The sequence below is a fragment of the Leucobacter sp. VD1 genome, assembly GCF_037150695.1.
Lineage (GTDB): Bacteria > Actinomycetota > Actinomycetes > Actinomycetales > Microbacteriaceae > Leucobacter.
In genome coordinates this window covers 515,231-629,061 of the sequence record NZ_JBBCPO010000003.1, presented here as the reverse complement: position 1 = coordinate 629,061, position 113,831 = coordinate 515,231, and the positions used below count along the sequence as shown (strand labels likewise).

General features: G+C 68.0%; 95 protein-coding genes, 1 tRNA gene and 1 pseudogene (2 of these 97 running past the window's edge). 43 read left to right on the top strand and 54 right to left on the bottom strand.

Going from position 1 to position 113,831, the window contains the following annotated elements; genetic code table 11:
- The 3 genes in view from WFL22_RS11810 to WFL22_RS11800 are tightly spaced (at most 35 nt apart) and all read right to left on the bottom strand, a layout consistent with a single transcriptional unit that may run on beyond the window.
- Positions 1 to 395, bottom strand: the 5' portion of a protein-coding gene (locus WFL22_RS11810) for a hypothetical protein (RefSeq protein ID WP_336992954.1). The gene continues 202 nt to the left of window position 1, outside the view; 395 of the gene's 597 nt are visible here — the first part of the coding sequence; its start codon is at positions 393 to 395; the stop codon falls past the left edge of the window.
- Positions 392 to 772 carry a cation transporter gene (locus WFL22_RS11805; RefSeq protein ID WP_336992953.1) on the bottom strand — a complete coding sequence of 127 codons (381 nt, stop codon included), beginning with the start codon at positions 770 to 772 and terminating at the stop codon, positions 392 to 394. Before WFL22_RS11805 ends, WFL22_RS11810 begins: the two co-directional genes overlap by 4 nt.
- Before the next feature lie 35 nt (positions 773 to 807).
- A complete protein-coding gene (locus WFL22_RS11800; protein ID WP_336992951.1) occupies positions 808 to 984 on the bottom strand; it encodes a hypothetical protein in 177 nt (58 codons plus the stop codon).
- A 257-nt stretch (positions 985 to 1,241) separates the two neighbouring features.
- Between WFL22_RS11800 and WFL22_RS11795 the strand changes: the two genes are divergently transcribed.
- Positions 1,242 to 1,454, top strand: coding sequence for a hypothetical protein (locus WFL22_RS11795; RefSeq protein ID WP_336651698.1), 213 nt, complete (start codon positions 1,242 to 1,244; stop codon positions 1,452 to 1,454).
- A gap of 35 nt (positions 1,455 to 1,489) precedes the next feature.
- Here WFL22_RS11795 and WFL22_RS11790 read toward each other — a convergent pair whose 3' ends face one another.
- Together WFL22_RS11790 and WFL22_RS11785 are read right to left on the bottom strand one after the other, a co-directional pair.
- Positions 1,490 to 2,512 carry a DNA topoisomerase IB gene (locus tag WFL22_RS11790; protein WP_336992950.1) on the bottom strand — a complete coding sequence of 341 codons (1,023 nt, stop codon included), beginning with the start codon at positions 2,510 to 2,512 and terminating at the stop codon, positions 1,490 to 1,492.
- An 83-nt stretch (positions 2,513 to 2,595) separates the two neighbouring features.
- Positions 2,596 to 3,075: a YciE/YciF ferroxidase family protein gene (locus WFL22_RS11785; RefSeq protein WP_336992949.1), complete on the bottom strand. Its 480-nt coding sequence runs from the start codon at positions 3,073 to 3,075 to the stop codon at positions 2,596 to 2,598.
- A gap of 273 nt (positions 3,076 to 3,348) precedes the next feature.
- On the opposite strand from WFL22_RS11785, the gene WFL22_RS11780 reads away from it, so the two are divergent.
- From WFL22_RS11780 to WFL22_RS11765, 4 genes are all read left to right on the top strand, one after another.
- Positions 3,349 to 4,554: a type III polyketide synthase gene (locus WFL22_RS11780; protein ID WP_336992948.1), complete on the top strand. Its 1,206-nt coding sequence runs from the start codon at positions 3,349 to 3,351 to the stop codon at positions 4,552 to 4,554.
- A complete protein-coding gene (locus WFL22_RS11775) occupies positions 4,551 to 5,255 on the top strand; it encodes a methyltransferase domain-containing protein (RefSeq protein ID WP_336992946.1) in 705 nt (234 codons plus the stop codon). Before WFL22_RS11780 ends, WFL22_RS11775 begins: the two co-directional genes overlap by 4 nt.
- Entirely contained in the window at positions 5,252 to 6,484 is a 1,233-nt protein-coding gene (locus WFL22_RS11770) for an FAD-dependent oxidoreductase (protein WP_336992945.1), read from the top strand. Before WFL22_RS11775 ends, WFL22_RS11770 begins: the two co-directional genes overlap by 4 nt.
- 144 nt (positions 6,485 to 6,628) lie before the next feature.
- On the top strand, positions 6,629 to 7,033 hold the full coding sequence (locus WFL22_RS11765; RefSeq protein WP_336992944.1) for an arsenate reductase ArsC: 405 nt from the start codon (positions 6,629 to 6,631) through the stop codon (positions 7,031 to 7,033).
- Positions 7,034 to 7,089: 56 nt separating this feature from the next.
- Here WFL22_RS11765 and WFL22_RS11760 read toward each other — a convergent pair whose 3' ends face one another.
- Positions 7,090 to 8,415 (bottom strand): NAD(P)-binding domain-containing protein, encoded by a 1,326-nt coding sequence (locus WFL22_RS11760; RefSeq protein ID WP_336992943.1) that lies wholly within the window; start codon positions 8,413 to 8,415, stop codon positions 7,090 to 7,092.
- A gap of 87 nt (positions 8,416 to 8,502) precedes the next feature.
- On the opposite strand from WFL22_RS11760, the gene WFL22_RS11755 reads away from it, so the two are divergent.
- Positions 8,503 to 8,847 carry an ArsR/SmtB family transcription factor gene (locus tag WFL22_RS11755; protein ID WP_336992941.1) on the top strand — a complete coding sequence of 115 codons (345 nt, stop codon included), beginning with the start codon at positions 8,503 to 8,505 and terminating at the stop codon, positions 8,845 to 8,847.
- 327 nt (positions 8,848 to 9,174) lie between these two features.
- Here WFL22_RS11755 and WFL22_RS11745 read toward each other — a convergent pair whose 3' ends face one another.
- Positions 9,175 to 9,504 (bottom strand): DUF7882 family protein, encoded by a 330-nt coding sequence (locus WFL22_RS11745; RefSeq protein ID WP_336992940.1) that lies wholly within the window; start codon positions 9,502 to 9,504, stop codon positions 9,175 to 9,177.
- Positions 9,505 to 9,705: 201 nt separating this feature from the next.
- Here WFL22_RS11745 and WFL22_RS11740 point away from each other — a divergent pair, with 201 nt between their 5' ends.
- The 5 genes and pseudogenes from WFL22_RS11740 (at position 9,706) to WFL22_RS11720 (ending at position 13,948) form a co-directional block, all read left to right on the top strand.
- Positions 9,706 to 9,996, top strand: coding sequence for a hypothetical protein (locus tag WFL22_RS11740; RefSeq protein WP_336992938.1), 291 nt, complete (start codon positions 9,706 to 9,708; stop codon positions 9,994 to 9,996).
- A 48-nt stretch (positions 9,997 to 10,044) separates the two neighbouring features.
- A complete protein-coding gene (locus WFL22_RS11735; RefSeq protein ID WP_336992936.1) occupies positions 10,045 to 10,674 on the top strand; it encodes a helix-turn-helix domain-containing protein in 630 nt (209 codons plus the stop codon).
- Between the two features lie 146 nt (positions 10,675 to 10,820).
- A pseudogene (locus tag WFL22_RS11730) lies at positions 10,821 to 10,943 on the top strand (glutathione-dependent formaldehyde dehydrogenase); the annotation flags it as partial.
- Between the two features lie 173 nt (positions 10,944 to 11,116).
- Positions 11,117 to 12,013: an SDR family oxidoreductase gene (locus WFL22_RS11725; protein WP_336993005.1), complete on the top strand. Its 897-nt coding sequence runs from the start codon at positions 11,117 to 11,119 to the stop codon at positions 12,011 to 12,013.
- 54 nt (positions 12,014 to 12,067) lie between these two features.
- Positions 12,068 to 13,948: an NAD-dependent epimerase/dehydratase family protein gene (locus WFL22_RS11720; RefSeq protein WP_336992934.1), complete on the top strand. Its 1,881-nt coding sequence runs from the start codon at positions 12,068 to 12,070 to the stop codon at positions 13,946 to 13,948.
- Between the two features lie 15 nt (positions 13,949 to 13,963).
- Here WFL22_RS11720 and WFL22_RS11715 read toward each other — a convergent pair whose 3' ends face one another.
- The 3 genes from WFL22_RS11715 to WFL22_RS11705 form a co-directional block, all read right to left on the bottom strand.
- Positions 13,964 to 14,578 (bottom strand): HEAT repeat domain-containing protein, encoded by a 615-nt coding sequence (locus tag WFL22_RS11715; protein WP_336992932.1) that lies wholly within the window; start codon positions 14,576 to 14,578, stop codon positions 13,964 to 13,966.
- A gap of 62 nt (positions 14,579 to 14,640) precedes the next feature.
- Positions 14,641 to 14,970: a DUF7882 family protein gene (locus tag WFL22_RS11710; RefSeq protein WP_336651711.1), complete on the bottom strand. Its 330-nt coding sequence runs from the start codon at positions 14,968 to 14,970 to the stop codon at positions 14,641 to 14,643.
- Positions 14,971 to 15,091: 121 nt separating this feature from the next.
- Positions 15,092 to 15,931 carry an SDR family oxidoreductase gene (locus tag WFL22_RS11705; protein WP_336992930.1) on the bottom strand — a complete coding sequence of 280 codons (840 nt, stop codon included), beginning with the start codon at positions 15,929 to 15,931 and terminating at the stop codon, positions 15,092 to 15,094.
- A 69-nt stretch (positions 15,932 to 16,000) separates the two neighbouring features.
- Between WFL22_RS11705 and WFL22_RS11700 the strand changes: the two genes are divergently transcribed.
- Complete coding sequence (locus WFL22_RS11700) at positions 16,001 to 16,951, top strand: DUF4031 domain-containing protein (RefSeq protein ID WP_336992928.1); 951 nt, start codon at positions 16,001 to 16,003, stop codon at positions 16,949 to 16,951.
- A 102-nt stretch (positions 16,952 to 17,053) separates the two neighbouring features.
- Complete coding sequence (locus tag WFL22_RS11695; RefSeq protein ID WP_336992926.1) at positions 17,054 to 17,833, top strand: esterase/lipase family protein; 780 nt, start codon at positions 17,054 to 17,056, stop codon at positions 17,831 to 17,833.
- 49 nt (positions 17,834 to 17,882) lie between these two features.
- Here WFL22_RS11695 and WFL22_RS11690 read toward each other — a convergent pair whose 3' ends face one another.
- On the bottom strand, positions 17,883 to 18,764 hold the full coding sequence (locus tag WFL22_RS11690; RefSeq protein WP_336992924.1) for a class II glutamine amidotransferase: 882 nt from the start codon (positions 18,762 to 18,764) through the stop codon (positions 17,883 to 17,885).
- 324 nt (positions 18,765 to 19,088) lie between these two features.
- On the opposite strand from WFL22_RS11690, the gene WFL22_RS11685 reads away from it, so the two are divergent.
- Positions 19,089 to 19,580, top strand: coding sequence for a Dps family protein (locus WFL22_RS11685; RefSeq protein ID WP_336651716.1), 492 nt, complete (start codon positions 19,089 to 19,091; stop codon positions 19,578 to 19,580).
- 67 nt (positions 19,581 to 19,647) lie between these two features.
- Here the strand turns inward: WFL22_RS11685 and WFL22_RS11680 are convergent, their stop codons facing one another.
- From WFL22_RS11680 to WFL22_RS11670, 3 genes are all read right to left on the bottom strand, one after another.
- Entirely contained in the window at positions 19,648 to 20,100 is a 453-nt protein-coding gene (locus WFL22_RS11680) for an SIP domain-containing protein (RefSeq protein WP_336651717.1), read from the bottom strand.
- Positions 20,101 to 20,165: 65 nt separating this feature from the next.
- Positions 20,166 to 21,755: a glycine-rich protein gene (locus WFL22_RS11675; protein ID WP_336992922.1), complete on the bottom strand. Its 1,590-nt coding sequence runs from the start codon at positions 21,753 to 21,755 to the stop codon at positions 20,166 to 20,168.
- Positions 21,756 to 22,013: 258 nt separating this feature from the next.
- Positions 22,014 to 23,744 carry an ABC-F family ATP-binding cassette domain-containing protein gene (locus tag WFL22_RS11670; protein ID WP_336992920.1) on the bottom strand — a complete coding sequence of 577 codons (1,731 nt, stop codon included), beginning with the start codon at positions 23,742 to 23,744 and terminating at the stop codon, positions 22,014 to 22,016.
- 64 nt (positions 23,745 to 23,808) lie between these two features.
- Between WFL22_RS11670 and WFL22_RS11665 the strand changes: the two genes are divergently transcribed.
- On the top strand, positions 23,809 to 25,032 hold the full coding sequence (locus tag WFL22_RS11665; RefSeq protein ID WP_336992918.1) for an AI-2E family transporter: 1,224 nt from the start codon (positions 23,809 to 23,811) through the stop codon (positions 25,030 to 25,032).
- Between the two features lie 211 nt (positions 25,033 to 25,243).
- Here the strand turns inward: WFL22_RS11665 and WFL22_RS11660 are convergent.
- The 5 genes from WFL22_RS11660 to WFL22_RS11640 all read right to left on the bottom strand — a co-directional run bounded on the left by WFL22_RS11660 (position 25,244) and on the right by WFL22_RS11640 (position 30,253).
- A tRNA-Gln gene (locus tag WFL22_RS11660) sits at positions 25,244 to 25,318 on the bottom strand.
- Positions 25,319 to 25,461: 143 nt separating this feature from the next.
- Entirely contained in the window at positions 25,462 to 25,923 is a 462-nt protein-coding gene (locus WFL22_RS11655; RefSeq protein ID WP_336992916.1) for a hypothetical protein, read from the bottom strand.
- Positions 25,924 to 26,058: 135 nt separating this feature from the next.
- Complete coding sequence (locus WFL22_RS11650; protein ID WP_336992914.1) at positions 26,059 to 26,994, bottom strand: universal stress protein; 936 nt, start codon at positions 26,992 to 26,994, stop codon at positions 26,059 to 26,061.
- Positions 26,991 to 28,586, bottom strand: a complete 1,596-nt coding sequence (locus tag WFL22_RS11645) for an amino acid permease (protein WP_336651723.1) — start codon at positions 28,584 to 28,586, stop codon at positions 26,991 to 26,993. The genes WFL22_RS11650 and WFL22_RS11645 overlap by 4 nt, the downstream gene beginning before the upstream one ends.
- 68 nt (positions 28,587 to 28,654) lie before the next feature.
- Entirely contained in the window at positions 28,655 to 30,253 is a 1,599-nt protein-coding gene (locus WFL22_RS11640; RefSeq protein ID WP_336992911.1) for an aminotransferase class I/II-fold pyridoxal phosphate-dependent enzyme, read from the bottom strand.
- 123 nt (positions 30,254 to 30,376) lie between these two features.
- Here WFL22_RS11640 and WFL22_RS11635 point away from each other — a divergent pair, with 123 nt between their 5' ends.
- A complete protein-coding gene (locus WFL22_RS11635) occupies positions 30,377 to 31,297 on the top strand; it encodes a LysR family transcriptional regulator (RefSeq protein ID WP_336992909.1) in 921 nt (306 codons plus the stop codon).
- A 10-nt stretch (positions 31,298 to 31,307) separates the two neighbouring features.
- Here WFL22_RS11635 and WFL22_RS11630 read toward each other — a convergent pair whose 3' ends face one another.
- Together WFL22_RS11630 and WFL22_RS11625 are read right to left on the bottom strand one after the other, a co-directional pair.
- Positions 31,308 to 31,739, bottom strand: coding sequence for a cytidine deaminase (locus WFL22_RS11630; protein ID WP_336992908.1), 432 nt, complete (start codon positions 31,737 to 31,739; stop codon positions 31,308 to 31,310).
- The gene (locus WFL22_RS11625) at positions 31,736 to 32,707 is read right to left on the bottom strand and encodes a Ppx/GppA phosphatase family protein (RefSeq protein WP_336992906.1); all 972 of its coding nucleotides are present in this window, start codon (positions 32,705 to 32,707) and stop codon (positions 31,736 to 31,738) included. Before WFL22_RS11625 ends, WFL22_RS11630 begins: the two co-directional genes overlap by 4 nt.
- A gap of 288 nt (positions 32,708 to 32,995) precedes the next feature.
- Here WFL22_RS11625 and WFL22_RS11620 point away from each other — a divergent pair, with 288 nt between their 5' ends.
- From WFL22_RS11620 to WFL22_RS11610, 3 genes are read left to right on the top strand one after another with little or no spacing between them, the layout of a single operon-like run.
- Positions 32,996 to 35,200: a cellulose biosynthesis cyclic di-GMP-binding regulatory protein BcsB gene (locus WFL22_RS11620; protein ID WP_336992904.1), complete on the top strand. Its 2,205-nt coding sequence runs from the start codon at positions 32,996 to 32,998 to the stop codon at positions 35,198 to 35,200.
- Entirely contained in the window at positions 35,197 to 36,864 is a 1,668-nt protein-coding gene (locus WFL22_RS11615) for a hypothetical protein (protein ID WP_336992902.1), read from the top strand. The genes WFL22_RS11620 and WFL22_RS11615 overlap by 4 nt, the downstream gene beginning before the upstream one ends.
- On the top strand, positions 36,861 to 38,819 hold the full coding sequence (locus WFL22_RS11610; protein ID WP_336992901.1) for a glycosyltransferase: 1,959 nt from the start codon (positions 36,861 to 36,863) through the stop codon (positions 38,817 to 38,819). Before WFL22_RS11615 ends, WFL22_RS11610 begins: the two co-directional genes overlap by 4 nt.
- Positions 38,820 to 38,994: 175 nt before the next feature.
- On the opposite strand, the gene WFL22_RS11605 is transcribed toward WFL22_RS11610, so the two are convergent.
- Genes WFL22_RS11605 through WFL22_RS11595 form a run of 3 tightly spaced genes read right to left on the bottom strand, consistent with a single transcriptional unit; the run spans position 38,995 to position 41,526 of the window.
- Positions 38,995 to 39,744: an SDR family NAD(P)-dependent oxidoreductase gene (locus tag WFL22_RS11605; protein WP_336992899.1), complete on the bottom strand. Its 750-nt coding sequence runs from the start codon at positions 39,742 to 39,744 to the stop codon at positions 38,995 to 38,997.
- Positions 39,741 to 41,039: an FAD-binding oxidoreductase gene (locus WFL22_RS11600; RefSeq protein WP_336992897.1), complete on the bottom strand. Its 1,299-nt coding sequence runs from the start codon at positions 41,037 to 41,039 to the stop codon at positions 39,741 to 39,743. The genes WFL22_RS11605 and WFL22_RS11600 overlap by 4 nt, the downstream gene beginning before the upstream one ends.
- A 4-nt stretch (positions 41,040 to 41,043) precedes the next feature.
- A complete protein-coding gene (locus WFL22_RS11595) occupies positions 41,044 to 41,526 on the bottom strand; it encodes a GtrA family protein (protein WP_336992895.1) in 483 nt (160 codons plus the stop codon).
- Here WFL22_RS11595 and WFL22_RS11590 point away from each other — a divergent pair.
- On the top strand, positions 41,517 to 42,407 hold the full coding sequence (locus WFL22_RS11590; RefSeq protein ID WP_336992893.1) for a decaprenyl-phosphate phosphoribosyltransferase: 891 nt from the start codon (positions 41,517 to 41,519) through the stop codon (positions 42,405 to 42,407). The genes WFL22_RS11595 and WFL22_RS11590 overlap by 10 nt on opposite strands.
- A 4-nt stretch (positions 42,408 to 42,411) precedes the next feature.
- Here the strand turns inward: WFL22_RS11590 and WFL22_RS11585 are convergent, their stop codons facing one another.
- From WFL22_RS11585 to WFL22_RS11570, 4 genes are all read right to left on the bottom strand, one after another.
- Entirely contained in the window at positions 42,412 to 42,618 is a 207-nt protein-coding gene (locus tag WFL22_RS11585) for a hypothetical protein (protein ID WP_336651735.1), read from the bottom strand.
- A gap of 5 nt (positions 42,619 to 42,623) precedes the next feature.
- Positions 42,624 to 44,117, bottom strand: a complete 1,494-nt coding sequence (locus tag WFL22_RS11580) for a glycosyltransferase family 2 protein (RefSeq protein ID WP_336992891.1) — start codon at positions 44,115 to 44,117, stop codon at positions 42,624 to 42,626.
- A gap of 130 nt (positions 44,118 to 44,247) precedes the next feature.
- Entirely contained in the window at positions 44,248 to 46,851 is a 2,604-nt protein-coding gene (locus WFL22_RS11575) for a DEAD/DEAH box helicase (protein ID WP_336992889.1), read from the bottom strand.
- A 20-nt stretch (positions 46,852 to 46,871) separates the two neighbouring features.
- Positions 46,872 to 48,284, bottom strand: coding sequence for a DUF2130 domain-containing protein (locus WFL22_RS11570; RefSeq protein ID WP_336992888.1), 1,413 nt, complete (start codon positions 48,282 to 48,284; stop codon positions 46,872 to 46,874).
- Between the two features lie 181 nt (positions 48,285 to 48,465).
- Between WFL22_RS11570 and WFL22_RS11565 the strand changes: the two genes are divergently transcribed.
- From WFL22_RS11565 to WFL22_RS11555, 3 genes are all read left to right on the top strand, one after another.
- Positions 48,466 to 49,560, top strand: a complete 1,095-nt coding sequence (locus tag WFL22_RS11565) for an NADH:flavin oxidoreductase/NADH oxidase (RefSeq protein WP_336992886.1) — start codon at positions 48,466 to 48,468, stop codon at positions 49,558 to 49,560.
- Positions 49,561 to 49,627: 67 nt separating this feature from the next.
- The gene (locus WFL22_RS11560; protein ID WP_336992884.1) at positions 49,628 to 50,821 is read left to right on the top strand and encodes a winged helix DNA-binding domain-containing protein; all 1,194 of its coding nucleotides are present in this window, start codon (positions 49,628 to 49,630) and stop codon (positions 50,819 to 50,821) included.
- An 83-nt stretch (positions 50,822 to 50,904) separates the two neighbouring features.
- Positions 50,905 to 52,704 carry a cation:proton antiporter gene (locus tag WFL22_RS11555; protein WP_336992882.1) on the top strand — a complete coding sequence of 600 codons (1,800 nt, stop codon included), beginning with the start codon at positions 50,905 to 50,907 and terminating at the stop codon, positions 52,702 to 52,704.
- A 33-nt stretch (positions 52,705 to 52,737) separates the two neighbouring features.
- On the opposite strand, the gene WFL22_RS11550 is transcribed toward WFL22_RS11555, so the two are convergent.
- A complete protein-coding gene (locus WFL22_RS11550) occupies positions 52,738 to 53,223 on the bottom strand; it encodes an Lrp/AsnC family transcriptional regulator (RefSeq protein WP_336651742.1) in 486 nt (161 codons plus the stop codon).
- Positions 53,224 to 53,404: 181 nt separating this feature from the next.
- On the opposite strand from WFL22_RS11550, the gene ald reads away from it, so the two are divergent.
- Positions 53,405 to 54,532 carry an alanine dehydrogenase gene (gene ald, locus WFL22_RS11545; RefSeq protein ID WP_336651743.1) on the top strand — a complete coding sequence of 376 codons (1,128 nt, stop codon included), beginning with the start codon at positions 53,405 to 53,407 and terminating at the stop codon, positions 54,530 to 54,532.
- A gap of 229 nt (positions 54,533 to 54,761) precedes the next feature.
- Here the strand turns inward: ald and WFL22_RS11540 are convergent, their stop codons facing one another.
- The 5 genes from WFL22_RS11540 to WFL22_RS11520 form a co-directional block, all read right to left on the bottom strand.
- A complete protein-coding gene (locus WFL22_RS11540; RefSeq protein WP_336651744.1) occupies positions 54,762 to 56,087 on the bottom strand; it encodes an alkylhydroperoxidase domain protein in 1,326 nt (441 codons plus the stop codon).
- Between the two features lie 74 nt (positions 56,088 to 56,161).
- Complete coding sequence (locus WFL22_RS11535; protein WP_336992880.1) at positions 56,162 to 58,111, bottom strand: ABC transporter ATP-binding protein; 1,950 nt, start codon at positions 58,109 to 58,111, stop codon at positions 56,162 to 56,164.
- Positions 58,108 to 58,983, bottom strand: a complete 876-nt coding sequence (locus WFL22_RS11530; protein WP_336992879.1) for an ABC transporter permease — start codon at positions 58,981 to 58,983, stop codon at positions 58,108 to 58,110. Before WFL22_RS11530 ends, WFL22_RS11535 begins: the two co-directional genes overlap by 4 nt.
- Positions 58,980 to 59,987, bottom strand: coding sequence for an ABC transporter permease (locus tag WFL22_RS11525; RefSeq protein ID WP_336992878.1), 1,008 nt, complete (start codon positions 59,985 to 59,987; stop codon positions 58,980 to 58,982). Before WFL22_RS11525 ends, WFL22_RS11530 begins: the two co-directional genes overlap by 4 nt.
- Complete coding sequence (locus WFL22_RS11520) at positions 59,984 to 61,618, bottom strand: TIGR04028 family ABC transporter substrate-binding protein (RefSeq protein WP_336992876.1); 1,635 nt, start codon at positions 61,616 to 61,618, stop codon at positions 59,984 to 59,986. Before WFL22_RS11520 ends, WFL22_RS11525 begins: the two co-directional genes overlap by 4 nt.
- Positions 61,619 to 61,833: 215 nt before the next feature.
- Here WFL22_RS11520 and WFL22_RS11515 point away from each other — a divergent pair, with 215 nt between their 5' ends.
- The 3 genes from WFL22_RS11515 to WFL22_RS11505 all read left to right on the top strand — a co-directional run bounded on the left by WFL22_RS11515 (position 61,834) and on the right by WFL22_RS11505 (position 65,409).
- Positions 61,834 to 63,930 (top strand): FAD/NAD(P)-binding protein, encoded by a 2,097-nt coding sequence (locus WFL22_RS11515; RefSeq protein ID WP_336992875.1) that lies wholly within the window; start codon positions 61,834 to 61,836, stop codon positions 63,928 to 63,930.
- Positions 63,923 to 64,618 (top strand): SDR family oxidoreductase, encoded by a 696-nt coding sequence (locus WFL22_RS11510; RefSeq protein WP_336992873.1) that lies wholly within the window; start codon positions 63,923 to 63,925, stop codon positions 64,616 to 64,618. The genes WFL22_RS11515 and WFL22_RS11510 overlap by 8 nt, the downstream gene beginning before the upstream one ends.
- Positions 64,619 to 64,938: 320 nt before the next feature.
- On the top strand, positions 64,939 to 65,409 hold the full coding sequence (locus WFL22_RS11505) for a hypothetical protein (RefSeq protein WP_336651751.1): 471 nt from the start codon (positions 64,939 to 64,941) through the stop codon (positions 65,407 to 65,409).
- Between the two features lie 140 nt (positions 65,410 to 65,549).
- On the opposite strand, the gene WFL22_RS11500 is transcribed toward WFL22_RS11505, so the two are convergent.
- From WFL22_RS11500 to WFL22_RS11490, 3 genes are all read right to left on the bottom strand, one after another.
- Positions 65,550 to 66,665, bottom strand: a complete 1,116-nt coding sequence (locus WFL22_RS11500; protein ID WP_442918651.1) for a pyridoxal phosphate-dependent aminotransferase — start codon at positions 66,663 to 66,665, stop codon at positions 65,550 to 65,552.
- Between the two features lie 158 nt (positions 66,666 to 66,823).
- Positions 66,824 to 70,648: a TM0106 family RecB-like putative nuclease gene (locus WFL22_RS11495; RefSeq protein WP_336651753.1), complete on the bottom strand. Its 3,825-nt coding sequence runs from the start codon at positions 70,646 to 70,648 to the stop codon at positions 66,824 to 66,826.
- A 219-nt stretch (positions 70,649 to 70,867) separates the two neighbouring features.
- Complete coding sequence (locus WFL22_RS11490; protein ID WP_336992870.1) at positions 70,868 to 72,157, bottom strand: ATP-binding protein; 1,290 nt, start codon at positions 72,155 to 72,157, stop codon at positions 70,868 to 70,870.
- A gap of 371 nt (positions 72,158 to 72,528) precedes the next feature.
- On the opposite strand from WFL22_RS11490, the gene WFL22_RS11485 reads away from it, so the two are divergent.
- The 3 genes from WFL22_RS11485 (at position 72,529) to WFL22_RS11475 (ending at position 76,904) form a co-directional block, all read left to right on the top strand.
- Entirely contained in the window at positions 72,529 to 74,133 is a 1,605-nt protein-coding gene (locus WFL22_RS11485; protein ID WP_336992869.1) for a DEAD/DEAH box helicase, read from the top strand.
- Positions 74,134 to 74,380: 247 nt separating this feature from the next.
- On the top strand, positions 74,381 to 75,610 hold the full coding sequence (locus WFL22_RS11480; protein ID WP_336992867.1) for an MFS transporter: 1,230 nt from the start codon (positions 74,381 to 74,383) through the stop codon (positions 75,608 to 75,610).
- A gap of 223 nt (positions 75,611 to 75,833) precedes the next feature.
- The gene (locus WFL22_RS11475; protein WP_336992866.1) at positions 75,834 to 76,904 is read left to right on the top strand and encodes a DUF4349 domain-containing protein; all 1,071 of its coding nucleotides are present in this window, start codon (positions 75,834 to 75,836) and stop codon (positions 76,902 to 76,904) included.
- On the opposite strand, the gene WFL22_RS11470 is transcribed toward WFL22_RS11475, so the two are convergent.
- From WFL22_RS11470 to WFL22_RS11460, 3 genes are all read right to left on the bottom strand, one after another.
- Complete coding sequence (locus WFL22_RS11470) at positions 76,889 to 78,250, bottom strand: flavin monoamine oxidase family protein (RefSeq protein WP_336992865.1); 1,362 nt, start codon at positions 78,248 to 78,250, stop codon at positions 76,889 to 76,891. The two genes, WFL22_RS11475 and WFL22_RS11470, sit on opposite strands and share 16 nt — an antisense overlap.
- Before the next feature lie 87 nt (positions 78,251 to 78,337).
- Entirely contained in the window at positions 78,338 to 79,009 is a 672-nt protein-coding gene (locus tag WFL22_RS11465; protein ID WP_336992864.1) for an antibiotic biosynthesis monooxygenase, read from the bottom strand.
- Between the two features lie 219 nt (positions 79,010 to 79,228).
- A complete protein-coding gene (locus WFL22_RS11460) occupies positions 79,229 to 80,749 on the bottom strand; it encodes an APC family permease (protein WP_336992863.1) in 1,521 nt (506 codons plus the stop codon).
- A 246-nt stretch (positions 80,750 to 80,995) separates the two neighbouring features.
- Here WFL22_RS11460 and WFL22_RS11455 point away from each other — a divergent pair, with 246 nt between their 5' ends.
- Positions 80,996 to 82,351: an NAD-dependent succinate-semialdehyde dehydrogenase gene (locus WFL22_RS11455; protein WP_336992862.1), complete on the top strand. Its 1,356-nt coding sequence runs from the start codon at positions 80,996 to 80,998 to the stop codon at positions 82,349 to 82,351.
- Between the two features lie 98 nt (positions 82,352 to 82,449).
- Here the strand turns inward: WFL22_RS11455 and WFL22_RS11450 are convergent, their stop codons facing one another.
- Together WFL22_RS11450 and WFL22_RS11445 are read right to left on the bottom strand one after the other, a co-directional pair.
- Complete coding sequence (locus WFL22_RS11450; RefSeq protein WP_336992860.1) at positions 82,450 to 83,583, bottom strand: FAD-dependent oxidoreductase; 1,134 nt, start codon at positions 83,581 to 83,583, stop codon at positions 82,450 to 82,452.
- Positions 83,584 to 83,632: 49 nt separating this feature from the next.
- Entirely contained in the window at positions 83,633 to 85,537 is a 1,905-nt protein-coding gene (locus WFL22_RS11445; protein WP_336651762.1) for an FAD-dependent monooxygenase, read from the bottom strand.
- A 141-nt stretch (positions 85,538 to 85,678) separates the two neighbouring features.
- Between WFL22_RS11445 and WFL22_RS11440 the strand changes: the two genes are divergently transcribed.
- Together WFL22_RS11440 and WFL22_RS11435 are read left to right on the top strand one after the other, a co-directional pair.
- Positions 85,679 to 86,395 carry an IclR family transcriptional regulator gene (locus WFL22_RS11440; protein WP_336651763.1) on the top strand — a complete coding sequence of 239 codons (717 nt, stop codon included), beginning with the start codon at positions 85,679 to 85,681 and terminating at the stop codon, positions 86,393 to 86,395.
- A 164-nt stretch (positions 86,396 to 86,559) separates the two neighbouring features.
- Positions 86,560 to 88,374 carry a thiamine pyrophosphate-binding protein gene (locus WFL22_RS11435; RefSeq protein WP_336651764.1) on the top strand — a complete coding sequence of 605 codons (1,815 nt, stop codon included), beginning with the start codon at positions 86,560 to 86,562 and terminating at the stop codon, positions 88,372 to 88,374.
- Positions 88,375 to 88,527: 153 nt separating this feature from the next.
- Here WFL22_RS11435 and WFL22_RS11430 read toward each other — a convergent pair whose 3' ends face one another.
- From WFL22_RS11430 to WFL22_RS11395, 8 genes are all read right to left on the bottom strand, one after another.
- On the bottom strand, positions 88,528 to 89,088 hold the full coding sequence (locus tag WFL22_RS11430) for a DUF3237 domain-containing protein (RefSeq protein WP_336992859.1): 561 nt from the start codon (positions 89,086 to 89,088) through the stop codon (positions 88,528 to 88,530).
- Positions 89,085 to 90,386 (bottom strand): flavin-dependent oxidoreductase, encoded by a 1,302-nt coding sequence (locus tag WFL22_RS11425; RefSeq protein ID WP_336651766.1) that lies wholly within the window; start codon positions 90,384 to 90,386, stop codon positions 89,085 to 89,087. Before WFL22_RS11425 ends, WFL22_RS11430 begins: the two co-directional genes overlap by 4 nt.
- A 65-nt stretch (positions 90,387 to 90,451) precedes the next feature.
- Positions 90,452 to 92,089, bottom strand: coding sequence for an amidohydrolase (locus WFL22_RS11420; RefSeq protein WP_336651767.1), 1,638 nt, complete (start codon positions 92,087 to 92,089; stop codon positions 90,452 to 90,454).
- 57 nt (positions 92,090 to 92,146) lie between these two features.
- Entirely contained in the window at positions 92,147 to 92,635 is a 489-nt protein-coding gene (locus WFL22_RS11415) for a DUF3237 domain-containing protein (protein ID WP_336651768.1), read from the bottom strand.
- Positions 92,632 to 94,476 (bottom strand): ABC transporter ATP-binding protein, encoded by a 1,845-nt coding sequence (locus WFL22_RS11410; protein WP_336992858.1) that lies wholly within the window; start codon positions 94,474 to 94,476, stop codon positions 92,632 to 92,634. The genes WFL22_RS11415 and WFL22_RS11410 overlap by 4 nt, the downstream gene beginning before the upstream one ends.
- On the bottom strand, positions 94,473 to 95,336 hold the full coding sequence (locus WFL22_RS11405; protein WP_336651770.1) for an ABC transporter permease: 864 nt from the start codon (positions 95,334 to 95,336) through the stop codon (positions 94,473 to 94,475). The genes WFL22_RS11410 and WFL22_RS11405 overlap by 4 nt, the downstream gene beginning before the upstream one ends.
- Entirely contained in the window at positions 95,333 to 96,292 is a 960-nt protein-coding gene (locus WFL22_RS11400) for an ABC transporter permease (protein ID WP_336651771.1), read from the bottom strand. Before WFL22_RS11400 ends, WFL22_RS11405 begins: the two co-directional genes overlap by 4 nt.
- A 97-nt stretch (positions 96,293 to 96,389) precedes the next feature.
- Positions 96,390 to 98,033 carry an ABC transporter substrate-binding protein gene (locus tag WFL22_RS11395; protein WP_336651772.1) on the bottom strand — a complete coding sequence of 548 codons (1,644 nt, stop codon included), beginning with the start codon at positions 98,031 to 98,033 and terminating at the stop codon, positions 96,390 to 96,392.
- Positions 98,034 to 98,156: 123 nt separating this feature from the next.
- Here WFL22_RS11395 and WFL22_RS11390 point away from each other — a divergent pair, with 123 nt between their 5' ends.
- Positions 98,157 to 98,732, top strand: a complete 576-nt coding sequence (locus WFL22_RS11390; protein WP_336651773.1) for a TetR/AcrR family transcriptional regulator — start codon at positions 98,157 to 98,159, stop codon at positions 98,730 to 98,732.
- 62 nt (positions 98,733 to 98,794) lie between these two features.
- Here the strand turns inward: WFL22_RS11390 and WFL22_RS11385 are convergent, their stop codons facing one another.
- Both WFL22_RS11385 and WFL22_RS11380 read right to left on the bottom strand, forming a co-directional pair.
- Positions 98,795 to 99,295, bottom strand: a complete 501-nt coding sequence (locus tag WFL22_RS11385; protein WP_336651774.1) for a DUF3237 domain-containing protein — start codon at positions 99,293 to 99,295, stop codon at positions 98,795 to 98,797.
- Positions 99,292 to 101,073 (bottom strand): CocE/NonD family hydrolase, encoded by a 1,782-nt coding sequence (locus WFL22_RS11380; RefSeq protein WP_336651775.1) that lies wholly within the window; start codon positions 101,071 to 101,073, stop codon positions 99,292 to 99,294. The genes WFL22_RS11385 and WFL22_RS11380 overlap by 4 nt, the downstream gene beginning before the upstream one ends.
- Before the next feature lie 276 nt (positions 101,074 to 101,349).
- On the opposite strand from WFL22_RS11380, the gene WFL22_RS11375 reads away from it, so the two are divergent.
- Positions 101,350 to 101,919 (top strand): TetR/AcrR family transcriptional regulator, encoded by a 570-nt coding sequence (locus WFL22_RS11375; RefSeq protein WP_336651776.1) that lies wholly within the window; start codon positions 101,350 to 101,352, stop codon positions 101,917 to 101,919.
- 400 nt (positions 101,920 to 102,319) lie between these two features.
- On the opposite strand, the gene WFL22_RS11370 is transcribed toward WFL22_RS11375, so the two are convergent.
- Positions 102,320 to 102,928, bottom strand: coding sequence for a TetR/AcrR family transcriptional regulator (locus WFL22_RS11370; protein ID WP_336992856.1), 609 nt, complete (start codon positions 102,926 to 102,928; stop codon positions 102,320 to 102,322).
- A gap of 111 nt (positions 102,929 to 103,039) precedes the next feature.
- Here WFL22_RS11370 and WFL22_RS11365 point away from each other — a divergent pair, with 111 nt between their 5' ends.
- From WFL22_RS11365 to WFL22_RS11330, 8 genes are all read left to right on the top strand, one after another.
- Positions 103,040 to 104,041, top strand: a complete 1,002-nt coding sequence (locus WFL22_RS11365) for a phosphotransferase enzyme family protein (protein ID WP_336651778.1) — start codon at positions 103,040 to 103,042, stop codon at positions 104,039 to 104,041.
- A 67-nt stretch (positions 104,042 to 104,108) separates the two neighbouring features.
- A complete protein-coding gene (locus WFL22_RS11360; RefSeq protein ID WP_336651779.1) occupies positions 104,109 to 105,377 on the top strand; it encodes an aspartate aminotransferase family protein in 1,269 nt (422 codons plus the stop codon).
- Positions 105,378 to 105,438: 61 nt separating this feature from the next.
- The gene (locus WFL22_RS11355; protein WP_336651780.1) at positions 105,439 to 106,401 is read left to right on the top strand and encodes a helix-turn-helix domain-containing protein; all 963 of its coding nucleotides are present in this window, start codon (positions 105,439 to 105,441) and stop codon (positions 106,399 to 106,401) included.
- A gap of 395 nt (positions 106,402 to 106,796) precedes the next feature.
- Positions 106,797 to 107,615, top strand: a complete 819-nt coding sequence (locus WFL22_RS11350) for a MoaF C-terminal domain-containing protein (RefSeq protein ID WP_336651781.1) — start codon at positions 106,797 to 106,799, stop codon at positions 107,613 to 107,615.
- Positions 107,616 to 107,661: 46 nt separating this feature from the next.
- Positions 107,662 to 108,843: an ABC transporter substrate-binding protein gene (locus WFL22_RS11345; protein WP_336651782.1), complete on the top strand. Its 1,182-nt coding sequence runs from the start codon at positions 107,662 to 107,664 to the stop codon at positions 108,841 to 108,843.
- A 124-nt stretch (positions 108,844 to 108,967) separates the two neighbouring features.
- Entirely contained in the window at positions 108,968 to 109,843 is an 876-nt protein-coding gene (locus WFL22_RS11340; protein WP_336651783.1) for a branched-chain amino acid ABC transporter permease, read from the top strand.
- Positions 109,830 to 111,593: a branched-chain amino acid ABC transporter ATP-binding protein/permease gene (locus WFL22_RS11335; protein ID WP_336992855.1), complete on the top strand. Its 1,764-nt coding sequence runs from the start codon at positions 109,830 to 109,832 to the stop codon at positions 111,591 to 111,593. The genes WFL22_RS11340 and WFL22_RS11335 overlap by 14 nt, the downstream gene beginning before the upstream one ends.
- A complete protein-coding gene (locus WFL22_RS11330) occupies positions 111,590 to 112,285 on the top strand; it encodes an ABC transporter ATP-binding protein (protein ID WP_336992853.1) in 696 nt (231 codons plus the stop codon). Before WFL22_RS11335 ends, WFL22_RS11330 begins: the two co-directional genes overlap by 4 nt.
- Before the next feature lie 708 nt (positions 112,286 to 112,993).
- Here WFL22_RS11330 and WFL22_RS11325 read toward each other — a convergent pair.
- On the bottom strand, positions 112,994 to 113,831 hold the 3' portion of the coding sequence (locus WFL22_RS11325) for a chitinase (protein WP_336651786.1). Its footprint extends 722 nt past the window's final position; only the last 838 of its 1,560 coding nucleotides appear in the window; its start codon lies beyond the right edge, outside the window — the gene reads right to left on this strand; its stop codon occupies positions 112,994 to 112,996.

Below are 113,831 nucleotides of genomic sequence, written 5' to 3'. Positions count from 1 at the left end.
ATTCCAGATTCGGCAACCCAATGCTGCCGCCGCAGATAGGCGAGGATCATGTCGCCGAATGGGTGCGGACGACTGCCATCGTAGCTGCGGGCACGCCGATCCATCAGATCCTGCACCGCAGCCGAGCAGTTGCTCACGCCGTCGCGTACGATACCGACCGCGATAAAGATTGCCGCCGCACCGTCGAGCCACCAGATCCCCGCCCCGATACCGAGCACACCCACGATGGAGGCCACCGTGGTCTGCCAATCCGCCTTCGCCATATCAGCGTCAGCGAACAGAAGCTTGCTGTGGAGCACCGGGGCGATCCGCGCCTTCGCCGGCCCATACAACCAGATCGGGCCGATCACGATCACCGCCATGACGCCGACCATGATCCACCCCTGCCAGATCATGTGACCGAACACTTCGACATCACCGATCTCGACACGGTCCCCGTCACTACCCCCGCAATGAGGTCGCCCGCCGCGTCGAGTGCGAGATTCAGGCCGACACCCAGCAACGCCGCGCCCGCGAGCAAATGGCCGACCCCCATCGCACGGTGCCAGCCATAGGGGTGTTCGCGGCTGGGACACCGACGCACGAACGGCAGCGCGGCCAGGAACGAGAGTTGCGGCAGCAGTGACAGCATGTCCTCGAACCATGCCGTCTGAATGGCCCGCGAATCACCCATCACGAACGCAATGATGGTAATCGTGCACGCGGTATACACAATCGTGAAGATCTGCCAGCGAACCGCACTCCGCAGCGCCGTGCGCTGCTCCTCGGGCAACTACTCGTGACTGCCCTGCCAGTAGCCGGCAGCCGTCACCCAGCGCGCCCGAGCGCGGCCGGGTCATCATCGGCGGGGTCCGACATCACCGGCAGGCGAAGGGACATTTCGGCACCGGTCGCGTCCTCCCTCGCCAGCACGGGATCGCCGGCCAGCTCCACGAGTTCCGCAAGCGGCAGCACGGAAAGCAATCGCAGGGTCTCAGTTTGCACGGTCCAACCTCCTCAGGCAGGTACAGGGTCTGATGCGCCGCCTGCGCAGCGCTCAGCACTCCCAGTCATATGGTGGCCGCCGGAAGCGAACTCACACAGGCCTTGACAGGGCAAACAGCAATGGGTATACGCGCGCTAGCCGATCCGCAGTGGGATCGCAAGCCCTCGAAGGTCTCACCGCATCACGGCTACGGTCGATGCATGACCGCGACCGTGTCTACCCGAGGCCCGGGCCCAGCGGCCGAGAGGAGCCGAGCATGACCATCAACGCATCCGAGCCGTCGAAGGAACTCACGGGCCCAGTGCCCACCGTGCCCGCAGCCGTCGAGCCCGATGTCGACGCCGATGTGCTGAGCGACCCAGCGCTCGATGATCAGGTCGGATCCGATTGGGCCGACGAGGGCGGTGCTGTGCCCGCGGGCCCGGCCACGGCAGCGCCGGCACCTGAACACGGCCGCGCCAGCAGCTGAAACTGTTACCTCGGATGTGCCAGTAGAGCAGTCGATCAGCGCTGTGACCCCTGGCGCGTCGAAGATGCGGCGAGCAGCGCCAGCGCGCCCTGCTCGTCGTCGTCGAGAAAGGGGCGCGGCCGCATCCGCGCGCGCGAGCGACGCGCCCGCGCGATCGTCTCCGGGCGCTCGGCGGCGTCCATCACCCGTGGATCGACGTAAGAGGATCGAGTGACGGCGGGAGTGTTGCCGAGCCGTGCGGCGGCCTCCCGCACTCCTGCCCGCAGAGCAGCGGTGCGGGCCTTCTCCGAGGCGAGCTGCTCGTCTGTGAGGGCCAGCAGCGCAGCAGCGACGACCACCGTGCCACCCCAGGTGCGGAAGTCTTTGGCCGTGAACTCCTCCCCCATGTGGCGCTTCACATAGGCGTTGACGTGGCGGCTGCGCAGCCGCCGCACCACCCCATCCTCATCGAAGAAGCGAAACACCTCCGGCCCAGGCAATTCTTCGAGCCGGGCGACGAGCCGCGCCACGCGCGCGTCTCGCACCCGCCCGCGCTGCCGCTGCCCGCTCTTGCCGACGAAGTCATACTCGACCGCGGTCGCAGACGCGCGCAGGTGCCTCGCGCGCAGCGTGGTGACGCCGTAGCTGCGGTGCTGCGCGGCGTAACGGGGGCTTCCCACCCTGAACAGCTGCTGATCGATGAGTCGCACCGCGCAGGCGGTCACCCGGTCACGGCTGAGGCGGCGACGGCGGAGATCGCGGTCGACGGCAGCGCGCAAGCCGGGCAGCGCTCGCCCGAAGCGTTCGAGCCGCGCGAATTTGCGCCGATCCTGCCGCCGTCTGAAGGCCGGGTGGTAGATGGTTTGCGTGCGCCCTGCAGCGTCGAGGCCCCGCGCCTGCACCTTTGCACGCGGAGAACGGGCGATCTCCACCTGCGTCCACGCCGGGGGTATGGCGAGCGCGTCGAGGCGTTCCACCTCGACGCGCCTCGTGATCCGGCGCCCGTTCACACGGTAGACGAACCCGCCCTCGACGACCTCGCGCGTGATCGCCAGACGGCGCGATCCACCACCCGCCATGTCCTCCCCCTTTCCTCACCCCACCGCCCGCGGCACCCTGATGTGCGCGGGCGGTGACACCGCACGCGCACATCAGGGCCGGATCAGGCGAGTTCGCGCAGCCTGGTCAGCAGTTCCTCGCTGGTGTGCGTTTCCTGGTCGAGGTTCTCGGCAAGCAACTTCGCCGCGTCGGCTGCACCCTCGGCCTGCGTCGCCGTGATGAGCGACTGGTACACCGAGATCTCGTAGTGCTCGTTGCCGAGCGCGCAGGACAGGGTCACCCTGTCGAGGAGTGCGCTATCGGATCGGGCGATCAGGCTCTCCGCCTGGTTCGAGATGCCCTTCGTCGCGGGCGAACCCGCCGTCGACTCAGGAAACTCGAGCAGACCGAACACCTTTCGCAAGTTCTCAATCTGCTCCCGCGTCTCGTCGGAGTGGTGGCGGAAGAGCTTCTTGATGTCCTTCGACTGGGCCGCCTCAGCCAACTCCCCCAGCGCCGCCAACGAGTCCTCCTCCATCGTCAGTGCAGTGCGCAGCTGGAAGCGCAGCAGATCGGTCGGGGTTTCGAGGCTTCGCTGAGACATCGATTTCTCCTTCGCTAGTGGCTGCCGCCCCATCACGTCGCAGAGCGGCTTCCCGCCGATTGTAAAAACGCCCGTGCGCTCCACCACAGGGGCTTGCGCCGACGCAAGCGCCGCGCTATCGCGCCCCCGATTAGAGAGCTGTATGCGGGTGCGGATCCGCCCCTGCTTCCGATCCCAGCCCCGATCCGCCAGGCACGACCGCGTTCCGCAGCGCGCACCGACCGTCCCTGTCAACCCCTCCCGCACAGCGCACGCATGGGCTTGCATGGGGTTATGTCCACCAAGATCCTCTCCATCGGCACCGCCGTCCCCACGGCCAGGCTCGACCAGTGGCGGGCGCGCGACTTCTTCGCGGCGCAGCCTGGCGTTGACCGCCTCACCGCCCGCCTCATCGGCGCAGCCTTCGACCAGTCGGCCATCGAGCATCGCTACTCGGTGATCGGTCAGATCGGCTCGGGCGGCACGCTCTTCTCCGCCGACGGCGAACTGCTGAGCGTGCCCAGCACGGGCGAGCGCAACGCCGTTTACCGCAGGGAAGCGCCGCCGCTGTCAGCCGCGGCCGCCCGCGAGGCGCTCGACAGGGCGGGGGTCGACGCCGCCGAGATCACCCACGTGGTCACCGCCTCGTGCACCGGCTTCTTCGCGCCCGGCCCCGACTACCTGCTCGTAAAGCATCTCGGCGTCCCCGTGACCGCCCAACGCACCCACATCGGCTTCATGGGCTGCGCCGCAGCGTTCCCAGCCCTGCGCACCGCGCAGGCCATCGCAGAGGCGAGCCCCGGTGCGATGGTGCTCGTGGTGTGCACGGAGCTCTGCTCGCTGCACATTCGCTCTTCGCGCGACCCGGAGCAGATCGTCGCCTCGGCCGTGTTCGGTGACGGTGCCGGTGCCGCTGTGGTGACGGCGGCGGATCCGCGGCCGGGCCGACCCTGGCTCGACGCTGGCGCGTTCTCGACGGCGATCACCGCCGAGGGCGAGCAGGACATGGACTGGACGATCGGCGACACCGGCTTCGAGATGCGGCTCACCTCGGAGGTGCCGCGCATCATCGGCCGCGAGATCGCCGGAGTGGTCGAGGCGATGCTCGGAGGCGGCGACCCGCTGCGCGAAGTGGATGTCTGGGCCGTGCACCCCGGCGGGCGCAGCGTGCTCGACCGCGTGCAGAGCGGCGTGGGGCTCCCCGAGGAGTCGCTGGCGCACTCCCGCGCGGTGCTGCGCGACTTCGGCAACATGTCGAGCGCCACGATCCTGTTCATTCTGCAGCGCATGCTCGCCGACGACTCCATTCCCGACGGAGCGCGCATCGCGGGCCTTTGCTTCGGGCCCGGTTTGACAGTGGAGACCGCGAAGCTGACGCTGCATACGGGCACGGCAGGAACCGCCTCTAGATCGGGGCCTGCTGAGCAGGGTAAGCAGGCTGTGCGCTCTGAGCAGGTGCCCCCAGCAGCGATATCCGAAGCGCAGCGGGAGCTTGTATGACCCTGCAGCATCGTGAGGAGCAGCTTGCCGAGCTGATGGACGACCCGGCTTGCGATCCCGCGACGCTGCGGCGCACACTCCGGCGGTTCTGGATCGTCAACCGCGCTGTCTCCCGCTGGGGCCTGGTCTACCGCACTCATCTGCGCCCCGCGCTCGCCGCGGCCCCGGGCCCCGCGCGCATACTCGACATCGGCTGCGGCGGCGGCGACGTGCTACGGCGTCTGCTGCGGCTCGCGCGACGCGACGGCTTCACCGTGGAGGGGGTCGGCATCGATCCTGATCCGCGCGCGATCGACGTGGCGCAGGCCCGAGGCGCAGACAGCGAGGGCGTGCGCTTCCGCCAGAGCGACAGCCGCGCGCTCGCCGCAGCGGACGAACGCTTCGAGCTAGTCATATCGAACCACCTGCTGCATCACCTCGACAGCGCACAGCTCACCGGCGTACTCGCCGACTCGGAATCACTCGCAACGCGGCTGTGCGTGCACTCCGACATCGCCCGAGACCCGCGCGCCTACGCAGCATTTTCAGTGGCTTCGGCGGCGGTGGCTCCCGGCACCTTCCTGCGCGTCGACGGGCTGCGCAGCATCAGGCGCAGCTACACCCGCGACGAGCTTGCGGCGCGTCTGCCCGACGGCTGGCGCGCCGAGCAGCCCGCCGCGTTTCGCGTGCTCGCCACGCATCGGGCTAGGAGCCGAAGGTGAGCGCGCAGCAGCACGAGGTGGCGGTTGTCGGAGCCGGCCCCGCCGGGCTATGCGTCGCAGCCGAGCTGCGACGACTCGGCGTCGATGTGGCCGTGTACGAGCGGCGTCAGGGGGCAGCACCCGGTAGCCGCGCCATCGGCGTGCACCCGCCCACGCTTGCGGCGCTCGAAGCCTCGGGTGCCACCGAGCGCATGCTCACAGAGGCGGCACGCATTCCACGCGGCCTCGCCCGCACCCGCGAGGGCCGCGTGCTCGGGGAGGTGCGCTTCGACTCGAAACGGCGACGCTTTCCGTTCGTGGCCGCCGTGCCGCAGGCGGTGACGGAAGCTGCGCTCGCCTTCGGAGCGCCGGCACCGATTCGGGATGCCGAGGTGCAGCAGCTCGCGCCCGACGGACCGGGCGCGATCCTCCTGGTGCGCGTCGGCGGTGCCGAGGTGGAGGTGCGCGCCCGGGCGGTGGTGCTGGCCGCGGGGGCCGGATCGCGCAGCCGGCTCCTCCCCGCAGCGCGGCCGCGCGGCCGTGCCTACAGCGACAGCTACCTCATGACCGATCTGCGCCATGCGCCGGGGCAGCCCGGGGACCTCGCGATCATCACCCTCGACGGGGCAGGTGTGGTCGAGTCCTTCCCCCTCTCCAACGGGGGCAGGCGCCTCGTCGCCTGGGATGGGCCGCTCAGCAGCCCGGGTTCAGGGTCGGGCTGGCAGAGCGGTTCCGGATCGCGCGACGCGACAGATCCCGAACGTGACGCCGCCGCCCGAGCCGAGCGGCTGCGCCTCGCAGTCGCCGAGCGCAGCGGCGAGCAGGACCTCGCCGCAAACATCGAGACCGCAACGGGCTTCGCGATCCGCTGCGTCTTGCTGCCCCGGATGCGCAGCGGCGCGCTCTTCGTGATCGGTGACGCCGCCCACGAAGTGAGCCCGATCGGTGGACAGGGCATGAACCTCGGCCTACTCGACGCGGTGACGCTCGCCCCGGCGCTCGCCTCGTGGCTGCGGCGCGGTGCAGGCGAGAGTCAGAGCGAAGGCACGCTCGACCACTGGGAGCGGCGGCGACTCGCCTCTGCGCGCACAGCTGCACGGCTCGCGGGGCTCAACACCAGCATCGGGCGCGCACGGCACCCGCGCGGGCACCGAGCGCTCACAGCGACTATCGGCGCGACCGCCCGCGGTCCCATCGCACAGCTCGCGGCCCACGCCTACACGATGGGCTTCGACCGCGACGCCGCGTAGCTGCCGACCCGGCTCTACGGTGAACACTCGGTGAAGTTTCATGAATCCACTTGCCCATTCATATCGACGAACATCAATATAGAGATGTGGCAATAGACCAGCCGCGAGGCGAAGCCTGCACCAGACGCGAGAACGGAACGAAGCATGACCGAGCAGAAACCGTCAGTGCTGTTCGTCTGCGTGCACAACGCCGGCCGTTCTCAGATGGCCGCGGGCTGGCTCCGCCACCTCGCCGGCGACAGAGTCGAGGTGCGGTCGGCCGGATCAATGCCGGCCGAGCACATCAACCCCATCGCCAAAAAGGCCATGCGCGAAGTCGGTATCGACATCGCAGGCGAACAGCCGAAGGTACTCACCTCTGAAGCGGTGGAGGCGTCAGATGTGGTGATCACCATGGGTTGCGGGGATGCCTGTCCGTTCTTCCCGGGCAGGCGCTACGAGGACTGGAAGCTCGATGACCCCGCCGGGCAGGGCATCGCAGCGGTGCGCCTGATCCGCGACAGCATCAAGGCTCGGATCGAGGCGCTACTCGCCGATCTCATCGATTGATGCGAAGCCTCCGGGCGAGGCGACCGAAACCGGCCCCCACGCCCTGCCGTACCAACTCAGTTGCAACGGTCAGGAACGGCCCCGAGCGTGAGCGGCTGCGGTGACGGTTCGCAGCATCCGCCGGTCGCAGCGTCAGCGCTATCGAACAACCCGGAACCCCCGCACACACCAGTTTCGGGCAGCACAAGCTCGATGCGGGCCGCGGCCTCGTGGTCGCCCGCGAGCGACGCGACGATCGAACGCAACTGCTCATAGCCGGTCATCGCGAGGAATGTCGGGGCTCGCCCATAGGATTTCGCTCCCACGATGAAGAAGCCCGGCTCAGGATGCGCCAGCTCCGCAGCACCCGTCGCCCGGACACTGCCGCAGGAATGAGCATTGGGATCCACCTCAGCGGCGAGCTTCGCGGGAGCCTGCAATCGCACATCCAGATCGAGGCGGATCTCAGACAGGAACGACAAGTCGGGCCGGAACCCGGTGAGCCCAAACAGCCGGTCAGCCGGCTCGAGCACCCGCCCATCCTCAGCTCGGACAACCGCGCGTCGATCGCTGGTGAGGGCGATGGCTTCGGTGCGGAATCCGGTAAGGAGGGCAACCAGACCCTGTTCGACAGCCTCCTTCGCTCGAGAGCCGAGCGCTCCACGCTCAGCAAGCTCATCAGCCTCACCGCCACCGAAGGTATTCCCCACCGCACCTCGACGCAACAACCAGGAAATGCGAGTGCCGGGGTACTCGCGTGCAACGCTGGCGAGCTGCACGATCGCAGTCGCCGCCGAGTGACCGTTGCCGATCACCACCACATGCTGCCCCGCGAGCTCACGGGCTTCCCTCGCGTCAGGAATGCGGTGAGCAAGCACCCCGGCGTCGCTCGCCTCCTTCTCACCAATCGCAGGCAACCCGCTCGCTCCCACTGGCGACGACGTTGTCCAGGTACCCGAGGCATCGATCACCGCCTGCGCTTCGATTCGCATCTCCACACCCGACGAATCTCGGGTGAGTACAACGAAGGGCTGCTCCGCACGGCCTGAATCGACCGTGAGATCTCGCCCCTTCCGCGCAACACCGACGACGCGAGTATTCAAGCGCACCCGGCCCCCCAGAGCCGCCGCGAGCGGTGCGAGGTACGCGCTGATCCACTCTGCTCCAGTCGGGTAGCCCGACGCTGGGGCCGTCCACGCTGACGAAGCGAGCAGCCGAGCAGCGGCCGGGTCGATGAGCTCTGACCAGGGCGAGAACAGGCGCACGTGCCCCCACTCGGCGACCGCCGCCGCCGGGATGGCACCAGCCTCGAGCACCACGGGTTCAATGTCTCGTTCCAACAAATGCGCGGCGGCCGCAAGCCCCTGCGGCCCGGCCCCGATCACCACGACGGGCAGCTCCATCCCAACCTCCACATATCGATAAATATCTATGCATTCCACGATTCAGCATGCATCGACAAATGTCAATATGTGCGGCAGAATGGAATCATGGCCCAGCCTTCTCCCACAGAAACCTCCAGCGCTGATTGCTGCGCTCCCAGCGAGACACCACTCGACGATGACCAGGCAGCAGTTCTCGCACGAGTATTCAAAGCGCTGGGAGACCCCACCAGGGTCAAGCTGTTCTCTCTCATCGCCGACTCCCCATCCGGGGAGATGTGCGTGTGCGACCTCACGGCTCCCGTCAAGCTCTCCCAGCCGACGGTCTCGCACCATATGAAAATTCTCGTCGACGCAGGCCTCGTTACCCGCGAACAGCGCGGTCGATGGGCCTATTACGCAGCCACCCCGGGAGCATTGCTCACAGCAGTCGGGCACCTCGCGATCCCATGACAGACGTCACCATCCGAACCATGCGCAGAGGCGACTGGCCAGAGGTCAAGTCGATCTACGTAGACGGCATCCAGACCGGACACGCCACCAGTATCCGACTGCACGAAAGACACGGGTTCAGGGTGGTCGGAACCCGTGAACGCATCGCGCTCATGACTTACGGCCCGAAAGCCGGTCGATGGCGGGATACGGTCTTCTTGGAACGGCGCTCAGCTGAACATTGAGCTTCAACCAGATTCCTGAGGGGATGCCTGCCCACGCAGGGCAAACACCCCCTCGCCGCCCAGATGCTGCGGGTCTCGTCCCCCGAGATCCGCTCCCCCCAGGTCAGATCTTCACAAGCTGACGACGCGCGTAGCTTTCAGCTTCATCCTCCGACATAACGACCAGTCCCCGCGGCGTATGCGCCAGTGCTGTGAGGGCCTTCAGCCAGTCAGGGTTGAGCTGCGGCGGGCGGCTCCCCGAGAACCTGAACGCGATCGCGATCTGTGGCGACAACCACACCGACACCCGGCCACTGCCGGTCTCAGGTGACTTCGTCCAGCTCAGGAAAAAGCACTCCTGCTTGCGCAGCTTCTGCCCGATTACCGTTTTCAGGTGCGCCAGCACCCGATCCTCGAACTCATACGTGTTCCCCCCGTGAATCAAATACCCCATAGGCGTATTGTTCCAGCAGCAATCAAACAGCACCCCACCACCCCGCCGACACAGCCCAACGGCTGACACGCCGCGCAGCAATTGTTCGCATCCTGCAACCGCACTACCGGAGCGTTGCTGTACATGGCACACTCTTCCGGGCTAGGCTTCAGTGACGCGCGCATCGGTGCGCCGAAGCGTGAAAGGTCAACCCGATCCTCAGTGCGTGATAGCCCACAGATTCTCAAATTCAGGTCGACCGATGCCGCAGAGGTCGTCGAAACATGGAACACCTTTGCACCCTCCTCCGAACTCAAACAGGTTGACGAGACCCGCTGCGAATTCGACTGGGTTTCGGTGTCAACGCCCGCGCTCTCCGTCATCCGTTACGAACTTGCGGCCGGCGTACGCTCCTCGATCGAACCCGAAGACCAACTCTTCAGCTGCCGCGTCACCACCGGCGACGGCGGCTGCGAAAGCGACAGACGCGAACTGCGCCCAGACGAACCCTAGGCTTCCGCCGGGCAGCCAATCAGGGCACGCTGGGAAGACCGGGCAACCGTGCGCGCGCTCGCCTTTGAACGCACGCACGCGGAACAGCTCGCGCGCCAGATCTCAGGCGACGACACCCTCCGACTCGAAGTGAAAGATCCTGAAACCATCAGCACCGAAGCCGGGCAGCAGTGGGATCTCGCGTTCCGCTACCTCGCCTCCGGCCTCATGGCGCTCGGCAGCGCAGGCCCCGGATCAGGAGCCGAACTCGCCACTGCAGGACTCGAACGGCACGCACTCTGGACCGTGCTCACCACCTTCCCCAGCACCCTCTCGGACGCAATGCAGCGCACCGCCCAGACCGGCTCCGCACCGAAAACTGTGCGACTAGCGCTCTCCTACATCGACGCGCACGCCCACCTGCCGATCACCGTTGACGACGTCGCCATCGCTGCACGCATCTCCACGCGAGGCCTGCAATACGCATTCAAGCGCGCGCTCGGCTTCTCACCGCGCGACTACCTGCGGCGAGCGCGCCTCGCCGGAGCCCGCGGCGAGCTGCTGCGCGCCGTGCCGGGCGACACGCTCGCAGGGATCGCGCAGCGCTGGGGGTTCACGAACGTGTCGCGCTTCACCGTGGCCTACCGCACCGAATTCGACGAACACCCCGCCGAGATGCTGCTGCAGCGCACGCGCTGAGTGCGGGCGGGGCCGCCCCGTGCGCGAAAGCCCCGCGCCCGGACGATACGGCAAGCGGCCTGTGATTACCAGGCCCTTGTTGCACGCACCCGCGGCGGGAAGCATGGAAGGTGAGTCAGCGCCCACCAGCGACGGAAGGAGCGATCGTGCGAGCCCTCACCTGGCAAGGCACGCGAAACGTCACCGTAGAGACAGTGCCTGATCCATCACTGCAGTATCCCGATGACGCCGTCATCGAGGTCACCTCCACTGCGATCCGCGGCTCCGACGACCTCGTCACGCATCGAGTGCCGCTCGCCGCCGCCCCCGAGGCCTATGCGATGCTCCAGCAGAAGACCGAGCGCTGCATCAAGGTGGTGCTCGATCCGCTGATCTGAGTGCACCTGCCCCCATCCACCCCGACCATCTGCATCGACCGAAGGAGGCACCCGTGTCCAATGACATGCACACCGACCAGCTCACGTTTCAGAACCCCGTCACCCGTTTCCCCCGGATCTCACCGCCCGAGCAGGATCAGCCAGAACCCGGGCTCGACCAGGAGCTCGTGCCTCAGACCGATCGCGGCCAGCACAGTTACCGCGGCACCGGCCGCCTGCAGGGGCGCCGGGCCCTCATCACCGGCGCGGACTCCGGGATCGGCGCCGCGGTCGCCATCGCTTTCGCCCGCGAGGGCGCCGACGTCGTACTCTCCTATCTGCCCGCCGAAGAGCCCGACGCGCAAGAGATCAAGGCGGTCATCGAAGAAGCCGGGCAACGCGCGATCCTGATTCCTGGCGATATCTCGGATCGCGACTTCTGTGAGCAGCTCGTTGCCGAGGCCGTATCACAGCTCGGCGGCCTCGACGCGCTCGTTAACAATGCCGGACGACAGATCGCGATCGAGGACTTCGCCGAGCTCAGCGACGAACAGTGGAGCAGCACCTACGAGACCAATATCCACGCGATGTATCGCATCAGCCGCGCCGCGGTGCCGCATATGCCGCCCGGCTCGACCATCGTCAACACCACATCGATTCAGGCCTACAAGCCCTCTACCCACCTGCTCGACTACGCCTCGACGAAGGCGGCCATCAACAACTTCTCGAAAGGCCTGGGGCAGGCACTCGCGCCCAAGGGCATTCGAGTCAACGCCGTCGCCCCCGGGCCGATCTGGACGCCGCTACAGGTCTCCGACGGCCAGCCGAAGGAGGCCTTGCCCGAGTTCGGCAAAGACACTCCGCTCGGCCGCGCCGGTCAGCCGACCGAGCTCGCGCCGGCCTACGTGTTCCTCACCTCGCCCGAGTCGAGCTATGTGATCGGCGAGACACTCAATGTCAACGGGGGCACCCCGTCTCCTTGAGCGGCGCCGTCGCCCCTTCCGTTCATCCCACTCCCAACCCGCCAGGAGGCCCTCATGCGAGTAGCAGTCGTTGGTGCGACCGGCAACACCGGAACCGCCGTACTCAAGGCCCTCGCGGACGCTCCCGAAGTGAGTTCCGTGATCGGCATCGCCCGCCGTATGCCCGACGCCGAAGCCGAACCCTATGCGGGCTGCGAGTGGGCCACAATCGACATCGCTGCCGGCAGCTCAGCCGGCGAAGCCTCCCGCGCACTCGAAGCAGCCTTCGCGGGCGCCGACGCGGTGATCCACCTGGCCTGGCTGATCCAGCCGAACTCCGAGCGCAATCTGCTGCGCCGCGTCAACGTCGACGGCACAGAGCGCGTGGCCCGCGCCGCAGCCGCGGCCGGGGTGCGGCAACTGGTCGTCGCATCCTCAGTGGGCGCATACGCCCCGGACCCAGACCGGAATCTCACCCTCGAAAGGCGCGACGAGAGCTGGCCCGTCGCGGGCGTGCGCACCTCCCACTACAGCGTGGACAAGGCGGCGCAGGAACGCGTGCTCGATGACTTCGCCGCAGCGCACCCCGAGGTAACCGTTGCGCGGCTGCGCCCAGCGCTCGTGTTCCAAGAAGATGCTGCCTCAGCGATCCAGCGCTCGTTCCTGGGTGCTTGGATGCCTGTGCAACTGCTCGACAGTGCAAAACCGCCGGCCCTGCCCCTCCCACGCGGCCTGCACGGGGTGCAAGCGGTACACGCCGACGATCTGGCTCGCGCCTATGTCGCGGCAGTCGTGCAGGGCGCCAGCGGCGCGTTCAACATCTGCGCCGATGACGTGCTCAGCCCCCAAGATCTCGCCGACATCATCGACCACGGCCGCTACGTCGAGCTGCCGCCACGGCTCGTCCGGGCTTTGCTCTTCGGCGGTCACAAAACCGGCCTCATTGCCGCCGACCCGGGGTGGATCGACATGGCGATGGCCGTGCCCATCATGGACAACACCCGCGCCAAAGCACAGCTCGACTGGCAGCCCCACTACAGCGCAGCGGACGCGCTGCGCAGCCTACTGCGAGGCATCATCGAGGGGCAGGGAGGCGAATCCATCCCCCTGCGACCACTCAGCCCCAAGCACACCGATCTCGGCAACAGTGCCAAGACCGGGCCGCAAGATCGGCCGGCCGACGCCGACCAGCCCAGCGCACAGATCTCCGACCGCATCTCGGAACAACTCCTCGGGCTCTACCTGTCAGACCACCTGAGTGGCGCCACCGCAGGCGCCGACCGCGCCGAGCGCCTGGCAGCCTCTGCGATCGACACCCCGGTCTACGCTCGACTCTCAGAGACGGCCGAGGAGATCCGCTTGGAGCGCGCCTTCCTGCAGCAGATCATCGACGACCTCGGTCTGCCCAGACGCGGCTACCGCCAAGCCGTTGCCTGGGCCGGCGAACACCTGGGCCGCCTCAAGGGCAACGGGCGGGTGCTCGCCCGCTCGCCGCTCACCCTCTTGCTCGAAGCCGAGCTGATGCGCAGCGCTGTGATCGGCAAACTCGGCGTCTGGCAAACCCTCGGCGAGCTCGCCGAGGAACTGGGACTCGACCCAGAAATCTTCGCCGAGCTCGGGGCGCGCGCGCAGCAGCAGGCTGCCGTGTTCGGGGAGGTGCACGAGTACGCGCGTGAACGGGCATTCCGTGAGGACCGCCGCACCTTCGGACCGGAGCACGGGGCGGATGGAGCCGCACATTCGGCGGCAGCCGCCCGTGACACGGACCCCGATCTCAACCCCGCGGCAACAGTTCCCACAACACAGCGATCAGACACGCAGCAACCACACACAACGCCAGACGACATTGCAGAACGGCCCGGCACCTCGCAAGCCACGCACCAAAGCCAGGAAGACCTCGTAGACGAGTGGGGCGAAGAATCGTTCCCCGCCAGTGATCCGCCAGCCCACTACTGACCGCGGATCCGCCCCTCACACACCATCGAGCGTGAACGTCGCCTCAGGATCCTCGATCAAACGCAGCGTGGCTCGCGCGTGGCGCGCCCGCTGCAACGCAGAACCATCATCAGCGCCTCGCACGGGCGCAATCGCCGCCTCGCCAAGCTCTACGAGCGCGCGGCTGAGACTACGCATGACCTCGATATCGCCCCGCCCAAGCTCAAGTACCAGCTCCCCCGCGAGGGCCGAGTGCGCCTCGTCAGGGGCGAGACCCGCAGCAGTGCGCCAAGCCGCCCTAGCCACCTCCGGGTCGGAATCATGCAGATGCTCGGCGGTGATCGCAGGCCAAGCCCGGGGATCGCCAAGCTTTGACAGCGTGTGCAGCGCCTGGCTGCGCGCTTGCGGCACCTCGGCCGACAGCTCTGCAAGGAGGCGATCGAACACCGCGTCGCGGGGCAAGCGAGTCAACGCCCAGGTCAACATGTCGCGTACATAAAAGTCAGGTTCGACAGCGCAGCGCGCAACAAGCGGCTCAAGATAGCTCGCATCAGGGTGAGTGCCCGCGGTCAGCGCCGCCTGCAAACGATCAGAGGCTTCTTCGGCACGCAGTGCCTGGCTCAGGGCCGCAGCTCTCTCGGGTACAGGCACTGCGGGGGCTCCCTTCCATCGGTGGGGCGAGTGCCCCACCGATCAGCGTAACGCGATCCGCGTCAGAACGGAGCTGGGTGCTTGGCCGCGTAACTCTCGGCTTCTTGTTCGCCCATGATGATCATGCCGCGGCCGCCGTGAGAGGTGCCGGACAGCACCGACAGCCAGGTCTTGTTGATCAGCGGGGCACGGCTGCCAGAAAAGCGGAACGTGAGTGGGCAGGCAGGGGACAGCCAGATCGAATTGCGCCCCGACCCCTCCTCGGGAGAGCAGCTCCAGCTCAGAAAGAAGCTCTCCTGTTTGCGCAGCCTCGACCCGACCGCGAATTTCACATGAGCAAGCAGGCGATCCTCGAAGGTGTACTTGGTCCCGTCGTAAATGAGTTGACCCATAACCTCAGGTTCGCACCGATCCGGTCAGAAAGACAGGGCAAAGACTCCCCCGTACCCAGGTCGCATTCAGCTGCGCGGGCGGCCCCTCCCGCTCTGAGCTGATTGCTGTGGCGGCGGGCAGTCAGCCCCGACCGGTGAAGCGATCCATCGACGAATAGACGTGGAACACCCGATCCGCGATCGCATCCCACACGCGCGTCGGCAGCACCCCACGCAGTGCCATGGCCAGCTTCACCGTCCACGGTTTCGACACGATCGGGCGGCCCGCCAGCATCCCCTCCCACGCAGCCCGCGCAGCCCGCGCCGGGGTCATGATCGGGGTGAGCAGCGGCCCGCGAGCCCCCGCAAACATGCCCGTCGAAATGTAGCTCGGGCAGAACGTGGTGACGGCGACGTGGTCATGGCCGTCACGCGCTAACTCCAACCGCAGCGACTCGCTCCAGCCGATCATCGCCCACTTCGATGCCGCGTAGACGCTCATACGCGGGTTCGCAAGCGTGCCCGCCGCAGAAGCGACATTGAGGATGCGCTTCGGGCGAGAAGTGTCGGCGAGCATCGCGGGCAGCAGCTCACGGGTGAGCCACATCGGAGCCAAGGAGTTCACGCGCATCGTGAGTTCGATGTCACGCTCCGGATCATGCTCCCAAAACAGCGCGCCGCGCACGATACCGGCATTGTTGATCACCACATCAGGCGCCCCCAACTCATCAGCCGTGCGCTGTGCAGCCTCGCGAATCGCTTCCCTGTCCGATACATCCACCACATAGGCGCGCACGCGGCAGCGCGGGCCGTCGAGTTCTGCGGCAAGCTCCTCCGCGCGATCCCGATCCACATCCCACAGCGCAAGTGCCGCAGCACCCTCCTTCACGGCGCGGCGCGCGTAGAGCTCGCCCATGCCGCGGGCAGCACCCGTGATGAGCACCGTTGATCCAGTAACGAGAGTCTTCGACGTCGATGTCATGCGATCACCCTACCTGGCGGGGCTCAGCCCGCTCCCGCCACCGCCTCACCGCGGCGGTACCCTGAGGGAATGGCGATCCTCATCGACCCGCCCGCATGGCCAGCGCACGGCACGCTCTGGAGCCACCTGGTCTCCGACTCCGGCTACGACGAGCTGCACGCCTTCGCGCGCAAGCTGGGCGTGCCCAGGCGCGGCTTCGACCTCGACCACTACGACGTGCCCGCCTCCCTGTATGAGCGGGCGGTAGCGCTCGGCGCGAGGCCCGTCGCCGCGAGAGACGTCGTGCACGCCCTGCGTGGTGCGGGGCTGAGAGTGCGGCAGGCTGATCGGCAGGCTGTGACGCCTGTGCGCCGCCGGCAGTTTCTTGTTTCGGAGTGGACGAGCCTTGGGGAGCGTGTCGGTGCGGGTGCCGCACGGGGTGCGCAGGACAGCTGGTGGCACCTCGGTGACACCCTCATTGCCCGCTGGAACGAGGCGCACCGCAGCTATCACGATGAGCGGCACCTTGAAGATGTTCTGCTCGCGCTCGATCACCTCGCGACGCGCGGCGAGCGGGTGGCGGCGGAGACGCTGCTGGCGGCCTGGTTTCACGATGCGGTGTACACGGGCACCGGCGACGACGAGCTCGCATCTGCCCAGCTCGCCACGAGCACGCTCGCACAGTTCTCCCTTGATGCCGCGCTGGTTGCGCGGGTGGGTGCGCACATTGTCGCAACCACCCCTGCTCGCGAGGTTCTGGATCCGGCTACCCCGCTCGCCCATCTACTCGACGCGGACCTCTCGATCTTCGCCGCCGCGCCCCACCGCTACCAGCAGTACGTACAAGCCGTGCGACTTGAATACGCGCACGTCTCCGAGCCCGACTTTGCATCGGGCCGATCCCGCATCCTGAGCAACTACCTGCAGCAGCCCACGATCTACCGCACCGGCACCGCGCAGCAGCTCTGGGAGCAGCGCGCCCGCCGCAATGTGCTTTCCGAGATCGAGCAGCTGCGGGGCGCGCCGCAGCCTCACGAGTAGCGCGCCGATCCGGCGGCGTCTCATCTCATCCCCACCTACCGCAGGCCTCGTGTTGCTGTCAAAGGGCTGCGGGTGGCGTGACCCGCTGACCATCATGGAGGCATGGCCCGCAAGCAACAGAGCCCCCGGGTGGGAGGGAAGCGCACGCCGCTCATCAACCAGGCCGCCTGGTGGCTCGCCGACTACCTCTACGCTGGCTGGCGGCAACTGGCCGCGATCTGCTCTCGGGCGGATCCGCGCGCCTGCAACACGGGCAGCGGCACGCCGGTTCTGGTGATCCCGGGCGTCTACGAGCCGTGGCGTTTCATGCTCCCGCTGATCCGCGATTTGCATCTTCGAGGCCACCCGGTGCATGTGGTGACTCCGCTGCGAGGCAACCGAGTGCCCGTCACCGAAGGAGCGCGGCTCGTCGACGAGTACCTCGCGGAGCGCGATCTGCGCGGCGTGGTGATCGTCGCACACAGCAAAGGCGGCCTGATCGGCAAGCACCTGATGTCGTTCGGGGCGTCGGCCCCGCGAGTGAACGCCTTGGTCGCAATTGCGACACCCTTCGGCGGATCCCGCTACGCGCGCTTCCTGCTCGGTTCGACACTGCGCGCGTTCTCGCCGCGCGATGCTACGCTGTCGCGGCTTGCCAGCACCCTAGGCGTGAACTCGCGCATCGTGTCAGTGTTTCCAAGCTTCGATCCGCATATCCCCGAGGGCAGCGAACTCCCGGGCGCCCGCAATGTGCGCGTCGAGACCGGCGGGCACTTCCGTATCCTCGCCCACCCGCGCACGATCGCCGAGGTGCGGCGGGTGGCTGCGCGCTCACCATTCGCGGCGGATCCGGTGCGCGAGCCCGGCCACAACTGTGGGCCAGACCTGCAGCCGGGCCCCTGAAGCTTCCGGCTGCCCCAAGGTCTCCCGCAGAGGCAGAGCCGAGGGCCGCTCAGACCGCCAGCTCGATCGAGGTGAACACCGGCGCCTCGCCGGGCCGAAACACCCCGATGGTGCCCGTTGCGACCTCCTGCCAGGTGTGGGCGCTCCAGTGCAGTTCGAGGGGTTCCGAAACGATCAGCTGGGCGTCCGGCGGCAGTCGCTCCTCTCCCCCGTCGATGGTGCGCAGCGCCGTGGCTCCCGCCGAGTGGAATAGCGTTGGCGCCTGTGCCCCCGCCACATCGGGGCTCACCCAGCGCAGCACCACGAGTTGCGCACCGTCAGAGGCGCACATCGTGGCGCGGAAGGGCGCTGTGACCCCGCGATCCCGCCTCGCTTGCTCCACCCGCGCCACCATGCGGGTGAGCGCCCCTACAGGGTCTTCGGCGAGCCCGAAGCTAAGTGCGAGATAGAAGCAGGCTTCGGAGTCGGAGTTGCCGAGGATCGACGGGTAGAGCCCCGGGTCGACGTCGAGGGTCAATTCGCGTTTCAGGGCACTGAATCCGTTGATCTCGCCGTTGTGTTGAAACATCCACCCGCCGTGCACGAAGGGGTGGCAGTTCTGCTCGGCGATCGTGCCGCCGGGGGCCGCGCGCACATGCGCCAGGAAGCAGCCCGACTCGATCTGCGCGGCGAGGTGCCGCAGGTTCTGACTATCCCAGGCCGGCTCGATCTGACGGTATTGGCCGATAGTGCCGCCGCGGCCCCGCCAGGCCACACCGAAACCGTCGCCGTTCGTGGGGAATGCGCTGCGGCGGAACTGCGCGGCGCGCGGGTCGTGCGGCAGATACAGGTTCCGCGCCAGCAGGCTCTGGTCGATGAGCGAGTGGTTGGGACGCACGAGCACGTCTTCGAGCGGGATCGGCGATCCGAGATAGGCAAGCCAACGGCACATGGTCCACTCCTTCGGGGTGCGCGGGTTGGCTCCGAGGCTAGCGAGGCTTGCCGCACCCGCTCTCAGGATTGCGGATCCCGCGGCTTCGCCCCCTTCGGCCTTCCACCCCCGCCCACCCTCACCAAAGGCGGATTTCGCAGGAAGCACCACGATCCGCCATGTGATTTTCGCCTTTCGGCGGGGTGTGGCACGGAGGCACACACGGCGGGCGCACGACGGGTGAGGCTTGCCTCTCCTTGCTTGCAGATTGCCCCGAATAGGTTCACAGTAGACAGCACCGGGTCGAACCGGCCCGAGCATCAGAGTGAAGGGGCGAACATCATCATGGTCCAAGCCAAGAGCAAGTCGGTCGTCATCTCGAAAGAAGACCTCGACAGGTCAGTCGGTGTGGAGCACTACCTCGCGCCCGTTGTGCGCGATCTGGTCGCGCTCGCGGTCAACGGCAAGCAGGCCCACTGGCATGTGCGCGGCGCGAACTTCATCGGCGTGCACGAGTTTCTCGATGAGGTCGTCGCGCACGCTCAGGACGGCGCTGATGAGGTCGCGGAGCGGATCGTTGCTCTGGGCCTCCCCGTCGACGCCCGCATCGGTACCGTCGCGAAGAAGGCGACGCTGCCCGAGCCGAGCGAGGGGTTTCAGCAGTCCGACGCCACGATCCGCGAGGTCGTAGCCGAACTCGATGCGGTGCTCGCCACTGTGTATGCGGCCGTCTCGGGGCTCGAGGAGATCGACCCGACCAGCCAGGACATCGTGATCGCGCTCGCACAGCAGCTCGACAAGGATCGCTGGTTCTTGGCATCGCACGTCATGGTGTGAGGTACCCCGGGTGCGCGTCGTTAAGGCGACTGCCCCAGAAACTCAGAAGGCATAGCCCCCGGGCGCGCTAGGCGTGCTGCTCGCGGTATTCCGCTGCTGCGGCCCAGATCTCGGCGAGCTCAGCACGGATGCGATCCCACTGCTCGGTCACCTCGTGGCTGTCGCGCGCACCGGCCCAGAGGTGCACGTAGCGCCCGCTGAGCGGATCGGCGCGCACCCACTCATCGAGCCAGGCGTTGGCGGCGCTCATCAGTAGTTCCCCGCTGAGCGCATCGTGCGAACGCTGCACGAGCCAGGTGATGCCCACACCCGGCGGGGCCTCGATCGGCTGGATCTGGTCCGGGGAGCTGACCTCGACGAACACCCGACCGTAGCTCTTCTTCGGCAGCGCCGCGCACCACTCGCGCAGCGCATCGAGATCACCCGCATCCCCCGCCGCGAGCACGCACTCGAGATAGCTCGGGCAGATGAAGATGAAGTCCGAGGAGTGGCTCTCGTCGGGTTGGTCAGTGACGCTCACACGTCAATTGTACGCTCTTCCACGCTTCATCCGATGATCCCTGAGGATTCTGTCAGCGAGGCCGATCAGGCACTCCTTCTGGCCCGGCGGATCAGCAGCGCCGCTCCGCCAACGAGCAGTGCGAGCGCTCCCCCGAGCAGTGCCGGCGTCGCCGCTTCGACCCCGGTCTTCGCCAGCACGCCCTGCTGCCCAGCCGGGCCGGCCTTCGGGTCGCTCGGGGTGGGTTCGGGCTTCGGCGCGGGCTTCGGCGCCGGCGCGACGGTGAAGGACGCGGCCACAGGGGTCGCCGCGAGGTAGGTCCCGTTCCCGGCTTGCGTGGCCTCGACCTCGCAGGTGCCGCCTGCGCTCGCGGTGAGCACGCCCCCGGAGACGGTGCAGGAACCGGAGCGCACCGCATAGCTCAGGCCAAGCCCGCTCGTCGCCGATCCGTTCAGGGCGTATGGGGTGCCTGCAGTGAAGGATCCACCGCTGAAGGCGATGGTCTGCGCGACCTTGCTCGCTGTGAAGGTGCTCGTCGCGGAGCGGCTGCCCGTTCCGAAGGTGATGCTCACGGGGAAGGAGCCGGCCAGCGCGGCGGTGCATGCGTTGCCAGTGCAGCTGAGACCGGCGCCGGTCACGGACATGAGGCTGGTCAGGTCGATCGTTTCGCTGCTCGGACCGGTCGTCGATGCGCTGAACGCGGCCTGGGTGAGCGCGGTCGTCGCAACCGAGGTCACGGTGATGGTCCCAATGTCGATCAGATAGCTCACGGTTGCGCTCGGCGCGGCGCGGCCGCTGGGCGCAACGCTTCCGCCCGCCGGCACGAGGGAGGAGCCGCCGGCTCCGGAGCCGTTGAAGCTCTGGCCGTTGATCGCACCGACGCCGCCACCGCCGCCGTAGTAGCCACCACCGCCACCGCCACCGCCGAGATAGTTCCCAGCACCTTGGCGGTCACCACCGTTACCCCCGACGCCGAGCGTACCGGCCGTTCCCGGCGTTGCCGATCCACACGTGCCACCGGAGCCACCGACCGCGCTCGTTCCCGGCTGAGCGGCATCGCACCCGGCCTGGGGAACGCTGCCAGCCTCACCCGCGTCCCCGCCTGATGCGATGACCCTGGCGGAGGCGTCCGTCATCACACCGCCGCCGCCGCCGCCGGCGACCGCAACACGTGCCAGGAGATTGTTTCCATACTGGCGCACGTCGGTGGCCCCGCCACCGCCGGCGACCCACCAGAGTCCGGTGCCGTTCCCACCACCGTTGTAGCCGCTGTTCTCGGTCTGACTGCTATGCGTTTTCACTCGGCCGTTTCCACCGACAACGACGGTCAGGGTCTCGCCCGCGACCAGCCCGGGGAGCGTCCCCGTGACCCGGGCTCCGCTGCCGATGAGCGTGGGGTCGGTGTTCGCCCACTGCCCACCGCCGTTCCCGCCGACGAGTTCGAGGTCCACCGAGGTGACATTGGCGGGCACCGTGAAGGTCTGCGGCGCACCGGTGAAGACGTAACTCACCGAACACCGCAGCTGCTCACCGTTCGGCTCGGGCACGCACACGGGGGCAGGTTCGGGTGGCGTCGCTGACGCTGGGCTCACCGCGAGCGTCGCGCTTCCGAGCCCGAACACGGCGATCGCACTGACCGCCACCATCGCGAAGATGCTCTTCTTCGACACACCCATGCTGTGCTCCTTCAGATTCCGTGCGCGCGAGTGCGGCACCCGCGCTGGGCCACCCCAAACAACCAACACTAGAAGACTCCGCACGCGTCGCACATCACCCCGGCTGCGGGCCTTGCTGCCGCCGGATCCGCGACAGCGCGCGCGAGTCAGGCGAGCACGCCTCGCGATCCACGCTCACGGCGCTGCGCAAGCTGCAAGGTTTCTGCGCGAAGTGGCGCTGCGCGGTCGCCGGCGCGGATCTGCCGTGCCGCAGAGCCACTACGTCTCGGTCAGGCGGCCCGCTTCGATGCGCCAGTGCCTGTCGAGGCGCACGTTCTCCAGCATGCGCCGATCGTGGGTGACGAGCAACAGCGCGCCCTCATAGCTGTCGAGCGCCTGTTCGAGCTGCTCGATAGCCGCCAAATCGAGGTGGTTCGTGGGCTCGTCGAGCACGAGCACGTTCACTCCTCGCGCCTGCAGCAGCGCCATGCCCGCGCGGGTGCGCTCCCCCGGTGAGAGCTCAGCACCGGGTCGCAACACGTGGTCGGCTTTCAGCCCGAACTTCGCGAGCAGCGTACGCACCTCGGCGCTCGCCATGTCCGGGTGCTGCCGCTCGAAGGCTTCTGCCAGCGGCAGCTCATCCACGAAGAGCGAGCGCGCCTGATCGATTTCGCCGATCGCGACCGAGGCGCCGAGAGCGGCCGAGCCCGAATCCGGTGCTCGCTTCCCCAGCAGCGTGCGCAACAGCGTCGACTTGCCGGCACCGTTGGGGCCGGTGATGCCCACGCGATCCGCCGCATTCAACTGCACCGAGACGGGCCCGAGCACGAAGTCGCCCTGCGTCACCACGGCCTCGTTGAGCGTCGCCACCACCGCGCTCGAGCGCGGTGCCGAGCCGATTGTGAACTCGAGCTGCCACTCCTTGCGCGGCTCCTCGACCTCTTCGAGCCGGCGAATGCGGCTCTCCATCTGGCGCACCTTCTGCGCCTGCTTCTCACTCGACTCCGCGGCGGCTTTGCGCTTGATCTTGTCATTATCGGGAGCTTTGCGAATTGCGTTGCGGGTGCCCTGACTCGACCACTCGCGCTGCGTGCGAGCCCGAGCCACCAGATCGGCCTTCTTCTTCGCGAACTCGTCGTAGTCGTCGCGCCGATGCTGCCGCGCGATGGCACGCTCCTCAAGGTACGACTCGTAGCCGCCGCCGAACACACGATTGCTGCGCTGCGCGAGATCGAGTTCAAGCACTTGCGTAACGCAGCGGGCCAGAAACTCGCGGTCGTGACTCACCAGCACCACGCCGCCGCGCAGTCCACTCACAAAACGTTCAAGGCGTTCGAGCCCGTCGAGATCGAGGTCATTCGTCGGTTCATCGAGCAGCACGATATCAAAGCGCGAGAGCAGCAGCGCGGCGAGACCCACGCGGGCTGCCTGCCCGCCGGAGAGCGAGGTCATGAGCGTGTATCCCGAGACGGCGGCCGCGGCACGGGTGCTTGGGGCTGTCGCGGCGTCTCCTCGGGTGTCGGGTGCCGTGCCGGTCGCGCTCGCGGTGTTGAGCCCGAGCTCGGCGAGCACCGCGGGCAGTCGCTCTTCGAGGTCTGCGGCACCGCTCGCAAGCCAACGATCGAGCGCGGCTGCGTACACCTCATTCGGGTCGGGGCTGCCCGACGGCGGGTTCGGCACGGCGAGGGCGAGGGCCGCGGCATCCATGTCGGCGGTCGCACGGGCGCAACCGGTGCGACGCGCGACGTATTCGGCGACGGTCTCGCCCGCAATGCGCTCGTGCTCCTGCGGCAGCCAGCCGACGAAGGCGTCGCCGGGAGCCAGGTGGATCTCGCCGGTCTGCGGCTGCAATTCTCCGGCGAGGATGCGCAGCAGGGTGGACTTGCCGGCCCCGTTCACGCCCACAACGCCCACCACGTCGCCCGGCGCGACAGTGAGGTCGAGCCCGTCGAAGAGGGTGCGATGGGCGTGGCCGCCCGCGATACCGTGCGCCACGAGCGTTGCAGTCATCCCCTCAGACTATGGGGCCGCGGCCTGGGGCGCACAGCTGGCCTCAGCGAAATATGCTGTCACCATGACTGACCAGAGCAGCCCGCAGGCCCCCAGCGCCGGGGCAGCCCCGCGCACCGACGTTTCTCCCCCTCAAAACGCGGCGAACGAGCTGCCGCTCGGCATCCGCGTGGCAGCAGCCTGGAGTTGGCGGTTGGTGGTGATCGCCCTGGCTATTGCGGTGGTCGTCTGGCTGATCATGGTGTTGCACACGGTGGTGATTCCGCTCGTCATCGCGATCCTGCTCACGGCGCTGCTCTACCCGATTGTGGCGTTCTTCGAACGGCGGGGGCTGCCGAAGGGGTTCGGAGTCGCTACGGCGCTGCTCACGCTTATTACGGCGATCAGCCTCCTCGTCAATCTCATCGTGACCCAGCTGCGCAACGGCCTGGGTGACGTGGCCGCGCGGTCGCAGACCGCTTGGCAGCAGTTCTTGCACGGGATCGAGCAGCCCCCGTTCAGCCTGAACAGCGATCAAATCGATCACTTCATGCAGCAGATCGTTGCCACTATCACCTCCCACCAAAACGAAATCCTGACGGGTGCTCTGCAGTTCACCAGCACGGCCGGTCACCTGCTAACGGGCACCCTGCTGGTGATCTTCTCGCTGATCTTCCTCCTGCTCGACGGCCAGCGAGTCTGGTACTGGGTGTTGGGCTTCCTGCCGAAGCGCGCGCACGCCGCGGTCGACGCCGCAGGGCGGGCCGGCTGGGTGTCGGTCGGCCAGTTCGTGCGGGTGCAGATCTTCTTCGTCGCGATTATCAACGCGGTCGGTATCGGGCTGGGTGCGGTGCTGCTCGGGGTGCCGCTCCCATTCGCCATTGCCGTGCTCGTGTTCTTCGGCTCGTTTCTGCCGTTCATCGGCGCAATCGCCACGGGTGCGGTGGCGGTGTTCATCTCGCTCATTTACAACGGCCCCGTGAACGCGGTCATCATGCTGATCATTGTGATTCTCGTGCACCAGATCGAGAGCCACGTATTGCAGCCGCTGATCATCGGGCACGCGGTGAGCGTGCACCCGCTCGCCGTTGTGCTCGCCGTCGCCACGGGTTTGATGGTCGGGGGCATCGCGGGGGCGCTGTTCGCGGTGCCGATCGCGGCTGCCCTCAGCTCAATGGTGAATACGATCACGGAACGCAATTGGGATGCGGATCAGGATCCTGTCGCCGATTACCTGAAACGGCGGAAAACCCATCGGATTGCCAAGCAGCGTGCACGCCGAGTGTCTCGCGTGAACCGCAGCTCGTAGCACCCTTCACGCGGTCCCCGAGGCGCGGCCACAACCGCGCCTCGCCTCCGTGATTCATGACGCGCGCCACACAGGTGACCTCGAAGCCATCGGGGGCGGATCGTGGGTGGGTGGACTCGCGGCGGCGAGTGGGCCAGGCCGCACCGGGGATGGGCGAGCGAACCTCTCACACAGAAACAGCCCCGGTCTTCGCAGAAGACCGGGGCTGTAGTGGCTGGGATACCAGGACTCGAACCTAGAATGACGGTACCAGAAACCGTAGTGTTGCCAATTACACCATATCCCAAGGCGGAAATCTGAACTCCGGGGAGATCAGCACCGAGAGATAACTTTACCCGATCGGCGACCACAACTCCAAATCAGGACGCCAAGCGCGGAACGCCGGGCGTGCTGCCGGGGTGCGCGGATCGAGCTGCCAGCACACCGCCGCTACGCGTAGTCGTCTGGTGTCAGCTGCCGCACGCCCTCGTCGCAGAGCACAAACTGCGTGCGCAGCCGGATGCCCTGCTGCGCGGCCTCGTGCGCGAGCGCCCTGGCCCACACCAGATCTTGCGCGTCGAAGCGCTCGCTGCCGCGGCGCTCCCACACCAGAACTACCGCAGCTGCATCGAGCACATCGCAGATCTTCGCGGCGCGATCGGCAAGCACCCGCGAAACCGACACGAGCCCCAGGTCTTCGGTGTCGACGAGTTCGTCTGGGCTGTCGGGGAGGTCGTCGATCGGCATCAGCGGCCCGGTCTGCCGATGCCCTGCGTCAAAGGCGAACAACCACAGCTGGCGACAGCTGGCGCGGGCCAGCAGCAACTCGATCAGCTCGTGCAGATCGGCGTCGCTCGCGAACACGCGGTGACGGTTGAGGCGGGGATCATCGGGTCGCATGGAATGAGTCATGGCTCCAGAATGCGGGCCCGCAAGCGGCTCCGGGCTCCCATCCCCGCATCTGTGGACAAGTCGCGGGAATCACGCTCCCCGACCGGGCTGTGAGCGGAGTTGGGAGGCTGCGCCCCGCTCCGCCCACTGCCCGCATCAGGCTGCGGCTGTTGAACGCCCCCTGGCGACGTAGTCGTCGGTGGCGCGACGCGGCACCACCACTACGGGCACGGGCGAGTGGCGCACGATTTTGACGGCGTGCGAGCCGAGCGAGATCTTTGCGATCGCCCCCAGGCTGCTCGATCCGACCACCAGCACCTCGGTATCGAGCCACGGGATTGAGCGCAGCGCGGCACTCCAGCTGTCGCCGGCGCCGACGGCCACCTCGACCGAGGCGGGCTGCCGCTCGAACTGCTCGATCGTGCTGAGGATCGCCTCGGCGTGTTCGCGGATCTGCGCCTCCCAGTCTTCGATGATCTCGTTCTCGACATCGCGCCCCACCCTGGCGGTGAGGAAGGCGCGCGGGCGGGTGTGGAACGACGCGATGCGGATGCCCTCCCCCGCCTGGGCCGCAATCGCTGCGGCGCCGAGCACGAGTTCGGCAGAGGTCTCCGATCCGCTGTAGGCGGCGGTGACACGCTGCAGCCGGGCTCCTGGCGCGGCCTCGAAACCGTGCGGTGCGACGGCAACCGGAAGGTGCGCGCTCTGCAGCAGGCCTGTGACGACGGAGCCGAGCACCACCTCGCCGTCTGGGCCGGTCTCTTTCGCACCCACGACGAGCCGCTGCGCGCCCAGCTTCTCGCAGGCTTCGAGCAGGCCGCGCCGCGCACTAGGCCCGTCGTGCACGATGTAGCTCGCGTCGATGTCGTCGGGCACGAGCGCCCGGGCCTCGTCGAGGGCGGCTTCGGCCTGTTCGCGTACGAAGCGCTGGTATTCACCGTCGACCCCGCTGAGCGGGCGCTGCGGCGGCCAGCCCGCGGCGTCGACGGCCACGACCACGAGCGGCAGGTCAGATGAGCGGGCGAGCAGCACGGCGAGACTTACCGCGGCGTGCGAGCAGTGCCCCGGCGCGACGCCGACGACGACACTCATCGTTCGTCTCCGCGGCCCTGGGGCGACGACCCGCCCGAGTGCTGTGCCGCATCATCACCCGCAGCAGAATCGCCCGGGGCGAGGTCGGGGATGTTGAGTGTGCCGGTCTCGAGGTGGGCGGCGGCGCGCTCGGCGTCGCCGTCGCGGTACCGGCCGGGGCCGACGAGGCGGATCAGGCCGGTCTTGAGCTGTTCACCGAGCACCGAGTTCTTGCGGCCAGTGAACCACCACCATACGAGCACGACGAGGGTCCATCCGAGGAAGACGAAGATGGTGATGGGGCGCAGATCTTTGATGATCCAGAGGCAGCCGATGATCGAGAGGATCGGGATCACCGGGTAGAGCGGCACGCGGAACTTGCGCTCCAGATCGGGTTCGCGCTTGCGCAGCACCATCACGGCGATCGACACGACGGTGAAGGCGGCGAGGGTGCCGATCGAGGTCATCTCGGCGAGGAAGTTGATGGGCAGCACGCCCGCGAGAATCGCGACGATCACCGACACGATGATGGTGTTGGCGACCGGGGTCATGGTGCGCGGGTTGACCTTCTGGAAGATCTTGGGCGCCATACCGTCGCGAGACATCGCGAACAGGATGCGGGTCTGGCCGTACAGCACCACGAGCGTGACGCTGAAGATCGAGATGACGGCACCCGCCGCGACGAGCGTGCCCGGCCAGGTGGCCCCGATGATGTTCTCCAGGATTTGCGAGAGACCGGCCGACTGCCCTTCGAACTCGGAAGTGGGCTGCGCGCCCAGCGCTGCGACAGCGACGAGCACGTACATCGTGGTCACCACGACGAGCGCGGCGACCAGCGCGATCGGCAGGTTGCGGCGGGGGTTCTTCGCCTCGTCGCCTGCGGTGGCGACGGCGTCGAGGCCGACGAATGAGAAGAAGATGAGGCCGGCACCGGTCATCACACCGCTGAACCCGAAGGGCGCGAAGTCGGCGAAGTTGTTGGCGTTCCAGCCGGTGATGCCCACCGCGACGAAGAACAGCAGCACGGCGATCTTGATGAGCACCATGATGGTGTTCGCAACGACCGAGTGCGAGGTGCCACGCACCAGCAGGAAGGCACACATCGCGATCAGGATCACGGCCGGCAGGTTAATGATGCCGCCCTCTTCGGGGGCCGCCGACAGCGCGGCGGGCAGCTGGAAGCCGAAGAGGTTGCCCATGAGCTGATTGACATACTGCGACCAGCCCACGGCGACGGCCGCTGTCGATACGCCGTATTCAAGCAGCAGACACGCTGCCACGCCCATCGCGGGCAGCTCGCCGAGGGTGCTGTAGGCGTAGGAGTAGGAGGAGCCCGAGACCGGCACGCTGCTCGCGAGTTCTGCGTAGCACAGCGCCGACAGGCCGGCCACGGTGGCCGCGATGATGAACGACCAGATCACCGCGGGCCCGGCGATCGGCACCGCTTCGGAGAGGATGAAGAAGATACCGGTGCCGATGGTGCCGCCGACGCCGATCAGGGTGAGCTGGAAGAGCCCGATGCTGCGCTTCAGGGTGCTGCCGCTCTCACCGCCATCGCGCGGAACGGGCTTCACGCGGAAGAGCTGCTGGCGCAGCGTCTGCGATGTGGACATGGGTTCTCCAGACGTCGTCGTCGATTGTGTTCGGTGTGGGCCGTTGCGGCCGGTTGATGGGATTGAGTCTAAGCGCTGCGGGTGACACGGAAGGAGGCCACCGCTGGGTCGACGGCGCCGCGCACGTAGCCCGTCGGCGACGCTGCGACCGCCTGTAGGAAGGCGACCGTCTCGGCAGTGATTTCTTCGCCGGGAATGAGGTTGGGAATGCCTGGCGGGTAGGCCGCGAGCGTGTCTGCGGAGACCCGCCCCACGGCGTCTGCGGCCGAGACGAGTTCGGTCTGCGAGAAGAAGCCATCGCGGGGCGTCATGCGCAGCGCACCGGGCGCGGGCAGCGCGGGGAAGGACCCCGCTGCGGCGTGCGCCTCACGCTCGACGCCGGCTGCTTCGGAGTCCACCGCCGCGATGAGGGCGCGGTGCACGAGCTCACAGTCAGGGGTCTTGCCCGCGCCGATGACGGCGACGAGCGAAGTGGCTGTGGCCATTTCGAAGTGGATGCCGTCGACGTCGATGAGTCGCTGCCGCAGCCAGTGGCCGCTGACACCAGTCGCAGAGATATCGATGGGCACGCGCAGCAGGTCGGTGTCTACGATGTCTTCGAAGCTGTCGAATCCGTCGCTGACGACACCGAAGCGGGGGTCGTCGCGCAGCATCTGACGGAAACGGCGGGCACCGGTGATGGAGCGCCCGATCTCGGCTTCGCCGGTCATGAGCGAGTGACGGGCGATGTCGAGGGAGGCTCGCAGGATCGCGCTGGTCGAGGTTGAGGCCGTCATGGTGAAGGCACGTTCGATGAGCGGTTCGAGGCGGTCGGCGAAGGGGCCGTGGCCGAGGTGCAGCATGGCCGACTGGGTGAGGGAGCCGGCGAGCTTGTGGGTGCTCGATACGACAAGGTCGGCCCCGAGGCGCGCGGGCGACTCCGGCAGCTCGGGGTGGAAACCGAAGTGCGGCCCCCAGGCACCGTCGACGATGAGCGGGGCACCGTGAGCGTGGGCGACCTCACTGAGGCCGCGCACGTCGGCGACGGATCCGAAGTAGCTCGGCGAGATGATGTAGACGGCGGAAGCCGGCCGCCCCTCCCGCTCAGCTGCCGTGAGGGCCGCGTCGAGCGCCGCTGGGGAGACGCCGTGCGACATGCCATGAACGTTATCGACCGTGGGAAAGACGAAACTGGGGATCAGTCCCGCTGCGAGCACGCCGTCACTGAAGCTCGAATGCGCGCTGCGCTGCGAGACAATGTGCTCGCCGAGACCGCGGGCAGCGAGTGCCGCGGTGCGGTTGGCCTGCGAGGCGCCGTTGGTGAGAAACCAGGTGCGGCGCGCACCCCAAGCCTCGGCGGCGAGCGCGAGCGCCTGGTCGAGGGGAGAGTCGGCTCCGAGGTCGACGTCATCGATGAGCATGGGGATGTCGAGTTGCAGGGTGCGCTCGCCGAGGAAATCGGCGAGGCGGGAGGCGAGCCCGTGATCGTTGCCGCCGTGCCCGGGCACCATGAGCTGCATGGGGCCGCGCGCGACGTAGCGATCGAGTGCGTCTGCGTAGGGGGTTACCGCGTGCCGGCGCAGCACCGCTTGCCGCTCGGCCGCGCGCGAGCTGTCCGCAGTGAGGTCTGCAACATTCGTGTCGGTGTCGAGCGCGGTGAGGGGGCTGGGGTCGGCGGTGTGGAGCATCCCTCCATGGTGGGGGTGCGGATCGCGATCGTGAATCCCCGTATCGTCTCGGAAGCCACATATCCTGTATGTGACAAATGTACCGCAGGTGCCCCTGCGTCAGATATGGGATAGTGGGATGCCATGATCGATCTGCGTCAGCTCCAAGCTCTGCGAGCCGTGCACGCCGAGGGATCCGTTACCGGGGCCGCTCGTCGCCTCGGCTGGAGCCAACCGACCGTCGACTACCACCTCAAGAACCTTGACGGTCTAGTCGGTGCCGCAGTGATCAACCGCTCCTCGCGCGGCAGCTCACTCACCCCCGTCGGCGTGCTGCTGCTCGATCGCGGCGAGGAGATCCTCTCCCTCACCGATCTCGCTCTGCGCGACGCACGCGACCTCACCCAGATGGGGCGCGTGCGACTGCGCTTCGGCACGTTCCCGACCGCTGCCGCGAAACTGCTGCCGTCGATCGTCGCGCAGGTGACCGAGCTCGGAATCGAACTCGACGCCGTGCTCGAGGAGGTGCCGCAGCTCGTCGAGCACGTCAACCGGAGGCAGCTCGACGCCGCCATCGTGTACTCGGTGCCCGGCCACGAACTGTCGTTCCGCTCCGATATCGTCACCACCGAGGTGCTGCGCGATCCGCTTATGCTCGCACTGCCGGAAGGGCACCCGCTCGCGACGCACACCACCATCGACCGCGCGGCACTGCTCACACTGAGCCGTGAGCGCTGGCTCTTCGCCGCTGCCTGGGACGACCCCATGGACGCCATCGTGATCGACGCCTTCGCACAGGCCGGGCACACTCTCGATGTGGCGATCCGCACCGATGATTTCCAAGTCATGCTCGGCATGGTGGCCGCTCGCATGGCCGTCAGCTTCCTCCCCCGCCTCGCGAGCACCCGAGAGCATCCGGGCGTCTTGCTGCGCCCCATCGACGATCCGTCGTTCGTGCGTTCCCTGCTCATCGCGGCTCCGGCCGACGGCGCCGGCAAGCAGCCCTCCGCGGCGGTGCGCCAGCTGGCCGAGGCGATTCGCGACGCTATCGCCGCTCTCGATTGATTCGAGGCCGTCAGGCCCCGAGATCACGCGGCCCGAAGGCCAGCGGCAGCACCTCGTCGATGGTGCGCACACCAGCGACCGTCTCAATCAGCAGGCCGGGGGCGGCGTGCTCGGCTAGCAGCTGTCGGCAGCGACCGCACGGCATGATCGTCGCCCCGTCGCCGTCAACGCACACGAACGCTACCAGGTGCCCGCCCCCGCTCATGTGCAGCGCCGACACGAGCGAGCACTCCGCGCACAGCGTCAGCCCGTACGAGGCGTTCTCCACATTGCAGCCGGCGACAATGCGGCCGTCGTCGACGAGCGCCGCAGCACCCACCCGATAGCGAGAATAGGGAGCGTAGGCGGCGTCCTTGGCCGCGTTCGCCGCGGCGTGCAGGGCCGTCCAGTCGACTCCTCCGTCAAGCTCCCTGGTCGCGGGCCCCTGCGGCACGACACTCACCCCAGCTCCGGGGCCGGTTCTGACACGGGATCCGCGCCCCTTCCGTCGAGCGCGTCGATGTAACGCAGCACGATGCCCTCACGCAGCGCCCACGGCGAGATGGTGAGGGTGTCGACCTCGAACACCTTCATCGCGGTGCGCAGCACCACCGCGCCCGCCATGATCTGGTAGCCACGCTCGGGGGTCACACCCGGCAGATACTCGCGCACCGACCCCGGCATATCGCGCAGCGTCGGCTCCCACTCGCGCAGGCCGACGTAGTGTAACTGTGCGAGATCGCCGGTGATGGGATCGGCGGGGCCGCCCACGAGTCGCGCGAGTGAGCGGATCGTCTTCGAGGTGCCCACCACCCGCTTGGGCCTGGGGCGGTCTGCGAAGATCTGCTCGCGCACCCGCGTGAACTCGGCGCGGGCGTGCGCCCGCAGCAGCGAAACGGCCTCGCGCGATGGCGGATCCTCAGGCAGGAAGTTGATCGTGGATCGGCCCGCGCCGAGCGGCAACGACACCTGCACATCGGGATACTCGTCAGCGCCCTGCGCGATCTCGAACGAGCCACCACCGATGTCGAAGAGCAGAATCTCGCCCGCCGACCAGCCGAGCCAGCGCCGCACCGCGAGCATCGTGATCCGCGCTTCGTCCTCACCCGAAAGCACCCGCAGCACCACCCCGGTCTCCCTGGTGATGCGCGCGAGCACTTCCTCACCGTTGGCGGCCTCGCGGATCGCACTCGTGGCGGTGGCGATCATGTCGTCGACACCGATCTCGCGCACGGTGTCTGCGGCCTCGCGGATCGCATCGACGATGCGCCGCACCCCCTCCTCCACGATCGCGCCATCTGCGTCGAGGTAGCGCATCAGCCGCAGCACCGATCGCTGCGAGTGGTAAGGGGCAGGGCTCGCACCCGGGTGAGCATCGACCACCAGTAAGTGGACGGTGTTGGATCCGACGTCGATCACTCCGAGGCGCATGGGGAAATTCTAGTGGGCACGCTGGGGCACGCTGCAGCGGGCGATGCCGCGTGCGAATCCGCGCCCAGTGGGTGAAACCTCCTACTGCGCAGGCCGGAGTACCCCGCGAGCACCCCTTCGGCCTGATCTCACAAGCCGACACCCGTAGGATTGCGGTGAGTTGCGTTTCTTCAGGGGGAAGGCTGTCCAACGATGAGCACATGTGCGCCGGGTTTCGGTTCAACCACTCGCACCGCGGGCCACAGGCGATTGCGGCGCGCACCCGCTGCCATCCTCTCGGGAGTCCTCGTGCTCGCGAGCGTCGGCGCCGGCGCCGCACCGGCCTTCGCCACTGCGGGCCCGAGCGTGAAAACGCAGATCTCTCCGGATCAGCCGAGCAACCCCGCCGACACCACAGCTCCGGCGCAGGCTGAAGATCCCGCCGAGCGCAAGAGCGCCGCAGAGTCGCCCGATGCGGCAGCAGCTCCCGAGGTTGCGCGGTCACGATCTGAGCGCGCCGAGCTCGCGAGCGGCGGCACGATCTGGCTTCCCTTCGCCGTGCCCGACGGCACCACACCGCAGGAGTTCACCGCCCGGCTGTCACTGCTCGCCGGCGACGACTCCGCCCAGGTGCAGGTGAGCAGCGAGCGTCGATCCCTCGGCACCGTCACCCCGGCCGACGGAGAAATCACCCTCGCGCTCAGCGATGAAGACGTCGTCGACGGTCGCGTCAACATTTCTTTCTCGCTGCCCTGGAACACGGGCCTCGTGTGCTGGGTGGCAAGCGAAACCCAACAGCGCGAGCAGGGCACCCGCCTTGCCATCACCGACGCGGCAATCAACACCGCCGGCGAGGCAACCCCGCCCGAGACCGTAGCCACCTTCCTCTCCCCCTGGGTTGAGCAGGTCGAGGTGGTCACCGGCGGCGATCCGCAGCTGCTCGAAGCGGGCTTGAGCGCGGTGGCCGCAGCAACGCACCGCCTCGGCAGCGCCTCCTCGGTGTCGCTCGACGCTCCGGCGTCTGACACGGTTGACCCCGTAACCCAGCGCGTCATCGCCTTCGAGGCTGGCAGCGGCGCCGCGGTCACCGGCATCGACACCGACGAGCGGGGCGTCCCCCGCCTCGTCGTATCGGGCGCCCCCGAAACACTCACCGCCGCCGCGGCAGCGCTCGGCTCAGCAGGGCTCCCCCTCGCCTCCGCCGCAGACACCGAAGGCCTCGCTGCTGCCCCGGCCACCGAGCCAGACACCGCTCTCTCCCTCAGTCTCGAAGATCTCGGCACCGCCAGCGTCTCACTGCGCGGCTACGGCGTCACCGACGGCTTCATCAGTGTGCCGCAGGACGCCTTCGGCGGACCTGTCGACGGCTACACCCTGCACCTCACCGGCGCTGTCAGCACCGTCGACGCCGTCACCATCGCCTCCGCAGAGGTGCTCTGGAACGATGTGCTCGTCGACACGCTGCCTATTTCCGCAGACGATCCGCGCATCGACCGCACCATCACCATCCCGTCGTCGAGCGTGCGCGCCTCGAACGGCCTCGTCGTGCGACTGACCGCGGTTGCCGCAGGCGGCGCCTGCATCGACGAATCACTGCTGCCGCAAGTGCGCCTCGACCTCGACGCCCGCGCCAGCACGGTGACCGCCCATCGCGGTCAGGCCGTATCGCCCGGCTTCGAACGCTTCCCACAGGCTCTCGGCGGCACCCTCGCAGTCGCAACAGGCTCGGACACCCCGAGCGTCGCAGAACTGCAGGCCGCCGGATCGGTCATCGCCGCGCTGCAGCGGGTGTCGAGCCGCCAGCTCGACATCACCGTCGAATCCGCGCAGCAACTGATCGACTCAACAAAGCCCGGTCTGCTCGTAGGAGCTACACCAGACCAGGCCAACGCGCTGCGCACCCCGCTGCGCCTCGACCGCTTCCGCACCCTCGCCCCCTCGGGCAGCACCGAGCTGACCGTGGCCGTCGATCGGCCTTACGCCGCCCTCATGTCGTTCGAATCCGGCAACCGCGATCTGCTGGTCGTCGGCGGGTGGGCTCCCAACGGCGAAACCCCCGAGACGCTGCTCGTAAGCGTCGCAGACGACCTCGCCGGCACCGACTGGTACACCCTCTCCGGAGTGCTGCGTTTCCAGTCCGACAGCGACGCTGCACCCCAACTGCTCGACATCAACGCCGTGGTTCCGCAGCAGGCCTACCGCGAGGATTACACCTGGATCGCGTGGGTCGCAATCGGCGGCCTCGCACTGCTGCTCGCGATCATGGGAATCGCCACCGCCGCACGACGCCGCCGCGCAGTGGCGACGCGCCAGGTCGAAGCTGAGGCCGAGGCTGCTGACGAGGCCGCCGCGGCGGGCGAGACCGAACCGGTCGCCGGCGCAGATCCGCTGCCCGCCGATGCGACCCCTGCGGCTGCAGCTTCGAGCGCAGCTCCGGCCACCGAGGCGGCTCCGGCTCACGACGCTGCGGCCGAGCCCGGAACGGACGCCGGGCGCCGCAGCGACGGCTCGTGATCCAGGCCGAGGCCGCGCCGGGCCGCTTTCGGGCGGCCTGGGCGGCGCTCGACGCGCCCGCAACCGGGCGCCGCGTGCCGGGCACCCTCATCGTCGCGGCCATCGCGCTGATCGCGGGCACCATTGCCGCGTTCTGGAGCATCGGCACCGACATGCAATTCGCCTACGCCGATGCGCAGAGCCACCTCACCATCGCACGCCGCATCTTCGACAGCAAGGCGCCAGGCTTCACGCAGCTCGGCACTGTGTGGCTACCACTGCCGAATCTGCTGCTGATGCCGTTTGTCGCTATCGACTGGTTGTGGGCCACAGGCTGGGCTGCGGCGCTGCTGGGCATCGTCTGCCTCGTCGCAACAGCTTCGGCGAGCTACCGGATCGCGGCGCGCATCGGCCTGGGCCGCACCGCCCGCCTGGTGCTCGTCGGGCTCATCGTCACCAACCCGAGCATGCTCTACGTGCACACGACAGCGCTTACCGAGCCCGTGCTCATCGCGTTCCTCACCGCCTCGGTTGCGGGGCTCGCCTCATGGGCGCTTTCGCCCCGCGAGCTGAGCGCCGGCGAGATGATGGTGTTCAGCGGCGCGCCCGCCGCCGGTGCCGTGCTCTCCCGCTACGAGGGTTGGGCGCTGGTGGCGAGCGGCACACTGTTCGTGATCATCGTCGCCTGGCGGCGCAAGCGCTCGCTGAAGCACGTAGTGAAGCTCGCCTCGGCCTTTGCGCTGTGGCCCGCGCTCGGCGTGCTGTGGTGGGTCTCCTACAACTTCGCGGTGTACCAGAACCCGCTGGAGTTCTTGAACGGCCCCTACTCGGCGGCGGCACTGCAGGCTCCTGTCTCAGAGTCGGGCTTTCTGGCGTACAAGGGCTCCGTGGGCCTCACGCTGTGGGCCTACCACTGGGCCATTATCGGCACCGTCGGCGCGGTCACCCTCGCGGTCGCGGCGCTCGGGCTCATCGCGCTGTGCGCGCGGTTCCGGCTTGAGACCCGCGCGCTCATCGTCTGGCTGCTGGCTACTGGCTGGGCATTCTCGCTGCTCAGCCTCTACCTCGGCCAGACGCACCTGAACAATATGCACACGATGCCGACGAACTGGTGGAACAACCGCTACGCCCTGGTCTCACTGACCTGGTTGGCGATGCTCTGCGCGGTGTGGATCGACTCCTGCCTGCGATCTCGGCGGGCTCGCAGGCTCGGGATCGCAGCCGCGGTCGCGACGATCGTCGCGTTCGCCGGCCAGCTGGCCTGGTCGCTGACCGACCTCCCGGGCCGCAGCGCCGTGCTCGCCGAGGGTGCTGGCTACCTTGAGATCAAACATGGCAACGGCACCGATGCCGGAGCGCGCTACCTGGGTGATCACTACGACGGTGGCGGGATTCTGATGGACGAATCCGCGGCCGGCAATGCGGTGCTGCCGCAGATCGGCGTGCCGCTGCACGAGTACTTCAACCGGTCCACGGGCCCCCTGTTCGACGAGGCGCTGCGCGATCCCGCCGGTCACGCGCGCTGGATCTTTTACACGGTGGCCGACGCGCCGTCACTGTCGAGCGCCGCGGTCGCCGATCAGGTGTACGCGACGCTTCTCGAAAACCCTGCCGTGCTCGCGCAGTACGAGGTCGTGTTCTCCGAGGGTGACATTCGCATCCTCCGACGATTGGACGGCTCATGATCGGTATGCCCGGCCGTGACCGGCGCCGCATCGGCGAAATCCTTCTCGACCGCGGGCTCATCACCCAGACGCAACTCGAGGAGGCGCTCGCCGCGCAGCGGGAGGGCGGTGGACAGCTGGGGCGCCACCTCATTCTGAGCGGCGCTGTGCAGCGTATGGAGATGTATCGTGCACTTGCCGAGCAGTGGCGCGCCCCCTTCGTCGACCTCGTGCAGCTCGACGAACGGGGCGAGGTCGACGCCGAGCTGATCCTCACCGAGACCGCAGAGACCTGGATCGAGCGGGGCTGGCTGCCAATTGCCGTTGAACGCCCCGCGCACGGACCATCCTGGGTGACCGTGGCCACGACGATCCCGCTTGAGAGGGCCGCGGCTGCGAAGATCGTTGAGGGCTTCGGTGTCGATCAGGTACGGCTCGTCACCACCACCGACTGGGATCTGGTGCGTGTGGTGCAGTCGATCTGCCGTGCCGCGCTCGTCTTCGGTGCCGCGGAGGCGCTGGCGAGCAGCGACAACTCGGCCTCAGCGAAAGACGGCCTCAATTTGTGGCAGCGCGCGCTGCCGGTGATCGCCGTTGCGGTGATCGTCGTCGGCGCGGTGTTCGATCCGCTCGTCACCGCGATCACGGTGCTCGCAATCGCGAACGCGATGTTCCTCGTCAACGTCGGCTTCAAAGTGCTCGCCGGGGTGCGCGGCAGCTTCCGCCGCGTGTGGCGGCGCAGCCTCGCCGCAGAGGTGCACCGTCAGCGTGAGGTGAGAGGCTTGCCCGAGCCCGTCTCCTCGATCCCGGATGATGATCTGCCGATCTACACGATCCTCGTGCCCGCCTACCGGGAGGCCAACATCATCACGAAGCTGGTCACCAATCTGGGCGCGCTCGACTACCCGAAGACGAAGCTCGATGTGCTGCTTCTGCTCGAAGAAGACGATGACGAGACGATCGCCGCAGTGAAGGCGATGCGCCCGCCAGAGTATGTGCGCATGCTGATCGTGCCGCCCGGCGGCCCCCAGACGAAGCCCCGCGCCTGCAACTACGGTCTGGCGTTCGCGCGGGGCGAGTTCGTGGTGATCTACGATGCCGAGGATCGGCCACAGCCGCAGCAACTGCGGCAAGTTGTGGAGCGTTTCCGCTCGGAACAGCGCCTCGAGAACAACGAGCAGCGCCCACTGATCTGCGTGCAGGCTGCACTCAACTACTTCAACGCCGACTACAACGTGCTGACCCGCCTCTTCGCGGTTGAGTATGCGCACTGGTTCGACTCGATGCTGCCCGGCATGGACGACTGGCATGTGCCGATCCCCCTGGGCGGCACCTCGAATCACTTCGTCACCGATCAACTGCGCAACCTCGGCGCCTGGGATCCCTACAACGTCACCGAAGACGCCGACCTCGGCATGCGCATCGCCGTGCAAGGCGGGCGGGTCGGCGTGGTGGATTCTGTCACCTGGGAGGAAGCGTGCGCCGAGGTGCCCGCCTGGGTGAAGCAGCGCACCCGCTGGATCAAGGGCTACATGATGACGGGCGCTGTCAACGCGAGACACCCTGTCGCGTGGTTGAAGCAGAACGGGCTGCCGGGTTTCATCACGCTCACCGCGTTGATCATCGGCACGCCGCTCGCGTTCCTCGCCTACCCGCTCGTGCTCGGCTTCACGATCATCACCTATGTGGGCGTGCACGTCATCGGCCTCAATCTGCCCGACTGGCTCGTGATCGGCGGCACGATCAACATGTTGGCATCGAACGCGCTGATGATCATGTTCGCTGGGGCTGCGGCCTGGCGTCGCTACAACTGGCGCATCGCCGTCTTTGCGCTGCTCAACCCGCTCTACTGGATTCTGCACTCGGTTGCGGCGTGGCGGGCGGCCTGGCAGATGTACTTTAGCCCGCACCGTTGGGAGAAGACCCCGCACGGGCTCACCGAGGAGTATGAGGACTCCTCGGTGGTCGCGGTGTAGTCGGGGGCGGATCCCGGTTCGCATCCGGCTGCGGGTGCTGATGTTGCTGAGGGTGCTGATGATGCTGCGGGTGCTTTTGGATGCGGATCGGGGCGCGTTTGAGGCGCGCCACTGAGGCCCCGCCCCACCACGAGGTGCGCTTCGCAACGAGACCCGCTGCGAAGCGAGGCGCGCGCTACAGCGAGGTGCGCTCGAACAGCGCCCGTGGTGCGAGCCGCACGGCGAGCATGATCCACCGCCACAGGCCAGGCGCGTAGACGACCGGCCTGCCTGCCGCGATAGCGCGCACCACAATCCCCGCGACCGCATCGGTGCTTGCCAGGCGGGCTCCCGACTCCTGCAGCGGGGCCGTCATCGGCGTCGCAGTGGGACCCGGCTTCACCAGGCTGACGCGGCGGCCGGTGCCGTGCAGCCGGTGCTGCTCGCCCTGGGCGGCCCGCTCGACCATGCCCTTCGCCGAACCGTACAAGAAGTTGCTCGCGCGACCGCGATCCCCTGCAACCGAGCCGATCACCGCGATCCGTGTCGCCCGGGTCAGGCCCACGGCCGCATCGAGCCACAGCGTCGGAGACACCCCCGTCGCTTCAAGCTGGTCTTTTGCGAGGACGAGATCCTGCTGCATGCGCTGCTGATCGTACATGGCACCGTGCGCGATGAGCACGGTGTCGGGGTCTGCCTGCTCGGCCGCCTCGGTGACCGCCCTGGCGATCGCCTCGGGGTCGAGCATGTCGAGGGCGACAATCGACACTTCAGGCGAACGGCCGCGCACCCGCAGGTCGGCGGCGACGCGCTCAAGCCGTTCCGCGTGGCGCCCCACAAGCACAAATCGACCGGCACCGGCGTCGGCCCAGCGTCGCATGATGTGCTGCGCGATCACCGAGGTCGCACCTACGACGAGCGCAGAACTGGTGGTGTGCTTGGTCATGAGATAAGCCTCCTCGCGAGGTCTGATTCGATACCCGGATCCCTGAACGGCAGAAACTCGGGCAGTCTCGGATAGCCGGCTTCGAAGAGTTCGCGCGGCATGCGTGCGTCTTTCGCCGGATAGAGACGACCGCCGACCTCGGACACGATGCGATCGAGCTCGGCGAAGAGCCGCAGCGTGCGCTCGCCCAGGTCTGGGAAATCGAGGGCGAAGCAGACGCCTGGCGCCGGGAAGCTCAGCATGCCGGGCGAGGGGGTGTCACCGAAAGTCTTCAGCACCCCCAGGAACGAGCCCTGCCCTGAGCGGGCGATGCGGTGCAGCATCTCGGAAGTCGCCTCCTGAGCACCCTCCCACGGGATGGTGCTCTGGTACTGGTAGAACCCGCGCGGCCCGTACATGCGGTTCCATCCGCGGATCGCGTCGAGCTGATAGTCGTAGTCGCGGTAGTGTTCGATCCGCGTGCCGACCCCTGAGCGCTGCCACCAGTAGTAGGCCTTGTTGAGCGCCGGCAGCGTTGCCCGGCCCACGAGCGAGAACGGCGGTGTCACGGGCACGGTGAGGCTGCGCTCCGGCTGAGCGGCGGGCAGCGCGGCCGTCTGCTCGGCCGAGCAGGGCCGAGCAGTGGTGAAAATGCCGCGGCGACCGCCATCGGTGACCACATCGATCCACCCCACTGAGAACGGCTCCGTGTTCTCCCTCACCAGAGAGAAGTACTCGGAGAGCGAGCCGAACGCCACACGGCGGGTCTCCAGCCACGGCCCCGCCACCCGTTCCAAGCGAATCGTCGCCTCCACGATCACCCCTGTCAGCCCGAGACCACCCACGGTTGCGGCGAAGAAGTCGGCGCGTTCGTCAGGGCCGCACACGATGCGCTCACCATCGGTGCGCAGCAGCACAATGCGTTCGACGTGGCCGCCGAAGGTGCCGGCGACGGCGTGGTTCTTGCCGTGTACATCGTTCGCGATCGCACCGCCCACGGTTACGTTCTGGGTGCCGGGTGTCACCGCGAGCATCCATCCGCGCCGAGAAAACACCCGCTGGATCTCGCCCAGCGTGACACCAGCCTCGCAGCGCAGCAGGCCCTTCTCCTCATCGAACTCGATAAAGGCGTCGAGCGCGGTCAGATCCCACGCCGTGCCACCGGAATTGAGCGCCGCATCACCGTAGCTGCGTTCAAGGCCGACCGCCAGACCAGGATGACCGCTCGTGATCGCCCTGGCAACGCTGCCGGGATCCGCCGGCCGCAGCACCCGATGCGGATGCCGGCCGCGACGCCCCCAGGAGACCAGATCCATGGGCCTACCCCTCCCTCTCGACGAAAGTGTAGCGGCGGTCCAGCTGGTACTTCGCCGCGTATCCGATCCCGAGCCCGATCACTGCACCCGTGTACCGCGCCGCCTCAGTGCCGAAGATCCAATCGAACCCGAACTCGAACCCCCAGAAGATCACCGTCGTCACCACACTGAACAGCGTGTACATGACAACCGTGCGCATATTATTGGACAGGCTCCGGGAGCGGAATCGGAAGATGTACCGCCGATCCAGCACATACTTCACTGCGAGCCCCGCCAAGGTGCCGACGAGCACGCCCGCCGCAACCGCCCAGGTGCCGTCAAGCATGCGCACCACTGCGGCCTGAGCGAGCAGGTTCGTTGCCGTGGCGATTGCCGCGAAGAGCAGATACAGCAGCGCGATGCGCACATCGACTCCATTCTGGGACTCGGGGCAGGCATGGCCCCGATTCAGCCGCACGACCCCCGAGAATAGAGTGTATGCGCTCACTCTTCCCAGCACTGCGTCCCAAGCAGTGGGTCAAGAATCTGCTCGTGTTCGCGGTGCCCCTCGCGGCGGGCCGCCTCTTCGAACCGCAAGTGCTGTTGCAGTCCCTCCTGGGATTCGTGGTGTTCTGCGCCGCTTCATCCACGGTCTACCTCGTGAACGACCTCATGGACCGCGAGTCAGACCGCATTCACCCCTCGAAGCGCTACCGCCCCATCGCGAGCGGCCGGGTCTCCCCCCGCACGGCCACGAGCACCGCCGTTGTGCTCGGCCTTGGGGCCGTCGTCACGCCGTTCCTCACGGGTGCCGCGGGACTCGGGGCCGTCGTCATCACCTACCTCGCACTGCAAGCGCTCTACGTCACCTGGGCGAAGCATCGCAAAGTTGTCGACATGCTCTCCGTGGCGACTGGCTTCTGTCTCCGCGGCATTGCCGGTGCTGCCGCCACCGGAATCCCGGTGAGCGCCTGGTTCATGCTCGTGATCATGGCAGGTTCGCTCTTCATGGTCGCCGGGAAGCGGTACTCCGAGCTGCTGGCAGCTCAGCATGCCCCCACGGCCTACACCCGCTCGACACTCGCCCAGTATTCGGTGACGTTCCTGCAGTTCGTCTGGGCGATGTCGGGCACGATGCTCGTGCTCGGCTATTCGCTCTGGGCCTTCCAAATCGCGGGCTTCAACCAGGTCTTCACCGTCTCTTCGGTGGTGCCGTTCCTCGCGATCGTGCTCTACTACGCATCCGACATCGACAAGGGCCGCGCCGAAGGCCCGGAAATGGTGCTCTTCCGCAACCGCAGCGTGCAAATCGCTGCCGTGGTGTGGTTCGGGCTCTTTGCTGCAGCGGTGCTCGTGCCCGCCGAGGGCATGACCCTCTTCGGGGCGTAGCCGCTCAGATCTCGGCGTCGGGGTAGATGCTCCGCGTCTCGCCACGGCGGTTGCGGCCACCGCGACGCCAGCTGAAGTGGATCACCGGAAAGAGCTTCGACACCCCCAGCACCACGTAGATCAGCGTGTTGATCGCAACGAAGGTTGCGAAGACCCCGAACCAGTCGCTCTGGAGGATGCTTTCGGGGAACAGGATTCCGGTGTGCAGCATTGTCGTTATCCTTCCGAAGCGGAACGTTCAGAGACGGCGGCTTCATGCCTCGGTTCGCGCGCCTGGAGAGTGCCGCTGCTCGCCTCCGGGCGGGCGTGCTCGACATGCTTCCAGGTCGCATTCTGGCCGGACGAGATCTCAAAGACGCCCTTCAGGAAGGCAAGGTTGAGGAAGCAGTCGTAGACCAGTTCAGGAAAAACGAGCATGGCGAGCAGGCGGGCGCGCCAGCCACCCCGCCACACCGTCACGGTGCGCTCCACCATGAACACGAGACCGATGCCAAGCCAGAACGGGAACCACACCCAGGTGTCCATCGCGGTGAGCATGATGAACATCAACCCGAAGTAGGCGAAGAGCGCGAACACGCCGTAGCCGATCGCCACCTGCTGGCTCCAATAGCGGAACGTCTGCGGGGTAACACCGTAGGTTCCCAGGTTCTCGAGGGCGCCACGCTGCCACCGCAACCGCTGCGCCCAGAGCATCCGCCAATTCGGCATGAGTTCGGTGGTGACCATGCACTCTCGAGGTGAGGTCATCAAGCCACCGAGCGATTTGATCGCGATCGTGAGCTCGTTGTCCTCGGTCAGCGCAAAGGTATCGTAGACCTCGCCGTTCACCCCCGGGATGGAACGGCCGCGAGCCTCGGCGACCGCGCGCAGCGCGATGGCACGGAATACCGTTCCGGTGCCGGTGAGTACGAACACCCGACCGTCCCGTCGCGAGATCTCCCGCTGGTAGCGGAAGTACTCGTTGCGCTGAAACTGGCCCAGCATGCCGTGACCCTCTTCGCCGCTGAAGAGGCCGCCGACAGCCATCAACGCCCGGTCGTTGCGGAACCGCGCCACTGCTGTTTCGAGGAAGCGCTCGCTGAGCTGGGTATCGGCGTCCATCACGAGCACTGAATCGTTGTCGCCCATTCCGGGTAGCAATTCGGCGAGGGCCTGGTTGAGCGCACCGCCCTTCTTATGGGTGTTTTCCACGGTTTCGAAGACCTCGGCTCCGAGCTGCCGCGCGACGGCAACAGTGCCATCTGTGCAGTTGTCGGCGACCACGATCACTCGGTCTGCCCGCAGCGTCTGGTCTTTGAGCGAGGTGAGTGTAGCGGGCAGCGACGCCTCTTCGTTATGCGCAGGAATGAGCACCGTCACCGTCACCTCCCCGGCGAACACCCCGCGAGAGCGGTCCATGATCTGCTTCGGAGCGAGCGATCGTTCGATCACACCGAGCGGGGTGCGCCGGTACCGCCGTGCAACGATGCGCTCGGTGGCGACCACGATCGCGACAAGGGCCAGGGCGACCGCGAGAGCAACGCCCCAGATGCCGGCGCGAGGCACCTCGGAGTTGTAGAGCACCGTCCAGGCTCCCGCGAGGGTGAGCCGCACCGGGTTCCAGACAGTCTCGGCGTCTGTCGCAGTGACCCCCCAGATCAGTAGGGCGACTGCGCAGAGCACGATGACGATAATGATCACGCCCACCAAGCGCTGAAAGACAGAATGCATCGAACTCCCCTTCCCGCGATGCCAGCCCGAAACAACGAGCGTGGGTGCAGTCTATGCCTTTCCTTCCTATGAAAACAGCATCAACTGAAGCAGTATGAGCCTGTTCGGAGCTGCGTTCACGCAGGCTCACTCAGCCGAGCGGGCCCACCCGTTGCACTCGCACCGCAGGCTCTCCTTCGACTTCTGAAGCGGCGAGATCCACGAAGCCTTCGATCCCCCAGTCGCGATCGCCTGCCGGATCGAGCAGCACCTGCCTGAAGCGCCAGACCCCCTCGGCCACTGCTTCTGCGCCGTTGTCGATCTCGAGGAGCCCCGCGGCGCGAGCATCGGCATCGATGCGGATCTCGTCATACTCGGTGAAGTAACCCGCCAAGGCATCGCGCCAACGCTGCTCACCGAAGTTGCCCGCAGCTGAGCCGTCGAGCTCGCCGAGCAGTTCGTAGCGTTCGTGGGCAGCGGCCTGCACCCGCAGGAAGAGCGCGTTGCGCAGCATCACGGTGAAAGCGCGCTCGTTGCGCAGCACGGAGCGGGTGGGCGGCACGACCGTCTCGCCTGTAGCTTCCGCCTGCGCGAGCGCAGCGGCGTGAGCCGCAGCGGCTTCCGGGTTCGAGAGCTCTTCCCACTCGTCGACGAGGCTTGAATCGACCTGCCGCACCAGCTCTCCCAACCAGTCGATGAGGTCGTCGAGTTCGGGGGTCTTGGACTGCTCGGGAATGGTGCGTTCGAGCGCACGGTAGGCATCACTGAGGTAGCGCAGCACTCCGCCCTCGGCGCGACCGAGCTGGTAGAAGGAGACCAGATCGCGGAAGCCGAAAGCGCGCTCGACCATGTCGCGCACCACAGATTTGGGCCGCAGCTCATAGTCTCGCGCCCACGGCACCTCCTGGGCGTAGGCGTTGAAGGCCTCTTCGAGCAGCTCTTTGAGCGGCTGCGGATGCGTCACCTCTTCGAGCAGTTCCATGCGCTCGTCATACTCGATGCCCTCGGCCTTCATCGCGGCAACGGCCTCGCCGCGGGCTTTGTGCTCCTGAGCGCGCACAATGGCGCGAGGATCTTCGAGGGTGGCCTCGATGATGGAGATCACATCGAGGGCGTAGCCATCGGACTCAGGGTCGAGCAGTTCGATCGCGGCGAGCGCGAACGGAGAAAGCGGCTGGTTGAGTGCGAAGTTGGCCTGCAGATCAACGGTGAGGCGCAGCAAGCGTTCGCCGCGCTCGTTCTCGTGCACCTCGACGATGCCGCCGTTGCGCAGCGTGCGGAAGATGCCGATAGCGGTGCGGGCATGCTCGTACTGGCGGGCCTTCGGCTCATGGCTGTCGAAGATGAGCATCTGCATCGTGTTCAGAGCCTCGCCCTCCCACTCCTCGCCGCGGCCGATCACGCCGAGCACCATGGAGTGGCTCACGCGCATGCGGCTCACCAGGGGTTCCGGCTGCGAGCCGACGAGCTTCTCAAGCGTCTGCTCGCTCCAGCCCACGAAGCCCTGGGGCGGTGCCTTCTTCTTCGGCCCTTTGCCCACTTTCTTGCCTGAGGCCGCCTTCGCCTGCGCTTTCGCGCTCTGCTTGGCGTTCTCGACCTCGTGTTCGGGTGCGAGAGCGATCACATCGCCCTCGGTGTCGAAGCCTGCCCGACCGGCGCGCCCCGCGATCTGGTGGAACTCGCGAGCGCTCAAGCGGCGCATCTTTTCACCGTCGAACTTGGTGAGCGCGGTGATGACGACGGTGCGGATGGGCACGTTGATGCCCACGCCGAGCGTGTCGGTGCCGCAGATCACGCGCAGCAGACCGCGCTGAGCGAGCTGCTCGACCAGTCGCCGGTATCGGGGAAGCATTCCCGCGTGGTGCACGCCGATACCCGCGCGCACCAACCGGGAAAGCGTGGTGCCGAAACCTGTCGAAAAACGGAAGTCGCCGATCGCAGCGGCGATCTCGTCGCGACCGGCACGGTCGACGATGCGGATGCTGGCGAGGGCCTGAGCCTGTTCGACGGCGTGCGACTGGTTGAAATGCACGAGATAGGCGGGGGTCTGGCGCTGCTCGATGAGTTGTTCGACCACCTCGTGGGCGGGTGCCACCGCATAGCTGAAGCTGAGCGGCACGGGCCGTTCCACGCCTGTGACGAGGGCGGTATCGCGGCCCGTGGCATCGCTGAGGTCGGCGGCGAGTTCGGTGACATCGCCGAGTGTCGCCGACATCAGGAGGAACTGCGCGTCGTGCATGAGCAGCAGCGGCACCTGCCACGCCCAGCCCCGTTCGGAGTCGGCGTAGTAGTGGAACTCGTCCATGATGACCTGGGTGATGCCGCCCGCCTCGGGATTGTCGACGTCTTTGTCGCGGATCGCGAGATTTGCCAGGATTTCTGCGGTGCAGCAGAGGATCGGCGCATCCGGGTTGATCGAGGTGTCACCGGTGACCATGCCCACCCGGTCGGCCCCGAACACCGCGACGAGATCGAAGAACTTCTCACTCACCAGGGCTTTAATGGGGGCGGTATAGACGGTGCGGCGCTGCTCTGCGAGCGCGATGAAGTGAGCGCCGAGCGCCACAAGTGATTTGCCGGTGCCCGTGGGTGTGGCGAGGATCACATTGCTGCCAAGAGCAATGCCGAGCACCGCTTCTTCCTGGGCCGGGTACAGGCGCAAACCGCGCTCTTCCCACGCCCACTCCTCGAACGCCGCGAAGGCTTCGTCGGCCTCGGCGAAGGAGGAGGTTTCGAGCATCGATCCCAGGTTCATGCGTGTGCTTTCTCGCTTCTTCACTCGGCCGCGGATGCGTCGATGCCGCTCTCGAGCTCGGCGAACTTGGCCGCCATTGTCGGGTTCTTGCGGGTGAGCTTCTTGATGGTAACGCCCTGCGCCTTGTCGTTGGCGAGGCGCAGATTGCGTTCGGACCCCAGCAGCTCTTCTTTCACCTTCTGCAGTCTCGCAATCGCCTTGTCGATCTCCTCGATCGCCGTGTGGAACTTGCGCGTTGCAAGCTCGTAGTTGCGACCGAACGCACCCTTGAAGGCGTCGAGCTCCGACTCGAAGTTGGTGATGTCGATGTTCTGGGCCTTCACCTGCTCCAGCTCGGCCTTGTATTTCAGGGCGTTCAGCGAACCGTTGCGCAGCAGCGTAATCAGCGGCAGGAAGAACTGCGGCCGCACCACATACATCTTGGGGTAGCGATGCGAGACGTCGACGATGCCGTCGTTGTAATACTCGTTCTCCGGCTCGAGCGAGGACACGAGCACCGCGTATTCGCAGCCCTTTTCAGTGCGGTCTTTGTCGAGCTCTTTGAAGAAGTCTTCATTCTTCTTCTTTGTGGCCGTCGTATCAGCCTCGTTCTTCATCTCGAACATGATCGAGACGATTTCGATGCCGGCGGGATCGAGGTCGCGAAAAATGTAGTCGCCCTTGCTGCCCGAGCTCGCATCGTTGTCTTTCTCGAAGTAGGCATTCGGGAAGGCCATGGCGCGGTAGCGGTTGAAGGTGTTCTCGCAGTGCAGTTCAAGCGTCTCGCCGAGCATCTTCGTCGACAGGCGGGCCTTCATATCGCGCAAGCGCTCGATCTCGGCCTCGCGGTCTCGCAGCTGCGTCTCGTAGCGCTCCTTCAACGATTGCTCTGCGAGCTGTTTCTCTATCTCGGCACGGGCGAGACCGCTCTGCAGTTCATCACGCTCTCGTTCAACGCTGCCGACGGCCTCGGCGAGCGCGAGCTTCTGGGCGAGTTCGACGGTCTCGATCTGTGATCGCAGTTCCTGGATCTGAGCATCCTTCGCCGCGGCAGCACGCTGCAGCTCGGTCGTGAGCTTCGCCTCGGCCAGATCCACCGCCGCTTGCTTCTCCTGCCGCGCCTGCTCAAGCTCACTCGCGAGCGCGTCGCGCTCCTTCTCGACCGCGCCGAGGGCCTCGGCAACCGCGAGCCGCCTGGCGGTCTCGGCTGCATCGATCGTTGCCCGCAGCTCCTGGATCTCCGAGTCCTTTGCAGCGGCGGCGCGCTGCAGATCGGCCGCCGACTGCGCAGCCGCAAGCTCAAGCGCCCTCGCTTTGTCTTGCTCGGCCAGTTCGAGCCGCTCGTGCAGCTGCTGCTCGAACTCGTGGTCGCGCACCTGTTTCAGGATGTCGGCGTACCCGGCCTCATCGACGGTGAACGCCCTGCCGCAGTGCGGGCACTTGATCTCATGCATCCGGAGCCTCCTTCGACCTGTCTCGGAACCCTACTAACCCTCCCACAGACCACTGACATTCCTGTTCGATCGCGCTGCGCACACGCCCCCGAAGCGCCGCACAGACTCCCCGCAACCCTCCGCACGCCCGTCCACGAGATCTGCCGCAGAACGGTCAGGGGCAGTCGATACACTTCGGGACATGGCAGATCCGCTCCTTTTCCAAGCAATCCGGCTGCGCAATATCGAGGTGCGCAACAGGCTCTGGGTTTCCCCGATGTGCCAGTACTCGGTCACTCAGCAGGACGGCGTGCCGCGCGACTGGCACCTGCAGCACATCGGTGCGCTCGCGCGCGGCGGCGCCGGTCTCGTGACTGTTGAGGCAACGGCGGTGGCACCAGAGGGCCGCATCTCACCGCGCGATCTGGGGCTTTGGAACGACGATCAGACGGCGGCCTTCGCGGAACTCGCGACCGCCGCGCACGCCCACGGCGCACGCATCGCGGTGCAGCTCGCGCACGCCGGCCGCAAAGCCTCCACCCATCCGTGGCTCCCGGGCGCACCCGAAGGCTCGATCCCCGTGGGTGAAGGCGGCTGGCAGACTGTGGCCCCCTCAGAGGTGCCGTTCGGCGAGTTCGCTACGCCGCGAGCACTCGGCATCGATGAGATTGCGGGCGTTGTCGCAGCATTCGCGGCGGCAGCGGATCGCGCGGTCGCCGCCGGCTTCGACGCCGTCGAAGTGCACGCAGCCCACGGCTACTTGCTGCACGAGTTCCTCTCCCCGCTCTCAAACCTTCGCGGCGACGGCTACGGCGGTGATCTCGAACGCCGCGCACGGCTGCTGCGCGAAGTCGTGCGCGCGATCCGCATCCGCCATCCCGAACTGCCGATTCTCGTGCGCATCTCGGCGACCGAGTGGACTGCGGGCGGCTTCGACATTGACGAAGCGAAACTGGTCTCGGCGTGGCTTGTCGAAGAGGGTGCCGATCTCATCGACGTGTCTTCTGGCGGCAACACCCCGGCAGCGCGCATCCCTGTCGGCCCCGCCTACCAGACCTCGCTTGCCGCGCAGCTGCGCCGTGAGCTTCCAACCGGCGCCATTGCGATCGGAGCCGTCGGTCTCATCACCGAGGCCGCGCAGGCAGAGACCATCCTCGTCACGGGGCAGGCCGACGTGATCTTCGTGGGGCGGCCTCTGCTCGCAAACCCGCACCTGCCGCTGAGCTGGGCGCACGAGTTGCGCGCTCCATCGGCCGAGAGCCTCACGCCCGGCCCTTACCACCGGGCCCGGTTCTAAGGGAGCCGGCGGCACTGTTGGTGCCGCCGGCCCCGTCAATGTCGGTGGCCCGGTTTACACTGACCGCATGACCGACACGATCACCGCATCAGAGCTGCTGCGCCTGCGCATGCGTGCGCTGGGCCTCACCGCTGCGGCTGTAGAAACCGCCGATGCGTCTGAGTCAGACGGTCCACAGCGGATCGCGGAGGCCGCGCGACGCATGCTCGCGACGCAGGGGCAAGATTGGCGCTCCTCGCGCTGGGCACTGGGCGTGCGAACGCCTGGCACTAGCGTCGCCGATGTGCACGCCGCGTTCAACGCAGGCCTCGTCGTGCGCTCCTGGCCCATGCGCGGCACCATTCATGTCGTCGCTGCCGAAGACATCGGCTGGATGCAACAGGCCACCTCGCACCGGGTGCTCGTCGGTGCGCCGAAGCGGCGCGAGTTTCTCGGCATCAGCGATGCGGTGCTCGACACCCTCGTCGAGGTGTCGCTCGACGCACTGAGCGGGCTCGCAGCGGGGGGCCGCGGGCTCGACCGCGACGCACTCGCCGCGGCCTGGACCGACGCGGGCATCGAGTGGAGCAGCAACTGGCGCTACCACCTCATCTGGTGGCTGTGCCAGAATGGCCTGGCGGTCTTCGGCCCCGTTCACGGCACCGAACCGCTGCTGGTACGCGCCGACGAGTGGATTCGCGATGCCCGCAAGCTCGATGGCGACGACGCCCTCGCAGAACTCGCGGCCCGATACGCCGCAGCCCGCGGCCCCGTGCGCGAGCGCGACTTCGCCTGGTGGACCGGCCTCACCGTGCGCGAGGCCCGCCGCGCGATTGCGCTCGCTAGCGAAAGCGGCCGCCTAGTGCCGCTCCGCCTCGATGCTGTCGAGGGTGCCGCAGGCGCACTCTGGGCCGATCCCGAACTGCTCGGCGATCCGCTCTCCCGCGTTGCGTCAGGCGACGCCGAATGGCTCCTCCTGCCGTCGTTCGACGAGCACCTGCTCGGATACACCGACCGAGAACCGCAGCTCGATCCCGAGCACTTCGAACGCATCGTGCCCGGCCGCAACGGCATGTTCCTCGCGACTGTCGTGGCAGACGGCCGGGTGCTCGGCACCTGGCGGAGAGGCACGCGAAAGGGCGCGGGCCTCGAACTTTCACCATTTCCCGGGTCGCGCATCGACCTTGGAGCGCTCGAATCGTCGGCCGCACGTTGGGGCGCCTTTCACGCTCAGCAGACGCCCGAGCTCAGACTCACCGAATCCGCGGCAGATCCCTCATGACCCCGAGCCGAGGCGTCAACACCGTGCACCGCCCAAGCCTGCCATCGAAGCAGCAGGCGTGGCAGACGTGAGAGCCTAGAGCCATGGAATTCGGCCTCCTCTCAGTGATCGCGGTGATCCTGCTCGTCGGCGCATCGATCGTCGGCAGCAAGATCGGCATCGCGGCCCCTCTGCTGCTCGTCGTCATCGGCATCGGCATCGGCTACCTCCCCTTCATGCCGCTCGTGAGCATCGACCCCGAGATCATCCTCCTTGTCGTGCTTCCACCGCTGCTCTATGCCGCCGCCGTCAACGTGCCCATCGTCGATTTCCGCCGCAACTTCCGCCCCGTCATCGGGCTTTCCGTGCTGCTCGTGGTGATTTCGGCTCTCGCCGTCGGCTTCCTCGTGCACTGGTTCGTGCCTGCGATCCCGCTCCCCGCTGCCATCGCCCTCGGCGCTGTCATCAGCCCCACCGACGCGGTTGCAGCGACCTCGATCGGCAAACGGCTCGGCATGCCCGAGCGGGTCGTCTCCATCCTCGAGGGCGAAAGCCTCGTCAACGACGCCACCTCGCTCGTGCTGCTGAAGACCGCGACCGCCGCCGTTGCAGGCAGTTTCGCGCTCGCACCGGCAACGGGCGCATTCTTCTACTCGGTCGCAGTGGCGGTCGTCGTCGGCCTCGTCATCGGCGGGCTGACCGTGTGGATCCGCTCCAAGCTCACCAGCCCGGTGCACGACACGATCATCTCGTTCATCGTGCCCTTCGTCGCCTTCATCCCCGCCGAGGAGCTGCGGGCTTCTGGCGTGCTTGCCGTGGTCGTCACCGGTCTCTACACCGGTCACCACGCGTCCAAACGTTTCAGCGCATCTGCGCGCACCAACGAGCGACTCAACTGGCGCACCGTGCAGTTCCTCCTCGAGAACGGCGTCTTCCTTGTCATGGGGCTGCAGTTGCACTCGCTCGTGGCTCAGGTCGGCGAGAGCGAGCTGCGCCTCCCCCACATCGGCATGCTCGCGCTGGGCCTCGTCGCACTGCTCATTCTCTGCCGTTCGGCCTTCATGGTGCCGCTCCTGATGGGCATGCGCGGGGTGACACGGCGCTACGAGCGACGCAACGCCGGCTACAACCACCTCAACGAACGGGTGCAACAATCGGGCATCGCAGAAAAGGCCGACGGCCGCTTCCGCGACCGGCTGCGCAGGCTCGACATCCGCACCAAACGATCTGCTGCCGACCTCGAACATGAGCGCGAGCAGCAACTCGGCTGGCGCGACGGCGTGGTGCTCTCCTGGAGCGGTATGCGCGGCGTGGTGACGCTCGCCGCTGCGCAGTCGATCCCCACTACCGTTCCCTATCGACCGCAGATCATTCTGGCGGCGTTCGCCGTCGCGGTCATCACCCTGCTGCTGCATGGCCTCACGCTGCCCGTGTTCATCCGCAAGCTCTGGCCCGACGGCGCCGGCACCGGGCACCAGAAGAAGGAACTGATATCGCTCAGCCGCGACCTCTACGAAGCCGCCAACGAGGCCATCGATGAAGCCGTCGAAGCACAAGAACGCGAAGACGAACGCACTCGCGAGGCCGCACGCGACGCTCAACCAGCGCGCGATCCCAAACAGCAAGAGCACACCGACATGGCAGTGCAGCGGGCGCGCGCGAGCGCGCGCAGCGCCCTCATCCCTCTCGCGGCGGCCGCAGCTCCGACGATGCCCCTCGAAACCCACGGCGCCGAGCACCCGGCACAGACCTACCAGCGGCTCCTGAGGCTCGCTCTGGAGGCGCAGCGCGAGACGCTTCTCGAAGAGCGCGCAATCGGTCGCTACAGCTCACAGGCCATCAGAGCGGCAGAGCTCGCGCTCGACGCCTACGAGACGAGGCTGTTGCCCCCGGCAGCGCTCTGAGCACCTCGCCGGCCAAGCTCGTGGTCAGTAAGGTCAGGCCTGCACGGGATTCTGGTGGTGGCTGAACACGATGCTGGTGCGGGTCGATGACACCGCCGGGTGCGCCGAGAGATGCTCCATGACGAAGTCGCGCACATGATCCGAATCGCGTGCCGCAAGGTGGATGATGAAGTCCTCCACACCGCCGAGGAAGAAAAGCTGCATCACCTCTGGCAGCGAGCGCAATTCGTCACTGAGCTCAGCGATCCGCTGCCGCGCACCCGATCTCACCGTCACGCTCACGAGCACCTGCAGGCCGAGCCCCATGGCCCGCGGGTCGACCGACGCCGTGAATCCCGTGATGATGCCGCGGCTGACGAGACTGCGCACCCGCGCAATGCAGGTTGAGGCGGCGACGCCCACCCGCTCCGCGAGTTCAGCGTTGGTGATGCGCCCGTTGGTCTGCAGCTCTTCCACAATTTTGCGGTCGACCTGGTCCAGCCCGACATCTGGGCGCAGATTCTTCGAATCCTCAGTCATCACAGCTCCGTATTCGCTCCGTTCTTCACCACTTTAGCGATGAATTCCGAAGAGAATTCATGTTTCTTTTGCGGAAAGCGAATATACTGCACAATCGAAGACATCCCGTGTCGCGATTTCTCTATCGAGGGTCGCGGTGCGTCCGGACCACACCGCACTTCCGAACACTCTGGAGCAGATCATGCGCGTCGGTATTCCCACCGAAATCAAGAACAACGAGAACCGCGTCGCCATCACGCAGGCTGGCGTCTACGAGCTGGCACGCCGTGGCCACGAGGTGCTGGTGCAGGCCGGCGCTGGCCTCGGCTCGGCGATCACCGACGAGGAGTACGCCGCCGCAGGCGCCAAGATCGTCGAGAGCGCCGATCAGGTCTGGGCTGACTCGGACATGGTGCTCAAGGTCAAGGAGCCCATCGCTTCGGAGTACGACAAGATGCGCAAGGGCCAGGTGCTTTTCACCTACCTGCACCTCGCAGCTGAGAAGGCACTCACCGAGGCCGTGCTCGCATCGGGCACCACCGCCATCGCCTACGAGACCGTGCAGCTGCCCAACCGCGGCCTGCCGCTCCTCGCCCCCATGTCCGAGGTCGCCGGTCGTCTCTCGGTGCAGGTCGGCGCTTACTCGCTCATGAAGGCGAACGGTGGCCGTGGCATCCTCCTCGGTGGCGTGACCGCCACCCGTCGTGGCAAGGTCGTCGTCATCGGCGGCGGCGCAGCCGGTGAGCAGGCTGCTCGCATCGCTTACGGCATGGGCGCAGAGGTCACCGTCATCGACATCGCGATTCCCCGCCTCAAGCAGCTCGAGGACGAGTTCAACGGTCGCATCCAGACCCGCACCTCGAATGCGCACAACATCACCGAGGCACTCAAGGACGCTGACCTCGTCATCGGCTCCGTGCTGATTCCGGGCGAGAAGGCTCCGAAGCTCGTCACCGACGAGATGGTCGCTCAGATGAAGCAGGGCTCCGTGCTCGTCGACATCGCCATCGACCAGGGCGGCTGCTTCGAGAACTCGAAGCCCACCACCCACGACAACCCCACCTTCGAGGTGCACAACTCGATCTACTACTGCGTCGCCAACATGCCCGGCGCTGTGCCCGAGACCTCGACCGCGGCGCTCACCAATGCCACCCTCCCCTACGTCGTCGCACTCGCCGACAAGGGCTGGGTCAAGGCGCTGAACGACGATGCCTCGCTCGCCAAGGGCCTCAACGCTCACGAGGGCGTCATCACCAACCACGGTGTTGCACTGGCGTTCCCCGAGCTCGCCTCGGCATCGCTTGAGGAGACTCTCGCCGCTCAGGCCTAATCCAGAGCAGTGCGCTTCAGTGGGCCCCGCTTCTTCGGAAGCGGGGCCCACTGGCGTTTCAGCGATTGCGGCGGAGTGGCGGATCCGGGTGCGGATCCGCCACCCTCCCGCGATCCGCACTCCACGTCGCCCCTCCCCATGCTTCGCATGCATCGAGGTCACCCCTGGGGCCCTGATTCCTACTCGGAAAGGGCCACAGGAGTGACCTCGATGGGGTGGTCCTGGTCGCTCAGAGCGTGGGTTCTCCGATGGAGAGCATGAGACGGTTCGCCCAGTTGAAGAACGCGCCCGCCTGAATCACGTCGAGCAGCGAGAGCTCGTCGAGGCCGACCTGCCGCAGCGCGGCGATCTCGGCAGCGCCGAAGCGCGACGGCGTCGCGGTCAGCGCCACGGTTGCATCGACGATTGCATCGAGCCTGGGCGACAGGCGCACCGAAACGCCCTCGTCGAGCAGGCGCTGCACCTCCGCCCGATCGGCGCCGTTCTCGCTTGCAAAACGCGCGTGCACGGAGGCGCAGAAGACGCAGCCGTTGAATCGCGAGGCCGCGGCAGCCGCGAGTTCGCGCTCGGCGCGGGGCAGCCCGGCGTCGGTGTTGGTGAAGATGTCGAGGTCAGTGAGGGTGCGCTCTCGAAGCGCCTCGGGATCACGCGCGAGCAGCCTGAAGTAGGGCATGTGCACACGGTCGCGCTGCACGAGCGCGTCGTAGTGGCGTTCGGTGAACTCGGCGACGGGCAGGGGCTCCAGCCACGGCTTCCAGCCGAGCACGTCCTGGGTGAAGCGCGGCGGCTCCTGCACCTCGGGGGCCGGCGGCAGCTGCTCGGCACGAGCCGCCGCCGGGGCTTCGGTGTTCGCCCCTGCGGTGCGGGCTTCTGCCGCACGCGCCACCTCCGCAGCGAGTGCGGGCAGCAAGGGCGAGCCTTCGCCAGTGCTCAGCTGTTCGAGGCCGTGCACGACTCGCAGCTGAAACGTGAGAAACGAGACCAGCTGCGAGAGCGTGATGACCCCAGTGGTGCTCCACCCGGCATCGAGCAGCTGTTGCAGCGAGCCGCGTGCGGCATCACGCGGGTGCAGCACGAGCAGGTGAGCGTGCTCGAGGGCCGCGGCAAGGCGGTCGCCGAGCGCGTAGGCAGCCTCGACCGAGGAGACGCTGTAGACGGGGCCTTCGGTGCTCTCGGGAGCGTTGTCGGCGCGGAAGGCTCCGTAGGGTCCGGATCCCGCTGCTCGTCCCGCCTCGGCGACGATGAGCGGTTCGAGAGCTTCACCGGCCCCGGCCCCGAGCCCCTTGCCAGTCTCTCGCAACAGGGCTCCGTAGAACTCGACCGCGGAATCCTGCTGGTGCAGTCGTGCCACGAATAGAGCCACGGCGGCGCGCTCTGCAAGGGTGACCTGGGAGGGGTCGTCGGGCACGAACAGAGCGTCGAAGCTGCCCTGGGCGTGGGTGCGCGCCTCGGGCCGCCGCCTGCGTGCTTCGTCGAGGGAATCGCCTGGAGCGATGCCCGCAAGGGCGTCAACAATGTCAGTGGTCGGGGATACGGTCGGGGTGTTCGATGACATAGGGTTCCGTTCGAAAGGAGATTGAAATGGAGCAGCCGAATCGCGAATGCCTGAAGCGAGGCCCGCCGCGCCCTCTAGATCACCCAGTGACCCGAGGCGAGCGAAGCACCAGGAATCGCGTCGATGAGCTGACGCGTGTAGGGGTGACGGGCGTTGCCGAAGACTTCCTCGGTGTCGCCGTGCTCGACCTGCCGGCCGCGCTGCAGCACCGAAACGGTGTCGGCGATCTGCCGCACCACGGCGAGGTCGTGGGAGATGAACACGTAGCTGAGGCCCAGCTCGGCTTGCAGCCGGGCGAGCAGGCGCAGAATCTGCGCTTGCACAGTCACGTCGAGCGCTGACACTGCTTCGTCGAGCACCACGAGTTCGGGTTCCACAATGAGCGCCCGGGCGATGGCGACGCGCTGCCGCTGACCGCCCGAAAGTTCCCGGGGCTGGCGGTGCGCGAAGTCGGCGGGGAGGGCAACGAGTTCGAGGGCGTGAGCGACGCGATCAGCCCGGTCTGCCCGTGACCCGATCGCGAAGTTGCGCAGTGGTTCGGAGAGCGTCTGGCCGATCGAAAGCCGCGGATCGAGCGAACCGTAGGGGTTTTGGTAGACGAGCTGGGTGGTGCGTCGAAACTCGCGCAGCTCTCGGCCACGCAGGGTGGTGACTTCGAGGGCGTGCACTGCGGAGGGCTCGCTTGCAGAGGGTCCGTTCGCGGCAGATCCGTTCGCGGACGGGCCGGATGCGGGAGCGCTGGCCTGGCCTGCGTAGATGCGAATACTGCCCGCAGTGGGCCTTGCGAAGCCTGCGATTGCGCGACCGGTGGTGGTCTTTCCGGATCCGGATTCCCCGACCAGGGCGTGCGTGGTGCCGCGGGCGACAGTGAAGGACACATCATCGACGGCCACGAACGCGTCGGCACCGTGCCCGAACTGCTGACGCAGCCCGCGCACTTCGAGCAGGGGGGCCGCAGCCGAACCGAGTGTTTCAGGAAGTGCACGTGGCGACGCCACTCGTGCCGGCGAAACCCTACGAGACTCGGACACCGGGTCTGACTCCCTCACTGGGTCTGACTCCGACTCCGACTCCGGGGGTGACTCCCACACCGTGCGAGGTTCGGACACCGCGCCCACCTCAGACGCCCCGCCCGACACCGGCACCCCGCCCGACACCGGCGCCGCGCCCCACACCGACGCCCCCGACACAGTCAGCGTCTCCCGGTCAACAACCCGGCCGAACGACGGCGCATCGTGCATCAGCCGCCTCGTGTACTCCGACTCGGGCTGGGCAAGCACTCGGTCGCTAGGGCCGGATTCCTGCACCTCGCCGCCGCGCATCACCACGACGCTGTCGGCGCGATCCGCCGCCACCGCGAGATCGTGCGTGATGAACAGCACTCCCGTGCCCGTCTCGCGCCGCAGTGTGTCGAGCAGGTCGAGCACGGTGCGCTGCACGGTAACGTCGAGCGCCGAAGTGGGTTCATCGGCGATGATCAGTTCGGGGTTGTTCGCGATGGCCGCTGCGATGAGCACGCGCTGCCGCATGCCGCCCGAGAACTCGTGCGGATACTGCTTCGCGCGGCGCACCGGATCGTCGATGCCGACCTGTTCAAGCAGCGCGTGCACACGTTCGCGCACCTCCTCGCGGCTCGGCCTGCCGTGGATGCGCAAGGATTCGCTGATGGAGTGACCCACGGTGCGTACGGGGTTGAGCGAGTTGCCGGGATCCTGCGGGATGAGGCCGACGCAGCGGCCGCGCAGATCCTGCCAGCGCCGTTCCGAGAGCCCCACCAGTTCGGTGGTGCCTAAGCGGCGCTCGTTCAGCAGGATCGACCCGCGCGAGATACTGCCGTTCGACGCGAGCAGTCCGATCACCGACTGGGCGACCGTGGATTTGCCCGATCCGGACTCCCCCACAACAGCCGTGACCTTGCCCGCCTCGACATCGAAGCTCACCCCGCGCACCGCGTCGACGTGGCCATGACGGGTGCGATACTGCACTGCGAGATCGCGGATGCTGAGTAGCGGCTGCTCGCTCATGATCGTCCTCCTGAGCTGATGGCCTGGCTGAGTCTGTTGGTGGCGACCACGACGAGCACCACGACGAGGCCGGGCAGCGTCGTCAACCACCAGGCGGTGGCGACGTAATTGCGGCCCTCGGCGATGAGCAGGCCCCACTCGGGTGTGGGGGGCGGTGCTCCGTAGCCGAGGAATCCGAGGGTGGAGATCTGCAGGATCGCGGATCCCAGTTGCAGGGCGGCGAGCGCGATGACGGGGGTGAGCGAGTTCGGGATGACATGCCGGCGCAGCACGCCGAAGAAGGTGCCTCCCGAACCGTAGGCGGCCTCGACGAACTCGCTGGCCCGCACGCTCATCACCTGGGCGCGCGACAGCCTCGCGAACACTGCGACCGAGGTGACTCCGACCGCGATCGCCGCGTTGGCGGTGCCGAAGCCGAGCAGAATCACCACGCTGAGCGACAGCAGCAGGGTGGGGATCGCGAGCATCACCTCAACGAAGCGCATGAACACGTCGTCGACCCAGCCACCGACGGCACCCGCCGAAACCCCGATGAGCGTTCCGAAGGCGAAGCCCACGAACACCGCAAGCAGCGCGGCCGAGATCGACTGGGAGGCACCGTGCACCACCCGTGAGAAGAGGTCGCGGCCTGTCGCGTCGGTGCCGAACCAGTGCTCGGCACTCGGCGCCTGCAAGGCCGGTGCAACGGTCTCGGTGGGGCTCTGCGAGGTGAAGAGCCCCGGGGCGACAGCCCACGCGAGCGCGATGAGCAGCACGAGCAGCGGCACGATGAGGCCGGGCCGCAGCAGGGTGGTCCATGGAGAGGCGGATCGCGCGGCGTTCGGCGTTCCGCGTGCCGGGCCGAGGCCCGTGGCGGTTTCGACGGCGGTCATCGCGGGGCTCCTGTGGGTTCGTGGGTGTCGGATGCGGGCTGCGCCGCAACGGCGGCGGCCCGTGTGCGGGCCTGCGTCTGGCGCAGACGGGGATCGAGCACGGGGTAGAGCAGATCGACGGTCAGATTGATGACGACGTAGACCACTGTGGCGATCACCACGACTGCGAGCAGCACCGGGGTGTCGCGATTGGCGACGGCCTGAGCGGTGAGACTGCCGATGCCGGTGCGACCGAACACTGTTTCAGTGACGATCGCCCCGCCGACAAGCTCCCCAAAAAGCAGGCCCGCCATGGTGAGCACCGGCAGCAGTGCGTTGGGGGCGACGCCGCGCCACAGCAGCCAACTGGTGCTGGCTCCTCGCGCCTTCACCACCGACACGAAGGGCTGCTCGCGTACCTCGTCGATGCTGCGCAGGAAGACCTGCGCAAGCGGTGCGGCGATGGGGATGGTGAGGGTGAGCACCGGCAGGATGAGGGCCTGTGCGTCGCTCGCGCCGATCACGGGGACGAGCCCCAGCTGAAAGGAGAAGATCTGCACGAGCACGATGCCGATCCAGAACACCGGCACCGAGACGAACAGCGGCGGCAGGTTGCGGAACACCCTTCGCAGCCATGCGCCCTTGCCGTACGAGGCAGTGAACGCGATGATCACGGCGAGCACCACGGCACCCGCGAGTCCGAGAACCGCGAGGGTCAGCGTGGAAGGCAGGGCCTCGGCGAGCAGATCGGAGACTGCCGCACCGCTCTGCACCGAGTAGCCGAGGTTGCCGCTCAGGAACGCGCCGATCGATTCGAAGTAGCGCACGATCAGCGGCTGATCGATGCCGTACGAGGCCCGGATCTGCTCGAGCTGATCCGGGGTGAGGCCCAGGTCGGGGTTGCCGAACCGGGCCATCACCGCGTCTCCGGGCAGCGCCGCGAGCAGCACGAAGGCGCCCGTGTAGGCCAGCCAGAGCACGAGCACGGCCTGGCCTACACGTCGCAGCACTGCGCCTCGGGTCATCGCTGCAGCGTCACTTCATAGAACGACGGGCGGCCGATCGACTCAGTCTTGAAGCCCTTGACCTGCGATCGCAGCCCGAACAGCTGCGGCTCCTCGAAGAGGGGCAGTACGTAGGCCTGCTCGGCGAGGTGCTGCTGGGCGGCTGCGGAGGCCTGCTGACGCTCCTCGACCGTCGGCACTGAGGCGATCTGCGAGAGCAGCCCGTCGAGCTCGGGGTCGTGCAGCTCACCGGTGGCGGGGTCGAGGTTCAGCAGCGCGTTGCGGTTCTTGGAGAAGAACTGCGACTTCAGCACGTCGAAGTCAGCGCGGCCAACCATGGAGTGGTAGACCTGGATGGTGTCGAGTTGCAGTCGCGCGGCGTCCTGTGCGGCCTGGTCGCCGGCGAACAGCTCCACGCCCACACCGATCTTGCCCAGCTGCTCCTGAATCAGGGTGACAACCTCCTTGGAGCGCGGCTGCGGCAGCGCCTCGTTGAAGGTGAGCACGAGCTTCTGGCCGTCCTTCTCGCGGATGCCGTCACTACCGACCTTCCAGCCCGCCTCGTCGAGCAGTTGCGCGGCCTTCTTGGGGTCGTAGACGTAGTTGTCGGAGGTGTCGGTGTACCCGAGCGCCGACTTCGCGAGGATGCCGGTCGCGAGCGGGTAGCTGTCGCTGAACAGCGTGTCGACGATCTCTTCGCGGTTGATTCCGGCAATGAGCGCCTGACGCACCTTGATGTCCTGAAGCAGCGGGTGCGCGAAGCGGAAGCTCAGGCTGTTGTTCACGCCGTTGGTGGGGGCCGCAACGAGTTCGAGACCGTCGGCTTCGAACTGGGTTTCGTCGGGTGCGGGGATGGTGCGGGCGATGTCGGCTTGACCGGAGGTGACGGTGCCGACGCGCACGCTCGGCTCGCTCGCCACGATGAAGTCGACGCCGTCAATTTGCGCGGCACCCTGATGCTTCAGCGAGGGCGGTGCCCAGTCGTAGTCGTCGCGGGTGGTGAGCGAGAGTTCGGTGCCGATCTTCTCCGTGTCGATCACGAACGGCCCGCTGCCGACGATTTCGGCCGCGTTGCCCGGGCCGAAATCTTCGTTGCTGCGGTCGAGGGTGGCGTTCGAGAGCAGTCCCGAGTTGATGGTGGAGACGGCCTGCGCGAAGCCCGGTGACGGGGCGGTGAAGAAGAACTTTACGGTGCGCTCGTCGACGACCTCGCCGTGATCGTAGTTGTTGATCGCTTCGGATGCGGAGAGCGCACGGTTGCTGTCGCCCTTGCCGAAGAGGTCGAAGTTCTTCACAACGTTCTCGGCGTCGAGCGGTGTGCCATCGGAATAGGTGACGCCTTCGCGCAGGGTGAAGGTGTACTCGGTGGCGTCGGCGTTGACCTCGGGCAGGTCCTCCGCGATCCAGGGCTCGAGCTCGAGCGTCTGCGGGTTCTGGTAGAGCAGGCGGTCGGTGATCTGGTTGAGCACGCCCCCGTTGGGATAGAAGCCGCCGGCCGGCGGGTAGAGCGTGTTCCAGGTCTGCGGTTCGAGGTAAGTGAGGGTGCCGCCGCTGCTCTCGCCGCTATCGCTCCCCCCGCCCGCGGAGCAGCCGGTCATCGCGATCGCGACGGCGGCCAGCGCTCCGATCCAGGCGATACGGCGTGTTCTCATGGGGTACTCCTCGGGGTGATCAGGGGCGGATCGCGATGCGTGATCCGCCGTTTCAGCTCTGGCGCGTCTCTCGCACCGAAAGCTATTGTTATGGCTCGCATAACTTCTGCGAAAGTCATCGTGTAACAGAAGTTCACACACGAGGCGCCCCGCCGGGGCGTCACATTCAGTCATCTGCCACCCCTTCTCTCGACGAACAGGCCTATAACGGAACCATGTCCACTGCGAACCGAGCCACTATCGCGATCGTGGGAGCCGGCCCGCGCGGCGCCTCACTCCTCGAACGCATCGGCGCCAATCTCGGCGACGATGCGCCGCCGATCGACGTGCACGTCATCGACCCGGCACCCTCCGGCGCCGGCAGAATCTGGCACCCCGAACAGTCCCGCGAACTGTGCATGAACACGCTCTCGCACGCCGTAACCCTGTTCACCGAGCCAGGCAGCAGCCTCGCAGGCCCGGTGATTCCCGGCCCCACGCTCTACGAATGGAGCGTACTGAGCCTGCACGCGGAGTTTCCGTCCGATCGCTCCGTCAAGGCCGTCGCGGCGATCCCCAGCCCCCACGTCGCAGCCTTCGAGGCGTTTCCGCCCCGCCAGGGCTTCGCCGCCGACTTCCGCGACGAGCTTGAAGCCACGTTGCCCGAATCGCACCCCAGCCGCGCCCTCTACGGCGAATACCTGAGCTGGTGCTACGAACGGGCCGTCGCACTGCTCCCACCCAACGCGCGCGTGATCCGCCACCGCACCACCGCCGTCGGGATCGAACGCCACAGCTCCCGCGAACGCATCCAGCTTGCGGCGGTGGGCGAGCACGGTGCGGGGTGGATCGAGGCCGACGCCGTCATTCTCGCCACCGGATGGATGCCGCGCTCAGACACCGCAGCCGAACGCGCCATCGCGCACGAGCTGGAGCGACGGCCCGAGCTCGTCTGGGTGCGACCCGCGAGCCCCATCGAACAAGATCTGAGCCGGGTACCCGCAGGTGAACCCGCCATCGTGCGCGGCATCGGCATGGGATTCTTCGACGCCATGGCGCTGCTCACCATCGGTCGCGGCGGCGCATTCGCACCCGACCCAGACACCACCAGCGGCCTGCGCTACCTGCCCTCCGGCCGCGAACCCGTGCTGCACGCCACCTCCCACCGCGGCGTGCCATTCCGCGCCAAATCGCTCTACCACTCACTGCCACCCAACCCGCAACAGCGCCTGCTGCTGGGCGTCGACTGGGCCGCGATCCGCCGCCCCATCGACTTCGACCGTGTGCTCTGGCCGCGCATCGTGGCCGACGCCTACATCGACCACGTCGAAACGCTGCACCGGGTGCGGCCCACCGCCGTCGCAGCTTCGCCGCGGGAGATCCGCGCCGCAATCATCGCGGCCCTCGACGAACTGCTGCACGATGCCACCCCAGATCCCGCCCCCGGCGGTGACGACCTCGACCGCGCACCCGCCAGCATCGCAGCCGCCGTCGCACCGTTCATCCCCAACCCAGCCGACCGCTTCGACCTGCTCGGTGAAATGCACCCCGCCGAGCGCGACTTCGCCTCCCCCGAAGCATTCGACACTTTCGTGCGTGAGCGCACTGCAGCAGACCTGCGTGAGGCAGAGTTGGGGCGCGACAGCGCCGTGAAAGCCGGCCTGTGGTCGATCAGCGCGGCGCGCGGGGCGGCGGCCCGCATCGGCACCCTCGGCGGCTTCGACGCAGAATCGCGCGGCTCAGGCTACGCGCTGCTCACCTCGCTCGGAGGCATGGTCGGATCCGGCCCGCCCGCGTTCCGCAACAGGCAGCTGCTGGCCCTCGCCGACGCCGGCCTCGTGCGCTTCGTCGGCCCGCACGCCTCGGTGCACGTCAGCGACGAGGGCTTCGTCGCCGAATCGGCGCGCGTTGCCGGATCCCGGGTCGTCGCCCCCGCCCTCGTTGATGGCTGGATGCACTTCCACCGCCTCGACGAAACGGTCGATCCGCTGGCCCGCACCCTCCTCGACGCAGGCCGAGCCCGTCCCTTCCGCGTGGCTGCGCGCGACGGCGCCGCACTCGTCACCGGCGCCTTCGAGATCGACGCCGCCACCGGGCGGCTCATCGGGAGCGACGGCAGACACGACCCCGCCGTGCACGTTGCGGGTATCCCCGTCGACGAGCAACTGCACGGCACCATCATCAGCCCCATGCCGGGCACCGACCCGCCGATGCTGCGCGAGACCGACCGCATCGCGCGCAGCGCACTCGGGATCGCGCTCGCACGCACCGACCAAGCCTCACCCCACGGCACCGCACCGCACCCCCAACTCGAAGGAGCGCTCCATGTCTGACCCCCGCCCCGTCGCCGTCATCACAGGCGCATCGAACGGCATGGGCCGCGAGATCGCCCGAGAGCTCGCCAGTAGCCACCGCATCATCGCCGTCGGGCGCGACGCCGCGAGGCTCGACGCCGTCGCCGAGGAGACCGGCGCCGAGACGTGGCGACTCGACGTTTGTGAGGAGGAAGCGTTCGCGCAGCGGATCGCGGGTCTCGACCGCCTCGATGTGCTGGTGCACGCGGCGGCGGTCTCGCAGCAGCGCGCCGTCGCGGACGCGAGCGCCGACGACTGGAACCAGCAGCTCTCCGTGAACGTGGTCGCGCCCGCCCTCATCACGAAGCACGCCCTGCCGCTCTTGCGCGCGGCGCAGGGCACCGTCATCTTCATCGGTTCCGGGGCGGGCACCAGGCCCGTGCCGGGCAACGCGATCTACACCGCGTCGAAGCACGCGCTGCGCGCCGTCGCCGATGTGCTGCGCATCGACGAAGAACCGCACCGCGTGCGTGTGGCAACGATCGCGCCCGGTCAGACCGACACCGACATGCTGCGACAGCTGATCCCCGCCGACGCCTACACGCCCGAACGCTACATCCGCCCCTCCTCCGTAGCAAGTGCGGTGCGATTCGTAGTCGACGCGCCGGCCGACGTGCAGATCACCGACCTCGCCGTGCGCCCCAGGCAGGAGATCGCCCGGATCTAAGGTGGCTGCGTGAGCACGAGCCTGCGAGCCTGCGAGCCTGCGAGCCTGCGAGCCTGCGAGCCTGCGAGCCTGCGAGCCTGCGAGCCTGCGAGCCTGCGAGCCTGCGAGCCTGCGAGCCTGCGAGCGGAGGATACCCGCACGTGGCAACGCCCCTTCCTTCTCTGCCCTGCCCTCTCTTCCGCCCTCCTGAAGATCGGGGTCACTCTTTGCCGTGTCACGGCACGACACGCGGCCACACGTGACCCCGATTGAGACCGCGGCGGGCTGACGTCGCCCGGGCGCGGTCGGCCGGTGTCTGAGGCGGGCGTAGGCTTGAGGGTATGGATCTGAAGTTCACCTTCAACGGCGGTTCGGCGGCGTCTGAGCACTCGCATGATGCGGCTGCCGGGGCCGCCCCGGGTATTCCGCTCCCCTTCACCGCGAAGCCCGCCGCGTCGAGCAGCGTGCTCGAATTGCACGCCCGCCTCAACGGCGGCGCGGTCGTGGTCGAGTCGCTCTCTGGTGATGGCGTGAACTATGCAAGCGCAGAGGTTGAGCTCGCTGCGGGATCGGATGACCCTGCCGCGCTGGGCAAAGCTTTACGTTCTGCGTTCGCCCGAGCCGTTGCGGGCCTCGAGGGTCCGCTGTCGGAGGCGGTCACCGCGCTGGTGCTCGATCTCGGTGGAGCCGAGGCTGAGGCGCTGCGATCGCTCGGCATCGCGGTGAACGAAACGGCGGATCCGCGCGCCGTCGTGGATGACGCCCTGCAACGCCGTGTCGGTGTGGCCGCCGGAACCCCGATCCGATTCTGACGACACGACCCGCGGCCCCGCCATCGAGTCGGCCTATGCGTAGCGAGTAGGCCCGAAACTTGCGTGAACATTGGGCCGACTCGATACGAATAGGCCGCCTGGACGCGAGCGCGAGCTGACGCGAGCCTGAACGGGCCGACTCAGCGCTGGAACTCGATGATGCGGTTGAGCGCTTCCGCTACGGCGGCTTCACCAGCAGCGTAGGAGAGGCGCACAGCCCGGCTGCCGCGGATCGGGTCGAAGTCGACGCCGGGAACCACTGCGACATCGGCGCCTTCGAGGAGCGCTCGGGCGTAGGCGACCGAATCGCCGTACCGTTCGAGTTGCGGGCCGAGCTCGGAGTAGTAGTAAAAGGCTCCGTCTGATGGCGCTGCAACACCCCAATTCAGCTGCGGTTGCGCTTCAAGAATGAGAGCGCGTGCGCGCGCGAAGCCCTCGACGACGGCGTCGCGCTGCGCGTAGCTCTCGTCGGTGAATGCAGAGAGGGCGAGCTCCTGCGCCGGGGCCGGCGGCGAAAGCGCGAAGTTCGAGGCGAGAGCTTCGAAGGGCGCGACGAGCGACGCCGGCAGCAGGGCCCAGCCGAGCCGCCAGCCGGTCATGCCCCAATACTTCGAGAAGGAGTTGATGACGATCGCCTCGGCATCGAGTTCGCGCACCGACACCCCGCGCGGGTCGGGGTCGCCGGGCTGCGGGAAGGTGATGCCGTGGTAGATCTCGTCGCTGATGAGCCGCGCCCGGTGCGTGCGGCACCACGACACCAGCGCTTCCAGTTCGGAGCGGCCGAGCATGGTGCCTGTGGGGTTTGCCGGTGAGGCGATGATGACACCGGCCAACGGGCCGTGCTCCTGCACGGCGGCGTCGAGCAGCGCGGGAGTCGGCTGATAGCGGGTGTCGGGGCCGGTGGGGATCTCGACCACCTGCACGCCGAGCGCCGCGAGGATGTTGCGGTAGGCCGGGTAGCCGGGGCTCGCGAGCGCCACCCGATCGCCTGGGTCGAACGCCGCGAGGAAAACCAGTTGGAAGGCCCCGGAGGAGCCGGTGGTTACGGCAACCGTGCCGGGATCAACTTCGACGCCGTACCAGGCACGGTAGTGCCCGGCGATGGCCTCGCGCAGCGGCGCGGTGCCGAGGGGTCCGGTATAGCCGGCGGGTTTGAGGGTGCCGGGAGCGGGGCGGGCGCTGGGCTCCCCCGCGCAGAGCGAGACGACGTCGTGCCCCGCGGCGCGGCGGCGGGCGATCTCGTCGGTGATGCGCATCACTTCGAAGGCCGGGATGCCGGAGCGTGCCGAGGCACGCAGCACCGATTCTGGCTTTGCCTGCTCAGGCAGCGACGACGAGGTCGGGGTCGGCAGTTGCCCGGGGATGGGCGCTTCGAGCCGTCGCGACGGTGGGGTCTTGAATGGGCCTCCGGGTCTCACCATGCCTCCAAACTAGCGCGCCCTGGCAGATCTAGCACGGACGCGGGCTCCGCGTATGCGGCGTTCCTATGCACGGCTCGCTCACGCACCGATCGTTCACGCCCCACCCGCAGCGCCTCGCGATCGGCTCGTGCGGCGCGCTCGGTGAGCCTGAGGTAGCCGGACAGCGCGACGAGCCCCTGTGAGCTGGTGGGCAGGCCCTCTCCGAGCCTGTCGGAGGAGACAAGGTGCGCTGCCCACTGCGCACGACTGATCGCAACGTTGAGTCGATTGCGCAGGAGCAGGAATTCAAGACCCCGCGGCACATCGTCAGGACTCGAAGCGGCGAGGGTCACGATCGCGATCACCGCTTCTTGCCCCTGGAACTTGTCGACGGTGCCCACCCGCACCCCGTCGAAGCCAGCGGCGATGAGCGCTTCGCCGACCACCTCGACCTGCGCGTTGTAGGCGGCAACAACGATCAGATCGTCAGGGGTAAGCGGCCTACCTGACACCCCAGCACCAGCACCAGCAGCACCCACCACAGCGCCCGAGAGCGATTCGCGCACGATGCGCACCACCTCCGCGGCTTCTTCGGCGGAGCTGGTGGAGTTGCCGTGGTGTTCGACGGGGTGCCACACGAGCCCCGCCGGACCAGCCCCGTGCACCTCGCGCTGGGCCGCAGTGGAGTGCGCGTGCAAGCGCCCCTCGTAGGCAAGTTCGGAGACCACATCGGCGAGCTCGGGGCGCATGCGTCGGGTTTCGGCGAGGAAGTAGCCGAGTTCGTCTGGCACGGTTTCGAAGTCACCGAGGAGCCAGCCGAGCGCGGAGGCATCGACGGGCTCGGGATGATCTCCCTGCGACACCTGCGGCAACTGCTGCGGGTCGCCGAGCAGCAGAAGACGCTCGGCTGCCATTGACGCGGCAATCGTAGGCGCGAGCGAGAACTGCCCGGCTTCGTCGATGACCAGCAGATCGAGCGATGCACGCTCGAAGCGCCCGGGGTTGCTGAAATCCCAGGCGGTGCCGCCGACCACGCAGCCGCGGCCGAAATCACGATGCCCGGCGACGAAGCGCGCGTGAGCGTTGCGGGGCAGCACTGTGTAGGCGGGGGCCGTGTCACCCTCGTCGAGGGCACCACCCTGGGGCACCTTGCCCACCTGAGCGGCAGGCAGCCCCGCAGCGACAACGCCTTCGAGCACATTTTCGACCACGCGGTGCGACTGCGCCACCACGCCGATGCGCCAACCGTGCTGCTCGACGAGCCGCCGGATCACGCGCGCAGCAAGGTAGGTCTTGCCGGTGCCAGGCGGCCCCTGCACGGCGAGGTAACTGCGATCGAGACGCAACAGGCTCTGCACCACGGCGCCAATCACATCGGTATCGCCGTTTGGGCCGGCCACAGGCGCTGCTTGAGTGAGCGCGCCGTCGCCTCTGAGCCTGGGCGGGGTTCTGCGGATCAGGTCGACCACGGGGTCGGCCGGGAAGCCACCAGCGTCAAGCGCTGCGGCAAGCCTGGCACCCCACTCTTCAATCGCACCCTTCTGCGCACCGGCGGGAGGCGGCGGCCCTGGCACGAGGGCGATTGGAAGCCCGGTGTAGGGCTCGGCCTCTCCAACGCCTTCATCGATCACTGCGCCGTCGTCGAGACGTTCGATGATGCGCACGCGCCGCGCGCCGCGCGCCCCGGGTGCTGCACCGCGCTGCGGGAAGGGTGCCGGGTGCTCGTAGAGCGCGTAGGCTTCGCCGCCCTCTCGGAGGGCGCTGCCGGGCGCGAGATCGCCCCGCAGTTGGAGACGCCGTCGCAGCACGCGCGCCCGCTGCGGCATCGACCAGCCGGAAAGGACTCCACTGCGAGCGGTATCAACGATCAGCACGTCTCGGCTGTCAGCCCAGTCTTCGACGGGATCAATCAGCCTGGCGAAGTGAGCCCACCAGAATGATTTCTGCTCGCGCTGGTGGTAGTCGATCGCGCTGGCCGCAAGCGCGGCGGTGGCACGATCGCGTGGCTCGGCTGCTTCCGCATGGGCCATCAAGGCCCGCGCTACGGGACTGGCCTCGATCAGCGGGCCGGTCTCTGCTGTGGGGCCTTCGGCCGCGTAGGGCTCAATGCTGTGCTCGACGGCAAGCGCAAGCAGCCAGTCACGCAAGCGCAGCGTGGAGACGCAGTCGTAGCGGTTGTAATCTGCAATCGCGTCGAGCCGGCGCTGCCCCTCGGCGCGCTGCGTCTCGGTGCCTGAGGCGAGCTGGGTGCTCGCCTCGGCGTACTCGGTGACAGACTGCGCGCCGCTGGTCACGCCGGTGTCATCGCGCAGTCCGTTGCCCATGTAGAGCGGTTCGAGTTTTTTGATCGAGTACGAGCGAGAACCGACGCGCAGCGCCCGGCGCACGATCGGGTACAGGTCAACGAGCACGTGTTCTCGCAGTAGTTGGTCAACCTCGGCCTCGCCAACGCCGTGGCGTGCTGCAATCGACAGGAGGTGCGTACGCTCGTAGGCGGCGTAGTGGTAGATGTGCATACCGGGGAAGCGCGCCCGGCGGTCAGCTACGAATGCGAGGAACTGTTCGAGCGCTCGCCGCTCTTCGGCGAGGTCGTGCGCCCAGATCGGCGTGAAGCGCTCGCTTGCGTCGACCATGCCGAAGAGGTAATCGAGGCCCCAGCGTGCGGAGTCGTCGGGCCCCGGCTCGCGGTACATGGGGTCACCCTCGAAGTCGAAGAAGAGGTCGCCGGGGTCGGGCTGAGGCAGCGCGGCGAGCGCAGCCGGATCGATGACCCGGTAGGGCGGCACCGCGGCGTCGTCGCCCTCGAGCTGCAGTGCGGCCTGCGAGGCGAGCCGTTCGAGCACGGCCGGTGCAACCCCTTCGACCACGGTGGCCTCGGTCACGGCCCCAGCCCCAGCCCGGAGCGTCGGCAGCAGGTCCGCGACACGCTCGATTGTGCGATGCCCCGCCGAAACAAGGGCGTCGCGCTGCGTGCGGCGAATCCCGGCGATCAGCAGCGGATCGCGCGCCTGTCCGATTTCGAGCTCGCACACCTCGCACCGACCGCACGCCGCAACTCCATCGGAAAGCCAGGCCACGGGTGCCGCGCTCTCGCGCCGCCCGTCAGGCCCGGTGGCGGCCAGGCGGTCGCGCAGCAAGCGATGCAACCGGGCTCGCCGGGCCCGAAACACCGGCGCGATATCGGCAATGCGGTGCCGCGAGCGCGCCCCGTCTCCGAGGATCAACACAGCCTCGCGGGCGACCGGCACCCCGATGTGTTCCAGTTGCTCTGCGTAGGCCGCGAGCTGCATGAGGGCTGTCGTCTTCGCCCGGCGGGCCAGCTTGGTGTCTTGCACCTCGTAGCTGCCGTCTGGCTGTCGCCGCAGAAAGTCGGCAAAGCCGACGAAGCCGATCTCCGGGAGATGAGGCGCTTCTGCTCGGGCCGCCTCACTGCTTTCAGCCGGCACGGCCCCCGCGATCCGCGGTTCGAAGAATGTTGCTTGAAACACCACCTCAGCAGCCCCGAGCAACGCCACCCGAGTCTGCTCGGCAACATCGCCGAGCGACGCCTCGCTCATCGAAGCGGGGCGCGGAATCTCGACGACGCCGCCAGCCGCACCCAGGGCCCCTTCGCCCAGCACGGCCCGGTATCGCTCAAGCGTGCGCTCCTCGTGCGCGTCGCCCAGCTTCGCGGCACGCGCCAGCATCGGATCGTCGTCTGGCGGAACGGCGATGTCGCGGCCCAGCTTCGCATCGACGCGCCGCAGAAACGCGAACTCGCACATGCTCGCCGCGGTCAGGTCGCTCGCGCTTGTCACAACGCGCTGCCCGAGGCCGTCGGCTCGATCTTGCAAGAACATGGGCGCTCCTTTCGATGCCTACGACGCTATCGGCACCCTCTGACATTCATGGCAGCTCAGGCCCGGAGCCGCATCGAGGTCACCCATGTGGTCGTTATACCCCCGACGAAACGACCACATGCGTGACCTCGATGCCAGAGAAAGGAAGGATCGGGGCAGCGGGGGCCGCAGGGCGACAGAGCCCGCAGGGCGACAGAGCCCGCAGGCCGACAGAGCCCCCTACAGCCGCGCGAGTGTCTCGATGTCTTCGAGGAACGTCGCGAGCTGCGCCTCCGACACAGTGGCGCGGGTCACCGCGAGCGCGGCAAGGTAGTCGTCGGTCGCGAGGTCGGTGCGGGATCCCGAACCGGATCCGCCCTCCCCCGCCCGCAGCGCCCGCGCCAGCGCCTCCTGCGATGCCCGTCGTGCCGCGTACTCGATGTCGGCGGGTGTCAGCCCGGCGCTCTCGGCGACAAGGCTACCGAAGTCGATATCGCTCGCGAGATGCGTGGGCACATAACGACGCCAGATCGCCTCACGCGCTTCGTCGTCGGGCAGGCCGATGGGCAGCACGTAGTCGAAGCGGCCGTGCCGCAGGAACGCGGCGTCGAGGCCGCGCACGAAGTTCGTGGCGCACACCAGCAGCAGGCCCTCGCGCGCCCGGAAGTCGGCCACGATCTTCAGCAGCTCGTTCGTCACTCCCTGCGTCGGCGTTGGCGGATCGCTGCGCTGCGATGCAATCTCCTCGACCTCGTCGATGAACACCACCCCGTGCTCCAGCTCGCCGATCTGCTCGAAGATGCCGCGCAGCGACGCCGCCACACTTGTCTTGCCGTCGCCGAGACGCGACGGGAACACCTCCACGAAGGGCCAGTCGAGCCGCGACGCGACCGCCTTCGCGAACGTGGTCTTGCCGGTGCCAGGCGGGCCGAACAGCATGACGGCGTGCGGCGGCACCACGCCGTAGCGATCCGCAAGATCGGGCTGCGCGAGCGGCGCCACCAACCGTTCCTCAAGCAGCTGCTTCTCACGGCGCATGCCCGCCACGTTCTCCCAGAGGTGGCGCGGCAGCACCCGGCCGCCCACGTCTTTCAACAGGTCGAGTTCGCGTCGTTGCACCGGCATCTGCCGTTCGAGGTAGCGCAGGCTGTGCCGCACCAGGAAGCCGTTCGAGGTGAGCAGATCGAGGCGGCTGCCCTCGGGCATCAGCACCGACAGCGTGGAGAGCCCCAGCGGCGCCATCTTGCGTTCGAGCGCATCGAGCAGCGCGCCAGACACATTGCCCGAGCGAGATTCCTCGGCCACCCCGAAGAACACGACCCACCCCTGCGCGTGCGCGGCCCTTCCGACCGCCGCGGCAACGACTTTTTCGTCGCGCACAGCCACCACTGCGTGGTCTTCGCGGCAAGAGGCCGTCACTTCGGCGAGCGAGTAGACCGGCTGCTCTGCGGAGGATCGTGCCTCCCACCAGAGTTGCACGACCGCGTCGAGGTCGTCGTCGTGGAAATCTCGGATCGTGATGCGTCCCATGGCCTGATCATGCCAGAGGGATGCTCCCGGCGGCGCGTTCTCGAGCGCAGCCGGCGCGTGCAGATCGGCGTTTCTTCTGCTGCGGGACAGAACGGACGAGTTTCTCCGCGCGATATCGATCACCTGTTTTCAGTCGGAACCCGCTAGGCTGGGAGGCACGGGCCGGTCGTACCGGCCCCATCGTCGCTGATGTTCAAGCGTGATCCCCGCAGACCGGCGGATCCGCACCGGTGCTTCCGCACCGCGACTCTCCGCGGCGAACGGATGCGCGATCCCGCGCACTCGCCGATGACCGCAGCGACGCACGGCCCGGGCACGCCTGCATCCACGATGCCGCCCCGCCGCTCGCTGCACTGCACAGAAAGGTCCCCGTGACCGAGACCAATGCACCCACGTTCGAATCGCTGGGCGTTCCCGCGCCTATCGCGCACGCGCTCGACAAGAACGGCAAGACTTCACCCTTCCCGATCCAGCGCGACACCCTGCCCGACACCCTCGCCGGCCGCGACGTGCTCGGCCGCGGCCGCACCGGCTCCGGCAAGACCATTGCGTTCGGCATCCCGCTCGTCGCGAACCTCGCCGACGGTGCCGCCGCGAAGCGCCGCCCCAGCCGCCCCCGCGGCATCGTGCTCGCCCCCACCCGCGAGCTCGTCACCCAGATCGCCGAGACCATCAAGATGCTCGCCGACCCGGTGGGCGTGAAGGTGACCACTATCTTCGGTGGCGTGCCGCAGCGCCGCCAGGAGGCCGCCCTCGAAGCCGGTGTCGACATCGTCGTCGCCGCTCCCGGCCGCCTCGACGACCTCATGAAGCAGGGCCTCGTGCATCTCGATGGCGTCGAGATCACCGTGCTCGACGAGGCAGATCACATGGCCGATATGGGCTTCCTGCCCGTGGTCACGCGCATCCTCAACAAGACCCCGAAGGTGGGCCAGCGCCTGCTCTTCAGCGCGACCCTCGACAACGGGGTCGACAACCTCGTGAAGAAGTACCTGCACGACCCCATCCTGCACTCGGTGGACAGCGCCGAGAGCCCGGTGCCGCAGCTCACCCACCACGTGTTCGAGGTCGCCGGCAAGGAGCAGAAGGAAGCTCTCATCGAGGCGCTCGCCTCGGGCACCGCGCGCCGCATCTTCTTCACCCGCATGAAGCACCAGGCCAAGAAGCTCGCGAAGCAGCTCACCGCACGCGGCATCCCCGCGGTGGAGCTGCAGGGCAATCTCTCGCAGAACGCCCGCGACCGCAACCTCGCCGAGTTCGTCAGCGGCGACGCGCGCGTGCTCGTGGCGACCGACGTCGCGGCCCGTGGCGTGCACGTCGACGGTGTCGACCTCGTGGTGCACGTCGATCCGCCCGTTGAGCACAAGGCCTACCTGCACCGTTCCGGCCGCACCGCGCGCGCCGGCAACGAGGGCGATGTGGTCACGCTCGTGCTGCCCGAGCAGCGCGGCGAGATGAAGCAGATCATGCGCGCCGCGAAGATCCGCGTCGCACCGAAGCAGGTCAACCCGATGGCGCAGCACGTCGATCCCGAGGTGCTGGCGCTGATCGGCGAGGTCGCACCGAAGGTGGATCCGCGGGTCACCGAGCAGAAGCGTGCCGCCGCGCAGGCTGCGCAGCAGCGCGCCGCGGGCCACGCGCCGGCTGGTGAGGGCAAGAGCACGGGTGCGAACGCGAAGCGCAAGCGCTCGCGCGGCGGTCGCGGCCGCGCATCTGGCCAAGGAGCAGCTGCAGCTACGGCTGGTCAACAGGGTGCGCGCCAGGGCGGTCAGGATCGGGCGGCGCAGCCGCAGGGTCAGCGTCGTGGCGGATCGGGCGAGGGCCAGGGTCAGCGTCGTGGCGGATCGCAGCAGGGTCAGCGCCAGCAGGGCCAGGGTCACTCGGCGGGCGGCGACTCGGCGGGTCGTCGTCGCAGCGGTCGTCGGGCGCAGAGCTCGGGCGGTTCCGTCTACTCGACGAGCACCCCTGGCGCCTGAGATCCGCCCCGCGCATGAACCGCGCGTTGTGAACACAGCAGACTGAACCGCGCGCACGGCATCGCGCACCAGGCACGCGCACCTCGGGGGCGCTGCGGAGGCTCTCATCGAGCAGCCTCCGCAGCGCCCCCGAGGTGTTTCCGGGCACAGCCGTGTGCATCGATATCCGTAGATCTGGGGCCGCAAGGCCCGTGATTCCGTCGCTGCGCACGCTGTGCGCGAGCGATCCCAGACGTATACTGATCTGATGGGTATTTACGGGGCGTTGGCGCAGCAACCAGGGGTCGTCCGTGTACTCGTCTCGCAGTTGCTCGCCCGTTTCCCGTTCGGAATGCTTTCGATCATTCTGCTGCTGCATGTGGAGCTGGCGTTCGGTGACTTCACCTCGGCGGGTGTGGTGCTGGCGGCGCAGAGCGTGGGCCAGGCGATCTCCGGGCCGCTGAGCGGGCGCATCATGGGCCGCTTCGGGATGCGCCCCGTGCTGGCGGCGACGTCGCTGGTCTGCACCGCGCTGCTTGTGATCATCGCCCTCGCGCAGATGCCGCTCGTCGCAGTGGCGGGCGTTGCCGGTCTTATCGGCCTCACGACCCCGCCGGTCACCCCAGCGGTGCGCACGCTGTACCCGAAGCTGGTGCCCAGCAAGCAGTTGTCGGCACTGTTCTCGCTTGATGCTTCTGCGCAGGAGATCATCTGGGTGCTCGGCCCGGTGGTTGCGGTGTTCGTGTCGTCGCAGTTCGGCACCACTGTTGGCCTGTGTGTCGCGGCCGGCTTCATGCTGCTGGGCGGTGCCTGGTTCATCATGAGTCCCGCGGTGGGTGCGGTGAAGCTCAAGCAGTCGAAGCATCGTTTCGGGGCGGTGCTGCGGTATCCGACTGTGGTGATTGCCACTTCGGTGGGTCTGTTCTTCGTGGCTTCGATGTCGGCTGTTGAGGCGGGTGTGGTTGCGGCGTTCGCGCAGAACGGTCACGGTGGCGGGCACGGCAGTATCGAGTCGGGCATTGTGCTCGCGCTGTTCGCCGGTGGTTCGCTGGTCGGCGGTCTGCTGATCGGGCATCGCGAGATGCGGCCGTGGTCGCTGGCGCTGCGTATCGGCATTGTGCTGATCGGTGTTGCTGGTGCGCTCGTGAGTTTGAACATGTGGTGGCTGAGCACGCTTCTGTTCCTGGGTGGGCTCGGCACGGCCCCGGCCTTCGCTGCGCTGTCGAACATTGTGGCTTCCACGGTGAAGTTCTCGGAGACCGCAGAGGCTTACGGCTGGGTGGGCATGGGTCAGCTCGTGGGTGTGGCTGCTGGTTCGGCGTTCGGCGGCATCGCCATCGACTTGCTCGGTGCGCGCGGCGCGATCCTGGTGGCTGCGCTGGTGCTGCTGGTGGCTGCGCTGCTCTCGCTCGCCACGATGCGGTGGATTCCGGATCTCCGCGGTCGAACGATCGAGCCGCCGCCCGAGACCGGCACCCTGTCGATCCCCCTGAACTAGGGCTGCGCGTCACCGCCCTCTACCGAGGTCACCCGTGTGGCCGTTTCCAGGCGTTTCAAACGACCACACGGGTGACCTCGGTGCGGGTGGGACCAGATTCGGGGGCGGATCGCGACAGCTGGATCGCGATCTGCTGCGCCCGCCAGATAACGATCTCGCCACGCACAGCTCGGGCGCAGCAGACTCCTTCGCGCGCACCGCCGACTCGCCATAGAGTGTGGTCATGAAGCGCCGCATCGTTCTCCCTCTGGTTCTCGCGACCGCCCTCGTCATGCCGTTGGCCGCCTGCTCTGGCGTGCCCGGTGCCGGTGGGGCCTCCTGGCAGTCAGCCCCCGGCCCCATCACTCAGCTGGGCGACGCCGCGGTCGCACCGGAGTCGAAGGGTGCGCTGCCCGCCACAGGCGGAACCTCGGGCAGCATGGCCGATCGTTCCGTGATCCGCACAGGCGATGTTGCGCTCGAAGTGTCCGATCCGCGCACCGCCGCCGAACAGGTGGCCGAGCTTGCAGAGCAGCTGGGTGGTCGCGTGGAGTCTTCGACGGTGCAGCGTTCCGGCGGCGACACCGTCGAGCAGGGTGCTTCTGCGAGCGTCACGATACGTGTGCCAGAGGATCGCCTCGACGAGGCCTTCGACAAGCTCACAGGCGTTGGCGAGGTGCTGTCGCAGAGCCGTTCGGAGTTCGATGTGACGCGAGACCATGTCGATCTGCAGGCCCGAGTGGCGGCGCTCGAAGAGTCGGTCACTCGGCTCACCGAGCTGATGGCGAACGCCACCACCACGAGCGAGTTGCTTGAAGCCGAGACGGCGCTGTCGCAGCGTCAGCAGGAGCTCGACGGTCTGCGCGCGCAGCTGAAGTCGCTCGAATCGCAGGTCGATGAAGCCACGATCTTCGTTTCGCTGCAGACGCGCTCGGCGCTGCCCGGCGGTGGCCCCGCGAACTTCTGGGAGGGCCTGCTCGCAGGTATCGGCTCGCTGGGCACGGCGGCGGCCGGTGCGCTCGTGATTGCGGGCATGCTGTTGCCGTGGCTGCTGCTCGCGGGCCTGGTGGCCCTGGTGGTGGTGCTCATCGTGAGGGCCGTGAAGCGGGGCGGATCGCGGCGCGCTGCGGCGGGCAACGCATCGCAGCGGTCGGCTACGGCTGCTGCGCCAGGCCAGGCACCGGCCGCAAGCCCAGCCGCAGCCCCGGCCGCCCCGTCTCCGCACCACTCGCAAGCGGGCGCGCAAGCACCGCCCTCGCAGCTGCCCCAGACTCAGTTGCCGCCGGCTCAGTTGCCGCCTTACAGCGAGCTGTAGGGCAGCTCACGTCCGAGGATTCGCTCGGCGGCGCGGTGGCCAGAGGCGAGGGCCGCTGTGACCGTGGCGGGATCCTCGGTCCAGGTGGCCTCGCCTGCGAGGTGCAGCACTCCGTCGATCGGGGTGGCCAGCAGGTCATGATCCTCGGGCCGCGATCCGACAGTCATGTAGGCGTATGCGCCCCCGGCCCAGGGGTCCTGCTGCCAGCGGGTGACCTGCGCGTGCACGGGATCGGGAACAGCCGGCCCGTACAGCTCGCGCAGGCTCGCCAGCACCGAGGCGACGATGCGTTCGTCGCTCCAGTCGCGGATCTGCTGGGCGCACTCCCCCGCAGCGAAGGTGAGCAGTGTCGGTTCGCCGTGCAGCGCGGTGAGGTCGTACCAGGAGTGCCACCAGGCCGCCGCTGCACCTTGACGGCGGATCGCGTACACGTCGCTCTCCCAGAACCGCTCGGGGAAGCGCAGGAAGACCTTCTCGAAGGCGTTCATGCTGAGCCCGGCAAGGGCCTCGGCGATCGGCTCGGGCAGCGGCGGGTCGAAGACGATCCCCCCGGACTGCAGCACCCCGACGGGCACGGTCACCACCGCTTGCGATGCCGTGAAACGCCCCCGATCGGTTTCGACCTCGACGCCGCCCGCCGAGTCACTGCTCGCCGAGCCACCGCTGCGGCGCGTCACCGCCGTGACAACGTGTTCGAGCCGCACGTCGAGCCCTGCGGCGAGGTGCGAGGCAAGCGTGTCATAGCCCTCGGGGAACACCACTTCGTCACCCTCGATGGCATCGTCGTCGAGGCCGTGGGCATCGAGCAACGTCGCGTCGGCGCCATACTGCTCCTCTGACCGGTGCCGCAGGTACTCGAGCACCCTCGCTCCACGATCCTCGGGCCAGGCACCCTCAGCAGCCGCGCGCGCAACCGCAGCCTCCGCAACCGTGGCATAGCTCGTCGCGGGCGCAGCCGCCGCGATCACATCCGCAAGATGCGCGTCCACAAGCGCAACGTCGGCGATGAACTGCGCTGTGGCCTGGGCGTCGAGCCGGTCCCCTTCGGGGCCGTAATAGGCGATCGGACGCCCACCGGCCTGGTAGCTGCCCACGGTGAACTCGACCGTCGGCATCCCGAAGGCTGCCGACGTCTCGGCGAGAGCGCTGTGCTCGATACCGTGAATCCACGATGCGCCGAGATCGGTGATGCGGCCGCCGGAGCGTTCGGTGTGCACGCGGCCGCCGATCCGCTCTCGCGCTTCGAGCAGCACGACCCGCTGACCTGCCCCAGCCAGCAGCCGCGCGGCGGCGAGCCCAGCCACACCCGCGCCCACCACGATCGTGTCGAAACGCTCCACCGTCATCGTCCGCTCCCGCACTCATCCCAAGGCGGGCGCCGCCGTGACGCCCCCATGGAGTCAGGATAGCGGCGGCCCGAGGCCGCGTCGCGCTCAGCGCCGCGCCTCACCGGGACGCCGCGCCGCGGCGGCCCGCGAGTCGAGCGCCTCGAGCAGCGAGCGCTCCGTGCGGATCGCCCCCGGGTTGCGGCGCAGCCAGGGTCGCAGCATCCGCGTCACGGCCGGCATCATCACGAAGGTCATGAGCGGGGCGAGCACCGTCACTGCGAGCGCCGAACGCAACAGCACGGGCGCGTCCCCCCACCACGGCAGCATCGAGATCGCCCACGACGAAGCGACGTTCACCGGGTACATGCCCACCCAGACGGCCATCGCCTGCTTCCAGCGCTGCGGCGCCGAGTACACCACCACAGTGCGCCCGCCACCCGTTCCCGCGTCGAAGCTGCGCCGCAGCTGCGGACCGTCGAACCAGCCCTCGATGCCGGTGCGACGCTGCACCCGGGCATCGAGGACGAAGGGGGAACCCGCTTCGAGCCAGCGCCGGCGCTGCTCCGAGCGCTCCCAGCCGCCGAGCGCCGCCTCATCGGCGAAGCGGTAGATCGCGTGCAGCACGTTCTCGTCGCCGCTGTCGCGCAGCACCCCGCCGCCCAGGCACCCGTCGAAGCCACGGGCGAGCCGCAGGCCCTCCTCGACCCACGCGACCGCATCGCCGCTGCGGGCCGGCATCGTCTGCCGCCTGACCGCTACCGTGACCGGGGTTCCCATGCCGTCTATTGCAGCGCGGGCGCGTGACGGGTGCGTTACGCCCCGTCACGCTCCGGTGAAGACCGAGTTACGATTCGGCTCGGATGCCGCACCCCGGGGGGCGATCGGCCACTGGAGGCGCCGCGGCACGGCCTTCACGACACCGCCTCCGGGGGTCACGCACCCGGGCTCAGGAGCCGCCGCCCGCGCGCCCTCCGAGCCTCCGAGCCACGGCCCCGCTCACTCGTCGGGCACCAGCACCGGGGTGTCCCGGTTCAAGCTCTCACCGCGGAAGAACGGCTTCGAGTTCGGGCGCAACCACCAGATGCCCATGAGCACGAAACCGAGCAGGATCGCGCCGATGCCGATCACGAACGCGCCCCCGATGCCGAGCAGCACGGTCTCACTGTAGTCGGTGCTCCACATATCGATCGCCGACTGCACGAACGCGTAGGCGAGCATGAGGCCGCCGAGGGCCGGCAGGATGCCGCGCATCCACAGATTGCGGGCGCTGTCGCGCAGCGTGTAACGGAAGTACCAGACGCAGGCGAACGACGTGATTGCATAGTAGAGCGCGACCGCGAGGCCCATTGAGGTGAGCGAGTCGGCGAGCATGTCTTCCGAAAGGATCGACATGCCCACGTAGTAGATGATCGCCGCGGCTCCCATGAGGGTGGTCGAGAACCAGGGCGTCTTGAACTTGGGGTGCAGCTCTGCGAACTTCGCCGGCAGCGCCCGGTAGACCGCCATGGAGAGGGTGCCGCGCGCGGTGGGCAGAATGGTGGTCTGCGTTGACGACGCGGCCGAGAGCATGACACCGAGGATAAGGAACCAACCCCAGGGGCCGAACAGCGCGCTGCCCAGAACCGAGAACACATCGTCGAGACTCTCGGGGTTGGTGAGGCCGTAGCCGGTGTCGCCGAAGCCCGCGAACATCATCACCGCGACCGAGATGCCCACGTAGAGCACGATGAGCACCACGATGCTCGACAGCGCTGCACGACCGGGGGTTTTGCGGGGGTTCTTGGTCTCTTCGTTGAGCGCGAGGCAGGTGTCCCAGCCCCAGTAGATGAAGAGCGCGAGCAGCACCGCTTCGATGAACCCGGACCACGAGGTGAGCTGGGCGGGGTTGAACCACTGCCAATCGAAAGCGATCGAGCCAGCGTTGCTGCCATCAAGGGCGTGCCAGAGGGCAAGCACACCGAAGAGCACCATCGCCACGATCTGGATGGTCATGAGCACCATCTGCAGTTTTTCGCCGATCTGCACGCCGACGGTGCTGACGAAGGTCATGAGCGCCATGAACACGACCGAGGTAGCGATGACGATGGGCCGGTTGTTGGCGAAATCTTCGTTGCCGAGCAGCAGCCAGAAGTATTTGCCCGTGATCTCGCCGACATTGGCGAGCACCATGATCGCCGAGACCGCCACGGCCCAACCGCCGATCCATCCCACCACAGGGCCGAATCCCTTGGTGCCCCACACGAAGGTGGTGCCGCAGTCAGGCATCTCGCGGTTGAGCTCCTGGTAGGCGAAGGCCGCGAAGATCATGGGCACACATGCGATGATGAACACGAGCGGGGCCTGCGCGCCGACGGCCAAGATCACATAGCCGAGGGTCGCTGCGAGCGAGTAGAGGGGCGCTGTGGAGGCAAGGCCGATGACCGTTGACCCCACGACGCCGAGGGCACCCTCGTTGAGGCCCTTCCCAACGTGAATGTGGCCGGTGTCGGTGGCGTTACCGAGCGTGTGCTTCTCCATGGGGTCATTCTGCTGCATCGGAATGGAATCTGAGAAATGGGTGGGGCGGATCCGGCGTCTTGTGGCATTCCCCTCGATTTGCCGCGGATTCCGAAGCGTTCTGCTCCATACACTGTCGAGAACTGCACCCGATACGGGCTTGGGCGACGCGAAAAGGAGCGCCCCCTCCGCTAGTGCTCACCTCCGAGGTGTGCCAGACTTGGCTGTGTCCGACACCCGACGAAGTCACTAAGGAGTGAGTCATCTATGGGCACCTTCGCCGTAATTAATCCGGCCACGGGCGAGACCGTCGCCGAGTACCCCGACGCGACGGCCGAAGAGATCGAGGCCAGCCTGGCTTCGGCTCAAAAGGCCTACCAGGAGTGGGCTCGCAAGACCACCGTCGCCGAGCGCGCCGCACTGGCGAAGCGTGCCGCTGAGCTCTTCGACGAGCGCAAGGACGAGCTGGGCGCGATCATCAACCGCGAGATGGGCAAGCCCCTCGATCAGTCGATCGGCGAGGCCGAGTTCTCGGGTGCGATCACCGCAGCCTTCGCCGACAACGCCGAGAAGTGGCTGGCCGACGAGCACCTCGAGGTCGAAGACGGTCTGAAGACCTTCTTCCGCTACCAGGGCACCGGCGTCATCCTCGGCATCATGCCGTGGAACTACCCCTACTACCAGGTTGCACGCTTCGCAGTGCCGAACCTGATCCTCGGCAACACCATCGTGCTCAAGCACGCTGCGCAGTGCCCCGAGTCGGCGCTCGCACTCGAGCAGCTGTTCCGCGACGCAGGCTTCCCCAAGGGTGCCTACGTCAACGTGTTCGCCACCCACGAGCAGCTCGCCGACATCATCGCCGACGACCGCATCCAGGGCGTCTCGCTGACCGGCTCCGAGCGTGCCGGCGCCATCGTCGCGGAGCAGGCCGGTCGCGCACTGAAGAAGTGCGTGCTCGAGCTGGGCGGCTCGGACGTCTTCCTCGTGCTCGACACCGATGACATCGACCACGCTGTTGCACACGCCGTGGGCGGTCGCATGGAGAACACCGGCCAGGCGTGCAACGGTTCGAAGCGCATCGTCGTCATGGACAAGCACTTCGAGGAGTTCAAGGAGAAGTTCGTCGCGGCCATTGGCGGCCAGAGCTACGGCGAGGACTTCGGTCCGCTGTCGTCGGCGCAGGCCACCAAGAACCTCGCCAGCCAGGTGCAGGGCGCCATCGATCAGGGCGCCGAGGTGCTCGTGGGCAACAACACCCCCGAGGGCAACCTCTTCACGCCCACCGTGCTCACCGGCATCACCCCCTCGATGGATGTCTACAGCCAGGAGCTCTTCGGCCCCGTCGCACAGCTCTACAAGGTGTCGAGCGACGAAGAGGCGATCGAGCTCGCCAACTCCTCGCCCTACGGCCTCGGTTCCGTCGTGATCTGCGATGATCTCGAGCGCGCCGAGCAGGTCGGCAACCAGCTCGACGTGGGCATGGTGTTCATCGGTGCTTCGGGCCTCGAGGGCGCTGACGTGCCCTTCGGCGGCGTGAAGAAGTCGGGCTACGGCCGCGAGCTCGGCAAGGTCGGCATGCTGGAGTTCGCGAACAAGAAGCTCTTCCGCTTCGCCGCGAAGTAAGTCGCACTACGGGCCTCGCGCCCGAACGGCCCCGGGAACTGTACAGTTCCCGGGGCCTTTCGCGTTTTCTCCTTCAGCGCAGGGGCAGTGGCGCAGGCTCAGGCATGGGATGGGAGGCGGAATGGGGCCGGGGGTAGGGCCTTGCCCAGTGCGGCGTCGGCGAGCACGCGGCCGATCGCGGGCACGAATTTGAAGCCCTGCCCCGAGAATCCCGCCGCGATCGTGATCCGCCCGCTCGTGTCGAGCAGGAAGCGCTCGCTCTGCGTCGAAGTGTAGGTGCAACTGATCTCTTCGGCCGTGTCAGGGTCGAGGCCGGGAAACCACTCGGCAACGTGCGCGCGCAGTTCGCGACGCAGTGCATCGGTGGCGCGGAACGTGCGAGCCTCCGGGTCGACGGCCTCACCGGTGAGGTGCAGGCCGACTTTCACGCCTTCGCCTGGGGTGAGCATGCCGTAGACAGTGCCGCGGCTGCCACCACGCACGTCGAGCTCGGGCGGAAAGTGGTTAAACGATGGCCAGGCCGCCGACTCGTAGCCTGGGCGAATTGCGAAGTGCGCGGGGTGCTCTTCGGTGACGGTGAGCGGGGGCAGCGGGATGAGCCCGTCGAGCAGCGGGGCGGTCCACGCTCCCGCGGCGACGATGGCGCGTTCAGCGTCGAATCGCACCCTGCCGTTCGGCCCTTCTGCGGTAATGGTCACGCGATCCGCACCCGGCTCGATGCCCACGACCCGATGCCTGTAGCGCAGCTCGGCACCGTGCTGCCCGGCGAGCTCGGCGAGCACCTCAAGCGTCTCGGCAGCGTTGATGCGGCCGGCATCGCCGTTGACGAGCGCGTCGGTGTCGAAGCGCAGCCCCGGCCACCGTTCTCGGGCCGCTGCGGCCGACACCATCTCGGCCGCAGCGCCGCGGGCACGCAGGGCCTCGAAACTGCGCTGTACGCGCTGCTCGGCGCCGTGCGTGACGAGGCCGTCGAGCACCAGCAGCCGCCGTCCGGTGCGCTGTTCGAGCTCGCGGAAGAGCCGCAGTGCTTCGTCGTACAGGTCGAGGAAGTGGGCGTCGGCGTAGGCGTTGTTCATGTTGCGGGTGGCGCCGTGAGAGGCACCGCGCGCGTGGCCCGCTTCGAACCGTTCGAGCATCACCACCCGCGCCCCGCGCTGCGCGAGCTGCCAGGCGGCGGCGAGCCCCATCGCCCCACCGCCGATCACGACGCTGTCGAAGGTCTCCGCTCGCACGCCTCACCCATTTCTGTCAGTGCGCCGGAGTGCCCGGCGCACTGACAGGCTACTGCTCCAGGAAGATCGACTCGAAGTAGGCCGCAAGCTGTTCGGGGGCGTCGAGGGGCAGGATCGCCGACACGTACTGGTCGGGACGCACCACGACAACGGCCCCGTCGCGGCTGATGTCGCGCTGCTCGAAAATGTCGTCTTCGGGCTTGGCGGCGTAGATCTTCTCGTAATCGACGAGCTGGAAGGGGCCGGAGAGCGGGCGGAACAGTTCGTCGAGCGCCATGATGTCGACATCGTGGTGCTCCTGCTGCAGCACCGCTTTCACGTCGAAGTAGGCGTCGATATCGGCGCCCTCGGGCGTGAAACGCCTCACCGGCGACTGCTCGGCGGTGCGCAGCCACTCGGCCCAGCGGGCGAGGGCGGATCCCGAGGCGTCTGCGAAGGCGTAGACGCGGAATCGGCCGTCAGAGCGGTGGTGGTGGCCGAGGTGGATATCCACGGCGTCTGCGACGCGGGTGGTCATCACCGACTTGAAGCGCTTGCCAATCGGGAAACCGGCGGCGAGGGCCTGGTGGTCTTTCCCTGAGGTGATCATGGAGGCCTCGTACTCGGTCATGAAACCGGCTGGGAACTCGGCGGTCTGCACGTAGAAGTCGCGCAGCTGCGACGGCGAGTCGAACTCCTCCGGCTTCTTCGCCATGAGCGTCGACCACTCCAGGTCGAAGTCGATGAGGTTCTTCGCAGTGACCTGGCGCTCGTCCGAGTAGGTGCGCAGCAGCGACTCGGGGCTGCGGCCCTCGAGCACGTAGCCGAGCTTCCAACCCAGGTTCCAGCCGTCCTGCATCGAAACATTCATGCCCTGTCCGGCCTTGGCACTGTGCGTGTGGCAGGCGTCGCCCATAAGGAACACGCGCGGCTTGCCGTCGGGCGAGGTCGCGGCGTCGTCGAAGCGGTCGGTGAGGCGGTGGGCCACCTCGTAGACGCTGTGCCAGGGCACGTCGCGCACCTCGAGGGTGTAGGGGTGCAAGATCGCGTTGGCCTGTGCGATGACATCTTCGAGGGGCGTGTCGCGCACCTTGCCGCCGTCGTGCTCGTCGGTTTCGCCAAGGTCGACGTAGATGCGGCAGAGGTGGTTGCCTTCACGCGGGATGTGCAGGATAGAGCCGGCCTCGGAGTTGATAATGCACTTCTTGCGAATGTCGGGGAAGTCGGTGCTGGGGAGCACGTCCATGACGCCCCAGGCGTGCATGGAGGCACCACCGCGGAGGGAGCCTCCGATAGAGCGTCGCACGCTGGAGCGGGCACCGTCGGCCCCGATCACGTACTTGGCGTGCACCACGATGTCTTCTCCGGTGCTCGCGTCGGCGTCTTCTGCGGCGTTGATGCCGGCTCCGGTGCGGCCGGAGACGCGGCGCAGCGTCACGGCCACGGGGTACTCCCCCTCGCCGACTTCGAGGTCGACGAACTCGTATCCGTAGTCGACGTCGCCGCGGGCGGGGGCGCGGCGTGCGTATTCGGCGAAGTAATCAATGACGCGGGCCTGGTTGACGATGAGGTGCGGGAACTCGCTGATGCCGTGCGGGTCGTCGGGGGTGAAGCCAGTGCGCACGATGTTCTGGGGGTTCTCGGGGTCGGGGTTCCAGAACGCGGTTTCGGTGATGCGGTAGGCCTCTTTGATGATTTCTTCGGCGAATCCGAAGGCCTGGAAGGTCTCGACGCTGCGCGCCTGGATGCCGTCGGCCTGACCGAGCACGAGTCGGCCGTCGCGGCGCTCGACGGTGCGGGTGACGATGTTGGGGAACTGGGCGAGCTGGGCCGCGGCGGTGATGCCGGCGGGGCCGGAGCCGACGATGAGCACGTCGATCTCGGAGGGGAGGTCGGCCGGACGGTTGATGCCGACGCCGGCGGCAGGCTGGACGCGCGGATCGGTGGAAACGTATCCGTGGTGGTGGAACTGCACTGTTTCTCCTCACTGAGAAGGGCCCAAGCCCTCATGTTCACTATTCGAACATTAAGTTTGATTATCGCACACCAAGAATAAACCGCGGCACGCGATCGCACAACACCGCGGCGCAACAATTCCTAGGGAAGAATATGCCTCATGAACACTTCCGCCGCGAGCGGGTCCGCGACCGCCGGATCGCAGACGCTCTTACGAGGACTCCAAGCGCTCGAACTGCTCGCCGAAGCGGAAGCACCCCTCACCATCAACGAGCTCGCCGAGGGGCTGGGTATCCACCGCTCCAACGCCTACCGCATCCTCCGCACACTGGAACAGCGGCGCTTCGTGGCCCGCGATGATGCGGGGCGGATCCGCCTCGGCCCCAAACTCACAGCGCTCGCCCGCGGCGTCGCCCCCGCCCTGCACACCGCAGCAACCCCCGCAATCACCGAGCTCGCCTACAAGCTCGGCATGACCGCGTTCCTCACCGTGCTCGATATCGACGAAGTCGTGACCCTCATCACGGTCGAACCCTCGAATGCGACTGCGATTGCCCGCAATCCCGGCGTGCGCCACCCCGTCGAACGCGGTGCCCCCGGGCACGCCATGGAGGCCTCTCTCTCCGCCGCCGAACGCGAGCGACTGCTCGGCAGCCCCGAATTCGGCGAGGCCGCGCTCACCGCAAAACGCACAGGCTACGCCCTCAGCCGCCACGAAGTTGTCGAGGGTGTCATGGGCGTCGCCGTGCCGCTGCGCATCCCTGGCGAACCGCCCGCGGCTGTGGCCGTCGTGCACTTCTCGCTGCCCGAAACGCTCGAAGAGATTGTCGAAGCGCTGCAGGGGGCGGCGCAGGAGATCGCGCAGAATTACGCTTGAACGACCGAATGTGTCACTAGAATAGGTCCGTCCAGCTCGGTCGGCGCATCCGACCCGGCCGGCTAAGGCGCTCGAAAAAGGGGCGCTGCTGTCGCGGAGGCACGGTTGCCGCCCGACGAGACATACACGGTTCTCAATTCCATCGAATCTGTCAAGGATCTGTGATGTCCGACTCCACCACCCCCTCGCTCACCCATGCCCTCGCATCGGCGCTGGCTCGCCACTCCGGGCAAAGCTTTGGCCTCATGGGCAACGGCAACGCCCACCTCATCGAGCATCTCGGCCAGTTCGGCGTGCCCTACACCGCGGTGCGGCACGAGGCCGGCACCGTCGCCGCCGCCGACGCCTACACCCGGGTGAGCGGCAAACTCGCCATCGCCACCACCACCTACGGCGCCGGCTTCACCAACACGCTCACCGCGCTCGCCGAAGCCGCGCAGGCCCGCACCCCGATGCTCGTTGTCGTGGGTGATGCGCCGAGCGCAGGCCCCCGCCCCTGGGACGTCGACCAAGAAATGCTCGCCGCTGCTCTCGGCGTGCGCACTCATATGCTCTCGGTCACCAATATCGATCGCACGGTGGATCGGGCCGTCGCCTACGCGCGACGCGTGCGACGCCCCGTCGTGCTCGGCATCCCCTACGACCTCGTCACCGCCGACGCAGTCGCTTCGCCCGTCGAAGGCGCGGGCACCGGCGCCGCGGGATCCGCCGGCATCGATCTCAGCGACCCCGCCGTGCTCGCCGCGCTCAGCGCCTCCGTCGCCGAGATTGCAGCCCCCGCACCCGCGCCCGCCGTCACCCCGCAGCCCGAACGGCTCGGCGGCTCTGCCAGCCACCAGCTCGAAGCCGCCGTGCTCGCACTGCTCGAAGCCGAACGCCCTATCGTGATCGCCGGGCGCGGAGCTCACCTCGCAGGAGCCTCGACCGAGCTCGGTGCCATCGCAGACACGCTCGGCGCGCTCACCGGCACCACCGCGCTCGCACGCAGCATCTTCCCCGACGCTCGCTACGATCTCGGCATCACCGGCGGCTTCGGCCAGCAGGCCGCCATGGAAACCATCGAGCTCGCCGACGTGGCACTCGTGGTCGGCGCGAGCCTCAACCAGTTCACCATGCGCTTCGGCGACCTCTTCGGCGCCGGCACCACCGTGATCCGCATTGATGACGAGCAGGTTGCGCCGCCCAAGACGAACCGGCCCATCACCCATCTGCTGCTGCAGGGCGACGCACGCGCGACGCTCACCACACTGCAGAGCGCACTGCAAGCGGCAGGGCGACAGCCGAGCGGATGGCGCGAAAGCATCGCCGGCCTTGAGCCCGGCGGCGCACTTCGCGTGCGCGACAACGGCCTGCAGGCCCACCCCGACGGCATCTGCGCCGACGGCCGTCTCGACCCCCGGGCTGTCGCGGCGCGCCTCGACGAGCTACTCCCAGCGAACCGCCACGTCACCACCGACGGCGGACACTTCATCGGTTGGGCCAATACGCGCTGGCACGTCGCCTCACCCGAGCGCATGATCATGGTGGGCACCGCCTACCAGACCATCGGACTCGGCTTCCCCACAGTCGCGGGCGTCGCCGCAGCAGCCCCAGACACCACCACCGTGCTGAGCACGGGCGACGGCGGCGGCCTGATGGCACTCGCCGATCTCGAAACCGCGATCCGCACCTCCCCCAGCGGCGTCATCGTCGTCTGGAACGACGGAGCCTACGGCGCCGAGGTACACCTCTACGGCGAGATGGGCCTCGCGCAGGATCCGATGCTCATCCCCGACGTCGACTTCGCGGCGCTCGCAACCGCGCTCGGCGCGCAGGGCGTGCGGGTGGAGCGGCTCGCCGATCTGGAGGCGCTGAGCGCGTGGACCGAGGCCGGGGCTCAGGGCACGATCCTGCTCGACTGCCGGGTCTCGCGCTCCGTGGTCGCCGAGTATCAGCGCGAGATTCAGCGCGTCAACGGGCTCGACGTTTCCGCCGAGTAGTCGTGAGCCGGGGCCGCCGCGCGGCCCCGGCTCAGCCCAACTCCGCTCCGCAGACTCAATCGGGGTCGCTGTTGGCCGTGTCGCACGCCGCGACACGGCCAACAGCGACCCCGATTCTCGTGAGTGCGGGGCGCGGCAGCGGCGCGCCCCGCGTCAGTCGACTCGGTAGACGGTGTGACGCACCCGGTCGGCCTCGCGCACGCCGTCGGCCACGTAGAGCGCGTTCTGCAGTTCGGCCAGCGCCGGCTCGGAAGTCTCGAAGCGAATCGTCACTCTGAAGTACACCCCGCCGTCGGGCCCGATCCGCCGCACCCCCACCGCGTGCATGCCGATCAGCGCGCCCTGCTCGGTGCGGGCGTCGTAGCGCGCGTCGATCTCAACGACTGGCGCGGCGGCAGAGGCCCCGGCCGGCATACCGGCAGGGCCCGCGGCCGGCGAGGGGATGGCATGCGAATGCGGATCCGCCCCACCGACCGGGCTCAGCTGCCCGCGCAGCAGCTGCCGGTCTCCCCCGCCCGGCAGGATCGCGGCGCGCAGGCCACGCACGGCGTCGCCGGCTCGGGCGTGGGCGAGACCACGCAGTTCGCCGCCGAGGATGGGGGTAAAGCGCCGCTCGCCGTCGCGCGTCGCGCCGAAGTCGCGCGGCTGGCCCAGTTCGACGATGATCTCGCACACTGGGCTGAGCCGCGGCCCGGATCCGCCTCCCCATGTCACACCGCACCGCCCGTGGCGAGCGGATCCGTAGCGCCCGCGACCCGCGCGGTAAGCGAGGAGCGCGCGTTCAGCTGCTCGGGGTGGAAGCCGGCTGCGACCTTGTACTCTGCCGCGATCGACTCCAGCTCCTCGCGCGGAATGACATCGTGGATGTCGGCGAAGCCCTCGGGTGCCCGCTCGCGCGCGATCTGCATGACGCGCTCGGGGCCCGTCTGGCGGGTGAGTTCGAGGAGGCGTGCGGTGGCGGGCCGGCGCGCATCCTCATAGGCGGCGAGCGCCGCATCGATCGAGGACGCGGTTGCGAGCTGGTAGGCGAGGGTGCGGGCGTCGAGGGTGGCTTGCGAGCCGCCATTCGACCCATTGGGGTACATCGCGTGCGCGGCGTCGCCGAGGAGCACGACCCTGCCGAAGGTCCACTGCGGCACGGCGTTGCGGTCGACCATGGGGTATTCGAGCAGTTCTTCAGCCTCGGCGATGACGGCGGGGATGTCGAGCCAGTCGGTCCTCCAGCCGGCGAAGATTTCGGCAATGGGGCCGCGCTCCACCTGGCGGTTCCAGTCGGCGGAGGGCGAGCCCTCGCCGCGGCGCTCGGCGATAAAGTTGAGGCGCTGCCTGCCGTCTGCAAGAACGCCGCTCAGCGGGTAGGCCACAAACTTCTGCTCGGCGTCGCCCACCATCACCATGGTGCGGCCGTCGAGCATCGGCTCGACGAGGGCGGTGCCACGCCACAGGGTGAGGCCGCTCCAGACGGGCTCCCCCTCGGCGGGGTAAAACAGTTTGCGCGCGGCCGAGTGGATCCCGTCGGCTGCGACGATGAGGTCGGCGGAGAGCTCGCTGCGGGTACCGTCGGGCAGTTCGAACACGGCGGTCGCGCCGGGGACGTGCGGATCGCCGTCGACGCCGTCGCGCAGATCGACGAGCCGGTGCCCGAGTCTGATGACGTCGCCCAGGCGCTCCTCGACGAGGTCGCGCAGTTCGAGCTGCAGGCGGCCGCGGTGCACGGAGAGCTGCGGCCACTCGTAGCCGGCGTCACGGCCGCGCGGCTCGCTCCAGATCGGCTGGCCCTGGCGGTTGAAGTAGCTGAGGGTGCCGGGTTCGACGCCGAGCGCGGCGATGCGGTCAGCGACGCCCAGCTCGGTGAGCTCGCGCACGGCGTGCGGCAGCAGGTTGACGCCCACCCCCAGCCCGCGGATCTCGGTGGTGCGCTCGGCGACGGTAACGTCGGTGAACCCGGCGGCCTCCAGGCTGAGGGCGGTGATGAGGCCGCCGATGCCGGCGCCCACGATGACGATCTTCATGAGGTGTGCTTCCTTGAACGGTTTGGGTGTGGGGTCAGCGGAGTGTCCGCAAGGGCGGGGGCGGATCAGGCGGCGGGTCGCTCGTGCACGACGTCGCCGGCCACCACCGAGACGGCCGTGCCGACGCGGAAGAGCTGGTCGGCGGGGATCTCGAAGGGGTCCTCGGTGGCGATCACGAGGTCGGCCCGCTCCCCCACGCGCACCCGGCCTGCGACGCCGAGCACGAGCGACGCCGATCCGCTCGTGTAGGCGGCCAGCGCCTCGGTGAGCGTGAGGGCCTGCGCTGGGTCGAGCGGCGGCAGCCCCGCGCCGGGGCCGAAGGGGTGGGCGCGGTTGACGGCGACGTGGATCGCCTGCCACGGGTCGGCGAGCGACACGGGCCAGTCGGAGCCCATGGCGATGTCGGCGCCGCTCTCGACGATGGTGCGGAACGGGTACGAGCGGGCCGAGCGCTCCTCGCCGACGACGGCGATCATCGACGGGTCGGTGGTGGCCCAGAGCCCCTGGATGTTGGCGGTGACGCCGAGCGGGCCGAAGCGCTGCGCGTCTTCGGGGGCGATCATCGAGAGGTGGGCGAGGTGGTGGCGCTGGCCGGGGCCGTTCGCCTGCCGGGCGGCCTCGATCGCGTCGAGTGCGACGCGGGTGCCGCGGTCGCCCATGACGTGCAGGTGCAGGGCGAAGCCGCGCGCGTCGAGCCGGATCGCGAGCTCGCGCATGGTCTCGGCGTCGATGTGCAGTTCGCCGGAGTGCGGGTGGGAGCAGTAAGGGTCGAGCAGCGCGGCGGTCTCGCCCTGCGGCACGCCGTCGACCATCGCCTTGCACGTCGAGGAGGGCAGCCCGGCGGCCTCGTTCTCGGCGCGTTGCCGTTCGAAGCGCGCCACAAGCGCGGGCACCTCTGCGACGGTGGTGCCGGCTGGGATCCACAGCGCGCCCGAGACGCGGCTGCGCAGCGAGCCGTCGGCGGTCGCGGCGAGGTAGGCGGGCGTGCAGTCGGCCTTGCCGTTGAACTCGCCGAGGATCGCCTCGTGCCAGCCGGTCACGCCGAGCGACCACAGGAAGCGCTGCGCTTCCAGCAGGCCCTCGGTCATCTCTGCGACGGTCGCGGCCGGGATGAACGGGGCGAGCAGTTCGACGCCGCCCTCGTTGAGGTAGCCGGTGGGGTCGCCGTGCTCGTCGTGGTAGACGTGACCGTTGGCCGGCTGCGGGGTTTCGCGGTCGATGCCGGCGATCTCGAGCGCGCGGCTGTTCGCCCAGAGGGTGTGGTGGCCGGCGTCGCTGAGCGCCACGGGCCGGTCGGGCACGATCGCGTCGAGCATCTGGCGGGTGGGGTGCGGCAGCAGTTCGTGCGCCCAGCCGCCGCCGAGGAGCCAGGCGTCTGCGGCGCCGGCACGGTCGAGCTCCGCGGCGGCCCGGGCGACGAGGTCGAGCGTCTCTTCGACCGTGGTCGCCGGGGTGAGGTCGAGGCTCAGGCGCTCGACACCGGCGAATACGGCGTGGGCGTGGGCGTCGACGAAGCCGGGCAGGATGGCGCCGCCGCGGGCGTCGACCACGCGCGTGCCGGGGCCGCGGTGGGCGAGCACGGCGGCGTCGTCGCCGACCGCGACGATGCGGTCGGCGCGCACGGCGACGGCGGTGTGCACGGTGCGCGCGCGGCCGTCGAACACGCGGCCGGAGACGATGCAGAGATCTGCGGATGCTGACATGGGGGCTTCTTTCTGAGGACGTTTCTGAGGGGTCGTGACGGGCTGGCCCGCCTGGCGCTAGACCAGCCGGAACACGCGGATCACCACGCGGCCGGGTTCGGGGCGCGCGTAGCCGACGAACTGCGACTCGGCGAGCCACTGCAGCTGCGGGTGCTCGGTCTGGAACACGAAGGCGGTGCGGTAGTAGAGCTCGCGCTCGCCCACGTGCTCACCCGCGAGCATGCGCTCGAAGCTGTCGGGGTCGGTGCGCCAGGTGCCGCGGTTCACCACGTCGATCGCGGCGCTCCCGCCGCCGGGCAGTTCGGCCTCGATCACGTAGCGCGCGTCGAGCCTCACGGCGAGGCCGCGGCCGTGCCACCAGTCGCCGCCGCCGGGCAGGATGCGCCCGCGCAGGCGGGGACCCTCGAACGCGCCGCCGGTGATGCCCGCGAAATGCAGGCCCTCGCCGTCGTCCGCGCCGCCGAGGGGAATGGCGTCGGCCACGTCCACGCGCAGCTCGAAGCAGTACTCGAAGCCGGGTTCGATGAGTTCGGGTGCGGGGGTCATGCGAGGTCCTCAATGTCGGGGATGGGCTGGGCGGCGGTGACGACGGGGATCGCCGAGGTGCGTCCGAGACGGCGCCGGCGCGGCTTCCACCCCTCGCGCGGGATGGAGTCGAGCAGCAGTCGCGTGTACTCGGCGCGGGGCGCGTCGAGGATGTCGTCGGCGGTGCCGTACTCCTCGATCGCGCCCTGCCGCATCACGGCGACGCGGTCGCAGAGGCGCCGGATCACGGTGAGGTCGTGGGTGATCATGAGCAGCGCGACGCCGGTGTCGCGGCGGATCGCGTCGAGCAGCGAGAGGATCTCGACCTGGGTGGTGACGTCGAGCGCGGAGACCGCCTCGTCGAGCACGAGGATGCGCGGATCGGCGGCGAGCGCCCGGGCGATGGCGACGCGCTGGCGCTGCCCGCCGGAGAGCGCGCGCGGCCTGGCGTCGAGCAGGGCGCCGTCGAGGTGCACCTGCCGCATCAGCTCGTCGATGCGGGCGTCGAGGGTGCTGCGCGGGTCGCGGGGGCGGTGGACGCGGATCGCCTCGGTGAGGCACTCGCGCACGGTCTGCCGCCGGTCGAGCGACTGGTACGGATCCTGGAACACCATCTGCACCGTCTTCGCGCGGGCGCGGCGGGCGGCGGTGCCGCGCGCCTGGGCGCTCCAGTCGTCGCCGGCCACGGTCACGGTGCCCGCGTCGGCGCGTTCGAGGCCGCAGATGATGCGGGCGGTGGTGGATTTGCCCGATCCGGATTCGCCCACGATGCCGAGCGAGCCGCCGGCGGCGAGATCGAAGGCGACGTCGTCGACGGCGACGAAGGTGTCGTGCCCGCCGCCGGTCGCGCTGCGCACCCGGAACGTCTTGCGCAGGCCCGACACCGCGAGGATCGGCGCGGGGGTCTGGCCGGGGTCGCGGCGCCCGCCCGTCGATGTTTCGGGCGACGCCGATGCTTCGGATGAGCCCCCGGCCTCTGCTCCGAAAGATCGGTGCGATCCGAAAGCCGGACGGGCGGATCCGGATCCGCCGTCATCCGCGGGCAGCGCCGCCGACATGAGCACGCGCGTGTACTCCTCGCGGGCGTCGCGGCGCATCGTGGCCGAGCCCAGCGTCTCGATCGTGCGCCCCTGCCGCATGACGGCGACGCGATCCGTCACCGCACCGGCGAGCGCGAGGTCGTGCGTGATGAACAGCATTGATAGCTCGCGGTGCTTCCGCAGCTCGCCGATGACGGCCATGACCTCCTCCTGGGTGGTGACGTCGAGGGCCGTCGTGATCTCGTCGGCGAGCAGGATCTCGGGATCCATGGCGAGGGTCGCGGCGATCATCACGCGCTGCAGCAGGCCGCCCGACAGTTCGGCGGGGAACTGCCGCAGGCGGCGCGCGGGGTCGGTGATCCCGACCTCGTCGAGCAGGTCGAGCGCCCGCGCCCGGGCCGTGTCGGGCTTCGCGCCCGCGACCGTGACGAGCGCTTCGGTCATGAAGTCGCCGATGGAGCGCAGCGGGTTGAGGTGGGCGCGGGGCGTCTGGAAGATCATGCCGATGCGGCGGGCCCGCAGCTCCCGCAGCTCGCGCGCGCTCAGCTCGGCGATGTCGCGGCCGAGGATGCGGATCGCGCCGCCGGTCTCGAAGTGCGCGGGCAGCAGCCCGGCGACGGCGCGCACCGAGAGCGTCTTGCCGGATCCCGATTCTCCGACGAGGCCTACGGCCTCGCCGGGGCCGACGTGGAGGGTGCAGTCGTGCACCAGGGTGCGGCCGGGCATCGAGATCGACAGCCCGTCGAGTTCGAGCACGGGTGCGGCGGAGGCGGTGCCCGCGGCGGTGGCGGTACGTGCTGCGATGGATTCGGGGGTGCTCATCGTTCCTTCTCCTCTGCCCAGGTGGTGACGCGGGCCCCGATGATGCTCACCGACAGCACGGTCAGCACCACGAGGATCGCGGGGAACAGCGACTGCTCGGGGGCGCCCGCGAGGATGCCGGCCTGGCCGCTCGCGATCATGGATCCCCAGTCGGCGGCGGGCGGCTGCTCGCCCAGGCCGAGGAACGAGATCGCGGCCAGGTCGAGCATGGCGTAGCCGAAGCCGACGGCCATCTGCGCGGCGACCACGGGCACGAGCGCCGGCACGAGGTGCTTGAAGCAGATCGCGAGGCTCGACACCCCCTGCACCCGCAGCGCGGCGATGTAGGGCTTGCCGAGTTCGCGCGACGCCGCGGTCTGCGTGAGGCGGGCGACGACGGGGATGTAGGCGATCGAGAGCGCGATCACGGGGGCGACGAGCCCCTTCCCGAACATCGCGACGGCGAGCACGGCGAGCACGAGGCCCGGGATCGCGAAGATGACATCGACGACGCGCGCGATGGTGCCGCGCAGCGCGCCGCCGAACCAGGCGGCGAGCACCGCGAGCGAGGCGCCAGCGATGGTCGAGAGGATCACGACGAAGATCGGGGCGACCACGCTGGCCCGCGCACCAGACAGCGCCCGCGACAGGATGTCGCGGCCCACGTCGTCGGTGCCGAAGGGGTGCTCGGCGGAGACGACGCCGTTGACGTCGCCGGCGTAGAGCTCGGTGGGGTCGTAGGGCGCGATCCACGGGCCGATGGCCGCGGCAAGCGCGATGACGCCGAACACGGCGAGGGCCGTGACGAACATCCAGTCCTTCTGGGCGGCGCGGATCGCGGCCCTCGGCGCACGGCCGGATGCGAGCTGGGCGACGCTCATGCCTGCCTCCCTGCGGTGATGGTGTCGGGGTCGATGAGGGCGCTGAGCAGGTCGGCGACGGCGTTCAGCACGACGAAGATGGCGACGAGCAGCAACGACACGAGCTGCACGACGGGCAGATCCTTGCGCGCGGCGGCCTCGGTGAGCAGCGAGCCGATGCCGCCGAGGCCGAAGGCCTGCTCGGCGATGGCGGAGGCTGCGAAGAGGCCCGCGACGGTGGTGCCCGAGATCGCGAGGATCTGCGGCGAGGCGTTGCGGAATACGTGCACCCGGAAGATGCGGCCCCGCGGGATGCCGCGCACCTTCGCGGTCTCGACGTGCTCGGAGTGCAGCTGCGCCACGAGCGAGGAACGGGTGACGCGGCTGATGTAGGCGATGAACATGACCGAGAGGGAGACGGCCGGCAGGATGAGGTGCCACACCCGGTCCCAGCCGCCCGATCCTTCGCCGAACACGGGGAACCACCCGAGGCTCTTCGCGAAGATCCAGATCAGCAGGATCGCGACGACGAAGGTGGGCAGCGCCATGCCGAGCGAGGTGGCGACGGCCACGGCGCGATCCACCGCGGGGCCGCGGGTCGCCGCGAGGATGCCGGATCCGACGCCGAACACGAGGATGATGGCGACAGTGAGCAGCACCAGCTGGAAGGTGACGCCGAAGCGCGGCGCGACGAGGTCGATCACGTCGGTCTTGTAGACGAAGGATCGGCCGAAGTCGCCCGTGAAGACGCCGCCCAGCCACTGCAGGTAGCGCGACCAGATGGGGTCGTCGAGGTGGTACTCCGCGCGGATCTGCGTGATGAGCTCAGGGGTGGGCTTCGCCCCGCCCGCGAGTGCCGCGATGGGGTCGCCGGGCGTGAGCAGCAGGGCGGAGAAGATCACGACGCTCGACAGGAAGAGGGTCAGCAGCAGGCCGCCCAGCCTTCCGATCAGCGTGCGCAGCACGAGTCCGTTCACCGTGTGTGTTCCTTACCTTGGGGGTCTGTTCGTGCGGGCGGGTGCCCGGACCGGCGTCCGTCGCGGGAGGTGCCCGCGACGGACGCCGGACGGGCGCCTACTTGCCGCCGAGGTGCAGCGCCCAGGGGCTGCTGTAGATGGCGATCGAGGTGGTGGCGCCGGTCAGCTCGTCCGAGAGGTAGGTGAGCTGGTACGAGCCGGCGAGGGTGACCTGCAGCTGGTCGGGGGCGAAGATGCGCTGCGCGGCGACGAACTCCTCCGCGGCCGTCTGCGGGTCGGCGGCGGTGCGGGAGGCCTCCATGAGCGCGGTGACCTCGTCGTTCGAGTACTGGCTCCAGTTGAACACGCCGCCGCGGTCCTCGGGCAGCATGAACAGTGAGGGGTAGCCGCCCACGGTGGGCGTCTCGATGTAGCCCTGGGTGGCGACGAAGTCGATGCCGTCGCGGGCGCCCGGATCGTAGAACATGGCGCCGAAGTCGGCGGGCTGCATCTCGTTGATCTCGATGTCGAGCCCGATGCTCTTGCCGGCGCTCTGGATGATCGCGGCCGTCTGCTGGAACTCCTTGGCACCGGCGGGGATCGCGACGACGAGCGGCGCGCTCACGTCTTCGCCGCTGTCGGCGATGAGCTGCTTCGCGCGTTCGAGGTCTACCTCTGGCGCTGCGAGCTCGTCGTAGCCGGCCTGGTAGATGGCGCTGGCCTCGGTCTGGTTGAAGGTGAACGGGGGCACGATGGTCTTCTGCACCTCGCCGAGCCCGTTCAGCACCGTGTCGATGTACTTCTCGCGGTCGATGGCGAGGCTGAGGGCCTGTCGGATCGCGGGGCTCGCGGCGGGGCCCTCGGCCGTGGCGGGGCCGAAGCTGAAGGAGGCGGTGGAGGGGCCGACGATGAGGCTGCCGGCGCCGTCGCCCTCGAAGGCGCCGCGCGAGCCCGGGGGCACGTTGAAGGCGCCGTCGATCTCGCCCTCGGTGAGCGCGGTGGTGAGCGTCGAGCCGTCGGTGACGAAGACGTACTTGAGCTTCTGCACGAGCGGGGCGCCGCCCCAGTAGCTCTCGTTGGCGGTGGTGACGATCTCGCTGCCGGGCTTCCAGCCGCCGGCTTCGAGCTGGTAGGGGCCGGTGCACATGAGGCCGCCCTCGGAGGTGCCGAGCGAGGGGCCGGCCTGTTCGCCGTAGGCCTTGCTCATCACGGCGCCACCGCCGCCCGCGAGGGAGTCGAGGAAGGTGGAGTCGGGGGCGTTGAAGCGGATCGTGACTTCGAGGTCGCCGGTCTTCGCGATGTCGGAGACGAGCACGAAGGCGGCGTACCACTGCGAGGCGGGGTTCTGCCCGCGCTGCAGGCTGTAGACCACGTCGTCGGCGGTGAGGGGCGTGCCGTCCCAGAAGGTGACGTCGTCACGCAGGGTGAGCTTGAGCGTGACGGGGTCGACCCACTCGGCGTTCTGCGCGACGCCGGGCTCGATCGAGAAGTCGGGCTGCAGCTGCATGAGGTTCTCGCACAGGTTGGGAATGATCACGGTCGCGGACGATCCGGGATCGAGTGTGGCCGGTTCGCCCTCGACGACCGACCACACGACCTCGTCGACGGGGTTCTCGGCCGCGGGCAGCGAGGCGACGAGCTGGGCTTCGTCGACCGATGCGCGGTTCTCGGAGGCGCCGCCCTCGCGGGGTGCGCAGGCGGTGACGGCGAAGAGCGCCGCTGTTCCGAGCGCCAGTCCTACGACCAGTCCGCTTCGTTTCATGGTTCCGTCCTTTCGGAATCGCTTCGGGGTGGATCGTCGGTGATCCGCCCCGCAGTCATCATAATATAACGCTGTTGTACATCAATGTTGCATTTTGGTCTCATCGCTCGCTAGGCTCGCGATATGCCCAAGGACATCGACCGCGAAGCGCGGCTGCAAGCCATCGCCGAGGCCACCATCCGCGTCGCGCGCACCTCCGGCGCGAACGCCGTCACCATCCGCGCGGTCGCCCGTGAACTGGGCGGATCCACCACCCTCGTCACGAACTACCTCCCCTCGCGATCCGAGCTCATCCTCAACGTGCTCGACCGCGCCAGCGCCCGCTGGCGCGCCGAGTACGAGGGGGCCGCCGACGGACTCTCGCCGGCCGAACGCTTCGAAGCGCTCGTGTCGTGGGAGCCCGAACCCGACGAGGTCGAACCGGTGCTGCGCGCCCTCATCCTCGAGATCGTCGCGAACGCCGAAACCGAACCCGCACTGCGCGACGCGCTGCGCCGGGAATCCGAGTCCTACCGCGCCGTGCTGCACGACGCCGCCCGCGACGCCGGCTACGCCGACCCCGAACTCGCCACCGAGCTCGGCTACCTGCTGCTGCGCGGCTCCTACTTCGCGAACGCCGAAGACCCTGCCCACTGGCACCCCGCACGCACGCGCGAGATCACGCTCTCGGCGCTGCGCGCCCTGCCGCGCACGCGCTGAACCGGCGCCGCCCCGGCACGCGTGCGCGCCGATCCGCTGCGCGATCCCGCCCCCGCCGCGCATCATCGCACCGCGAAGACCCGGATGCACACCTGCGGCTCGCCGTTCTCGCCCTCGCCGTCGCGGGCGAGGCCGATGAACTGGTGCTCGGCAAGCCAGCGATGCGCCGGCGCATCGGTCTGGAAGACCGGAGCCGTGCGGAAGTACAGGCCGGGCTCCCCCTCCGGCACCTGCTCGCCGCGCTCCATGCGCGCGATCAGCTCGTCGGTGGCGCGGAAGTAGCCCCGGTTGAGCACGTCGATCACGGCTCCGTCGTCGGCGCGGATGAGATAGCGCGCCTCGAGCTGCGCCGTGCCCGAACGCTCGACCGCCCAGTCGCCGCCGCCCGCGAGCACTTCGCCGTTCAAGCGGGGGCCGGCGACGCTGCCTCCCGAGATCGGAGTGAAGGTGAGCACCTCGTCGGAGCTGCGGCCGATGCGCAGATCGGGGTCGATGGTCGCCCGGATCTCGAAGACGTACTCGAGACTCGGCTCGGGCAGTGCGGGGGTCTCTGCTGCGGTCATGCGAGTGCTCCTTCCAGCACGGGGATGTCGATGGCGAAGGCGTCGGGGCCCCCGATCGTGATGGTCTGCGTGTTGGGGAGCATCCGCTCCCCCTCCGTCCACGGGTCGGCGCCCGTGCCCGGCTGCGGGAGGAACTCCGGGTAGTCGCTGCTCGACACGTGCACCCGCAGCCGATGCCCGGCGCGCAGCCGGTAGCCCACGTGGCCGAGGTCGATGTCGAGCACTCCGGGCCGCGTCGCGTCGCGCAGCTGCAGCTGGCCGCGCGCGATCCTGAGCGCGGAGCCGTCGGGCGCCACGTCGAGCAGCCGCACGAAGCAGTCGGCGACGGGCCCGGTCGAGCTCAGGCCGACCCGCGCCCGGACCGGCCCGGCCAGGTCGACGTCGGCCGGCTGCACCGGCCCGTCGAAGACGAGCACGTCGCCGCGGGCGCCGATCGGCGCCTCGTCGGGCAGGTGCAGCAGGTACGAGAAGGCGTCGGGCACGCTCGAAGGCACCGGATCCGCGGGATCGTGCACCCAGCTCTCAGCCTGCGCCGCACCCGGCCGCTGCACCGCCAGCCCACCCTCGGCGGTGGCGAATCGCGTCTCGACGCGCACCCCGGACGGCGGCCACGTTGCATCGCTGCGCAGCTCGTCGGTGCCCGCGAGGTTCCAGTTGACGCGGGGCACATCGCCCGGGCGGCCCTCGCCGCGCACGAAGACCTCGAAGAACTCCAGCGCCGGGTCGAGATAGGCGGGCAGCATGGCGCGCACCTGGGCGGCGCTGCGATTCTCCACCCGCTCCTCTGCCGACTCCAGCAGCGTGTGATTCTCGTGATCGATGGACTCGATGCGCAGATAGTGGTGCGCATCCCAGTGGGGGTGCTGCGCGATCTCGGCCACATCGGCCCACGAGAGCGGAGCGCAGTTGTCCCACCAGCCGATCGTGTGCAGCACCGGCACCGAACGCCCCGCGAACGGGCTCCCCAGCGGGAAGCGCGGCAGCGTCACCGGGTGCGGCGTCCACTGGTCGTACGAGATCGAACGACGACCGCGCTCGGCGATGAACGCCTCGGCCTGCGCTGCGAAATCGCGCCGCGTCCAATCCGGCTCCCACAGGTAGGTGTCGTTGCCGAAGAAGTGGGTGAGCGGGTAGAGATTCGTGATGCCCATCTCCACAGCGCGCGTGCGATCGCCCGGATCGCGGTGCACGGGCTCCCCCAGCCGGGTGCCCGTGACGCGCGGCGCGATCGCCTTCAGCGCGGGGTGACCGCTCGCGGCCGCCGCCCACTGCGTGTACCCGTAGTAGCTGTCGCCCCACATCGCGACGCGGCCGTTCGACCAGGGCTGCTGCACGATCCAGTCGAGGGTGTCGGAGCCGTCGCGCACCTCGTTAACGAAGAGCAGCGCGTCGCCCTCCGAGCGGAACTTGCCGCGCACGTCCTGCGCCACGACGCGGTACCCGCGCGCGGTGAAGTACTCGGCGATGAGCGGGATGAAGGTGTACTCGCCGCTCTTGTCGTAGGGCAGGCGGATCAGGATCGTGTCGCCGGGGGTCTCGTCGCGCGCCGTCGCGGCGTCGGCCACCGCCCCGGGCCCCATCTCCGTGCCGGCCTCTGCTGCGCCGGCCCCCGCTGCGCGCTGCGCGGCGGACTGCGCGGAGCGTTCCGCGGCGGACTGCGCGAGCGCCGGCAGGTAGACGTCGGCGGCGAGGTGCACGCCGTCGCGCATGCGCACCCGCTCCTCGCGAGCGAGCGGGCTCACGGGTGCCGGGCCGAGGCGATGGTACTGCGTCGTCATGTCGCTCCTTCGGGACGTGGTTCGGTGGCGGCCGGGGCGACGGCGAGGGCTGCGCGGCGACCGGGAGGAACCCGTCTGCGCGGTGCAGCACGGCCTCCCCTCGATGCGAGGCGCCCTTCGCCGGGTGAACCCTGCGACCGGGTGAGACCCAAGCTAGGGGGTGGAAAGCAATTTAGTCAAGTCTGACTAGACAATTTTTGTTCGCCGCAAGATCCCGCTATTCTTCGGGGAGGCGCCGCGAGCCCCGCGACCGCCCCAGCACCGAAAGGAACGCGCATGGCCCGCCCCTCTGTCGCCGACGAACGCCGCGAGCAGATCATCGAGGCCACGCTGCGCACCATCTCCGAGCACGGCATCAGCAAGACCACGCTCGACCGCATCGCCGACACCGCGGGCATGTCGCGCGGGCACGTGCGGCACTTCGTCGGCAACCGCGACCGACTGCTGCTCGACGCGGCCCGCGCCTTCTACGCCGACGAGAACGGCGAGCCCGCGATCCTGCCCGCCGCCGTCGACGACCTCGACGGCGCACTCGCCTTCCTCTTCGGCGGCGAGTTCGCCGCATCCACCTCGGAGAACGCGATCGTACTCGCCTTCGTCGAACTGGCGCGCACGAACGCCGATATCGCCGACGTGCTCGCGGCGTCGTACGCGTCGACCCGCGAACGCCTCGCCGCCTACATCTCCCGGGCGAAACCGCACGCCCCGGCCGCCGCGCGCGAAGCCGCCGCGCAGGGCGTGCTCTCCACCGCGCTCGGCAACGTATTCATAGGCGACTTCGACCGCGACGAGGGCCGCACCGTGCGCGCCCGCGCCGCCGTCGACGCCCTGCTCGCCGCGCTCTAGCACGCAGCCCGCTCTGCGGTCCGGCCCCGCGCCGCCCCGCCCCGGCCTGGCCCGGCTCGGCGCCGAAAGGCGAGTTTCGCACGCCCTCCCCCGCCTGAGCATGCGTTATCCGCCTCTCGGCCGCAGATTGCCTTAATCCCGCCTTGCCCCGCCTAACCCAGCCTTGCGCCACCAGCCCCGCCGAGCCCCGCCCCACCGCCCAAATGGGGGTCACTTTTGGCCGTGTCGCGGCATGACACGCGACCAAAACCGACCCCGATTTCGGAAGGGCGGGGCGCATCTGGCCGCAGCGCAGCGGCAGCGCAACGGCAGCGCAACGGCAGCGCAACGGCAGCGCAACGGCAGCGCAGCGGCGGCGCAGCGGCGGCGCAGCGGCGGCGCAGCGGCGGCAAGCCCGCGGCTACCGCGCGGCGAGGCCGTCGATGAGGCGGGCGAAGGCGGCGAAGGCGCGATCGGCGTCGCGGTGGCCGGCGGCGACGCCGGTGGCGGCTTCTCGCAGGGCGCCGACGAGCAGGGCGGCGACGGAGTCGGCGTCGATGCTCGTGTCGACTTCGCCCGCGGCCTGGGCGGCTTCGAGGGTTTCGCGGATCATGATGATGCTCGCGCCCGATCCGATGCCGCGCTCGGCGCCATCGGCGATCAGGGTGGGGCCTGACACGTTGTAGAAGTGGCCGATGCGGGGGCCGTCGGCGAGGTCGAGCATGGCGCGGGCGTGGGCGACGAGGCGGCCGCGCCAGTCGTCGGCCGCGGATACGGCGGCGCGGGTGCGGTCGACGAGGCCGTGACCGAGGCGGGCGTAGGCGGCGCGCAGCAGTTCGTCGCGGCCGCCCGGGAAGTAGGCGTAGACGGTGCCGCGGGAAACCCCCGACTCTGCGGTGACGCGCTCGATGGTGGTGTCGGCGAGACCTGCCTGGCCGATGACGGCGAGCACGGCGTCGACGAGTTCTTCCCGCGTGCGCTGCTGGCGTCGTTGGCGCAGCGTGGGGGGCGCGGTGGAGGCGGATTGCATGCCCTCAGTGTAGAAGCCGAAGCCGCACTTGTGCACTCCGAGTTCGCTTTCTATACTCTGAGTATAGTTTTCTGTCGGGGTCACCCGGCAGCGCCGGCCGGAAGGACCCGCATGATCACCGTCGATCTCCCCGTCGCCATCGAGCTCGCCCGCGAAGCACTCGCCGGATACGACCTCGACCCCGGCACCGAACTCTCCCTGCTCAAGCAGCGCGAGAACTTCGTCTTCTCCCTCACCTCGGGCGGCACCGACTACGTGCTGCGTGTGCACCGCCAGGGCTACCACTCGGATGACGAGCTCGGCTGCGAGCTCGACTTCGTGCGAGCGCTGCACGGCGAGGGCGTCGCCGTGCCACACTTCGTGCCCGCCCGCAACGGCCGCGGCTTCTGCGTGGTGGGCCGTGACCACGCCGCGGGCGCCCACCAGGTCGACCTGCAGCACCTCATCCCCAACCACGGCAACTTCGGTGACGAGCGCACAGCGGTCGCCGGCACCGCCCACATCGACACCGCCGACTTCGCCGAACTGGGCCGCCTCACGGCCAAGGTGCACGAGGCCACCGAGCGCTCCGGCTACCGCATGGCGGTACCCCGCGACGATTGGGATCTCGACGGGCTCGTCGGCCCGCAGCCCGCCTGGGGCGATCCGCTGCGCATTGCCGAGCTGCAGGGCGAGGAGCGCGACGCGGTGGTCGCGGCAATTGCTCGGATCCGCGACGAACTCGGCGCGTACGGCACCCCTGCACACCGTTTCGGCCCCATCCACGCCGATCTCACCCCCGAGAATGTGCTGCGCACCGACGACGGCCTGGTGCTCATCGACTTCGACGATTTCGCCGCCGGTTGGCACCTCTTCGACCTCGCGACGGCGCTCTACTTCTTCACGCCGCACCCGCGGTACGCCGAGTACCGCGACGCGCTCTTCGCAGGCTACGAGTCGGTGCGCCCGCTCGACGCCGCAGATTCTGCGGTGTTCCCTGCGATTCTGCTCGCCCGCGGTCTCACCTACCTGGGCTGGGCGGCGGATCGCCGCGGCGAGCCCACGGCCGAGTGGCACGCCACCACGGTGCTGCCCCACATTGTGCGCCTGTCGCGCGAACTGGTCGCCGCCTGACGCACCCCGTCGCCGCTCGACGCACCACTCCCCAATCCGCCAAGCTTTCCCACCCGAGGAGCCCCATATGACCTCCACCGCCGCACTCATCGAGCGCCGCAACCGCACCATCGGCCCGTATTCACCGCTGTTCTACTCCGAGCCGTTGCAGTTCGTGTCAGCGAAGGGCGTGTGGTTCACGGAGGCCAGCGGCGAGCGCTACCTCGACGGCTATAACAACGTGCCGCATGTGGGCCACTGCAATGATCGCGTGGTGGCGGCCCTCGCCGAGCAGGCCGCGACCCTCAACGTGCACACCCGCTACTTGAACGAGCGGGTGGTCGACTATTCCGAGCAGCTGCTCGCAACGTTCGACACGGTCCTCGATCGGGTGTTCTTCGGCAATTCAGGGTCGGAGGCTAATGAGCTTGCGATCCGCATTTCCCGGCAGCTCACCGGCAACACGGGCATGATCGTGTCTGATTACAGCTACCACGGCACCACGATCACGCTCGCGGGCCTTACGACGGGCCTGAAGACCGCGACACCCCTCGACCCGAATGTGCGCCCGCTGCGGATCCCGGATCTGGATCGCGATCCGCGCCCCGAAGCCGAGGTGTTGGCGGAGACGCTCGCCGAGCTCGATGCCGCGATTGCGTCGCTGCAGGAGGCCGGCTTCGGAGTGGCGGCGTGCCTGTTCGATCCGCTGTTCTCGACCGAGGGGATGCCGCGGGTGCCTGAGGGCTTGCTGCGCGGCATCGCGGCGCGAGTGCAGGCTGCTGGCGGCATGGTGATCGCCGACGAGGTGCAGAGCGGTTTCGGTCGCACCGGCACCCACATGTGGGGCCATCAGTATGCGGGTCTTACCCCCGATCTGGTGACGATGGGCAAGCCCATGGGCAACGGTCACCCGATGTCGGCTGTGGTGACGAGCGAGGCCGTTCTCGATGCTTTCGGCTCAACGAACGAGTTCTTCAACACCTTCGCGGGCAACCCGGTGTCGGCTGCTGTGGGCGAGGCCGTGCTGGTGGAGATGGCCGAGGAAGGTCTGATGGCCCGCGCGCAGAGCCTGGGCGCTGTGGCGGCTGAGCGCTTCCAGGGTTTCGCGGATCGCTATGATTTCGTGCGCTCTGCGAAGGGTGTTGGCATGTTCTTGGGGCTCGATTTTGCGATCGATGGGGAGCCGGCGCCGCAGCTCGCGAAGCAGGTTGTGGAGGCGATGAAGGCGCGCAAGGTGCTGATTTCGCGGATCGGGCGCGACGAGAGCGTGCTGAAGGTGCGCCCGCCGCTCGCGTTCGGCGAGGCTGAGCTTCCGATGCTGCTCGACACCCTCTCGGAGGTGCTTGCGGAGGTTTAGGCGGTATCCTCGAATCAGAGTGTTGCTTCAAGGGCGTTGCATCATGAGAAAGGTGAATGACATGCCAACTGCAGAACAGCAGAATGTCTCTCGCGCTGAGGCTCGGCCGACGCAGGCCGAGAGCCTGGGCGTGTTCCGCCGCATGGTGTCGTCTTCGTTTGTGCCACTCGAGATCAGCGCCGAGCAAGGTCAGCCCTTCGCGGCGCGCCTCTGCTCCGCGGATGCCGATGACGTGGTGTTCACCGAGGTTGTGGCGAAGCCGCACCTGGTGGAGCGCACTCCGGAGACGATTGCGAACGGTGGCAGCGGCTACTACAAGGTGAGTCTGCTGCTGTCGGGCAGCAGCATTCTGGTGCAGGACGGCAAAGAGCTGGTGATGCGCCCGGGAGATCTCTCCGTGTACGACACGTCACGGCCGTATTCGCTGCTGTTCGGTGAGGATTTTCGCAATCTCATCATGATGTTCCCGAAGGATCGGCTTGAATTGCCGAGCGCGTTCACAGAGCAGCTGACCGCGGTGTCGCTGAGCCAGGAGCACCGCGGCATCGCCCCGGTGATCACGGCGTTCCTGTCCCAGTTTCCGTCGCAGTTGGCGCATCTGTCGGGCCCGGTTCGCGCGAAGCTCGCGCACACGAGTCTCGACCTGATGGGCACGCTGTTTTCGAGCATTCTCGATGCCGAACCCGGTCAGCGCGATCCGCATCAGCTGCTGCTGCAGAAAATCTACGGGTACATCGATCAGCATCTCTCCGCCACTGACCTCTCCCCCGGCAACATCGCCGCCGCTCACTACATCTCCACCCGCCACCTGCACTCGTTGTTCAGGCAGGCCGACACCACGGTGTCGACGTGGATTCGCGAGCGCCGGCTTGAACGCTGCCGAGCCGACCTGCTCGACCCCGTGCTCAGCGACCGCACGGTGTCGGCGATCGCGGCCCGTTGGGGCTTCACCGATGCCGCGCATTTCAGCCGCGTGTTCAAGGCCGCGTACGGCGTTTCGCCGAGTGATCTGCGGCGGATCTGAAGCACCTCCGCTTCGCGTTTCGGCGCCGGCTGCTGCGAATGCTGCGCGCGCCGCTCAGGCCCGCGCCCAGTCAGATATCTGCGCGGGCTGATCTGCCCGCGCGCCCGATCCGCATCTCATAGGCAGCGCTTGTGGCGCGCCCTCGTGCGGGCCCGAGGCACCCCGCGTGCAGACCCGAAGCGTGCCCGCGCAGGCCCGATCCGCCCCCGCGAAGCATCGCGCACGCAAGCCACCGAAACCGAGTCGTGATACTCGTTGACCGATAGCGCACGATCATTGTCGCTGGCGGTGCTCGCGGGCCACCGAAGCTGCCGGAGTGCCTACATTGAGAATCGTATTCCGGATGTTGCGGCCTCCGCAGCGCATTCCGACTTCATCAAAGGAGACGAAGAAGAATGACCGAACCTCAGATCGCCGACGCCAGCGACGAGCGCCGCGGTGTCGACGAGTGGGCCACCTACGACGAGTTCGCAGCCGGCATCGACACGTACCGGCTGCCGAACGTTTCGCTCGAGGGCCGCCGGCTGGCGCTCACCCTCGACGATGGCAGCTCGTTCACCGTCGACTTCGGCACGGAGCGGGCGAGCTGGAGTGCGAGCGGGAGCATCGCCGCTGACGGCACCGACGACCCCTACGATGCCGTGCAGGTGCGCAGCGATGTGTTCTTCGTGAATCTGCCGCTGGAGTCGCGGGATCGCGAGGCCGTCACCGTGGTCTGGTCTGAGCGCACCGGTCGCGCGATCGTCACCCACTCGCACATCGACGCCGAGCGCGTAGAGGGCGAGCCGCAGGTGAAGCAGGACTTCTTCGCAGCCGAGGTCGAGGGCATCGACGCGACAGGCGACACCCCCGCAGAGTCACGCGACCTGATCGGCATGCGCAACCTCTACCGCTACAGCCCCGAGCACCTGTACGAGCACGTCTACATGTCGACCGAGCGCTACGCCTGGCAGAACCTGCAGGGCGTGCAGCGCGGCCACGGCGACATGGACCTGTCGACGGTGTGGAAGCTCGATGACGGCCTCTACCTCTTCTGCTTCCGCGAGTTCCGCATCTCCGTCGCGAGCGTGTGGCTGCACGATCTGGGCTACCAGCTCATGACCACGGGCATCTTCCTCGGCATCAACGGCAGCGGCGAGTCCGAGCACTCGCGCGCCGGCGGCCACATCTACCCGCTGGGCAATGTCAAATACCCAGATATGCAGCCCGTCTGAACCTGAACTTCACCAATCCCCTTCACTCATCCGAGAGGACACACCAATGAAATCACGCATCCTGGGTGCCGCCGCGCTGACCGCGACGGCCGCGCTCGTGCTGAGCGGCTGCGCGGGCAGCGACGGCGGCGGTGAGGGCGCGCCGATCAAGCTCGGCTCCGTCAACACCATCTCCGGCCCGGCAACCTTTCCCGAGGCTTCAGAGGCGGCGGCCGCGGTCTTCGACAAGGTCAATGCCGAAGGCGGCATCAACGGCCACATGATCGAGTACAAGGCCACTGATGACAAGGCCGACCCGGCCACCGCTACCGCTTCGGCGCGTGAGCTGGTCGGCAGCGACGAAGTGGTCGCTCTGGTCGGTGGTGCCTCGCTGCTCGACTGTGAGATCAATGCGAAGTACTACGAGCAGGAGAATGTGCGCTCGATCCAGGGTATCGGCGTCGATCCCGGCTGCTTCAACTCACCCAACATCGCCCCCGCGAACATCGGCCCGTTCAACGACACCACGCTCACCATGCTGTACGGCTCGGAGGAGCTCGGCCTTGAGAACCTCTGCGTGCTCACCAGCGTGATCGGGTCGACCGGTCCCGCTTACCAGGCCGCAGTGGATCGCTGGAGCGAGATCACCGGCAAGAAGCCCGTCTACGTCGATGACACCGTGCCCTACGGCGGTGCTGACTACACGCCATACGTGGTGAAGGCTCGCGAGGCCGGCTGCGACGGCGTGGTCACGAACAACGTCGAACCCGACGCGATCGGCATGCTCAAGGCGGCAAACCAGCAGGGCTGGGACGACGTCACCTTCCTGATGCTCACCTCGGTCTACAGCGAGAGCTTCGCGAAGGCTGTCTCGAACAGCGCCGCCGGCGTCTACGTGCCCGCCGAGTTCTACCCCTTCACTGAGGACAGCGAAGTCAACGCCGACTGGAAGGCACTGATGGAGGAGAACGACATCACGCTCACCTCCTTCAGCCAGGGTGGTTACTTGGCTGCGACGTTCATGGTCGAGGTGCTGCAGAGCATCGAGGGCGACATTACCCGTGAGAGCGTCAATGATGCCCTCGCCAACATGGATCCGATCGAGAACCCGATGATCGCCTACCCCTACCAGTTCGACAAGATCGCCGCGCAGGATTACGAGCCCGGCGGCTGGCCCGTCGTGCTGAAGTCGGGCACGAACGCCTGGGAGAAGGCAGCCGAAGACTGGCTGATGATCCCGGCGAAGTAGCGGCCGGTTCGCAATCGCACCCGGTGCGGCTGAAGCACTCGCTTCGGCCGCACCGGGCACTCCGTTTCAGACCTCGAAGGATTCCCATGCTTCTCACTTCCCATCGCACGCCGGGGAGGCACCCGTGAACGGCGGGGCCCTGCTGCAGGGCGCGCTTTCGGGCCTCGCCGCCGGCGGCGTCTACGCCGTGTTCGCGGTGACACTCACGCTCATGTCTCGCCTGGTGCGCGTCGTCAATTTCGCGCAGGCGGCCACGGGCATGTTCGCCGCGTTCGTGGCGGTCTGGTTCGCCAGCAAGCTCGGCCTGCCGGTCTGGCTGGCGACGATCGCCGGGATTCTGGTGGGCGCGCTGCTGTCAGCGCTCATCGGGTGGATCGCGGCAACGTGGCTTTCGGATGCGGATCTCTCGACCCGATCCGCTATGACTGTGGGGCCGTTCCTGCTGCTGATGTCGCTCTCATACATCTTGTTCGGCAACAAGCCGCAGCCCTTCGCCCCGATCTTCAACGGCCCCGCGTTCACGATCTCCGGGGTGGTGGTGAGCTGGGTCACCGTGATCACCGTGACGCTTGCGGTGATTGTCGCCGTGGCTGCGGCGCTGGTGCTGCGCAAGACCACGATCGGCACGAAGCTGCGCGCGCTGTCTGATCGCCCCACCACGGCCGAGCTCATCGGCATTTCGTCGAAGCCGCTCGCCATCGGGGTGTGGGCGGTAACCGGCGCCGTCAGCGCGATCACGATCCTCATCATCGCCCCGACGCAGTCAAACGACGCGGTGACGCTGTCGATGCTCATCATTCCCGCGGCAGCTGCGGCGCTGCTCGGTGGCTTCAAGCGGCTGGATCTCGCAGTAGTCGGCGGTTTGCTGCTGGGCCTCATCAACGGCATGGTGGCTCAGATCAACGAGCTAGCGCTGGTGCGCAACTTCGTGCCGCTCATCTTCATCGTCATCCTGCTGCTGTGGTCGCAGCGAAAGGAGGTGTGGGATGCTGCTCGCTAATCGGCGCCTGCGCACCGTTCTGCCCCTTGTCATCGCGATCCTCGGGATCGGGATCGGCTGGGCCCTGAGTGTCGGGCTCTCCGGATACGTTGTCTACCTTGCCATCAGCATGGTCACTGCGACGATCTCGCTGCTCGGCCTCGGCATCGTAACCGGCTCGGCGGGGATCATCGCCCTCTGCCAGCTCACCTTCAGCGCCATCGGCGCGTGGGTAGTCACGTTCCTGAACAAGAACGAGGCGCCTGGCGGCTTCATCGTCTGGCTAGTTGCGGGCGCACTGGTCGCCGCTCTTGCAGGCGTACTACTGGGGCTTCCGGCGCTGCGACTGCGCGGCGTGAACCTGGCCGTGGTGACGCTGGGCGCTGCCGCCGCTGTCGACGTGCTGCTGGTGCAGACGCAGTTCCCGGGGCAGCAGGACGGGCTCTCGGTGGAGCGTCCCGGCCTCTTCTCGAGCGACCGCGAGTACTTTTTCTTCGCGGTGATCGTGCTGGTGGTCTGCATTTACCTCGTGTTCCTGCTGCAGCGCAGCCGGGTGGGCAGCAGCTGGAAGGCTGTGGCGTTCTCCGAGCGCGGCACTGCTGCTGTGGGCCAGAGCGTGCGTTTGGCGAAGCTGTCAGCGTTCGCGATGAGTGCGGCGCTCGGTGGCGTCTCGGGCGGTCTGCTCGCGGGCCAGGTGGGGATCCCCTACGCGTCGAGCTTCACACCGCTGATGTCGATCGCGTTCTACATCCTCGCGGTGATGAGCGGCACCTACCTGATCGACATGGCCATCTTCGGCGGCGTGCTGTGGGTGCTGGTGCCCGAACTACTGAAGCGCTGGGGCGTGCCGCAGGACTGGGGCTTCGTGATCTTCGGTCTGCTCGGCATCCAGGCGATCACCGGTGGATCGAACCTCGGCGAGGTGATCCGCGGTGGCTTCCGTAAGAGCGCGAAGAAGCGCCGTGCGGCCCAGGCCGAGACCGCGTCGAACGATGTGGGCACCACGGCGCTCGATGTGTTCGCGGTGCCGGAGGCGGCGGAGCCGATTCCGGCGGATGCGGCCCCGGTGCTCGAGGTGCGCAGCCTGGGCGTGCAGTTCGGCGCACTGAAGGCGAATGATGATGTGTCGTTGCAGGTGCGGCCGCGCTCCATCATGGGTCTGATCGGCCCGAACGGTGCCGGCAAGTCGACATTCGTCGACGCGGTGAGCGGCTTCCTGCCGCAGCACACCGGCACGGTGCTGCTCGACGGCGAAGACATCACCCGGCTGTCGCCGGTAGCGCGGGCCCGGAAGGGGCTGCGTCGCACCTTCCAGCAGGATCGGGTGCCGCCGCAGCTGTCGGTGGAGGCGTATGTGCGTTTCGTGGCGCGCAAGCGTCTTGACCATGATGAGCTTGCTGACGCGCTCGCCTTCTTGGGCTGCCCGCCTCCGGAGGAGCAGCTGGCGAACGTCGACGTGGGCACGAGACGTCTCATCGAGGTGGCGGCTGCGGTGCTATCCGGGCCTCGGGTGCTGATTCTCGATGAGCCTGCGGCTGGCCTGTCGCACGAGGAGCATCTGCAGTTCGGGCATCGACTGACACGCATCCCGTCGCGTTTCGACACCGCGATCGTGGTGATCGAGCACGATCTCGATCTGGTGCGCTCGGTGTGCACGGAGCTCACCGTGCTCGACTTCGGCAAGGTGCTCGCCCAGGGCCCGACGCGCGAGGTGCTTGACGATCCCGCGGTGGTCGCCGCGTACATGGGAGATGCGGAGATAACGCAATGAACGAACTGCGGTTGAGCGGCGTGACGGTGCGCCGCGGGGCGGGCCCGGTCGTGTCGGATGTCGATCTGACACTGCAGGAGGGGCGGATCGTCGCTCTCGTCGGGCCGAACGGTGCCGGCAAGACGAGCCTGCTGGAATCGGTATCGGGAGTGATCGATCACTCTGGCGGCGATATCACACTCGGCGGCGAGTCGATCGCGAAGTGGAGCCGGGTGCAGCGCTCGCGTGCGGGCATCGCCCATATCGAGCAGGGACGCGCGATCTTCCCGTCGCTGACCGTGCGCGAGAACCTGCTGCTCACCGCGAAAAACGATGCGGGCGTGCAGGCGGTGTTGCAGTCGTTTCCCGAGCTTGAGAAGCGCATCGATTCGCAGTCGGTGCTGCTGTCGGGCGGCGAGCAGCAGATGCTGGTGCTCGCCCGCGCGTTCGCATCGAAACCGCGCTTCCTGCTGATCGACGAGATGTCGCTCGGTTTGGCGCCTGTGGTATTCATGCGGTTGCTGCCGCTGATTCAGCAGATTGCGGCGTCCGGGGTGGGAGTGCTGCTCGTGGAGCAGTTCACGCATCTCGCTCTCAGCATCGCCGACGACGCGATGGTGGTGGCGAGCGGCCGGGTGAGCCACCCGCAAGGGCCGGCGAAGCAGCTCGCCGACGATGAGGCGCTGCTGCGTCAGGCGTATCTAGGCGGCTGAGTCCGCACGCACCAAAGCCTCCCGCCCCTGGTAGTCGAAGGGGCGGGAGGCTTTGGTGCGTGCGGCTGCTTAGACGGCTGCCGTGGAGTTCTCTACGCCTCGCGTCTGCGGCGATCGAACAGTGAGAACAGCACCCCACCGGCGCTCAGCGCCGCACCTGCAACACCGGGCATTGCCCCGCCTGATCCGCAGCATCACCACCCTCAACCACCTTGTTCACCCGCACCGCACCCCAAAATGTCCTCGCAAAAGCGGGCGAAATCGCGTTGCGGTCGTAGTGCAGAGCCGCATGGTGGGTGAGCGTTTCATTCGAGGACGTCGAGACAGCGTGAGATCAAGCGGCGAGTGCCCACCCGCAGCAGAAAGCTGCGCGCAGCCAGGGTCTTCAAGCATCATGATCACAAACCCCGGCGACACATCGATGGAAGAGTCGATGCCGGCGAGCAGCTCGGTCGGCTGAGCCGACGGCGGACGCAACGTCACGCTCGGCGCCGGAGTCGCCACATAGACGAGCCCCGAGGGCAACATTTCGAAAAGACCAAAACTGAACGGGGCAGCCGAAGGCGTCGGCTCCGACAGCACCTGCACAGTGAGCGATCCCAAACGATCAGTGTCAATATCAGCCGATGCGGCATGCACGGCACTCGCGCCGCCCACCGAACACTGTGAGATAGAGGTGCAGCTCGGAGCTTTCCGAGCGAAGGCGTTTCAATTTTCAGGATCAGCTGAAACTGGAGCTTGCTGGCTGACGAGGGCTTCAATCTCTGCCTCCGTGAGCGCTCGCCAGGGAGACTCCTGCGGCTGCACGAGGGACTCGTCGGGGCTGTCCCCCACAGAGAACCACTTTGCCTCGTAGCCCTCTCCATCAAACATCACGCGGTCTCCGCGCCGATATTCAATGTCTTTGCTCCACGACGGATAGGTCGCTTCGGGGAGCCGAAGTCGCTGCTGCGGCTTTTCGCCCGGGAGGACAGGGCCGATGAGGTGCCAGGGTTGTGAGCCCGAGTCATTGGCGAGATCTGGCTGATCGCCCTCGGTCCACCATTTGGCTTCATACACGTTGCGTTTCCAGACGATCTTCGTCTCAGCAGGATACGCAGCCTTCTCGTTCCAGATCGGGTATGGACTGGTATCAGGATCGTCCTTCTGGGATACATCAGCACGAGCGGTATCCACAGCTTCCGCGATCTGGGAGATTTCGCCGGGGCGATGTTTGCTCAGGATCCGCGAAAAGTCTCCCCGCTCCTGTTCGACACCGCTGCAGGAATCCGAGACCTGTTTCGGGTCCGGCCAATTGTCAGCACACTGCTGATCACGATTGGCCGACCACATCGAAATCCGTCCCAGGCCCTTACGATCTGCGAACTCTGACAACGCTTGAGCGTCGGCGAGCGTGAAGCGCTCGTTGCGGGTGTCGTTCTGGCCGATCATTGGGGTCGCCGACACCTTGCTCCAGGCAGTTGCGTCGCCCATCGGCGCATTCACCTCTGCGTACAGTGAGCGCAGCTGTGCCTGCGTTGCTTGCAGGCTACGTTCGACCAGCTGG

Excerpts from the sequence above, each read along its gene's own strand:
- WFL22_RS11795 (WP_336651698.1), top strand. The coding sequence starts at position 1,242 with ATGACCATCAACGCATCCGAGCCGTCGAAGGAACTCACGGGCCCAGTG.
- WFL22_RS11790 (WP_336992950.1), bottom strand. The coding sequence starts at position 2,512 with ATGGCGGGTGGTGGATCGCGCCGTCTGGCGATCACGCGCGAGGTCGTC.
- WFL22_RS11785 (WP_336992949.1), bottom strand. The coding sequence starts at position 3,075 with ATGTCTCAGCGAAGCCTCGAAACCCCGACCGATCTGCTGCGCTTCCAG.
- WFL22_RS11780 (WP_336992948.1), top strand. The coding sequence starts at position 3,349 with ATGTCCACCAAGATCCTCTCCATCGGCACCGCCGTCCCCACGGCCAGG.
- WFL22_RS11775 (WP_336992946.1), top strand. The coding sequence starts at position 4,551 with ATGACCCTGCAGCATCGTGAGGAGCAGCTTGCCGAGCTGATGGACGAC.
- WFL22_RS11765 (WP_336992944.1), top strand. The coding sequence starts at position 6,629 with ATGACCGAGCAGAAACCGTCAGTGCTGTTCGTCTGCGTGCACAACGCC.
- WFL22_RS11760 (WP_336992943.1), bottom strand. The coding sequence starts at position 8,415 with ATGGAGCTGCCCGTCGTGGTGATCGGGGCCGGGCCGCAGGGGCTTGCG.
- WFL22_RS11755 (WP_336992941.1), top strand. The coding sequence starts at position 8,503 with ATGGCCCAGCCTTCTCCCACAGAAACCTCCAGCGCTGATTGCTGCGCT.
- WFL22_RS11745 (WP_336992940.1), bottom strand. The coding sequence starts at position 9,504 with ATGGGGTATTTGATTCACGGGGGGAACACGTATGAGTTCGAGGATCGG.
- WFL22_RS11725 (WP_336993005.1), top strand. The coding sequence starts at position 11,117 with ATGCACACCGACCAGCTCACGTTTCAGAACCCCGTCACCCGTTTCCCC.
- WFL22_RS11720 (WP_336992934.1), top strand. The coding sequence starts at position 12,068 with ATGCGAGTAGCAGTCGTTGGTGCGACCGGCAACACCGGAACCGCCGTA.
- WFL22_RS11710 (WP_336651711.1), bottom strand. The coding sequence starts at position 14,970 with ATGGGTCAACTCATTTACGACGGGACCAAGTACACCTTCGAGGATCGC.
- WFL22_RS11705 (WP_336992930.1), bottom strand. The coding sequence starts at position 15,931 with ATGACATCGACGTCGAAGACTCTCGTTACTGGATCAACGGTGCTCATC.
- WFL22_RS11700 (WP_336992928.1), top strand. The coding sequence starts at position 16,001 with ATGGCGATCCTCATCGACCCGCCCGCATGGCCAGCGCACGGCACGCTC.
- WFL22_RS11695 (WP_336992926.1), top strand. The coding sequence starts at position 17,054 with ATGGCCCGCAAGCAACAGAGCCCCCGGGTGGGAGGGAAGCGCACGCCG.
- WFL22_RS11690 (WP_336992924.1), bottom strand. The coding sequence starts at position 18,764 with ATGTGCCGTTGGCTTGCCTATCTCGGATCGCCGATCCCGCTCGAAGAC.
- WFL22_RS11685 (WP_336651716.1), top strand. The coding sequence starts at position 19,089 with ATGGTCCAAGCCAAGAGCAAGTCGGTCGTCATCTCGAAAGAAGACCTC.
- WFL22_RS11675 (WP_336992922.1), bottom strand. The coding sequence starts at position 21,755 with ATGGGTGTGTCGAAGAAGAGCATCTTCGCGATGGTGGCGGTCAGTGCG.
- WFL22_RS11670 (WP_336992920.1), bottom strand. The coding sequence starts at position 23,744 with ATGACTGCAACGCTCGTGGCGCACGGTATCGCGGGCGGCCACGCCCAT.
- WFL22_RS11665 (WP_336992918.1), top strand. The coding sequence starts at position 23,809 with ATGACTGACCAGAGCAGCCCGCAGGCCCCCAGCGCCGGGGCAGCCCCG.
- WFL22_RS11655 (WP_336992916.1), bottom strand. The coding sequence starts at position 25,923 with ATGACTCATTCCATGCGACCCGATGATCCCCGCCTCAACCGTCACCGC.
- WFL22_RS11650 (WP_336992914.1), bottom strand. The coding sequence starts at position 26,994 with ATGAGTGTCGTCGTCGGCGTCGCGCCGGGGCACTGCTCGCACGCCGCG.
- WFL22_RS11645 (WP_336651723.1), bottom strand. The coding sequence starts at position 28,586 with ATGTCCACATCGCAGACGCTGCGCCAGCAGCTCTTCCGCGTGAAGCCC.
- WFL22_RS11640 (WP_336992911.1), bottom strand. The coding sequence starts at position 30,253 with ATGCTCCACACCGCCGACCCCAGCCCCCTCACCGCGCTCGACACCGAC.
- WFL22_RS11635 (WP_336992909.1), top strand. The coding sequence starts at position 30,377 with ATGATCGATCTGCGTCAGCTCCAAGCTCTGCGAGCCGTGCACGCCGAG.
- WFL22_RS11625 (WP_336992906.1), bottom strand. The coding sequence starts at position 32,707 with ATGCGCCTCGGAGTGATCGACGTCGGATCCAACACCGTCCACTTACTG.
- WFL22_RS11610 (WP_336992901.1), top strand. The coding sequence starts at position 36,861 with ATGATCGGTATGCCCGGCCGTGACCGGCGCCGCATCGGCGAAATCCTT.
- WFL22_RS11605 (WP_336992899.1), bottom strand. The coding sequence starts at position 39,744 with ATGACCAAGCACACCACCAGTTCTGCGCTCGTCGTAGGTGCGACCTCG.
- WFL22_RS11600 (WP_336992897.1), bottom strand. The coding sequence starts at position 41,039 with ATGGATCTGGTCTCCTGGGGGCGTCGCGGCCGGCATCCGCATCGGGTG.
- WFL22_RS11590 (WP_336992893.1), top strand. The coding sequence starts at position 41,517 with ATGCGCTCACTCTTCCCAGCACTGCGTCCCAAGCAGTGGGTCAAGAAT.
- WFL22_RS11585 (WP_336651735.1), bottom strand. The coding sequence starts at position 42,618 with ATGCTGCACACCGGAATCCTGTTCCCCGAAAGCATCCTCCAGAGCGAC.
- WFL22_RS11580 (WP_336992891.1), bottom strand. The coding sequence starts at position 44,117 with ATGCATTCTGTCTTTCAGCGCTTGGTGGGCGTGATCATTATCGTCATC.
- WFL22_RS11575 (WP_336992889.1), bottom strand. The coding sequence starts at position 46,851 with ATGAACCTGGGATCGATGCTCGAAACCTCCTCCTTCGCCGAGGCCGAC.
- WFL22_RS11570 (WP_336992888.1), bottom strand. The coding sequence starts at position 48,284 with ATGCATGAGATCAAGTGCCCGCACTGCGGCAGGGCGTTCACCGTCGAT.
- WFL22_RS11565 (WP_336992886.1), top strand. The coding sequence starts at position 48,466 with ATGGCAGATCCGCTCCTTTTCCAAGCAATCCGGCTGCGCAATATCGAG.
- WFL22_RS11560 (WP_336992884.1), top strand. The coding sequence starts at position 49,628 with ATGACCGACACGATCACCGCATCAGAGCTGCTGCGCCTGCGCATGCGT.
- WFL22_RS11555 (WP_336992882.1), top strand. The coding sequence starts at position 50,905 with ATGGAATTCGGCCTCCTCTCAGTGATCGCGGTGATCCTGCTCGTCGGC.
- WFL22_RS11550 (WP_336651742.1), bottom strand. The coding sequence starts at position 53,223 with ATGACTGAGGATTCGAAGAATCTGCGCCCAGATGTCGGGCTGGACCAG.
- ald (WP_336651743.1), top strand. The coding sequence starts at position 53,405 with ATGCGCGTCGGTATTCCCACCGAAATCAAGAACAACGAGAACCGCGTC.
- WFL22_RS11540 (WP_336651744.1), bottom strand. The coding sequence starts at position 56,087 with ATGTCATCGAACACCCCGACCGTATCCCCGACCACTGACATTGTTGAC.
- WFL22_RS11535 (WP_336992880.1), bottom strand. The coding sequence starts at position 58,111 with ATGAGCGAGCAGCCGCTACTCAGCATCCGCGATCTCGCAGTGCAGTAT.
- WFL22_RS11530 (WP_336992879.1), bottom strand. The coding sequence starts at position 58,983 with ATGACCGCCGTCGAAACCGCCACGGGCCTCGGCCCGGCACGCGGAACG.
- WFL22_RS11525 (WP_336992878.1), bottom strand. The coding sequence starts at position 59,987 with ATGACCCGAGGCGCAGTGCTGCGACGTGTAGGCCAGGCCGTGCTCGTG.
- WFL22_RS11520 (WP_336992876.1), bottom strand. The coding sequence starts at position 61,618 with ATGAGAACACGCCGTATCGCCTGGATCGGAGCGCTGGCCGCCGTCGCG.
- WFL22_RS11515 (WP_336992875.1), top strand. The coding sequence starts at position 61,834 with ATGTCCACTGCGAACCGAGCCACTATCGCGATCGTGGGAGCCGGCCCG.
- WFL22_RS11510 (WP_336992873.1), top strand. The coding sequence starts at position 63,923 with ATGTCTGACCCCCGCCCCGTCGCCGTCATCACAGGCGCATCGAACGGC.
- WFL22_RS11505 (WP_336651751.1), top strand. The coding sequence starts at position 64,939 with ATGGATCTGAAGTTCACCTTCAACGGCGGTTCGGCGGCGTCTGAGCAC.
- WFL22_RS11500 (WP_442918651.1), bottom strand. The coding sequence starts at position 66,665 with ATGCGCATCACCGACGAGATCGCCCGCCGCCGCGCCGCGGGGCACGAC.
- WFL22_RS11495 (WP_336651753.1), bottom strand. The coding sequence starts at position 70,648 with ATGTTCTTGCAAGATCGAGCCGACGGCCTCGGGCAGCGCGTTGTGACA.
- WFL22_RS11490 (WP_336992870.1), bottom strand. The coding sequence starts at position 72,157 with ATGGGACGCATCACGATCCGAGATTTCCACGACGACGACCTCGACGCG.
- WFL22_RS11480 (WP_336992867.1), top strand. The coding sequence starts at position 74,381 with ATGGGTATTTACGGGGCGTTGGCGCAGCAACCAGGGGTCGTCCGTGTA.
- WFL22_RS11475 (WP_336992866.1), top strand. The coding sequence starts at position 75,834 with ATGAAGCGCCGCATCGTTCTCCCTCTGGTTCTCGCGACCGCCCTCGTC.
- WFL22_RS11470 (WP_336992865.1), bottom strand. The coding sequence starts at position 78,250 with ATGACGGTGGAGCGTTTCGACACGATCGTGGTGGGCGCGGGTGTGGCT.
- WFL22_RS11465 (WP_336992864.1), bottom strand. The coding sequence starts at position 79,009 with ATGGGAACCCCGGTCACGGTAGCGGTCAGGCGGCAGACGATGCCGGCC.
- WFL22_RS11460 (WP_336992863.1), bottom strand. The coding sequence starts at position 80,749 with ATGGAGAAGCACACGCTCGGTAACGCCACCGACACCGGCCACATTCAC.
- WFL22_RS11455 (WP_336992862.1), top strand. The coding sequence starts at position 80,996 with ATGGGCACCTTCGCCGTAATTAATCCGGCCACGGGCGAGACCGTCGCC.
- WFL22_RS11440 (WP_336651763.1), top strand. The coding sequence starts at position 85,679 with ATGAACACTTCCGCCGCGAGCGGGTCCGCGACCGCCGGATCGCAGACG.
- WFL22_RS11435 (WP_336651764.1), top strand. The coding sequence starts at position 86,560 with ATGTCCGACTCCACCACCCCCTCGCTCACCCATGCCCTCGCATCGGCG.
- WFL22_RS11425 (WP_336651766.1), bottom strand. The coding sequence starts at position 90,386 with ATGAAGATCGTCATCGTGGGCGCCGGCATCGGCGGCCTCATCACCGCC.
- WFL22_RS11420 (WP_336651767.1), bottom strand. The coding sequence starts at position 92,089 with ATGTCAGCATCCGCAGATCTCTGCATCGTCTCCGGCCGCGTGTTCGAC.
- WFL22_RS11415 (WP_336651768.1), bottom strand. The coding sequence starts at position 92,635 with ATGACCCCCGCACCCGAACTCATCGAACCCGGCTTCGAGTACTGCTTC.
- WFL22_RS11410 (WP_336992858.1), bottom strand. The coding sequence starts at position 94,476 with ATGAGCACCCCCGAATCCATCGCAGCACGTACCGCCACCGCCGCGGGC.
- WFL22_RS11405 (WP_336651770.1), bottom strand. The coding sequence starts at position 95,336 with ATGAGCGTCGCCCAGCTCGCATCCGGCCGTGCGCCGAGGGCCGCGATC.
- WFL22_RS11395 (WP_336651772.1), bottom strand. The coding sequence starts at position 98,033 with ATGAAACGAAGCGGACTGGTCGTAGGACTGGCGCTCGGAACAGCGGCG.
- WFL22_RS11390 (WP_336651773.1), top strand. The coding sequence starts at position 98,157 with ATGCCCAAGGACATCGACCGCGAAGCGCGGCTGCAAGCCATCGCCGAG.
- WFL22_RS11385 (WP_336651774.1), bottom strand. The coding sequence starts at position 99,295 with ATGACCGCAGCAGAGACCCCCGCACTGCCCGAGCCGAGTCTCGAGTAC.
- WFL22_RS11380 (WP_336651775.1), bottom strand. The coding sequence starts at position 101,073 with ATGACGACGCAGTACCATCGCCTCGGCCCGGCACCCGTGAGCCCGCTC.
- WFL22_RS11375 (WP_336651776.1), top strand. The coding sequence starts at position 101,350 with ATGGCCCGCCCCTCTGTCGCCGACGAACGCCGCGAGCAGATCATCGAG.
- WFL22_RS11370 (WP_336992856.1), bottom strand. The coding sequence starts at position 102,928 with ATGCAATCCGCCTCCACCGCGCCCCCCACGCTGCGCCAACGACGCCAG.
- WFL22_RS11365 (WP_336651778.1), top strand. The coding sequence starts at position 103,040 with ATGATCACCGTCGATCTCCCCGTCGCCATCGAGCTCGCCCGCGAAGCA.
- WFL22_RS11360 (WP_336651779.1), top strand. The coding sequence starts at position 104,109 with ATGACCTCCACCGCCGCACTCATCGAGCGCCGCAACCGCACCATCGGC.
- WFL22_RS11355 (WP_336651780.1), top strand. The coding sequence starts at position 105,439 with ATGCCAACTGCAGAACAGCAGAATGTCTCTCGCGCTGAGGCTCGGCCG.
- WFL22_RS11350 (WP_336651781.1), top strand. The coding sequence starts at position 106,797 with ATGACCGAACCTCAGATCGCCGACGCCAGCGACGAGCGCCGCGGTGTC.
- WFL22_RS11345 (WP_336651782.1), top strand. The coding sequence starts at position 107,662 with ATGAAATCACGCATCCTGGGTGCCGCCGCGCTGACCGCGACGGCCGCG.
- WFL22_RS11335 (WP_336992855.1), top strand. The coding sequence starts at position 109,830 with ATGCTGCTCGCTAATCGGCGCCTGCGCACCGTTCTGCCCCTTGTCATC.
- WFL22_RS11330 (WP_336992853.1), top strand. The coding sequence starts at position 111,590 with ATGAACGAACTGCGGTTGAGCGGCGTGACGGTGCGCCGCGGGGCGGGC.